General features: G+C 71.8%; 107 protein-coding genes. 49 read left to right on the top strand and 58 right to left on the bottom strand.

Features of this window, described 5'->3' with window-relative positions:
- Window positions 1-44 precede the first annotated feature (44 nt).
- The 3 genes from QQ657_RS14225 (at window position 45) to QQ657_RS14215 (ending at window position 2,411) form a co-directional block, all read left to right on the top strand.
- Window positions 45-554 (top strand): OsmC family protein, encoded by a 510-nt coding sequence (locus QQ657_RS14225; protein ID WP_284742584.1) that lies wholly within the window; start codon window positions 45-47, stop codon window positions 552-554.
- Between the two features lie 79 nt (window positions 555-633).
- Window positions 634-1,611: an ATP-binding cassette domain-containing protein gene (locus QQ657_RS14220; protein ID WP_284742583.1), complete on the top strand. Its 978-nt coding sequence runs from the start codon at window positions 634-636 to the stop codon at window positions 1,609-1,611.
- On the top strand, window positions 1,608-2,411 hold the full coding sequence (locus QQ657_RS14215) for an ABC transporter permease (RefSeq protein WP_284742582.1): 804 nt from the start codon (window positions 1,608-1,610) through the stop codon (window positions 2,409-2,411). The genes QQ657_RS14220 and QQ657_RS14215 overlap by 4 nt, the downstream gene beginning before the upstream one ends.
- A gap of 11 nt (window positions 2,412-2,422) precedes the next feature.
- Here QQ657_RS14215 and QQ657_RS14210 read toward each other — a convergent pair whose 3' ends face one another.
- The 3 genes from QQ657_RS14210 to QQ657_RS14200 all read right to left on the bottom strand — a co-directional run bounded on the left by QQ657_RS14210 (window position 2,423) and on the right by QQ657_RS14200 (window position 4,788).
- The gene (locus QQ657_RS14210; protein ID WP_284742581.1) at window positions 2,423-3,511 is read right to left on the bottom strand and encodes a hypothetical protein; all 1,089 of its coding nucleotides are present in this window, start codon (window positions 3,509-3,511) and stop codon (window positions 2,423-2,425) included.
- A 321-nt stretch (window positions 3,512-3,832) separates the two neighbouring features.
- Window positions 3,833-4,258: a nitroreductase/quinone reductase family protein gene (locus QQ657_RS14205; protein WP_284742756.1), complete on the bottom strand. Its 426-nt coding sequence runs from the start codon at window positions 4,256-4,258 to the stop codon at window positions 3,833-3,835.
- Window positions 4,259-4,260: 2 nt separating this feature from the next.
- Complete coding sequence (locus QQ657_RS14200) at window positions 4,261-4,788, bottom strand: DUF6069 family protein (protein WP_284742580.1); 528 nt, start codon at window positions 4,786-4,788, stop codon at window positions 4,261-4,263.
- Between the two features lie 107 nt (window positions 4,789-4,895).
- On the opposite strand from QQ657_RS14200, the gene QQ657_RS14195 reads away from it, so the two are divergent.
- The 6 genes from QQ657_RS14195 to QQ657_RS14170 all read left to right on the top strand — a co-directional run bounded on the left by QQ657_RS14195 (window position 4,896) and on the right by QQ657_RS14170 (window position 10,221).
- Entirely contained in the window at window positions 4,896-5,855 is a 960-nt protein-coding gene (locus tag QQ657_RS14195) for an SDR family NAD(P)-dependent oxidoreductase (RefSeq protein ID WP_284742579.1), read from the top strand.
- 80 nt (window positions 5,856-5,935) lie between these two features.
- Window positions 5,936-7,675, top strand: a complete 1,740-nt coding sequence (locus tag QQ657_RS14190; RefSeq protein ID WP_284742578.1) for a serine/threonine-protein kinase — start codon at window positions 5,936-5,938, stop codon at window positions 7,673-7,675.
- Window positions 7,676-7,906: 231 nt separating this feature from the next.
- Entirely contained in the window at window positions 7,907-8,218 is a 312-nt protein-coding gene (locus tag QQ657_RS14185; protein ID WP_284742577.1) for a hypothetical protein, read from the top strand.
- Between the two features lie 143 nt (window positions 8,219-8,361).
- Window positions 8,362-9,492, top strand: a complete 1,131-nt coding sequence (locus QQ657_RS14180) for a C1 family peptidase (protein WP_284742576.1) — start codon at window positions 8,362-8,364, stop codon at window positions 9,490-9,492.
- A 10-nt stretch (window positions 9,493-9,502) separates the two neighbouring features.
- Window positions 9,503-9,916 carry a hypothetical protein gene (locus QQ657_RS14175; RefSeq protein WP_284742575.1) on the top strand — a complete coding sequence of 138 codons (414 nt, stop codon included), beginning with the start codon at window positions 9,503-9,505 and terminating at the stop codon, window positions 9,914-9,916.
- Window positions 9,913-10,221, top strand: coding sequence for a protease inhibitor I42 family protein (locus tag QQ657_RS14170; RefSeq protein ID WP_284742574.1), 309 nt, complete (start codon window positions 9,913-9,915; stop codon window positions 10,219-10,221). The genes QQ657_RS14175 and QQ657_RS14170 overlap by 4 nt, the downstream gene beginning before the upstream one ends.
- Here QQ657_RS14170 and QQ657_RS14165 read toward each other — a convergent pair.
- On the bottom strand, window positions 10,218-10,541 hold the full coding sequence (locus QQ657_RS14165; RefSeq protein WP_284742573.1) for an STAS domain-containing protein: 324 nt from the start codon (window positions 10,539-10,541) through the stop codon (window positions 10,218-10,220). The two genes, QQ657_RS14170 and QQ657_RS14165, sit on opposite strands and share 4 nt — an antisense overlap.
- Window positions 10,542-10,661: 120 nt before the next feature.
- Between QQ657_RS14165 and QQ657_RS14160 the strand changes: the two genes are divergently transcribed.
- Both QQ657_RS14160 and QQ657_RS14155 read left to right on the top strand, forming a co-directional pair.
- Window positions 10,662-12,140 carry an aldehyde dehydrogenase gene (locus QQ657_RS14160; RefSeq protein ID WP_284742572.1) on the top strand — a complete coding sequence of 493 codons (1,479 nt, stop codon included), beginning with the start codon at window positions 10,662-10,664 and terminating at the stop codon, window positions 12,138-12,140.
- A 127-nt stretch (window positions 12,141-12,267) separates the two neighbouring features.
- Window positions 12,268-13,473: a glycosyltransferase gene (locus tag QQ657_RS14155; protein WP_284742571.1), complete on the top strand. Its 1,206-nt coding sequence runs from the start codon at window positions 12,268-12,270 to the stop codon at window positions 13,471-13,473.
- 40 nt (window positions 13,474-13,513) lie between these two features.
- Here QQ657_RS14155 and QQ657_RS14150 read toward each other — a convergent pair whose 3' ends face one another.
- On the bottom strand, window positions 13,514-14,374 hold the full coding sequence (locus QQ657_RS14150) for an SDR family oxidoreductase (protein WP_284742570.1): 861 nt from the start codon (window positions 14,372-14,374) through the stop codon (window positions 13,514-13,516).
- 50 nt (window positions 14,375-14,424) lie between these two features.
- Here QQ657_RS14150 and QQ657_RS14145 point away from each other — a divergent pair, with 50 nt between their 5' ends.
- Complete coding sequence (locus tag QQ657_RS14145; RefSeq protein ID WP_284742569.1) at window positions 14,425-14,997, top strand: TetR/AcrR family transcriptional regulator; 573 nt, start codon at window positions 14,425-14,427, stop codon at window positions 14,995-14,997.
- On the opposite strand, the gene QQ657_RS14140 is transcribed toward QQ657_RS14145, so the two are convergent.
- From QQ657_RS14140 to QQ657_RS14105, 8 genes are read right to left on the bottom strand one after another with little or no spacing between them, the layout of a single operon-like run.
- Window positions 14,998-15,519, bottom strand: a complete 522-nt coding sequence (locus tag QQ657_RS14140) for a PX domain-containing protein (RefSeq protein ID WP_284742568.1) — start codon at window positions 15,517-15,519, stop codon at window positions 14,998-15,000.
- A gap of 50 nt (window positions 15,520-15,569) precedes the next feature.
- Window positions 15,570-16,055 carry a GNAT family N-acetyltransferase gene (locus QQ657_RS14135; RefSeq protein WP_284742567.1) on the bottom strand — a complete coding sequence of 162 codons (486 nt, stop codon included), beginning with the start codon at window positions 16,053-16,055 and terminating at the stop codon, window positions 15,570-15,572.
- The gene (locus QQ657_RS14130; RefSeq protein WP_284742566.1) at window positions 16,052-16,789 is read right to left on the bottom strand and encodes an SIR2 family NAD-dependent protein deacylase; all 738 of its coding nucleotides are present in this window, start codon (window positions 16,787-16,789) and stop codon (window positions 16,052-16,054) included. Before QQ657_RS14130 ends, QQ657_RS14135 begins: the two co-directional genes overlap by 4 nt.
- A 41-nt stretch (window positions 16,790-16,830) precedes the next feature.
- Window positions 16,831-17,025, bottom strand: coding sequence for a ferredoxin (locus QQ657_RS14125; RefSeq protein ID WP_284742565.1), 195 nt, complete (start codon window positions 17,023-17,025; stop codon window positions 16,831-16,833).
- The gene (locus QQ657_RS14120; protein WP_284742564.1) at window positions 17,022-18,152 is read right to left on the bottom strand and encodes an NADH-ubiquinone oxidoreductase-F iron-sulfur binding region domain-containing protein; all 1,131 of its coding nucleotides are present in this window, start codon (window positions 18,150-18,152) and stop codon (window positions 17,022-17,024) included. The genes QQ657_RS14125 and QQ657_RS14120 overlap by 4 nt, the downstream gene beginning before the upstream one ends.
- Window positions 18,149-18,718 carry a ferric reductase-like transmembrane domain-containing protein gene (locus QQ657_RS14115; RefSeq protein ID WP_284742563.1) on the bottom strand — a complete coding sequence of 190 codons (570 nt, stop codon included), beginning with the start codon at window positions 18,716-18,718 and terminating at the stop codon, window positions 18,149-18,151. Before QQ657_RS14115 ends, QQ657_RS14120 begins: the two co-directional genes overlap by 4 nt.
- On the bottom strand, window positions 18,715-19,788 hold the full coding sequence (locus QQ657_RS14110; protein ID WP_284742562.1) for an FAD:protein FMN transferase: 1,074 nt from the start codon (window positions 19,786-19,788) through the stop codon (window positions 18,715-18,717). Before QQ657_RS14110 ends, QQ657_RS14115 begins: the two co-directional genes overlap by 4 nt.
- Window positions 19,785-20,045: a hypothetical protein gene (locus QQ657_RS14105; protein WP_284742561.1), complete on the bottom strand. Its 261-nt coding sequence runs from the start codon at window positions 20,043-20,045 to the stop codon at window positions 19,785-19,787. The genes QQ657_RS14110 and QQ657_RS14105 overlap by 4 nt, the downstream gene beginning before the upstream one ends.
- A 253-nt stretch (window positions 20,046-20,298) precedes the next feature.
- Here QQ657_RS14105 and QQ657_RS14100 point away from each other — a divergent pair, with 253 nt between their 5' ends.
- Genes QQ657_RS14100 through QQ657_RS14090 form a run of 3 tightly spaced genes read left to right on the top strand, consistent with a single transcriptional unit; the run spans window position 20,299 to window position 23,412 of the window.
- Window positions 20,299-21,174, top strand: a complete 876-nt coding sequence (locus QQ657_RS14100) for an alkaline phosphatase family protein (protein WP_284742560.1) — start codon at window positions 20,299-20,301, stop codon at window positions 21,172-21,174.
- Window positions 21,175-21,178: 4 nt separating this feature from the next.
- The gene (locus tag QQ657_RS14095; protein WP_284742559.1) at window positions 21,179-22,420 is read left to right on the top strand and encodes an MFS transporter; all 1,242 of its coding nucleotides are present in this window, start codon (window positions 21,179-21,181) and stop codon (window positions 22,418-22,420) included.
- Window positions 22,417-23,412 carry a TolB-like translocation protein gene (locus QQ657_RS14090; protein ID WP_284742558.1) on the top strand — a complete coding sequence of 332 codons (996 nt, stop codon included), beginning with the start codon at window positions 22,417-22,419 and terminating at the stop codon, window positions 23,410-23,412. Before QQ657_RS14095 ends, QQ657_RS14090 begins: the two co-directional genes overlap by 4 nt.
- Here QQ657_RS14090 and QQ657_RS14085 read toward each other — a convergent pair.
- Entirely contained in the window at window positions 23,387-23,971 is a 585-nt protein-coding gene (locus tag QQ657_RS14085; protein ID WP_284742557.1) for a dihydrofolate reductase family protein, read from the bottom strand. The two genes, QQ657_RS14090 and QQ657_RS14085, sit on opposite strands and share 26 nt — an antisense overlap.
- 69 nt (window positions 23,972-24,040) lie before the next feature.
- A complete protein-coding gene (locus QQ657_RS14080; protein ID WP_284742556.1) occupies window positions 24,041-24,514 on the bottom strand; it encodes a hypothetical protein in 474 nt (157 codons plus the stop codon).
- A 245-nt stretch (window positions 24,515-24,759) separates the two neighbouring features.
- Here QQ657_RS14080 and QQ657_RS14075 point away from each other — a divergent pair, with 245 nt between their 5' ends.
- On the top strand, window positions 24,760-25,710 hold the full coding sequence (locus tag QQ657_RS14075; protein WP_284742555.1) for a glycoside hydrolase family 6 protein: 951 nt from the start codon (window positions 24,760-24,762) through the stop codon (window positions 25,708-25,710).
- Here the strand turns inward: QQ657_RS14075 and QQ657_RS14070 are convergent.
- A complete protein-coding gene (locus tag QQ657_RS14070) occupies window positions 25,697-27,034 on the bottom strand; it encodes a 3-hydroxybutyrate oligomer hydrolase family protein (protein WP_284742755.1) in 1,338 nt (445 codons plus the stop codon). The genes QQ657_RS14075 and QQ657_RS14070 overlap by 14 nt on opposite strands.
- A gap of 190 nt (window positions 27,035-27,224) precedes the next feature.
- On the opposite strand from QQ657_RS14070, the gene QQ657_RS14065 reads away from it, so the two are divergent.
- Window positions 27,225-28,418, top strand: coding sequence for an extracellular catalytic domain type 1 short-chain-length polyhydroxyalkanoate depolymerase (locus QQ657_RS14065; protein WP_284742554.1), 1,194 nt, complete (start codon window positions 27,225-27,227; stop codon window positions 28,416-28,418).
- Here QQ657_RS14065 and QQ657_RS14060 read toward each other — a convergent pair.
- Window positions 28,415-28,960, bottom strand: coding sequence for a TetR/AcrR family transcriptional regulator (locus QQ657_RS14060; protein ID WP_284742553.1), 546 nt, complete (start codon window positions 28,958-28,960; stop codon window positions 28,415-28,417). The two genes, QQ657_RS14065 and QQ657_RS14060, sit on opposite strands and share 4 nt — an antisense overlap.
- A gap of 70 nt (window positions 28,961-29,030) precedes the next feature.
- Here QQ657_RS14060 and QQ657_RS14055 point away from each other — a divergent pair, with 70 nt between their 5' ends.
- Window positions 29,031-29,924 carry an NADP-dependent oxidoreductase gene (locus QQ657_RS14055; RefSeq protein WP_284742552.1) on the top strand — a complete coding sequence of 298 codons (894 nt, stop codon included), beginning with the start codon at window positions 29,031-29,033 and terminating at the stop codon, window positions 29,922-29,924.
- Here the strand turns inward: QQ657_RS14055 and QQ657_RS14050 are convergent.
- Window positions 29,914-30,924 (bottom strand): LacI family DNA-binding transcriptional regulator, encoded by a 1,011-nt coding sequence (locus QQ657_RS14050; RefSeq protein WP_284742551.1) that lies wholly within the window; start codon window positions 30,922-30,924, stop codon window positions 29,914-29,916. The two genes, QQ657_RS14055 and QQ657_RS14050, sit on opposite strands and share 11 nt — an antisense overlap.
- Before the next feature lie 30 nt (window positions 30,925-30,954).
- Here QQ657_RS14050 and QQ657_RS14045 point away from each other — a divergent pair, with 30 nt between their 5' ends.
- On the top strand, window positions 30,955-32,100 hold the full coding sequence (locus QQ657_RS14045; protein ID WP_284742550.1) for an MFS transporter: 1,146 nt from the start codon (window positions 30,955-30,957) through the stop codon (window positions 32,098-32,100).
- A gap of 87 nt (window positions 32,101-32,187) precedes the next feature.
- Here the strand turns inward: QQ657_RS14045 and QQ657_RS14040 are convergent, their stop codons facing one another.
- The 4 genes from QQ657_RS14040 to QQ657_RS14025 all read right to left on the bottom strand — a co-directional run bounded on the left by QQ657_RS14040 (window position 32,188) and on the right by QQ657_RS14025 (window position 36,652).
- Complete coding sequence (locus tag QQ657_RS14040) at window positions 32,188-34,059, bottom strand: helix-turn-helix domain-containing protein (protein WP_284742549.1); 1,872 nt, start codon at window positions 34,057-34,059, stop codon at window positions 32,188-32,190.
- A gap of 1 nt (window position 34,060) precedes the next feature.
- Window positions 34,061-35,389: an MFS transporter gene (locus QQ657_RS14035; protein WP_284742548.1), complete on the bottom strand. Its 1,329-nt coding sequence runs from the start codon at window positions 35,387-35,389 to the stop codon at window positions 34,061-34,063.
- 44 nt (window positions 35,390-35,433) lie between these two features.
- Window positions 35,434-36,183 carry a 3-hydroxybutyrate dehydrogenase gene (locus tag QQ657_RS14030; protein ID WP_284742547.1) on the bottom strand — a complete coding sequence of 250 codons (750 nt, stop codon included), beginning with the start codon at window positions 36,181-36,183 and terminating at the stop codon, window positions 35,434-35,436.
- Between the two features lie 73 nt (window positions 36,184-36,256).
- Window positions 36,257-36,652, bottom strand: a complete 396-nt coding sequence (locus QQ657_RS14025; RefSeq protein ID WP_284742546.1) for a VOC family protein — start codon at window positions 36,650-36,652, stop codon at window positions 36,257-36,259.
- A gap of 85 nt (window positions 36,653-36,737) precedes the next feature.
- Here QQ657_RS14025 and QQ657_RS14020 point away from each other — a divergent pair, with 85 nt between their 5' ends.
- Window positions 36,738-37,688, top strand: coding sequence for a helix-turn-helix transcriptional regulator (locus tag QQ657_RS14020; RefSeq protein WP_284742545.1), 951 nt, complete (start codon window positions 36,738-36,740; stop codon window positions 37,686-37,688).
- 256 nt (window positions 37,689-37,944) lie between these two features.
- On the top strand, window positions 37,945-40,011 hold the full coding sequence (locus tag QQ657_RS14015; RefSeq protein WP_284742544.1) for an AMP-binding protein: 2,067 nt from the start codon (window positions 37,945-37,947) through the stop codon (window positions 40,009-40,011).
- Between the two features lie 6 nt (window positions 40,012-40,017).
- Here QQ657_RS14015 and QQ657_RS14010 read toward each other — a convergent pair whose 3' ends face one another.
- A complete protein-coding gene (locus QQ657_RS14010) occupies window positions 40,018-40,617 on the bottom strand; it encodes a GyrI-like domain-containing protein (protein ID WP_284742543.1) in 600 nt (199 codons plus the stop codon).
- On the bottom strand, window positions 40,617-41,120 hold the full coding sequence (locus QQ657_RS14005; protein ID WP_284742542.1) for a PadR family transcriptional regulator: 504 nt from the start codon (window positions 41,118-41,120) through the stop codon (window positions 40,617-40,619). Before QQ657_RS14005 ends, QQ657_RS14010 begins: the two co-directional genes overlap by 1 nt.
- 135 nt (window positions 41,121-41,255) lie before the next feature.
- Here QQ657_RS14005 and QQ657_RS14000 point away from each other — a divergent pair, with 135 nt between their 5' ends.
- The 6 genes from QQ657_RS14000 to rpmJ all read left to right on the top strand — a co-directional run bounded on the left by QQ657_RS14000 (window position 41,256) and on the right by rpmJ (window position 48,648).
- Window positions 41,256-42,575 (top strand): SWIM zinc finger family protein, encoded by a 1,320-nt coding sequence (locus tag QQ657_RS14000; RefSeq protein WP_284742541.1) that lies wholly within the window; start codon window positions 41,256-41,258, stop codon window positions 42,573-42,575.
- A 49-nt stretch (window positions 42,576-42,624) separates the two neighbouring features.
- Window positions 42,625-44,010 (top strand): DUF5691 domain-containing protein, encoded by a 1,386-nt coding sequence (locus QQ657_RS13995; RefSeq protein WP_284742540.1) that lies wholly within the window; start codon window positions 42,625-42,627, stop codon window positions 44,008-44,010.
- Complete coding sequence (locus QQ657_RS13990) at window positions 44,007-45,092, top strand: ATP-binding protein (protein WP_284742539.1); 1,086 nt, start codon at window positions 44,007-44,009, stop codon at window positions 45,090-45,092. The genes QQ657_RS13995 and QQ657_RS13990 overlap by 4 nt, the downstream gene beginning before the upstream one ends.
- On the top strand, window positions 45,089-47,269 hold the full coding sequence (locus tag QQ657_RS13985) for a DUF5682 family protein (protein ID WP_284742538.1): 2,181 nt from the start codon (window positions 45,089-45,091) through the stop codon (window positions 47,267-47,269). Before QQ657_RS13990 ends, QQ657_RS13985 begins: the two co-directional genes overlap by 4 nt.
- Complete coding sequence (locus QQ657_RS13980) at window positions 47,266-48,435, top strand: VWA domain-containing protein (RefSeq protein ID WP_284742537.1); 1,170 nt, start codon at window positions 47,266-47,268, stop codon at window positions 48,433-48,435. Before QQ657_RS13985 ends, QQ657_RS13980 begins: the two co-directional genes overlap by 4 nt.
- A gap of 90 nt (window positions 48,436-48,525) precedes the next feature.
- The gene (rpmJ, locus tag QQ657_RS13975) at window positions 48,526-48,648 is read left to right on the top strand and encodes a 50S ribosomal protein L36 (RefSeq protein ID WP_284742536.1); all 123 of its coding nucleotides are present in this window, start codon (window positions 48,526-48,528) and stop codon (window positions 48,646-48,648) included.
- Here the strand turns inward: rpmJ and QQ657_RS13970 are convergent.
- The 7 genes from QQ657_RS13970 to QQ657_RS13940 all read right to left on the bottom strand — a co-directional run bounded on the left by QQ657_RS13970 (window position 48,639) and on the right by QQ657_RS13940 (window position 59,127).
- Window positions 48,639-50,120, bottom strand: coding sequence for a flavin-containing monooxygenase (locus QQ657_RS13970; protein ID WP_284742535.1), 1,482 nt, complete (start codon window positions 50,118-50,120; stop codon window positions 48,639-48,641). The two genes, rpmJ and QQ657_RS13970, sit on opposite strands and share 10 nt — an antisense overlap.
- A 128-nt stretch (window positions 50,121-50,248) precedes the next feature.
- On the bottom strand, window positions 50,249-52,615 hold the full coding sequence (locus tag QQ657_RS13965; protein WP_284742534.1) for a polysaccharide lyase 8 family protein: 2,367 nt from the start codon (window positions 52,613-52,615) through the stop codon (window positions 50,249-50,251).
- A 148-nt stretch (window positions 52,616-52,763) separates the two neighbouring features.
- Entirely contained in the window at window positions 52,764-54,218 is a 1,455-nt protein-coding gene (locus QQ657_RS13960; protein WP_284742533.1) for an aldehyde dehydrogenase (NADP(+)), read from the bottom strand.
- 16 nt (window positions 54,219-54,234) lie between these two features.
- Window positions 54,235-55,374 carry a hypothetical protein gene (locus QQ657_RS13955; protein ID WP_284742532.1) on the bottom strand — a complete coding sequence of 380 codons (1,140 nt, stop codon included), beginning with the start codon at window positions 55,372-55,374 and terminating at the stop codon, window positions 54,235-54,237.
- A gap of 4 nt (window positions 55,375-55,378) precedes the next feature.
- A complete protein-coding gene (locus QQ657_RS13950) occupies window positions 55,379-56,635 on the bottom strand; it encodes a glucarate dehydratase family protein (protein ID WP_284742531.1) in 1,257 nt (418 codons plus the stop codon).
- On the bottom strand, window positions 56,635-57,570 hold the full coding sequence (locus QQ657_RS13945) for a 5-dehydro-4-deoxyglucarate dehydratase (protein WP_284742530.1): 936 nt from the start codon (window positions 57,568-57,570) through the stop codon (window positions 56,635-56,637). Before QQ657_RS13945 ends, QQ657_RS13950 begins: the two co-directional genes overlap by 1 nt.
- A gap of 51 nt (window positions 57,571-57,621) precedes the next feature.
- Window positions 57,622-59,127, bottom strand: a complete 1,506-nt coding sequence (locus QQ657_RS13940; RefSeq protein ID WP_284742529.1) for a sodium:solute symporter family protein — start codon at window positions 59,125-59,127, stop codon at window positions 57,622-57,624.
- Between the two features lie 159 nt (window positions 59,128-59,286).
- Between QQ657_RS13940 and QQ657_RS13935 the strand changes: the two genes are divergently transcribed.
- Together QQ657_RS13935 and QQ657_RS13930 are read left to right on the top strand one after the other, a co-directional pair.
- Window positions 59,287-60,096 carry an IclR family transcriptional regulator gene (locus QQ657_RS13935; RefSeq protein ID WP_284742528.1) on the top strand — a complete coding sequence of 270 codons (810 nt, stop codon included), beginning with the start codon at window positions 59,287-59,289 and terminating at the stop codon, window positions 60,094-60,096.
- A 26-nt stretch (window positions 60,097-60,122) separates the two neighbouring features.
- The gene (locus tag QQ657_RS13930) at window positions 60,123-60,929 is read left to right on the top strand and encodes an NAD-dependent epimerase/dehydratase family protein (protein WP_284742527.1); all 807 of its coding nucleotides are present in this window, start codon (window positions 60,123-60,125) and stop codon (window positions 60,927-60,929) included.
- 37 nt (window positions 60,930-60,966) lie between these two features.
- Here QQ657_RS13930 and QQ657_RS13925 read toward each other — a convergent pair whose 3' ends face one another.
- A complete protein-coding gene (locus QQ657_RS13925) occupies window positions 60,967-61,629 on the bottom strand; it encodes a Clp protease N-terminal domain-containing protein (RefSeq protein WP_284742526.1) in 663 nt (220 codons plus the stop codon).
- Window positions 61,629-61,835 (bottom strand): helix-turn-helix domain-containing protein, encoded by a 207-nt coding sequence (locus QQ657_RS13920; protein ID WP_284742754.1) that lies wholly within the window; start codon window positions 61,833-61,835, stop codon window positions 61,629-61,631. The genes QQ657_RS13925 and QQ657_RS13920 overlap by 1 nt, the downstream gene beginning before the upstream one ends.
- A gap of 92 nt (window positions 61,836-61,927) precedes the next feature.
- On the opposite strand from QQ657_RS13920, the gene QQ657_RS13915 reads away from it, so the two are divergent.
- Window positions 61,928-62,659 carry a polysaccharide deacetylase family protein gene (locus QQ657_RS13915; RefSeq protein WP_284742525.1) on the top strand — a complete coding sequence of 244 codons (732 nt, stop codon included), beginning with the start codon at window positions 61,928-61,930 and terminating at the stop codon, window positions 62,657-62,659.
- Here QQ657_RS13915 and QQ657_RS13910 read toward each other — a convergent pair.
- Window positions 62,601-63,590 (bottom strand): histidine kinase, encoded by a 990-nt coding sequence (locus QQ657_RS13910; protein ID WP_284742524.1) that lies wholly within the window; start codon window positions 63,588-63,590, stop codon window positions 62,601-62,603. The genes QQ657_RS13915 and QQ657_RS13910 overlap by 59 nt on opposite strands.
- A 24-nt stretch (window positions 63,591-63,614) precedes the next feature.
- Here QQ657_RS13910 and QQ657_RS13905 point away from each other — a divergent pair, with 24 nt between their 5' ends.
- From QQ657_RS13905 to QQ657_RS13895, 3 genes are read left to right on the top strand one after another with little or no spacing between them, the layout of a single operon-like run.
- A complete protein-coding gene (locus QQ657_RS13905) occupies window positions 63,615-64,193 on the top strand; it encodes a LuxR C-terminal-related transcriptional regulator (protein ID WP_284742523.1) in 579 nt (192 codons plus the stop codon).
- Window positions 64,190-65,089, top strand: coding sequence for a phosphotransferase (locus QQ657_RS13900; RefSeq protein ID WP_284742522.1), 900 nt, complete (start codon window positions 64,190-64,192; stop codon window positions 65,087-65,089). Before QQ657_RS13905 ends, QQ657_RS13900 begins: the two co-directional genes overlap by 4 nt.
- A gap of 47 nt (window positions 65,090-65,136) precedes the next feature.
- Window positions 65,137-66,405 carry a right-handed parallel beta-helix repeat-containing protein gene (locus tag QQ657_RS13895; RefSeq protein ID WP_284742521.1) on the top strand — a complete coding sequence of 423 codons (1,269 nt, stop codon included), beginning with the start codon at window positions 65,137-65,139 and terminating at the stop codon, window positions 66,403-66,405.
- Here QQ657_RS13895 and QQ657_RS13890 read toward each other — a convergent pair.
- The gene (locus tag QQ657_RS13890; protein WP_284742520.1) at window positions 66,395-67,012 is read right to left on the bottom strand and encodes a TetR/AcrR family transcriptional regulator; all 618 of its coding nucleotides are present in this window, start codon (window positions 67,010-67,012) and stop codon (window positions 66,395-66,397) included. The genes QQ657_RS13895 and QQ657_RS13890 overlap by 11 nt on opposite strands.
- A gap of 68 nt (window positions 67,013-67,080) precedes the next feature.
- Here QQ657_RS13890 and QQ657_RS13885 point away from each other — a divergent pair, with 68 nt between their 5' ends.
- From QQ657_RS13885 to QQ657_RS13875, 3 genes are read left to right on the top strand one after another with little or no spacing between them, the layout of a single operon-like run.
- The gene (locus QQ657_RS13885) at window positions 67,081-67,719 is read left to right on the top strand and encodes an MSMEG_1061 family FMN-dependent PPOX-type flavoprotein (RefSeq protein WP_284742519.1); all 639 of its coding nucleotides are present in this window, start codon (window positions 67,081-67,083) and stop codon (window positions 67,717-67,719) included.
- A 2-nt stretch (window positions 67,720-67,721) separates the two neighbouring features.
- Window positions 67,722-68,606: a PDR/VanB family oxidoreductase gene (locus tag QQ657_RS13880; protein WP_284742518.1), complete on the top strand. Its 885-nt coding sequence runs from the start codon at window positions 67,722-67,724 to the stop codon at window positions 68,604-68,606.
- Window positions 68,606-69,400, top strand: a complete 795-nt coding sequence (locus QQ657_RS13875) for a siderophore-interacting protein (protein ID WP_284742517.1) — start codon at window positions 68,606-68,608, stop codon at window positions 69,398-69,400. Before QQ657_RS13880 ends, QQ657_RS13875 begins: the two co-directional genes overlap by 1 nt.
- A gap of 17 nt (window positions 69,401-69,417) precedes the next feature.
- Here QQ657_RS13875 and QQ657_RS13870 read toward each other — a convergent pair whose 3' ends face one another.
- On the bottom strand, window positions 69,418-70,215 hold the full coding sequence (locus QQ657_RS13870; protein ID WP_284742516.1) for a DUF4184 family protein: 798 nt from the start codon (window positions 70,213-70,215) through the stop codon (window positions 69,418-69,420).
- A gap of 99 nt (window positions 70,216-70,314) precedes the next feature.
- Between QQ657_RS13870 and QQ657_RS13865 the strand changes: the two genes are divergently transcribed.
- The 3 genes from QQ657_RS13865 (at window position 70,315) to QQ657_RS13855 (ending at window position 74,912) form a co-directional block, all read left to right on the top strand.
- On the top strand, window positions 70,315-71,190 hold the full coding sequence (locus QQ657_RS13865) for a helix-turn-helix domain-containing protein (RefSeq protein ID WP_284742515.1): 876 nt from the start codon (window positions 70,315-70,317) through the stop codon (window positions 71,188-71,190).
- Window positions 71,191-71,400: 210 nt separating this feature from the next.
- Complete coding sequence (locus QQ657_RS13860) at window positions 71,401-73,173, top strand: maleylacetate reductase and hydroxyquinol 1,2-dioxygenase domain-containing protein (protein WP_284742514.1); 1,773 nt, start codon at window positions 71,401-71,403, stop codon at window positions 73,171-73,173.
- On the top strand, window positions 73,170-74,912 hold the full coding sequence (locus QQ657_RS13855; RefSeq protein ID WP_284742513.1) for an FAD-dependent monooxygenase: 1,743 nt from the start codon (window positions 73,170-73,172) through the stop codon (window positions 74,910-74,912). Before QQ657_RS13860 ends, QQ657_RS13855 begins: the two co-directional genes overlap by 4 nt.
- Here the strand turns inward: QQ657_RS13855 and QQ657_RS13850 are convergent, their stop codons facing one another.
- From QQ657_RS13850 to QQ657_RS13835, 4 genes are all read right to left on the bottom strand, one after another.
- The gene (locus tag QQ657_RS13850; RefSeq protein WP_284742512.1) at window positions 74,913-75,908 is read right to left on the bottom strand and encodes a peptidylprolyl isomerase; all 996 of its coding nucleotides are present in this window, start codon (window positions 75,906-75,908) and stop codon (window positions 74,913-74,915) included.
- 333 nt (window positions 75,909-76,241) lie between these two features.
- Window positions 76,242-78,518 carry a glycosyl hydrolase family 95 catalytic domain-containing protein gene (locus QQ657_RS13845; protein ID WP_284742511.1) on the bottom strand — a complete coding sequence of 759 codons (2,277 nt, stop codon included), beginning with the start codon at window positions 78,516-78,518 and terminating at the stop codon, window positions 76,242-76,244.
- A gap of 26 nt (window positions 78,519-78,544) precedes the next feature.
- Complete coding sequence (locus tag QQ657_RS13840; protein ID WP_284742510.1) at window positions 78,545-80,836, bottom strand: glycosyl hydrolase family 95 catalytic domain-containing protein; 2,292 nt, start codon at window positions 80,834-80,836, stop codon at window positions 78,545-78,547.
- A gap of 142 nt (window positions 80,837-80,978) precedes the next feature.
- Entirely contained in the window at window positions 80,979-81,614 is a 636-nt protein-coding gene (locus QQ657_RS13835; RefSeq protein WP_284742509.1) for a TetR/AcrR family transcriptional regulator, read from the bottom strand.
- 46 nt (window positions 81,615-81,660) lie between these two features.
- Here QQ657_RS13835 and QQ657_RS13830 point away from each other — a divergent pair, with 46 nt between their 5' ends.
- On the top strand, window positions 81,661-82,497 hold the full coding sequence (locus tag QQ657_RS13830) for a class I SAM-dependent methyltransferase (RefSeq protein ID WP_284742508.1): 837 nt from the start codon (window positions 81,661-81,663) through the stop codon (window positions 82,495-82,497).
- 276 nt (window positions 82,498-82,773) lie between these two features.
- Here QQ657_RS13830 and QQ657_RS13825 read toward each other — a convergent pair whose 3' ends face one another.
- From QQ657_RS13825 to QQ657_RS13800, 6 genes are all read right to left on the bottom strand, one after another.
- Entirely contained in the window at window positions 82,774-84,189 is a 1,416-nt protein-coding gene (locus tag QQ657_RS13825) for a M1 family metallopeptidase (RefSeq protein ID WP_284742507.1), read from the bottom strand.
- A gap of 87 nt (window positions 84,190-84,276) precedes the next feature.
- Window positions 84,277-88,227: a Pls/PosA family non-ribosomal peptide synthetase gene (locus QQ657_RS13820; RefSeq protein WP_284742506.1), complete on the bottom strand. Its 3,951-nt coding sequence runs from the start codon at window positions 88,225-88,227 to the stop codon at window positions 84,277-84,279.
- A 306-nt stretch (window positions 88,228-88,533) separates the two neighbouring features.
- Entirely contained in the window at window positions 88,534-90,003 is a 1,470-nt protein-coding gene (gene der, locus QQ657_RS13815; protein ID WP_284742505.1) for a ribosome biogenesis GTPase Der, read from the bottom strand.
- Between the two features lie 16 nt (window positions 90,004-90,019).
- The gene (locus QQ657_RS13810) at window positions 90,020-90,679 is read right to left on the bottom strand and encodes a lysophospholipid acyltransferase family protein (protein WP_284742504.1); all 660 of its coding nucleotides are present in this window, start codon (window positions 90,677-90,679) and stop codon (window positions 90,020-90,022) included.
- A complete protein-coding gene (gene cmk / locus QQ657_RS13805; protein ID WP_284742753.1) occupies window positions 90,676-91,380 on the bottom strand; it encodes a (d)CMP kinase in 705 nt (234 codons plus the stop codon). The genes QQ657_RS13810 and cmk overlap by 4 nt, the downstream gene beginning before the upstream one ends.
- 172 nt (window positions 91,381-91,552) lie before the next feature.
- Complete coding sequence (locus tag QQ657_RS13800; protein WP_284742752.1) at window positions 91,553-92,113, bottom strand: TetR/AcrR family transcriptional regulator; 561 nt, start codon at window positions 92,111-92,113, stop codon at window positions 91,553-91,555.
- A gap of 112 nt (window positions 92,114-92,225) precedes the next feature.
- On the opposite strand from QQ657_RS13800, the gene QQ657_RS13795 reads away from it, so the two are divergent.
- Genes QQ657_RS13795 through QQ657_RS13780 form a run of 4 tightly spaced genes read left to right on the top strand, consistent with a single transcriptional unit; the run spans window position 92,226 to window position 94,727 of the window.
- Window positions 92,226-92,594: a DUF4267 domain-containing protein gene (locus QQ657_RS13795; RefSeq protein ID WP_284742503.1), complete on the top strand. Its 369-nt coding sequence runs from the start codon at window positions 92,226-92,228 to the stop codon at window positions 92,592-92,594.
- A gap of 36 nt (window positions 92,595-92,630) precedes the next feature.
- On the top strand, window positions 92,631-93,113 hold the full coding sequence (locus tag QQ657_RS13790) for a cation:proton antiporter regulatory subunit (RefSeq protein ID WP_284742502.1): 483 nt from the start codon (window positions 92,631-92,633) through the stop codon (window positions 93,111-93,113).
- Between the two features lie 8 nt (window positions 93,114-93,121).
- Window positions 93,122-94,315, top strand: a complete 1,194-nt coding sequence (locus QQ657_RS13785; RefSeq protein ID WP_284742501.1) for a cation:proton antiporter — start codon at window positions 93,122-93,124, stop codon at window positions 94,313-94,315.
- A gap of 49 nt (window positions 94,316-94,364) precedes the next feature.
- Complete coding sequence (locus tag QQ657_RS13780) at window positions 94,365-94,727, top strand: nuclear transport factor 2 family protein (RefSeq protein ID WP_284742500.1); 363 nt, start codon at window positions 94,365-94,367, stop codon at window positions 94,725-94,727.
- On the opposite strand, the gene QQ657_RS13775 is transcribed toward QQ657_RS13780, so the two are convergent.
- On the bottom strand, window positions 94,724-96,553 hold the full coding sequence (locus QQ657_RS13775; RefSeq protein ID WP_434056738.1) for a Xaa-Pro dipeptidyl-peptidase: 1,830 nt from the start codon (window positions 96,551-96,553) through the stop codon (window positions 94,724-94,726). The genes QQ657_RS13780 and QQ657_RS13775 overlap by 4 nt on opposite strands.
- Before the next feature lie 114 nt (window positions 96,554-96,667).
- Here QQ657_RS13775 and QQ657_RS13770 point away from each other — a divergent pair, with 114 nt between their 5' ends.
- Complete coding sequence (locus tag QQ657_RS13770; RefSeq protein WP_350310676.1) at window positions 96,668-97,450, top strand: SAM-dependent methyltransferase; 783 nt, start codon at window positions 96,668-96,670, stop codon at window positions 97,448-97,450.
- A gap of 104 nt (window positions 97,451-97,554) precedes the next feature.
- Here the strand turns inward: QQ657_RS13770 and QQ657_RS13765 are convergent, their stop codons facing one another.
- The 6 genes from QQ657_RS13765 to xerD all read right to left on the bottom strand — a co-directional run bounded on the left by QQ657_RS13765 (window position 97,555) and on the right by xerD (window position 102,948).
- The gene (locus QQ657_RS13765) at window positions 97,555-98,307 is read right to left on the bottom strand and encodes a pseudouridine synthase (RefSeq protein WP_284742498.1); all 753 of its coding nucleotides are present in this window, start codon (window positions 98,305-98,307) and stop codon (window positions 97,555-97,557) included.
- Window positions 98,294-99,091, bottom strand: a complete 798-nt coding sequence (scpB, locus tag QQ657_RS13760) for an SMC-Scp complex subunit ScpB (RefSeq protein ID WP_284742750.1) — start codon at window positions 99,089-99,091, stop codon at window positions 98,294-98,296. Before scpB ends, QQ657_RS13765 begins: the two co-directional genes overlap by 14 nt.
- 521 nt (window positions 99,092-99,612) lie before the next feature.
- Window positions 99,613-100,527 (bottom strand): segregation and condensation protein A, encoded by a 915-nt coding sequence (locus QQ657_RS13755; protein WP_284742497.1) that lies wholly within the window; start codon window positions 100,525-100,527, stop codon window positions 99,613-99,615.
- Entirely contained in the window at window positions 100,527-100,931 is a 405-nt protein-coding gene (locus QQ657_RS13750) for a cobyrinic acid a,c-diamide synthase (protein WP_284742496.1), read from the bottom strand. The genes QQ657_RS13755 and QQ657_RS13750 overlap by 1 nt, the downstream gene beginning before the upstream one ends.
- Window positions 100,928-101,899 (bottom strand): ParA family protein, encoded by a 972-nt coding sequence (locus QQ657_RS13745; protein ID WP_284742495.1) that lies wholly within the window; start codon window positions 101,897-101,899, stop codon window positions 100,928-100,930. The genes QQ657_RS13750 and QQ657_RS13745 overlap by 4 nt, the downstream gene beginning before the upstream one ends.
- A gap of 146 nt (window positions 101,900-102,045) precedes the next feature.
- Window positions 102,046-102,948 (bottom strand): site-specific tyrosine recombinase XerD, encoded by a 903-nt coding sequence (gene xerD, locus QQ657_RS13740; RefSeq protein ID WP_284742749.1) that lies wholly within the window; start codon window positions 102,946-102,948, stop codon window positions 102,046-102,048.
- Between the two features lie 109 nt (window positions 102,949-103,057).
- On the opposite strand from xerD, the gene QQ657_RS13735 reads away from it, so the two are divergent.
- Window positions 103,058-103,579, top strand: coding sequence for a DUF1707 SHOCT-like domain-containing protein (locus QQ657_RS13735; protein WP_284742494.1), 522 nt, complete (start codon window positions 103,058-103,060; stop codon window positions 103,577-103,579).
- 21 nt (window positions 103,580-103,600) lie between these two features.
- Here the strand turns inward: QQ657_RS13735 and QQ657_RS13730 are convergent, their stop codons facing one another.
- The 4 genes from QQ657_RS13730 to QQ657_RS13715 form a co-directional block, all read right to left on the bottom strand.
- The gene (locus tag QQ657_RS13730; protein ID WP_284742493.1) at window positions 103,601-104,230 is read right to left on the bottom strand and encodes an NUDIX domain-containing protein; all 630 of its coding nucleotides are present in this window, start codon (window positions 104,228-104,230) and stop codon (window positions 103,601-103,603) included.
- Window positions 104,227-105,927, bottom strand: a complete 1,701-nt coding sequence (gene pyrG, locus QQ657_RS13725) for a CTP synthase (protein WP_284742492.1) — start codon at window positions 105,925-105,927, stop codon at window positions 104,227-104,229. The genes QQ657_RS13730 and pyrG overlap by 4 nt, the downstream gene beginning before the upstream one ends.
- 89 nt (window positions 105,928-106,016) lie before the next feature.
- On the bottom strand, window positions 106,017-107,177 hold the full coding sequence (locus QQ657_RS13720) for an acyltransferase (protein ID WP_284742491.1): 1,161 nt from the start codon (window positions 107,175-107,177) through the stop codon (window positions 106,017-106,019).
- Window positions 107,178-107,393: 216 nt separating this feature from the next.
- Window positions 107,394-108,722, bottom strand: coding sequence for an aminotransferase-like domain-containing protein (locus tag QQ657_RS13715; RefSeq protein WP_284742490.1), 1,329 nt, complete (start codon window positions 108,720-108,722; stop codon window positions 107,394-107,396).
- Between the two features lie 62 nt (window positions 108,723-108,784).
- Between QQ657_RS13715 and QQ657_RS13710 the strand changes: the two genes are divergently transcribed.
- The gene (locus tag QQ657_RS13710) at window positions 108,785-109,405 is read left to right on the top strand and encodes a DJ-1/PfpI family protein (RefSeq protein ID WP_284742489.1); all 621 of its coding nucleotides are present in this window, start codon (window positions 108,785-108,787) and stop codon (window positions 109,403-109,405) included.
- Here QQ657_RS13710 and QQ657_RS13705 read toward each other — a convergent pair.
- Window positions 109,375-110,058, bottom strand: coding sequence for a GntR family transcriptional regulator (locus QQ657_RS13705; RefSeq protein WP_284742488.1), 684 nt, complete (start codon window positions 110,056-110,058; stop codon window positions 109,375-109,377). The genes QQ657_RS13710 and QQ657_RS13705 overlap by 31 nt on opposite strands.
- 149 nt (window positions 110,059-110,207) lie before the next feature.
- Here QQ657_RS13705 and QQ657_RS13700 point away from each other — a divergent pair, with 149 nt between their 5' ends.
- Together QQ657_RS13700 and QQ657_RS13695 are read left to right on the top strand one after the other, a co-directional pair.
- Window positions 110,208-111,629 carry an NCS1 family nucleobase:cation symporter-1 gene (locus QQ657_RS13700; RefSeq protein ID WP_284742487.1) on the top strand — a complete coding sequence of 474 codons (1,422 nt, stop codon included), beginning with the start codon at window positions 110,208-110,210 and terminating at the stop codon, window positions 111,627-111,629.
- Window positions 111,626-111,936: aspartate/glutamate racemase family protein (locus QQ657_RS13695; protein ID WP_284742486.1), on the top strand; the 311-nt coding region annotated here is incomplete at its 3' end. The genes QQ657_RS13700 and QQ657_RS13695, both read left to right, overlap by 4 nt.

Genomic DNA, 111,936 nt, shown 5'->3' with positions numbered 1-111,936 from the left:
CCCCGCCTTTTCGCATTCCGCCGTCCGCGGGGCAGAATCGGCCCATGGACACCGAAGAACTGCGCGCGACCCAGGCCCCGCTGAAGGACAAGTACCGCGAGACGCCGGAAAGCGCGCTCGTCACGCTGCACGCCGACGCCGAGCTCGACGGCCTCGGGATCTCCTGCAAGGTCGAAACCGGCCGAGCCGTCGTGGAAGCCGGGCTGCACCCGGCGACCGGCGGCGACGGCACCCTCGCCTGTTCCGGCGACATGCTGCTGGAAGCGCTCGTCGCGTGCGCCGGGGTGACGCTGCGGGCGGTGGCGACGTCGCTGGGCCTCGAAGTCCGCGGCGGGCGGGTCCGCGCCGAAGGCGACCTCGACTTCCGTGGCACCCTCGCCGTCGCGAAGGACGCGCCGGTGGGCTTCCGCGCGATCCGGCTGTCGTTCGCTCTGGACACCGACGCTTCCGAAGACGAACTGGCGACGCTCAAGAAGCTGACCGAGCGCTACTGCGTCGTGTTCCAGTCGCTGCGCACTCCCCCGGAGTTCGCCGTCACGCTTTCGGCGAACTGACCCCGGCTCAGGGAGAAACCCGGAGGACAAAGCGGACGCCCGTGGCCTAGCTTGACGGGGTCACGAGAGGGGAACCGCCATGCCCGAACCGGACTTGGCCGTCCAGGTGCGCGGACTCGTCAAGACCTACGGGTCGACCCGCGCGCTCGACGGCGTCGACCTCGACATCCCGGCCGGGCGGGTGCTCGGCCTGCTCGGCCCGAACGGCGCCGGGAAGACGACCACGGTCCGCATCCTGACGACGCTGCTGCGGCCGGATTCCGGCGAGGCGCACGTCGCCGGGTACGACGTCCTGACCCAGCCCGACGAGGTGCGGCAGCGGATCGGGCTGTCCGGCCAGTACGCGGCCGTCGACGAGAACCTCACCGGGTTCGAGAACCTCTACATGGTCGGGCGGCTGTACGGCAGGCGGAAGTCTGCCGCCCGGTCGCGTGCCCGGGAGCTGCTGGCGCGGTTCGCGCTCGAGGAGGCCGCGGACCGGCCGGCGAAGGGCTATTCGGGCGGCATGCGCCGACGTCTCGACCTGGCCGGCGCGCTGGTCGCCGAGCCGACCGTCGTCGTCCTCGACGAGCCGACCACCGGCCTGGACCCGGGCGGACGCCTCGACACGTGGGGCGTCATCAAGGAACTGGTGGCGGACGGCACGACCGTGCTGCTGACCACCCAGTACCTCGAAGAGGCCGACCAGCTCGCCGACTCGATCGTGGTGATCGACCACGGCCGGGTGATCGCGCGCGGCACGGCCGACGAGCTCAAGGCCCAGATCGGCGGCGAACGGCTGGAACTGGTCGTCGCCTCCGCCGCGGACCTGCCGGCGACGCTGGAGGTGCTGCGCGAGGTGGGGACCGGCGAGCCGTCCGGCGACGACCACACGCGGCGCGCGGAGATCCTCGTCGACACCGGGCCGAAGGCACTCATCGAAGCCCTGCGCCGGCTCGACGGGCAGGGAATCGCCGTCCAGGACGTCGCCCTGCACCGGCCGACGCTCGACGACGTGTTCCTGTCCCTGACCGGCCACGGCGCCGAGTCCGCGTCGGCTGAAGAGGTGGCGAAGTGAACGCGATCGCGAAAGGCATCTCCGACGGCGGCATCATCACGTGGCGCAACCTGATGAACGTCCGCCGCAACCCCGACTGGCTGATGGCCGCGACGCTGCAGCCGATCATGTTCGTGCTGCTGTTCGCCTACGTCTTCGGCAACGCGATCGGCGGCGAGTCGGGCGGCGCGGCCTACCGCGAGTTCCTGATCGCGGGGATCTTCGCCCAGACGGTGGCGTTCAACTCGGCGTTCACGGTGATCGGGTTCGCGAACGACCTGCAGAAGGGCATCATCGACCGGTTCCGGTCCCTGCCGATGTCCCGCATCGCGGTGGTCCTCGGCCGGACGACGTCCGACCTGGTGGTCAGCGTGGTGGCGCTGGTCGTGATGTCGGCGTGCGGGCTGATCGTGGGCTGGCGCATCCGCGGCAGCTTCTGGGACGCACTGCTGGGCTACCTGGTGATGCTGATGTTCGCGTGGGCCCTGTCGTGGGTGGGCGCGCTGATCGGCCTGGCGGCACGCAGCGTCGAGGTGGCGCAGAGCCTGGGGCTGGTCTGGATGTTCCCGCTGAGCTTCATCTCCTCGGCGTTCGTCCCGACCCAGACGCTGCCGGCGTTCCTCAAGGCGATCGCGGACTGGAACCCGTTCACGGCGGTGATCAACGCGACGAGAGACCTGTTCGGCAACCGGTTCGGCCCGGCACCGACGGGGTGGCCGGCGGAGAACGCGGCGCTGTACGCGATCCTTTGCTGCGTGGGGATCATCGCGGTGTTCGCCCCACTGGCGACGGCGAAGTACCGCCGGGTGGCGAGCAAGTAGTCCGGTGGCGGCTACTTCTGCAGCTGGATCTTCGACAAGTCGATACCTCCGCGAAAAAGGAAGAAGATCACTGCCGCCAAGGTGAAGAGACCCCACACGGCAGTGGCCAGGCGGGAATACCTGTCGACGGCGTCGGCGCCCCGGGCGACGAGTGAACTCCAGCGCCGCTTCGGGGCTGTCTGCTGCACAGGTACACCGTCATCGCCGAAAGCCCCGACGGCCTGCGCCACGGTCGCCGGGAAACGGGGATCGGCCGGACCTGCCAGGACGGCGACGACATTCCGGAGCTCCAGGGACAGTTGGTCGGGGCAAGCACCACTCAGTGACTTCGCTCCGGCGAGGAAGGCATGGATCCGGCGGCTCCCGGCGCGCAGGATCGACGCGACCGGATGCTGCCCGAAAGCCAGGTCGATCCGGCCGGCCGCCGCATTCAAAGCCCGCGCGGCTCGAGCGAGCAGCACCCGTCGTTGCCCGAGGAGGTCGATGAGCCCGGCTCGGCGCTTGGCGCGCTCGGATCTCCGGTCTTCGTTTCCCGCGGCAAGGCATCGCTGGACGGCCACAGCAGCATGCACGGTCGGCAGCGCGATGACTATCGCCTGTCTCAGCGCACTGCTCACCACGAATGTGACGGCAAGGCTCACCAGGAGCAATCCGGCATAGCCGTATTCCGGCGTAAACCTGAGCGAGTCCACCTGATGAGCAGGTACGGGAGCCGAGGAACCTGACAGGTGTGACAAGGTAATGACCGGGCCGAGGTACATTCCGGCTTTTGCACTCCACCGAAGCCAGGTGTAGAGCCAGACCCTGCGCAGGAAGTCGAATCTGTTCACCACGCCGACCTCGTCAACCAAGAACAGTAATTCCGGAGACGTCCAGAACCTCTGAGACGTTCCGCTGGTTACGTACCGAACCGCATGAACAAGAAACGCCCCACCCCAAACCGCACCCAGAAAGGCCACCAAAGGCGGTCCACTGACGCTCAGCGGGAGAATTCGCTCGCCGTTGAGCCTGCCGATTTCGCGACCCATCGCAACGATGAACAACGTCCCGATGAACCAAGTGACCGCGGCAGAACCAGTTCGTACTACAGCGCCGAACATCGATTTGAGACAGTTTTTCCGCCGACTTCTCAACCGCCAAGCAGACCACCACGTACGCGCCGACCATCTCGGTATGATCCGCGCAGTCACCCCTTCCGACAAAGTCCGGCTTCTCTGCACGTTCGACAAGCCGTACAGCGCCAGAACACAGGAAGCCAGAATCACGAAGGAGATGATCGCGGTAGCCGGCGGAGCCAGGAGCACCAGAAGAACACCACGAATGCGCACCGGCTCAGGACTACCATGCCGGAGTCATGAGGGCGAGGGCTTCAAAGAGCAACCGAGCACCCGCCGTCGACCCACACACCTCGACGGACTCGCTCAGTCCTCTTCGGACAGCTCCACGATCGGGATCACCCGCTTGGCCTCCCTGGCCTTCGCCTGGTGATCCGCCAGGAACGGGTAGTGCTCCTCCAGCTCCCCCCACGTCCGCACGTAGTCGGCCCCCAGCAGCGGCAGCGCCTCGCCGTCGAACGTCGCGCCGTCCACCTCCACCTTCACCCGGGAATCGGCGATCAGGTTCAGGTACCAGTCCGGGTGCCTCGGCGCCCCGATGTTCGACGCCACCACCAGCAGCCGCGGGCCGTCGCGGTGGTACATCATCGGGACCGTGCGCGGCTTGCCCGTGCGGCGGCCCGTCGTCGTCAGCAGCACCAGCCGCTCGCGGTGCATGCCCTCGACCTCGCCACCCGCCCGGAACTGCTCGATCACGCGGCGGTTCGTGTCCTGGACGTCGACGGTGTCCATGGTCACCGGTCGTAGTAGCGGGTCGGCGGGGGCTCCTGGCGCGTCGGCGGCCCGGGTTGCTGCTGGCTGCGGCGCCGGTGCAGCGTGCGGGCGCTCGCCGCCATGCTGTTGACCACCGCGGCGATCACGAGCCCGATGACGAGGTTGATCGCGGCCGTGGCGATCTTCGCGCTCGGCGCGACGCTCAGCGTCAGCGGCAGGACCACCGCGATCAGCGTCACCAGCACCATGATCCAGCCGAAGAACTGCGACGGCGCGGGCGTGGCGACGCTGAGCAGGTGCATCAGCCCGGTGGCGAGCAGGGCCACCGCGGCGGCGACCAGCGCGTACGTCGTGGTGCTCGCGTTGCCCCAGACGCCTTCGCCTTTTGGGGCCAGCACTTCGACCTCGAAGACGCCGCGTGCGATCAGCAGCCCGACCACCGCGAGCAGGGCCGCGATCACCGCCGTCGCGACGCCGCCCGCCCACAGCCTGCGCGCGTCGATCCCCGGGCGGACGTCCTGGGGCTGGTTCCCGTAGTAGTCGGCCATCAGAGCCTTCCTAGGTCGGCGGCGCCTCTCGGCGTCGATTGTCCCCTCTTTCGGCTCCGGCCGCGCGACTTGCGCTGGAGCGCACTCCAGCTCGTACCGTCGAGACCATGAGCACCGCACAGCACAAGATCGGATCGGGCTTCGGCGCCGGCACCACGGCCGCCGAAGCCGTCGCGGGCGTCGACCTCACCGGCAAGCTCGCCGTCGTCACCGGCGGGTACTCCGGGATCGGCCTCGAAACCACCCGCGCGCTCACCGGCGCCGGCGCGCACGTCGTCGTCCCGGCCCGCCGTCGCGCCACCGCCGAAGAGGCCCTCTCGGGGATCGACGACGTCGAGGTCGACGAGCTGGACCTGGGCGATCTCGACAGCGTCCGCGTGTTCGCCGAGCGTTTCCTGGCCTCCGGACGGCGGATCGACCTCCTCATCGCCAACGCGGGCGTGATGGCCTGCCCCGAGACGCGCGTCGGACCGGGCTGGGAAGCCCAGTTCGCCACCAACCACCTCGGCCACTTCGCGCTGGTCAACCGGCTGTGGCCGGCCGTCGCCGACGGCGCCCGCGTCGTCTCGCTGTCCTCGCGCGGCCACCACAACTCGGCCATCCGCTGGGACGACGTCCAGTTCGAGCGCGGCTACGACAAGTGGGCGGCCTACGGGCAGGCCAAGACGGCCAACGTGCTCTTCGCCGTCCGGCTCGACGAGCTGGCCGCTTCCCGGGGTGTCCACGCGTTCGCGCTGCACCCGGGCGGCATCATGACGCCCCTGCAGCGGCACCTGCCGCGGGAAGAGATGATCGAGCGCGGCTGGATCGACGAGGCCGGCAACTTCCTGGTGCAGTTCAAGACGCCGGAGCAGGGCGCGGCGACGACGGTCTGGGCCGCGACGTCGCCGCAGCTGGCCGGGCTCGGCGGGCTGTACCTCGAGGACTGCGACGTCGCCGAACTGTCCCCTCCGGACGCCGAGGGCATGACCGAGTCGGGTGTCCGCCGGTACGCCGTGGACCGCGACGAGGCCCGTCGACTGTGGACGCTGTCGGCGGAGCTGACCGGCGTGGACGCCTTCGCGTGATCTTTTGACGTTTGCGGGTCACGCGATCGGGGTAAATTGCGGCCGTGGCCGACGACGGCGGGAGAACGGGGAACGCGCCGATGAGCGACGCGGACGACGTCACGTGTGCTCGTTTCGACCTCGGCGAGTTCGCCGTCCATCCGCGCTCGCTCGACGAGCGTCCGCCGGAGCTGCTGGCCGGGCGCTACGAGGTCGGCCGGCTGATCGGCACCGGCGGCTCGGCGCGCGTGTACCGCGCCTACGACCTGAGGCTCGAGCGGGAGGTCGCGGTCAAGGTCTACGACCGCGACGTCGTCGCGATGGACCAGCGCCGCCGCCTGCGCGAGATGAGCATCCAGGCCGGCATCACCCACCCGGGCGTGGTGGCGCTGCTGGACAGCGGCACCGACCACGGCCGGACGTACCTGGTGATGCAACTGGTCGAGGGCGAGAACCTGGCGGAGCGGCTGCTGGGCGGCCCGATGCCGGCGGAGCGGGTGACGGCGCTGGCCGACGGCCTCGCCGAGGCGCTGGCCCACGTGCACGCGCGGCGGATCGTCCACCGGGATCTCAAGCCCGCCAACGTGTTCCTGTCCGCGCACGGCCCGTTGATCGGCGACTTCGGCATCGCCCACGCCCTCGACACGACGCACATCACCGGCACGGGCGTGGTCCCGGGCACGGCGGCGTACCTGGCGCCCGAGCAGGTCAGCGGCGAGCCGGCGGGCCCACCGGTGGACGTGTACGCGCTCGGGTTGATCCTGCTGGAGTGCGTGACGGGCCACCGCGAGTACGCGGGCACGATGGTCGAGGCGGCGATGGCCCGGTTGACCCGCCCGCCCCGGGTCCCGGAGGGGCTGCCGCCATCGCTGGCGCACACGTTGCGCCGGATGACGCGGCGCGAGCCAGCCGACCGCCCGACGGCGGATGAGGTGCGGCGGCTGTTGCACGCACCGGCACCGACGTTGCCGTGGGCGACCGGACGGTTCGCCGCGGCGGGAGTGCTGCGGAGGTGGCACCGCGCGACACCAGCAGGCCGCGGCAGGCTCGGTGCTGTGGGCCGCCGCCGGGCCGCGGGGGACGACGGCGGGCAGGTCGGCGCGGCGGCGATCGCCGGGGACTCCGGCCAGATCGATGCCGGGGCAGGCGACCCCGGCCGGCGCGGCCGCGCCGCCGGCGCGGCTGGCGACCACCGGCTGAGCGACTCCACGGCAGGCCACCTCGACCCGCGCGCGCACACCGCGGGCAACCGCAGCACCGTCGATGCCGCGGCGAGCAACCCCGGCCCGCGCGAACTCGCCAGCCAGCACCACCCGAGCGACTCCACAGCAGGCCACCTCGACCCGCGCGCACACACCCCGGCCGACCGCAGCCCGTTCGATGCCGCACCGAGCAACCCCGGCGCCGGCCCCTTCGATCCCACCCTCGCCGACACCGGGATTCCCCACCGAGCCGCCCCCACCGGCCCACGCAAGATCCTCACCGCCGTAGGCCTCTCACCGGCAAGCCTCCCCGCCCAGCGTCGCCGGTTCACCGCCGCCGCCGGGCTTACCGCCGCGGCCGTTGCCGCCGTCTCCGCGATGCTGCTCTCCTCGCAAACCCCCGAGACCAGCACTCCCGCCCAGCCGCCGGCGCCCAGTTCTCCCGCTCCCACCCAAGAGACGCTCGCCGGGTCCGGGACGCCGGATCCGGCGGGCCCCGCCGGCACCGAATCCGCCGATCTCGAACCCGCCGCCGTCACCCGGCAGACCCAGGCCTCGCCGAAGACCACGAAGCCCGGCAAACCACCCAAGACCGAGACCCACGGCAAGGGCAAAGGCAAGGGCCCAGGCCACGACTAGGACCACCGGCCGGGCCGATCCGGGCCCAACGGCCCTAGCGCCCGAAACCCATTCCGAATAAACCGTAAGTCGTCTCGAATTGTTTCCCCGAATTCGGACTCGAAGCAATAACGACCGGTAACCGGAACCCGCCCCGCGCCGACACACACCACGTGTCCGCACCGGGTTTCGCCCCGGACACCACCGCCGGGAATCCCCGCCCGGCCGGTTCGACGACTTCCGGAGGTCTTGATGAGTGTCCACGCTGCCCTCGTGCGGCCGGTTTTCGGAACACCGCGCGGGCGGCACGCCAAGCCCCGCGCCACGTGGCCGCGCGTTGCCGTCAGGACGCTCTTCCTCTTGTGCGCGGTGATCTCCGCCGGTGCCGTCGTCGGGGCCGGCTGGCCGCCCGTGCTGCTCGTCGTGCCCGCCGCCGCGCTCGTGCTGCTCGTCGCCGGCGTCGTGAAACTGCGGACCGCGACCCGGAAGATCGACACCATCTTCGCCGAAGAACTGTCCCGGGAAACGCCTGCCGAAAACGCCGTGAGCGTCGAGATTTCCTGACCTCCGGAGCATTTCCGCACCGCCACAAAACTGCTCCTCGGCAAAGGGATGACACCCCTGGTGACCTCACCCGGCCCCGGCGTACAACGGGTCGGGCACGGCCACCGCAACGCTCGTGAGGCGTTCCAGATTGGGGAGTCAGCATGGCCGATCCCACCACCCCCGCGCCGCCGGTCGAGCTCGACCGGGTCCGCACCGAACTGGCCGCACAGGGCCACCCCTGGGTCATGGGCGAGAACTCCATGACCATTCTCGAAGAAGACCAGCGCCGGCACCGCCTGGGCGTGCCGCTGCCGCCGGAGAGCGAACGGCGTGAGCTGGAAACGCAGGCGAAGTCCCTCACCGCCGGAGAGGCCGCCCGCGCCGGCGCGGTTTCCGGGGCCGGTGCCCCCGCGCAGTTCGACAGCCGCAACGCCGGCGGCGCCAACTACGTCACGCCGGTCAAGGACCAGGGCGACTGCGGTTCGTGCGTCTCGTTCGGCACGGTCGCCACGATGGAGACGGTCGCCGCCTACACCCGCGGGCAGCCGGGCCTGAAGCTCGACCTGTCCGAGGCGCACCTGTTCTACACCCACGGCGCGAACGACAACGCGACCTGCGACACCGGCTGGATGCCCGACCGGGCGCTGAAGGCCTGCCACGACGTCGGCATCACCTACGAGGACTACTTCCCGTACAGCCCGCGCAACCGTTCCGGCGCCAAGCTGAACGCCGACTGGCCGAACCGGCTCGCGACCACGCCGTCCTACACCGCGCTGACCGGCAACCCGGCGGCGATGAAGGAGAAGCTCGCCGCCTGTGGCGCGCTCATCGCGTGCTTCCTCGTGTACCAGGACTTCTTCTCCTACAAGACCGGCGTGTACCGCCACGTCACCGGCGGGCTGGCCGGCGGCCACTGCGTCACGCTCGTGGGCTACGACGACGCCCAGGGCTGCTGGATCGCGAAGAACAGCTGGAACACCAGCTGGGGCGACGGCGGCTTCTTCCGGATCGCCTACGGCGAGTGCGGCATCGAGACCTGGCAGGTCGAGCAGGTCGGCGCGGTGAACCTGCGCTCGTGGAGCGGCTCGACGTCGGTGCTGGGCCTGTGGAGCAACGACCAGGACCGCAACACCTGGGCGTACCTGAAGGACCTGGGCTGGCTCCACCTCGCCGCCGACGACGAGGTGATCAACAAGGCGATGCTCACCGAGCTCGTCGTCGCGAAGCAGGGTGGCCGTCCGGTCAACGCGTTCAACAACAACGGCACGATCATCGAGACCTACGTCTTCTAGGAGCCGTGAGATGACCGCATCGACAAGCCCCTCCACCGCTCCGACGGCGGTGGCGCCGACCGCCAGTCCCGACAGCGCGCCGCAGCCCCTCACGCCGGACCAGCTGCACGCCACGACGACGTCGCTCACGGTCGAGCCCGGCGCCGAGCCGGTGCTGAGCCCGCCGGATGCCCCGCAGACCGTCGCCGCGGCCACGACCGCCGCGGCCTGGCAGTCGAACAAGAAGGTGCTCGCGCTCTGGACGAACAACGCCGACCGCAACGGGTACGCCTACGTCGACGGCGTCGGCTGGAAGCGCCTCGCGACGAACAGCGACAGCGTGCACGAGGCGCTGCTGGCCCTCGCGTCGTCGGGCCGGCTGGCCGGTTCGATCACCTATCCCGAGGCCGCCGACGGGCTGATCCACGAGATCTACCTCTGGTGAAGGTCCTCACGCTCGAAGCCGACGGCGCGGCGGCGGACGTCGCGCCCGGCGAGCGGCTGGAGCTGCGGTTGCCCGAGAACGCGGGCACCGGCTACCAGTGGGTGCTGGACGGCCCGGAGCCGCCGCTGCGGGTGGTCGAGGAGACTCTCCACCCGGCGGCGGACCGGGCCGGCGGCACCGGGGAGCACCGGTTCGTCCTGCACGCGGACGGGCCGGGCGAGACGACGCTGGTGGCGCGCCACGCCCGCCCGTGGGACCCGGAGACCGAGCTGCACAGTTTCCGGCTGACGGTCCGGGTGCGTTAGCCCGCGTCCTGCCACGGCTCGAAGCTGCGCAACAGCAGCCTGACCTGTGCCGGGTCCCGGACCTCCGCCTCGACGCCGCCCGGCATCGCGATGATCAGGTGGGTGTCCCGCGCCGCGCAGCCGGCCGCCGTCGCGGCCAGGACCGCCGCCCCGCCGCCGTCGACCGCCGTGGCCATCGTCAGGTCCACCACCAGACGGCGGGCCCCGGCGGCGTAGGCGTCTTCGACCGCGTGGTGGTAGGCGGGGGCCAGGCCGCCGTCGAAAACCCCGTCGACCGACAGAATGACCTCGTCTTCGAAGAGAACGCTGCGAAGTGTCATCGAGACCTCCTGCCAACCGGGTTTTTCCCACCGGTGCGGGTTCTTCGTCAAAGGTTACGTCAAGTACCCGCGCGGGTGCAGGCTGAGAGCGTCACGGCTCGACGTCGAGGAGGACGGACCATGGGCGACCCGCTCCCCCGGTTTTCTCTTTTGATCAACGGAAAAGCGGTCGGCGCCCGCTCCGGCCGGACGTTCGGCTCCCCGAACCCCTACACCGGCGAACCGTGGGCGGTCGTGCCGGACGGCAGTCCCGAAGACGTCGACGACGCCGTCGCGGCGGCCCGCGCGGCGCTCGACGGCGAGTGGGGCGCGACCACCGGCTTCGCGCGGGCCGCCCTGCTGCGCCGGCTCGGCGACCTCATCGGCGAGCACGCCGAGCGGCTCGCGCGGCTGGAGGTCAACGACTCCGGCAAGCTCTACCGCGAGATGATCGGCCAGCTCACCGGGCTCGGCGGCTGGTACCACTACTTCGCGGGCCTCGCCGACAAGATCGAGGGCCGCCAGATCCCGGCGCCGAACCCGGACTACCTCGTCTACACCCGCCGCGAGCCGGTCGGCGTCGTCGCGGCCATCACGCCGTGGAACTCGCCGCTGCTGCTGCTCACCTGGAAGCTCGCGCCCGCGCTCGCCGCCGGGTGCACGGTCGTGGTGAAGCCGTCCGAGCACTCACCCGTTTCGACGCTCGGCCTGGCCGAACTGATCACCGAGGCCGGGTTCCCGCCCGGCGTGGTCAACGTCGTCACCGGGCTCTCCCGCGAGACGGGCGCCGCGCTGGCCGGGCACCCGGGCGTCGACAAGGTCGCGTTCACCGGGTCGACCGCCACCGGCCGCGCGGTCGCCGTGGCCGCCGCGCGGAACCTGAACAAGGTGACGCTGGAGCTGGGCGGCAAGTCGCCGCAGGTGGTGTTCCCCGACGCCGACCTCGCCGCGGCGGCCAACGGCGTCGTCGCCGGTGTGTTCGCCGCGACCGGCCAGACGTGCATGGCCGGGTCGCGGCTGATCGTGCACGCCGACGTCCACGACGAGCTGGTCCGCCTGGTCGCCGAGCGCGCCGCGGCGATCCGGCTCGGCGACCCGAACGAGCCGGGCACCGAGATGGGGCCGGTCGCGAACGCGCAGCAGTACGAGAAGGTGCTGCACTACCTGGAGACGGCGAAGGCCGAAGGCGCGACGGTCGTCTGCGGCGGCGAGGCGGACCCGGCGCTGGGCGGGCTGTTCGTGCGCCCGACCGTGCTGACCGGGGTGACGCCGGAGTCGACGGTCGTGCGCGAGGAGGTCTTCGGCCCGGTGCTGGCGGCGCTGACGTTCACCGATGAGGCCGAGGCGATCCGCCTGGCCAACGACACGCCGTACGGCCTGGCCGGTGCGGTGTGGACGAAGGACGTGCACCGCGCCCACCGCGTCGCGGCGAAGCTCAAGGCCGGGACGGTGTGGATCAACGCGTACCGGGTCGTGGCGCCGTCGGTGCCGTTCGGCGGGGTGAAGAACTCCGGCCTGGGGCGCGAGAACGGCGTCCACGCGATGGACGAGTACCTGGTGGACAAGGCCGTCTGGGTCGAGCTGACCGGCGGCACGCGGGATCCGTTCACGCTGGGCTGAAGACGCGCCGAACGGGCGAAGGATTCCCTCTCCCCACTTAAAGGTATAGCCGACCCCGGGGCTTGCGGCAAGACCCCGGTGCGGGTCCACAATCCGGGCTCACCTTTTTCTGCGAGGGGATTCCTTCATGCGTGTGCTGCTGTCCACGATCGGGTCACGGGGCGAAGTGCAGCCGGTGCTGGCGCTGGCTTCGGAACTAAGAGCCCTCGGGCAGGACGTCCGCCTGTGCGTGCCGCCCGATTTCCGGGACTGGCTCGAAGAACTGGGCTTCGACGTCGTGCCGATCGGTCCCGAGCTGCGCGGGACGGCGTCGGCGCACCGGGACAAGCCGACGCCCGAACAGATCCGGAAGTCCACCGAGGACACCGTCACGACCCAGTTCGAGACGATCGGCGTCGCCGCCGCGGGGTGTGACGTCCTGGTCGCCGGCGGCGCCCTGCAGTTCGCCACCCGCTCGATCGCGCAGCGGTCCGGCGCCGCCTACGTCTACGCGAGCTTCTGCCCCATCACCCTGCCGTCCGATCTGCACGCGCCGCCGCCGATGCCGTGGCGGACGCCCGGAAAGGCGGAGAACCGCGCTCTTTGGGACGAAGACGCGCGGCGCTGGAACGCCTTTTTCGGCGGAAAGGTGAACGAATACCGGGCGGCGGCCGGCCAAGCTCCGGTCGATGATCTGCCGAGTCACGTCTTCGGCGACCGCCCGTGGCTCGCCGCCGACGCCGCGCTGGCGCCGTGGCCCGAGCCGGGCGACCCGCGGGTCGTCCAGACGGGGGCCTGGATCTGGCCGGACGAACGGCCCCTGCCGGACGAGCTGCTCGAGTTCCTCGACGCCGGCGAGCAGCCGGTGTACTTCGGGTTCGGCAGCATGCGCGCGCCGGGCGAGGTCGCCGTGGCCGCGCTCGCGGCGGCGCGGGCACACGGCCGCCGGGCGATCGTCGCCCGCGGCTGGGCGGACCTCGTCGCCGACGACGCGCCGGACTGCCTCGGCATCGGCGAGATCAACCAGCAGGCCCTGTTCAAGCGGGTCGCGGCCGTCGTCCACCACGGCGGCGCGGGCACGACGACGACGGCGGCCCGCGCGAGCGCCCCGCAGGTGGTCGTGCCGCAGATGTACGACCAGCACTACTTCGCCGGCCGGGTCCGTGACCTGGGCCTGGGCGCGGCGACCGAGCCGGGCGTGCCGACGGCGGAAGGACTGACTTCGGCGCTCGAAGTCGCACTGCGCCCCGAAGTGGCGACGCGGGCGCGGGAGTTCTCGGGCCGGGTGCGCGCGGACGGCGCGAGCGTCGCGGCGCGCCACCTGCTGGCGACGGTGCCGCTCGCGTCCGCCTGAGGTGCCGGTTTCCCGGGGGCGCCGTTCGACCGGAGCCGAGCTACGGCAGGTACGGCCGGAGCGTCGCCGCGGTCACCCGGTCGAGGAGCCGGTCCGGCAGGACGCGGGTGAGGCGCGTCAGGAAGGCGGCGTCGCGGCCGATCGTGTAGCGCGTGCGCGGCCGCCGGGCGGTGGCGGCCTTGGCGACGATCGCGCCGGCCTCGTCCGCGGGCATGCCGGCCCGTGTGAACCGCTGCGAGTGGGCGACGACGGCCTTCACGAGCCCGCCGTACCGCTGCTGGTGTTCGGGGTTCATCTTTTCGGCGAGGCCGGTGGCGGTGGCGGCGCCGCGGTCGCCCATCTCGGTGCGCACAGCGCCGGGCTCGACGACCACGACCTGCACCCCGTGCGGGGCGAGTTCCCGGCGGAGCGAGTCGCTGACCGCTTCGAGCGCGAACTTCGTCCCCGCATAGGGCCCGTAGGTGGCCATCGCGACCTTCCCGCCGACCGAGCTGATGTTCACGATCCGGCCGCGGCTGCGGTGGAGGAACGGCAGCAGCGCCTGCGTGACGGCGATGTGCCCGAACAGGTTGACGTCGAACAGCCGCCGCCACTCGTCCAGGGGCAGCGCTTCGACGGGGGCGTTGACCGAGATGCCCGCGTTGTTGACGAGGGCGCGCAGCGGGCGGCGCCCCGGATCGGCGGCGACGCGGCCTGCGAGCGCCTCGACGTGCTCGGGTCGCGTGATGTCGAGCAGGACCGGCTCGACGCGGCCGGCCCGGATCGCGTCGCCGTCGGATTCGCGGCGGACGCCGGCGAGGACGTGGTAGCCGCGCGCGGCGAGTTCGCGGGCCGTCGCGGCACCGAGGCCGGTCGAGGCGCCGGTGACGACCATGATCTCGTTTTGATCTGACACTGTCATATGAACCACTATGCGCAGCTCATGTGACACTGTCAACTATGCTCGGCGTCATGGTGACGCGAGCCGAAGCCGCCGCTGCGACCCGGAGCGCCCTCGTGCGGGCCGCGTCCGAACTGCTCGACGAGGGTGGCCCCGACGCGGTGACGCTCCGCGCGGTCGGGGCCCGCGCCGGCGTCTCCCGCGGCGCGCCGTACGGGCATTTCGAGGACAAGCAGCACCTGCTGACCGCGCTCGCCGTCGACGCGTGGAACTCGGTGGCGGACGAGGTCGAACAGCTGCGAGCCGACCTCGACGTCACCGCGAGCGCCCGGCTCGAGCGAGGCCTGCTGACGCTCATCGGAGTCGGCCGCCGGCAACCGCACCTGTACGCGCTGATGTTCAGCACCCCGGTGGGCGGCGACCCGGTGGCCGCCGCGGCGGCGACCCGCGTGGAGAACGAGTTCCTGACACTGGTCGCCGACGTGGTCGGCGAAGAGGACGCGCGCCGGTATGGCGCGCTGCTGATGTCGAGCGCGCACGGGATCGCCGGGCTGGAGCTCAGCGGCCACCTGACGAAAGAGAAATGGACGGTCGAGGGCGACGAGCTCGTGCGCATGCTGGTCTCCGCGATCCGGCCCGGCTGATCACGGCCGGCGCACCACCGGCTTGTCTCCGGGCCGCCCGCCTTTCCAGGCCTCGATGGAGATCTCCGTCACCACGTGGCCATCAGGGACCGGCTCCCAGCGAACCCCCGTGTGGAAGTCATCGAGGAAGCCGATGTGGAGCCCGAGCCGATAGTCTTCGCTGGGCATGCTCCAGCCGCTTCCGCCCCGGAAACCGGCCTGGGCAGCCTGGGCGAAGAGCACCTTCCGCACCGCTTCTTCGGTACCCGGGCGGAGGGTCTGGACGGTCAAGTGGGGATCGAAGGCGATGACGTTGTAGCGCTGGCGCGATTCGTGGACCACTTCACCGTCACGGGCGCCGATCCGGTCGGCGAGTTCCGAGAACTCGCGGAACCGGCGGCGAGCGGTCCAATCGCGGTTGTGGCCGGACAGGCCGACGACGACAGTCAGGACGAGCGCGATCAGGAACGCCCACAGGAGCCACCACAGGTTTCCGGTCGTGAAGCAGAGCCCAGCAGCGAGCGGGGCGTAGAACAGCAGCAACCACCAGCGAGCGCGCATGTCCCCTCCCGAGCCGATGGTAGGGAGGGCAGTCAGCGCAAGTCCAGCCACAGGATGCGGAGCCCGACGTCGCCGTGGTCCGGATGGCGGAACGCTCCCGGCGCCGTGCCGAGCGTGACGAACCCGAGGCTCTCGTACAGCCGGATCGCCGCCGTGTTCACCTCGACGACCGCGTTGAACTGGACCGCCGCGAACCCGCTGTCCCGGGCCCAGGCGACCAGATCCGTGGCGAGGGCACGGCCGACTCCCGTGCCACGCGCCTCCCTCGCGACCATCAGGCTGCCGGAAGCGACGTGGCTGCCGGGCCCGGGCCGGTTGGCGTACATGTTCGCGGTCCCGGTCACCCGCTCCCCGTCCCCGGCGACCACCACCCGGGCCGGCGGAGCGAGCAGCCAGCTCCGCCGGGCCTCGGGTTCGGTCATGGCGGGGTCGTAGGGGAACGTCCGCTGCTCGGTGACGACGTCGTGGACGATCGGCCAGATCCGCGGCCAGTCGTCGTCGCGGGCCTCCCGGATCACGCCCGCACCGCCGCGCAGAGTTCCGGGACCACCGTCTCGATGTCTTCGCGCAGCACGAAATCGGCTTCCTCGTCGTACGGCGTGGGCTGGTGGTTGACGATCACCAGCGTCGCCCGGGACTGTAGGGCGATCGTGCACAGCGACGCCGCCGGCTCCACCTGCAGCGAGCTGCCGATGGCCAGGAAGACCTCGCTCGCCGCGGCGACGCTGCGCGCGCGTCCGAGGATCTCGCCGTCCAGTGTCTGTCCGAAAAGGACGACGTCGAGCTTGAGGATCCCGCCGCACTCCGGACACCTCGGGTCGTCCTCGCCGCGCTCCAGCACTTCGGTGGTCGGGAACCGCGCCGGGCAGGCGGTGCACGCCGTGGTGTGCATGGAGCCGTGCAGTTCGAGGACCTTCCGGGCGGCGAGGCCGGCTTTCTGGTGCAGGCCGTCGACGTTCTGGGTGAGCACGCGCACGGCGACCCCTTCGCCGTCCAGGTCGGCGAGGGCACGGTGGGCGGCGTTCGGCTCGGCGCGCCAGGCCGCGTGGCCGGCGTAGCTGCGCCAGAACTCCCGGCGCACGGCGGCGTCGGCCAGGAAGTTCTGCAATGTGAAGGCGTTCACGGCGCTCGGCGAGCGCGTCCAGACGCCGTCGGGCCCGCGGTAGTCGGGGATGCCGGACGCGGTGGAGATCCCCGCACCGGTCAGCACGCCGATCAGCCGGGCGCCGCGAATCCGGTCGATGAGGTCCATGGACCGGAGGTTAACGATCCGCCGCCGCTGCGACGACCGGATTACCGTGCCCTCAGCCGCAACGCCAAAGCCGGGCACGCGGCCGCCGCGCGCCGGGCCTCTCCCACCAGCTCCGGCGGCACCGGGCCCGACTTCACGATCGGGTAACCCCACTCGTCCAGCCGCACCGCCTCGGGCAGCAGGTCCGCGCACAGGCCGTGCGCCCGGCACCCGATCGGGTCCACCGTCACCTTCACGCCACACTCTCCAGAACCCGGCACCGGCCACCGGCCGAGTGCGCCGCCACATCAATACCGAACACCTGCAACGCGCTCGTCGCGAGCCGCGCCGCGCCGTCCGGGTGCGCGCACGCCCCGCGGCCGGTGAGCAGCGGCAGCCGGCGGGCCAGCCGGGCCGTCGAGGGACCGCCGCGGAGCAGTTCCGCGAAGTCCGCCGCGATCGCCGGGAGGCCGAACATGCACGGCCCGCACTGCCGGGCCGACTCGGCCGCCAGGAACGCCAGCACCTTCGCCGTGTACTCGAGCCCGCACGCCCGGGCCGGCAGCGCGTACACCGCCGGGATCCCCGACACGCCGGCCGCGAAATCCGACGTCCAGGTCCCGCCGTAGCCGCCGGTCAGCACCGCCTGGACCGGCTCGGTCTCGCCGCCCGCCGCCGCCAGCACGGCGGCCACGGACGCTCCCGGAGCCACCTCCACGACCCCCGGCCGCCGGACGGCACCGGTGACCGTGACCAGGTCCCGGCGGGCGGAAAGGTAGTGCTGCGGGCCGAGGAGGATCGCCAAGGCCAGCTGCGCCAGCGTTTCGACGTTGTCCACGAGCGTCGGCCGGCCGCGGACGCCGCGCTGGTCGGGCCGCGGCGACTTGCCTAGCGGCCGCGCGTCCCCGGACGTCAGGTGGTGGACGAGCGCGGTCTCCTCGCTGGCGACGTACCGCCGCGGGATTTCCTCGACGCGCACCGGCACGCCGTCGTCGCGTTCGGCGAGCGCCGCGAAGACGCTCGGCAGCACCGGGCTGCCCGCGTGCACGCACAGAATGGCTTCCCCGGCACCGATGGCGTGCGCGGCGAGCTGCAGGCCGTCGAGCACCAGGTGCGGGGACAGCGTCAGCAGCGCGGCGTCCTTGTGGCTGAGCGGATCGCCTTCGCACCCGTTCGCGACGACGATCGAGCGTGGCGCGCGGGCCGAGCGCAGCTTGACCGCGGTCGGGAAGCCCGCGCCGCCGCGGCCGCGCAGGTCCGCCGCGGCGACGGCCGCGATCAGCCGGTCGCGGCCGTCGTCGCCGTGGTAGGCGACCCAGGGCAGGACGCCGTTGCGGCGCCGGTGGCCGGCCAGGTCGAGGCGGTGGGGCGGCAGGATGGTCATCGGGTGCCTCCGAGCGGCGAGAGCTTGCGGGTCGCGGTGTCGGCGTCCTGGCGGGTGGCCCGGAAGGCGACGCCGGCGAGGACGGCCAGCACGCACAGCACGTCGAGGGCGACGATCCAGCCGTACGCGGCGTCGTTTTCGGCCATGCCGAAGCCGTGCACCAGGGCGACCGGCCAGCAGAGGTAGGCCAGCCAGTGGACGGCGCGCCAGGCCCGCGGCGGGATGCGCGTGCGCAGCAGGCTGGTGACGACGATCGCGAGCAGCAGATCGATCGCGACGGCGCCGAAGCCGACCCAGAGCGGCTGGTAGGCCGAGCCGAACGGGACGACGACGTCGAGCCAGCTGAGCGAGACGTAGCCGTCGAGGATCGCCGACGCGATGTGCGCGCCGAGGAACGCGAGGCTGGTCAGCGCGAGGTTCCGGTGCAGGGCGGCGACGGTGAACCGGGGCCACGCCCGCGTCGCGAACCGGCCGGCGCCGAGCGCGCCGAGGACGACGACGCCGGTGAAGAGCACGAGCGACACGAGACCGGTCGCGCGGCTGAAGTACCAGACGGCGGAGCTCATGCGGCTCTCCTTTCGGCGGGCCAGCCCGGCGTCGTGACGACGTCGCCGGCGTCGGAGGTGAGCCGCGCGGGCAGGCGGCGCTGCTCGAGCCAGCGCGGGGCATCGGCCCCGAGGACGATGGCGGCGGTGCTCGCGGTATTGGCGTCCACAGTGGACTTGGCCGCGACGGTGACGGTGCGCCACAGCGGTTCCGCGACATCGCCGGTCCGCGGATCGACGATGTGGTGCACGGTGCGCCCGGCGTGGCGCCAGCGCCGACGGGTGGTCCCGGAGGTGGCGAGGCCGCCGGTGGTGAGGGCGACTCGGGCGGCCGGCCGGGCGACGGCCTCGGCGTGGTCATCGCCGAGCGCGACCTGCCAGCCGCTGTGGGGTTCCGGACCGGCTACGTGGAGGTCACCCCCGAGGTTGACGAGGGTCCCGCACCCGAGGGCGGCGTGGATCCGGCGCGCGGCCCGGTCGGCGGCGAGGGCTTTGGCGGTGGCGCCGAGGTCGAGCTGGACGCCGCGCGGGAGGACGACCAGGCGAAGGGCCGGGTCGAAGAGCACCCGGTGCCAGCCGGGCGCGGGGCTCGGGTCCGCCGGCCCACCCGATGTCTTGAATGAGTCATTCAGGTCTTCGGAGGTCCTGAATGACTCATTCAAGACCGGCTCGGCCGCCCCGCCGCCCGGCCAAGCCGAGCCAGGCCGATCGCCGCCGGGCGCGGCTGTCCCGGCCGTCGACCGAGCCGGGCCGGCGGCCGCGCCACCAGTGAGCAGCGCGAAGTCCCGGTCGTAGCCCAACGCCCGCACCGCGGCACCGACCGTCGGGTCCACCAGGCCCTCCGTCAACCGGGCCGCGCGCAATGCCGCTCGCAATGCCTCCGCCAGCACCTCACCGACCCGGACCTGACGGCCGGCCTGCTCGTGCAGCCGGGAAATCTCCGAGTCCGCCCGGAACCGGCTGCACGCCAGGTCGATCTCCGCCAGCTCCGAACGCAGCAGCGAAGCCGCCTCCGAAAGCCGTCCAGGGTCGGTGACCACCACCGAAGCCGTCGTGCCCAGCGCGGGGAACGCCCTCGCCGCCGTGGTCACGACGCGCCCGAGCCCGTGTGGGCGCTGCCCGAGCCGGAGCTCACGCCGCTGTCGGAGGACTGGAGCTGGTCCTGCGTGCCGACGGAGTCGGAAGTGCTGGTCGAAGTGGTCGAGTCGGTGGCGGACGCCGTCGAAAGGCCGAAGCCGATCGCGCCGGCCGTGGCCGCGCCCAGCACCGCCACCGTCGCGGTGACCAGGGCGGCCTTGCGCCTGCCGTGCTCGCGGCGAGCCGCCGCGCCTGTCGTGTCGGGTTCCATGGGACCGAGTCTCGGCGCCGTTCCTTTGAACGACCTGGGAGCGACCTGTCAACTCCCTGGCCGTCCACAATGGACACAGTGGACACGACGGAGACCTACCTTAGGAGGTTGACACCGGAAAGCCATTAACCCACTCTTTCCGTTGTCCGCCGGAGGTTCCCTGGTGTTCACGAACCGGACCACATCAGGGCACGAAGCGGCTCCGTGGAGCGGACATCATGAGGCGCCCTCACCCGCCACCGTTGGAGGACCCATGATCCGCAAGCGGATCTTCGCCGCGTTCGCCGCCGCCACTCTGGTCACAGCCGGTGTCGTCACCGCGGCCGTCGTCACCGGAACGGCCGAACCGACCGCGGTGCAGCCGACCGCCTCGGTGGTGCCGGCGTTCGACCACATCGTCCTCGTGATGTTCGAGAACAAGAAGTACTCCTCGATCAACGGCAGCTCCAGCGCCCCCTACTTCAACACCCTCGCCTCGCAGAGCGCGAAGTTCACCAGCTCCTTCGCGATCACCCACCCGAGCCAGCCCAACTACGTCGCCCTCTTCTCGGGCGCGACGCAGGGCGTCACCGACGACTCCTGCCCGGCCGACCTCGGCGCGAGGGCCAACCTCGGCCGGCAGCTGATCGACGCCGGCAAGACCTTCAAGGGCTACTCCGAGGCCATGCCCTCGGACGGCTACACCGGCTGCTCCAGCGGCACCTACCGGCGCAAGCACAACAGCTGGGTCGACTTCTCCAACGTCCCGGCCGCGAGCAACGTCCGCTACTCGAGCTTCCCCACCGACTTCACCCAGTTGCCGACCGTCGCCTTCGTGACGCCGGACATGTGCAACGACATGCACGACTGCTCGGTCGGCACCGGCGACACCTGGCTGAAGAACCACCTCGACGCCTACGCCCAGTGGGCCAAGACGCACAACAGCCTGCTCATCACCACCTTCGACGAGGACAGCGGCACGTCGGTCAACCAGATCTTCACCAGCTTCACCGGCGCGAACGTCAAGGTCGGCAGCTACAGCGAGTCGATCAACCACTACACCGTGCTGCGCACGATCGAGGCGTCCTACGGCCTGCCGGGCATCGGCGGCGCCGCGAGCAAGTCGCCGATCCTCGACGTCTGGCAGTAACCGCGTGTACCTCTCCACCATCGGCCGCCGAGAGCACGCCGCGAAAGGCAAGCTCTCGGCGGTCGGCGCGAACGTCTTCGCGCTCGGCGCCGTCAGCCTGGTCACCGACGTCTCTTCGGAGATGGTCACCGCGGTGCTGCCGGTGTACCTCGTGCTCGGGCTGCACCTGAGCCCCGCCGCGTACGGCCTGGTCGACGGCCTCTACACCGGCGCGACGGCGCTGCTGCGGATCGTCGGCGGGTACGTCTCGGACCGGATCCGCCGCCGCAAGGTCGTCGCCGGCGCGGGCTACGCACTGTCCGCGGTGGCGAAGCTCGGCCTGCTCGCGGCCGGGGCGTCGGCGACCGCGATCGGCGCCGTCATCACCCTCGACCGCACCGGCAAGGGCCTGCGGACGGCGCCGCGCGACGCGCTGATCACCCTCTCGACGCCGGAGCCGCTGCTCGGCCGCGCCTTCGGCGTGCACCGGGCGATGGACAGCATGGGCGCGTTCGCCGGGCCGCTGGTCGCGCTCGCCGTGCTGGCGGCGGTCGGCGCGACGAACCCCGAGGCGTTCGACGCGGTGTTCGTCGTCAGCTTCTGCGTCGCCGCGATCGGCGTGCTGCTGCTCGTGCTGTTCGTCCGCGACCACCGGACACCACGGCCCGCCAACCCGGTCTCGCCCCGCGCCGCGGCGGCCCTGCTGCGCGGCAGCGGTGTGCGGCGCCTGCTCGTGGCAGCGTGCGTGCTCGGGCTGGCCACGGTCGGCGACGGGTTCGTCTACCTGCTGCTGCAGCACAAGGAGGACATCGCGACCGGCTGGTTCCCGCTGCTCGCGGTCGGCACCAACCTGAGCTACCTGCTGCTGGCCGCGCCGCTGGGCGTGCTGGCCGACCGCGCCGGACGGCTGCCGGTCGTTCTCGGCGGCTACGGCGCGCTCGCGCTCGTCTACCTTCTGCTGGCGGGGCCGGTGTCCGGCTGGCCGTTGTTCGCCTTGGCGCTCGCGTTGTACGGCGCGTTCTACGCGGCGACCGACGGCGTCCTGATGGCGCTGGCCGGTCCGCTGCTGCCGGAGTCGTTGCGCACCACGGGGATTTCGCTGGTGCAGACGGCGCAAGCGCTTGCGTACTTCGCGTCGTCCGTCCTCTTCGGACTGGCCTGGCAGTTCTGGGGTGCCGGGCTCGCGATCGGCATCGCCGCGGGGGCGGCGGTGGTCGCGATCGCCGTGACGTTCGTGGTGCTCTCGCCCCGGAAGGCGGCCTCGTGAAGACGCGGATCCTGATCGCCGTCGCCGGTGTGCTCGTGCTGGCCGGGGCGGCGGTCGCGTACGTCGGTTTTGCCAGCGCGCGCAGCCACGACGTCGCCGCGACCGGCGTCGTCAGCCTCTCCCCCGGCCCGCGGCTGCTGTTCCGCAGCACCGCCGACGCCGACCGCGGCCACGTCGCGACGGTGTCCGTCACCGACCCCGGCGGCGCGCGGACCGTGTCGCCGCTGTCCTGCAACCGGGTGTACGCCGCCGGCGGCACCGGGCTCTGCCTGCGCCAGGACGGCGACCTGACCACCTACCAGCTGGCGGTGCTCGACGCGAACCTCGCGGTGAGCCGGGAGATCCCGCTGGTCGGGCTGCCGAACCGGGCCCGGGTGTCGGCGAGCGGCCGGATGCTCGCGTGGACGGTGTTCGTCACCGGCGACTCGTACAACGGCGGCATGTTCTCCACCCGCGCCGGCATCCTCGACACCGCGACCGGCGACCTGGCCGGGACCCTGGAGGACTACGCGGTGACGCTCGACGGGAAGCCGTACCAGGCCGCGGACCTCAACTTCTGGGGCGTCACGTTCACCCGCGACGACCGCCGGTTCTACGCGACGATGTCGACGGCCGGGCACCGCTACCTCGTCGCGGGCGACTTCGCCGCGCACACGATCCGGACACTGCGGGAGAACGTCGAGTGCCCTTCCCTTTCCCCCGACGGGACCCGCGTCGCGTTCAAGTCCGCTGTGGACGACGACCCCGCGAAGGGCTGGCGGCTGTCCGTTGTGGACTTGGCGACGTCGGCGGTGACGCCGCTGGCCGAGACCCGCAGCGTCGACGACCAGCCGGCGTGGCTCGACGACCACACGATCGGCTACGGCGTGCCCCGCGGGCCGGGCCACGCGGACGTCTGGTCGGTCCCGGCCGACGGCTCCGGCGCGGCCCGGCTGCTGATCCCGGACGCGGAGTCCCCCGCGGCGCTCAGCGACGGTCGTACTGGGCGATGATCACGCCCTTCGTGGTCGGGACACTGCTGGTGAGCGTGAACTCGGTGAGCGGCGCGGGTCCCTCGAACAGGCGCAGGCCCGCGCCCAGGGTCAGCGGATGGATCAGCAGCGTGTAGCGGTCGACCAGGCCGGCGGCGTGCAGGGAGTGCACGAGCGAAGCGCTGCCGATCACGGACAGGTCGTTCCCGGGCAGCGCCTTCAGCTCGGCGACGGTCTTCTCGGCATCCCCGGCGAGCAGCACGGAGTTCTGCCAGGCCCCGGCGTCCTCGAGGGTGGTCGACGCGACGTACTTGGTGACGCCGTTCATGTGGGTGGTGAAGGGGTTGCCGTCCTCGCGCCCGCCCCACGCGCCGATGAAGTCTTCCCAGGTCCGCCGCCCGAAGAGCATGTCACCGGGGCGGCTCATGCCCTTGCCCATCTCGCGGGCCATGACGTCGTCCTGGTAGCCGTTGCCCCAGCCGCCGTGGCTGAAGCCGCCGCGGGTGTCCTCGTCGGGCCGGCCGAGGCCCTGCACGACGCCGTCGAGGGTGACGCTCATGGTGACGCTGATCGAACGCATGGGGTGTCCTTCCGTCCAGGTGGCTGGTCACCTCCTGTACGAACGGCGGAGCCGCGGATCGACAGCGGGTCAGTCCATCTTGCGCAGGCCCTCGAGGATGCGCCGCATCAGCTCGCCGTCCGGGGCCGCGAACGCCAGCCGGGGCGCCAGGAAGCGGCCCGAAGACGGGCCGGCCGGCGGGATCGTGCGCGGCACGCGCCACGGCAGCCGGTCCGGCGACGTGTCGCGGCCGGTCTGTTCCGGGATCGGGAGGGTCGGCAGCGCGATCGTGCCCGCCTCGGCGAACCGCCGGGCCGCCTGTTCGAAGCGGAGGCGGGCCTGGATCCCGGCGACCGTCCAGTCCGGCTCGGGGTCCGGCTCCGCGCCGGCGGTCGCCCGGCGAGGACGGCGTTCGAGCGTGATGGCCCAGGCCGCCGCGGCGAGCACGGGGAGCAGCAGGCCCGCGATGATGGCGAAACCGGACAGGGCCGCGGCCATCAGCAGGCCTCGGCGACGGGTAGCAGCATGGCGTTCACTTCCGGACTTGCGGTTCTTCCGAAGCATGGCCGACACCTGGATATTCGACGTGAACGAATGTTTCGCGGACCCCGGAACCCCATCATGAACGACGGGCAACGCTCCCGCAAGCGGCCGAACGGGGTGGTCCGTCCGGACGGGAAACCGCAGGTGGGAGCCGGTTTCAGGGTAGCAGCGACGAGCCCCTCACCCAGTAGTACGGGCGTCGGCCGCGTCCGGTTCACTTTATCTTTTTGTACGTCCTGTGTACGCCGTCGCGGCAAACTCGCCGAATGCGCATTACGACCATCCTCGTGGCCGCGACGCTGGCGCTCACCGGGCTCGCGTCCCCGGCACTCGCCGCCGACGGCAACCCGCTCGAGAAGACGAACGGCTTCTACGTCGACCCCGGCTCCAACCCGGCGGTGTGGGTCCGCGACCACCCGGACGACAGCCTCGCGGGCCCGATCAGGACGTCCATCGCGACCAAGCCGGGCGCGCGCTGGTTCGGCAACTGGAGCGGCGACGTCCGCGCCGCGGTCGACGGGTTCACCTACGCCGCCGACGTCGCCGACAAGCTGCCGGTGCTGGTCGCCTACAACATCCCGGGCCGCGACTGCGGCGGCGATTCGAGCGGCGGCGCGGGCAGCCCGCAGGCCTACCGCGACTGGATCTCCGCGTTCGCCGACGGCATCGGCGGCAAGCCGGCGGTCGTGATCATCGAACCGGACGCGCTCGCCCAGCTCGACTGCCTGCCCGGCGACGCCCGCCAGACCCGGCTCGACCTGCTGAACTACGCGGCGACGCAGTTCGCGCAGAAGGCGCCCAACACCTGGGCGTACATGGACGGCGGCAACGCGACGTGGATCCCGGCGGCGACGATGGCCTCGCGGCTGAAGTCGGCGGGCGTGCAGTCCATCCACGGGTTCGTGCTGAACGTGTCGAACTTCTACACCACGGCCGACTCGACGACGTACGGCAAGGCGGTCGACGCGGCTCTGGGCTATACGGCACCGTTCGTCGTGGACACCAGCCGCAACGGCAGCGGCCACGGCACCGATTCGGAGTGGTGCAACCCGCCGAAGCGCAAGCTGGGCGCCCCGTCCCAGCTCGGCGGCGGCCCCGAGATGCAGCTGTGGATCAAGGTCCCGGGCGATTCGGACGGCAGCTGCGGCTACGGCACGGGCATCCCGGCGGGCACGTTCAGCCCGGCCCTGGCCACCCACCTCATCAAGGGCGACTGACCAGCGAGCAGCTGCGGGCCAGGTCGGCCGGGGTCGCGCCGGCCGGACGCGCGATCGTCCCCGAAGCCGGCGGACGCACCCCGCGCAGCCACCCGCCAAGCGCGTCGAACGCCGTCCGGAAGCACGGACCCAGTGGCCTCAGCTGGTCCGGATACACGTCGACCAGCCCGTCGACGTGGTTGCCGTCGACCACCCGGTAGTACCGGTGCAACGACCCGCGTCCCGCCGACGTGATCATCCGGTCGTACACATCGGAGTCCCGGGTGATCGGCAGCAGCGTGTCCAGCGTCCCGTGCAGCGTGAGCAGCGGCTTGCCGATCCGCCCGGTCAGCGAGATCCGCTCCACCGCTCGCGCCACCGAAGCGGGCCGCGAAGCATACGCGTAGTCCGCGTCACAGGACGGCGTTCCCGAAGCGCAGAAAGGAGTTCCGGCCGACAGCGAACCATCGAACGACGGGTCCACTTCCTCCCGGTAGATCCGCTGGGTCAGGTCCCAGTAGACGCGGTAGTGGTAGTCCCACAGGAATTCCGAGCCCGGCGCGAACCCGGCGTCCAAAATGGACTGGTGTGCCGACGGCGACCCCGCCGCGTAAGCCGGGTACGCCCGCAGCGCCGGCGGCAGGAACGTGAGCAAGTTCGGTCCATCGGCACGCCACAGCGTCCCCTCCCAGTCGACGCCCCCGTCGTAGAGCCACGGCCGGTTCTCCAGCTGCCACCGCACGAGGTACCCGCCGTTGGACAGCCCGGCGGCCAGCGTCCGCGTCACCGGACGGCGGTAGTGCGAAGCCGCGGCCGAGCGGGCGGCCAGCGTCAGCTGCGTGACGCGCGTGTTCCACTCGGCCAGCGCGTCACCCGGCCGGACGCCGTCGTCGTAGAACGCGGCGCCGGTGTTGCCCTTGTCGGTCGCGGCGAACGCGTAGCCCTCGGCCAGGGCCTGGTCGCCGATCGCGCGGTCGTTCGCGTACTGCCGCCGCACGCCCGGCGCACCGGAGACGACGAGGCCGCCGTTCCAGTGTGACGGCAGGCGCAGCACGAACTGCGAGTCGTGGTTCCAGCCGTTGTTCGTGTTCGCCGTCGAGGTGTCCGGGAAGTACCCGTCGACCTGCACGCCGGGCACCCGGCCGTACGTCGGCAGCCACGCCGACGTCAGCCCGGCCCAGTCCGCCTCGACGGTGTGCCCGGACGCGAGCGTGCCGGTCGTCGTCAGGTCGTCCAGGCACGCCGACACGGACTTCTCGGCCCCGGGCATAGCCACCCGGCAGCCCCCGGCCGAAGCCGACGCCGATGCGGGCAGCGCCGCCGCGAGCGCCCCCGCCAGAACCACGACCAGCCATCTGCGCACGGTCCACCTCCGGTCTCGTTGGAACAGAACCCAAGCGCGTGCCCCCGGCGAGAGCCATCCCGCCGGTCACCATGAATCGCCCCGGGGATGTGGTGGACGGCCACATGGTCCGAACCAGCGGACCGTCCTAGCGTCGCTGGAAACCCCTCTCAACGACGAGAAGGACGCCACCATGCGCAAGCTCGCCTTCGCCGGACTCGCCGCGATCACCGCCGCCGTGCTCACCACTGTCGGGGTGGCCTCCGCCGACCCGCCGCCGTCGTCCCTGGTGCAGGTGTCGAGCTTCGGGGCCAACCCCGGCGCGCTGGCGATGTACACCTACACGCCGTCCGGGCTGGAAAGCGGCCGCCCGGTGGTCGTCGCACTGCACGGCTGCACCCAGAGCGCCGCGGACTACTACGCCCACTCCGGCTGGCCCGAGCTGGCCGACAAGTGGCGCTTCGAGGTCGTGTTCCCGCAGCAGTCGACCGCGAACAACTCGCTGAAGTGCTTCAACTGGTTCTCCACCGCCGACGACACCCGGGGCAACGGCGAGGCCGCGTCCGTCAAGTCGATGGTGGACAAGGCGGTCGGCGATCACTCCTCGGACCGCTCGCGCGTGTTCGTGACGGGCCTCTCGGCCGGCGGCGGGATGACCGCGGACCTGCTCGCCGCGTACCCGGACGTCTTCGCCGGCGGCGGGATCAACGCCGGGCTGCCCGCGCAGTGCGCCACGAGCGTCACGCAGGCGACGAGCTGCCAGCAGAACAACCAGAACCTGACTCCGGCGCAGTGGGCGTCGAAGGCCACGGCGCAGTACCCGGGCTACGGCGGGCCGTGGCCGCGCGTGGCGATCTGGCAGGGCACCGGCGACTACACGGTCTACCCGGTCAACGGCACCGAGCTGCGCGACCAGTGGACCGCGGTGCACGGGCTCTCCCAGACGCCGACGAGCACCCAGTCCCTGCCCGGCGGCACGACGCTGACGAACTACGGCGACAAGGTCCAGCTGTACTCGATCGCCGGCATGGGCCACGGCACCGCGGTCGACCCGGGCACCGGCGCGACGCAGTGCGGCAGCACCGGCGCGTACTTCCTCGCCGGCATCTGCTCCAGCTACTACACGGGCGTGTTCTTCGGGCTGGACAAGGGATCCGGGACCACGCCGACCACCACTCCGCCGACGACCACCACGACTCAGCCCGCGGGCACGTGTGTCAACGCCAGCAACTACGCCCACACGCAGGCGGGCCGCGCGCACCAGAGCGCGGGTCAGGTGTACGCCAACGGCTCCAACCAGGCGATGGGCCTGTGGAACACGTTCACCACGCACGCCCTGCGCGAGACGTCCTCGGGCTACTGGGTCCTCGCCGACGGGCAGTGCTAGCCGAAGATCGGCATCGGGTTCAGGTTCTCGTACGCGGTGGGGGGCGGCCCCGCCGCCCCCCCCCCCCCCCCCCGGGGAGCAGCGGGCCGGGGCGCCATTAAGCAGGCCGGGCCCCCGCCCCCCCCGGCGCGCCCCCGCCGGCCCCGCCGCGCGACCGCCTCGGCGGGCGCGCGGCGCCGGTCGGCGAACTCCGGTCCTTCGAGGACCCCCATGAGACCCGGCTCCTCGACCCGCCACTCGCCGAAGCGGTGGAACGTGCGGGTCAGCGCGCGGCGGCTGTCCGGGTCGGCGAGCGCGGCCCGCAGCTGCCCCTCGCATCGCTCCACCTGACCGGCGAGCACGGCCGCGAGGAGGTCGTCGCGGGACGGGAAGTGCCGGTGGACGGTCGCGGGCGCCAGGCCCGCGCGCCGCGCGATCTCGCGCACCGGCAGGTCCGGGCCGTGCCGCGCGAACGCCGTGTGCGCGACCGCGACGAGGTGCCGCCGGTTGTCTTCGGCGTCCGCCCGGCGTTTCCGAGTCAGTTCGTCGCGCACGGCTCTCACTTCCCCGCTCGTCGCCGGTGATCACTCCTAGCGTAGGCGCGGTCAGGGTGTCCGATGTGGAGGAGTGATCGTGTTCGCAACCCGGTTCGAGCGGTTCGGCCCGCCCGAGGTCCTGTCGACGGGCGAGCTGCCGGAGCCGCACGCCGGGCCGGGCGAGGTGCGGATCCGCGTGCGGGCGGCCGGCGTCTCGCCGGTGGACCTGGCGATCCGCGCCGGGAAGTCGCGCTCGCCGATCACCCTGCCGCACATCCCGGGGGTCGACGCCGCGGGTGTCGTGGATGAAGCGGGCCCCGGTGTTTCGGTCGGCGAGGAGGTGTTCGGCGCGGTCGACGTCGCCCGGCTCGGCGGGGCGACCGCCGAGTTCGCCGTGCTGGCGTTCTGGGCGCCCAAGCCGGCGTCGATGCCGTGGGAGCAGGCCGGCGCGGCGGGCTCCGGGATCGAGACGGCCACCCGCTCGCTCGACCTCCTGGACGTCCGGGACGGCATGACGCTGCTGGTCGACGGCGCGTCGGGCGGGGTCGGCAGTCTCGTCGTGGGCCTGGCGCTCGCGCGGGGTGCGCGGGTGATCGGGACGGCCGGCGACCTGGAGTTCGTCGAAAGCCTGGGTGCCACGCCGGTTCCGTACGGTCCCGGCCTGGCCACGCGGGTGTCCGGCCGGGTCGACGCGGCCCTCGACGTCGCCGGCAAGGGCTCGCTGCCGGAGCTGGTCGCGCTGACCGGATCGCCGTCGTCGGTGGTCACGCTGGCCGACTTCAGCGGCCCGTCCCACGGCGTTCGCGTGTCGGTCGGCGCCCTGGGTGGCGAGCCGGACGGACGGCACGGTCTTTCGACGGCCGCGGCACTGTTCGAGGAGGGCCGGTTCCGCGTGCCGGTCGAGGAAGTGTTCACCGACGCGGCCGCCGCGCACACCGCCGCCGAACGTGGGCCACGGCGGGGAAAGCTGGTCGTGGCGGTCAGCGGGTAGTCGTCCGGACGGTCGCGGTCCACTCGGCCGGGCGCGGGACTTCCCGCTCGCCGAGGGCGATCAGGGCGCAGTCGCGGCCCTGTGCGAAGAGCGACTGCGCGATGGTCGTGAGGCCGGCGCGCTCCGCGTCCGGGTCGTCGTCCCAGCCGGCGACGGCGACGTCCTCGGGCACCCGCAGGCCGCGGCGGCTCGCGGCGTCGATTACGGCGAAGGCGAGCTGGTCGCTCATGGCGATCACGGCGTCGGGCTCGGTGTCGAGCAGCGCGTCGGCCATTTTCCCGGCTTCGTCGCGGTCGTTGCGGGCGATGACGGCGACCGGCAGGCCGTCCGGGTCGCCGAGGTGGTCGTAGATGCCGAGGAGCCGTTCACGGGTGACGGGGAACGCGATGTCCCGCGGTGCGGGCCCGGTTTCCAGTCTCGGGCGGCGATCGCGGTCGAAGGGGAAGCTCAGCACGGCCGGCCGGCGGGCGCCGGCGAACGTACGCGCGGCCAGCTCCCGCGCGGACGCGCGGTTGTCGATGCCGACGACCTGGGCTCCGGCGAACGCGGGCCCGCCGTGGATCGCGACCGGCTTGCCGAGGCCGCTCACGACGTCGAGCACCGGGTCCGTGTCGACGGTCGTCCAGACGATGTAGCCGTCGACCGACGCGGACCGGACGCGCTCGACGTCGTCGGCCGAGCCGGTGGTCGGGATGAGGTTCAGCCCGCTGCCGCGCTCGCGGCAGACCTCGGCGACGCCGGCGAGGAACCGGCGGGCCTGCGGGTCTTCGAAGGCGTAGGCGAGGTGTTCGCCGAGCACGACGCCGATCGCGCCGTTGTGACGGCGGCGCAGCGACCGCGCGGTGGGGTCCGGCCCGCGGTAGCCCAGCTCGGCGGCGACCTCGAGGACCCGGCGCAGCGTCTCCGGGGCGACCCGGTCGGGCTGGTTGTAGCAGTACGACACGGTCATCGCCGAGACGCCGCAGCGGCGCGCGACGTCCGCCATCGTCGGTCTGGACATGGGCCCACCTTAGCTGTGTATCGTTAAACAATGCTCGTCGAGCCCCGTACGCGGCTCGCGCTGGGAGCACTCAGCGCGGCCTGCTTCATGTCCGTGACCTCGGAGAACCTCCCGGTCGCGCTGCTGCCCCAGCTCGCGTCCGGGCTCGGCGTCGGTGATTCCGCGATCGGGCTGCTGATGACCGGCTACGCGCTGGTCGTGGCGGTCTCGGTGGTGCCGCTGGTGGCGTTGACCTCGCGCTGGGACCGCCGGACGACGGCGCTGGTGACGCTCGGGATGATCGTGGTGTCGAACCTGGTCCTGGCGGCGGCGGCGAACTACGCCGTGGCGGTCGCCGCGCGCCTGGTGGCGGCCGCGGGCCACGGCGTGTTCTGGTCGGTGGTGGCGTCGATGGCCGGCCGGCTCCTCGGCCCGGGCCAGGGCGGCCGCGCGACGGCGGTGGTGTTCGCCGGGAACTCCCTGGCGTTCCTGTTCGGACTGTCGGCGAGCTCCTGGCTGGGCGCGACCCTGGGCTGGCGGACGGCGGTGCTGGCGGTGGCGGGCGTCGCGGCCCTGACGGCGCTGGTCATCCGGCTCACGGTGGCTCCGATGCCGGCTGCGCCTGCTGTTCAAGGCCCGGTCGTCGCCGATCGCTCGTTGCTTCCGGTCCACCTGACGACGCTGCTGGTGGTGACCGGGCATTTCGCGGCGTTCACGTACATCACGGCGATCATCGCGCGGTGGGTCCACCTGACCGGCTCGTCGACGTCGTTGCTGCTGTTCGCCCACGGGGCGGCGGGCTTGCTGGGCTTGATCTTGATCGGCCGCCACATCGACGGCCACCCGCGGGCAACGGCGCTGGTGACGACGGGCGGCCTCGCGGTGTGCATGGCGGCGCTGCTGGTGTCGCCGGGTCCGGCCGTCGCAGGGGTGGCGATCGTGGCGTGGGCGGGACCGGCGGCGGGGATAGGTGTGGTGCTGCAGGCGGCGGTGCTCCGGGTGGCGAAGTCCCAGCCGGATCTGGCGTCGGCGGTGTACATCGTGGCGTTCCAGATCGGTATTGCTCTGGGGGCGGCGCTGGGCGGCCTGGGGATGGACCACGGGATGTTGCCGGTGGCGGTGACGATCGCGGCGGTTGGCGGGCTGGCATCGGCAGTTGTGGTGCGCCGGTCGGCGGCGTTCAAGTCACGCGTCTGAGCGGGCCCGTGGCCGCAGCCACTCTCGCGCTGCCGGCGAGCGGATCGCCCCGTTCGCGCTTTTCGCGCAGGCCCGCAACCCTCGCCGCTACGCCTCGCGCAACCGGTGCACCCGCAACGCCAACTGGATCTCCAACGCCCGGTCCGGCGCCTGCCACTCCTCCCCCAGCAGCGACGCCACCCGCTCCAGCCGCTGCACCACCGTGTTCACATGAACGTGCAGCACATCCTTCGTCCGCGCCAGCTGCGACCCACTCGCGAAGTACGCCCGCAGCGTCGCGACCAGCTCCGTCCCCCGGCGCGCGTCGTAGTCCAGCACCGGTCCCAATGTCTGCCGCACGAACACGTCCAAATCCGCGTGGTCACCCAGCAACTGGCCGAGAAAACCCAGCCCGGCCATTGCCGCACCTTCGCCCGTCCGCCCCAGCGCCAGCAACGCCCGGACACACCGCGCCGCCTCCCCATGGGCCGCGGCGATCGCCGACGGGCCGCTCGCCGGGCCCGCCGCTCCCACCGTCACCGGGCGGCCCGTCGCCGCACCGAGGTCGGCCGCCACCCGCCGGGCCAGCTCGTCCGGGTCGCCCTCTCCGAGGAGCACCACCTCCTCCGCGTGCACCCCCACCAGCGTCGCGTGCCGGGCCGCCGCGCTCGCCACGCGCCGCCGGGAACCGCCGTCCGCGTGAGCCACCAGCACCGCATGCGGGGCCGACAGGTCGATCCCCAGCCGGCGGCCGCGGGCCAGCAGCGCCCGCGGGTTGCGGTCGGGCGCCGTCAGCAAATCCGTCAGCAGCTCGCCGCGGACCTCGTCCTCGGCCCGCACCACCGATCGCCGCAGCATCAGCAGCAACGCCGTCACGACGCCCGCGCGCTCGAACAGCCGCCGGTCCGGGTCGGTCAGCCCGTCGCGGCCGGCCAGCACCAGGCTGCCGAGCAGCTCCGGACCGGCCTGCACCGCACACACCCACGTGTCCTTTGTAGACACAGCCCGCCCGGCGGCGCGGGCCGCGGCAAGGGCGTCCGGATCGAGCGCGGCCGGGGAGGCCGAACTGGCCAGCAGAGTGCGGTCGGCGTCGTAGACCGTGAGGTCGCCGTGCAGCACCCCGGCGACCGCCGCCGCGACCTCCGGCACGTCACCGCCGCGCAGCACCAGGTCGGTCAGCCGGTCGTGCGCGTCCTGGGCGCGTTCCATCGCCTCGGTGTGCGCGCGGATCGTCGCGTTGGCCTCGTTGAGCTCGGCGACGGCGCGCCGGGTCTGGTCGAGCAGGTTCGCGCTGTCGAGCGCGATCGCCGCGTGGTCCGCGAGCGACGACAGCAGCGCCACCTCGTCCGCGGAGAACTCCCGCGTCGCACGGTCGGACGCGAACAGCACCCCGAGCACCTTCGGGCCGATGGCCAGCGGGACGCCGAGGATCGCGGTCAGGCCCTCGTCCTGGACGCCGGAGTCGATGTGGTGCGTGTGCTTGAACCGGTCGTCGTGGAAGTAGTCCGCCGTCGCGTACGGCCGCGCGGTCTGCGCCACCAGCCCGCCGAGACCCTCGCCCATGCCGAGCACGATCTGCTGGAACTCCGCCGACACCGACCCGTCGCTGACCCGGACGTAGGTCCTGTTCTCGGCCTCGTCGTTGAGCGAGAGGTAAGAGACGTCGACGTTGAGCAGCGCCCGCGCCCGCCGGACGATCGAGCGCAGCACGGTGTCCGGATCGGACAGTGCGGCGAGCTCGCTCGCGGTGTCGAACAACGCGCCGAGCTGGGCTTCCCGCCGCCGGTGCTCGGCGAGCGTCTCGCGGATCCGCAGGGCCAGCTCGCCCGCGCTGGCCAGGGCCGTCAGTTCGGCCGGACCGAGAGCACCTTCGGCGCGGGCGGCCACGACGACGTGCGCCAGCTGCTCGCTGCTCGCCCCGGAGGCGAGCAGGTCGAGCAGCCGGCGCAGCGCGTCCGTGGGTGCGGTCACGGCCGTCATGCTAGGGCGAAACGGCCGCCGGCTCCGCCTCGACGCCCTCGTCGTGCAGCGATTCGCCGCGCGTCTCGCGGGCCGCGAGCAGGGCGATCACCGTGATCACACACATCGCCGCGACGTACAGCGACACCGGGATCGTGCTGCCCCAGGCGGAGAACAGCGCGACGGCGATCAGCGGGGCGACGGCACCCGCGGCGATCGACGACAACTGGCCGCCGACGGAAAGCCCGGTGTAGCGCACCCGCGTCGGGAACTGCTCGGCGAAGAACGCGGCCTGCGGGCCGTACATCGCGCCGTGCAGCACCAGCCCGACGGTCGCGGCCAGCACGATCACCGGCGACGACTTCGTGTCCAGCAGCGCGAAGAACGCGAAACCCCACAAGGCCATCCCGATCGCACCGAACAGGTACACCGGACGGCGCCCGACGCGGTCGGACAGCGCGCCCCACAGCGGGATCGCCACGAAGTGCACGGCCGAGCCGATCAGCACCGCGCTCAGGCCGACGCCCTTCGGCAGGTGCAGCCCGGTCGTGACGTACACGAGGATGAACGCCGTGATCACGTAGTACGAGACGTTCTCGGCCATCCGCGCGCCGATCGTGATCAGCACCTGGCGCCAGCTGTTGCGGAAGACCTCCACGACCGGCACGTGCTTGTCCGCGCGGTGCTCGGCCTGCTTCTGGGCGGCGAGGAACACCGGCGACTCGGAGACGGCCAACCGGATCCAGAGCCCGATCAGCAGCAGCACGCCCGAGAGCAGGAACGGGACGCGCCAGCCCCAGGCCATGAACGTCGCGTCGGACTGGGTAGCCGACAGGATCGCCAGGACGGCGGTCGCGAGAAGGTTGCCGCCGGGCGCGCCGCACTGCGGCCAGCTCGCCCAGAACCCGCGGCGGCGGTCGTCACCGTGTTCGGAGACGATCAGGACCGCCCCACCCCACTCGCCACCGAGCGCGAAGCCCTGGACGAGACGAAGCAGCGTGAGGAGCAGAGGTGCCGCGACGCCCGCGCTCGCGTACGTCGGCAGCACGCCCATCAGGCAGGTCGAGCCGCCCATCAGCACCAGGCTGACGATCAGGAGCTTCTTGCGCCCGAGCCGGTCGCCGTAGTGGCCGAAGACCAGGCCGCCGACCGGGCGGGCGAGGAACCCGACGGCGTAGGTCAGGAACGCCAGCAGCGTGCCGGTCAGCGGGTTCGCCGTCGGGAAGAACAGCTTGTTGAACACCAGCGCGGCGGCCGAGGTGTAGAGGAAGAAGTCGTACCACTCGATGGTGGTGCCGATCAGGCTCGCGCCGACGATCTTGGCGATCGCCGACCGGTTCGGTTGACTCACTGCGGGCTCCACTTCCTTGTGGTTGAGCGACACTCAGGCGGTTTTTAGGCAGCGGTCCAGCCGCCGTCGAGCGGGATGGACGCCCCGGTGACGTGGCCGGCGTGCGGCGAGCACAGCCACGTCACCAGGGAAGCGACGTCGTCGGCTTCGATGAGCTTCTTGATGGCGGCGCGCCGGAGGAGGACCTCGGCGACGACGTCCTCGCGCGGGATGTCGTGCTCGGCGGCCTGCGCGTCGATCTGCCCGTCGACGAGCGGGGTGCGCACGTACCCGGGGTTCACGCAGTTGCTGGTGACGCCGTGTTCGGCCCCTTCGAGCGCGGCGACCTTCGAGAGGCCTTCGAGCCCGTGCTTGGCGGCGACGTACGCGGATTTGAAAGCGGAGGCGCGAAGCCCGTGGACGCTCGACATGTTGACGATCCGGCCGAAGCCCCGCGCGTACATCGACGGGAGCGTGTGCCGGATGAGCAGGAAGGGAGCGGTGACCATCAGCGCCTGGATGCGGGCGAACACGTCCGGCGGGAAGTCTTCGAGCGGCGCGACGTGCTGGATCCCGGCGTTGTTGACCAGGACGTCGACCTCGGCGGGGAGGGCGTCGATCGTGCCGGGATCGGTCAGGTCGGCGACGTGCGCCCAGCCCCCGACCTCGGCGGCGACGGCTTCGGTGCGCTCGCCGTCGATGTCGACGACGTGCACCTTGGCCCCGGCCGCGGCGAGGGCGCGGACGCAGGCGAGGCCGATACCGCCGGCCCCGCCGGTGACGAGGGCGGTGCGCCCGTCCAGATCGCTGGTCATGGACGGGAACGGTAAGCGTGACCCGGGTCGCGGACCATGTGTGCGAGAGCCACAACCCGTCAAGATCCTGTGGTCACGACCGACACTCGTCGAGCACCGCCAGGTAGTGCACGTTCGTCATGACGCCCAGGACGTTGCCGAACGGGTCGACGAACGACGCCGTCACGAACCCGGGCCCGCGCTCGGTGATCGGCTCGTGCTCCTTCGCCCCCAGTTCGCGCAGGCGCGCGACGGTGGCCTCGAGGTCGTCGACGTGCCAGTAGACGATCTCGCCGCTCGCCCCACCCCGGCTCGCCGGGACGTACTTGCGGTCGATCAGGCCGAGTTCGTGCTGGTAGTCGCCGATCCGGAACTCGGCGTACCCGGGCCGCTGGAAGTACGGCTCGATCCCCAGGAACTCGGTGTACCAGGCCTGCGCGGCCGCGTGGTCGTCGGCGAAGTAGGAGACGGTGGCCATTCCTCGCAGCATGTCTGCTCCCTTGCGATCGGTGTGGAGCCATCATGCGCGGTGAAAGTGCGCACCGATTGAGCACTTTGTTTGCGAGACTTCTCCCATGCGCGCCGACCGTCTCGTGGCCACCCTCCTGCTGATGCAGACGCGCGGCCGCGTCACGGCCGCCGAACTCGCGGCCGAGCTCGAAATCTCCGTCGCGACGGCGCGGCGCGACCTCGAAGCGCTCTCGACGGCGGGAGTGCCCGTGTACCCGCAGCCTGGCCGCGGCGGGGGGTGGCGGCTGGTCGGGGGTGCGCGCACGGACCTGTCCGGCCTGACCGCGCGCGAGGCGCAGGCACTGTTCCTCCTGGCCGGCCCGGCCGCGGCGGCGGCCCCCGAAGTCAAGTCCGCGCTGCGGAAGCTGATGGGCGCGCTGCCAGGGACGTTCCGCGCGGACGCCTCCGCGGCCGCCGACGCCGTCCTCGTCGACCAGGCCGGCTGGGGCGAGCGCGTGAAGGACCGGCCGCCGATGGTCTCGCTGCTGCGAGACGCCGTCATCGCGCGCCGCCGCGTCCGGCTCACCTACGCCGGACGGGAGAAGACGGAACGGCTCGTCGACCCGTGGGGCCTCGTCGACAAGGACGACGTCTGGTACTTGGTCGCGGGGACAGCAAAGGGCCGCCGGACGTTCCGGGTGGATCGGATCGTCGAGGCAGCCGCCACCGACGAGGCCGCGGACCGCCCGGCGGACCTCGAACTGGCGAAGGTGTGGGAAGAAGTCGTCGAAGAAATCGAACGGCGCCGGTCACTGCTCACCGCGGACGTGGTGCTCGGCCGCCGCCACTTCGGCGTGCTGCGCGACCGGTTCGACCGGCACTGCGAACTGGTCGCGGACCTGCCGGGCGACCGGGTGCGGGCGAGGGTCGCGGCGCCCGCGCCGGTCATGATCGCGCAGGAGCTGGCGGGCTGGGGCGCGCTCGTCGAGGTCGAGTCCCCGGACTCCGTGAAAGCCGAGCTGGCCCGCCTGGGTTCCGAGCTCACTGCCCGGTACGCACCCAAATGTCTTGAATGACTCATTCAGGTCTTCCCACGTCCTGAATGAGTCATTCAAGACACCGGCGAGCGACTGCGCGCACGCCCCGTGGCCGCTATCCTCGGTGAACGGCGTTTATCACTCCACAGTGGACATTAGGAGGACCTACTACGAGTGTCCGTTACCCTCCGGTATCTGGCCGTTCGGAGTATCCGGGATCACCCGTTTGCTGTTACTGTGACGCCTCCGTGACCTGAACGTGTGTTCGGTGACACTTCGGTGAGGGCAGACCAAGATGCGTGACGATGTGGTCGAGGCGAGTGCAGTAGTAGGGCACACGCCGGACGTGGTGTGGCAGATCGTCGGATCGCCGGAATGGTATTCGCGGTTCGTCCCCGAGATCAGCGGGTGCGAGATCCACGAGCACGCCGCGCGCGGCCGGGGGCCCCGGGGCGTGATCCGGATCGCCCCCGAGCGGGGACGCATGATGGAGGCGCAGGTCCAAGCCGTCGTGTACCGGCCGGGCGAGCACGTCGTGTGGTGCGGCGTCCCCGACGAAGGCGCGTGGGTCTCGGTCGAGCTGAGACCCTTGGCCGGCGGCAAGACCGAGTTGTTCGTCCGGATGATGCTGCCGCCGTCGCACCAGGATCTGGTGTCGTCGGTGAAGAAGGACGTCCGCGCCCTCGGGCGGCGCCTCGACCTGTACCTGGGCGGGGAGTCCGACCCCAGCGCCGACAGCGACGGCAACAAGGCCACGAAGCTGCGCACCGCGAGCGTCCTGGTGCGCGCCGGCGTTCTCAGCGCGGGCCGTCCGGACAAGATCGCCCGCCAGCTCAACTCCCTCGCGCAGTGGGGCGCCACCATCGCCGGCGGCTACCAGGCCGCCGCGGCCCGCGTCCCCGACGAGCCCGCCCTGCACGACGAGCGCAGCCTCCGCACGTTCAAGCAGGTCCAGGAGCGCAGCGACCGGCTCGCGAACGGGCTGAGCGAGCTCGGCGTCGGCGAACGCGACCGGATCGCGCTGATGTGCCGCAACCACGCCGCGATGGTCGAGTCGTTCGTCGCCGCCAGCAAGCTCGGCGCCGACCTGATCCTGCTCAACACCGGCCTGTCCGCGGCTTCGGTCAAGGACGTCCTCGCCGAGCACGGGCCCGCCGCCGTGCTGGCCGACGACGAGTTCGCCCAGACCATCGCGAACGTCCCGGGCGAGTTCGCCCGGATCAGCACGTGGCCGGACGCCGAAACCGGCTACCCGACCGTCGACGAGCTGATCCACGCCGCGCCCGCCGACCCGCCCAAGCCGGTCGACCGGCCGGGCCGGGTGGTCGTGCTCACCTCCGGGACCTCCGGGACGCCGAAGGGCGCGCGCCGCCCCACGCCCAAGGGCATGGGGACGGCCGCGGCGATCCTCGACCGCATCCCGCTGCGCGCCGGCGACCGGATCCTCGTCGCGGCACCGCTGTTCCACAGCTGGGGCCTCGCCGCGATGCAGCTCGGCATGGCGCTGCGGGCGTCACTCGCGCTGATCCGCAAGTTCGACGCCGAGGAGACGCTGCGGGCGATCGCCGAGCAGAAGTGCGACGCGCTGTTCGCCGTGCCGATCATGCTGCAGCGGATCATGGACCTGCCCGAGCGGGTGCGGGCGCGCTACGACCTGTCGTCGCTGCGGATCGTCGCGAGCAGCGGGTCGGCGATGTCCGGCACGTTCGTCACGCAGTTCATGGACACCTTCGGTGACGTCCTCTACAACTTCTACGGCTCGACCGAGGTGTCCTGGGCGAGCATCGCCGACCCGGGCGACCTGCGCGCGGCGCCGAGCACGGCCGGGCGCTGCCCGCTCGGCACGCGCGTCGCGATCCTCGACGAGGACCGCAAGCCCGTCCCGCCGGGTGGCGAGGGCCAGATCTTCGTCGGAAACGACATGCTGTTCGACGGCTACACCAACAGCAAGGACCCGGCGCGCGCGGCGGACCTGATGGCCACCGGCGACGTCGGCTACCTCGACGCGGCGGGCCGCCTGTTCGTCACCGGCCGCGCCGACGAGATGATCGTGTCCGGCGGCGAGAACGTGTTCCCCCGTCCGGTCGAGGAAGCGCTGGTGGCGCTGCCCGGCGTGCACGACGCGGCGGTCGTCGGCGTGGCGGACGCGGAATGGGGCCAGCGCCTCGCGGCGTACGTCGTCCCGCGGCGCGGCGCCTCGCTGCACGCGGAGGACATCCGGGCCTACATCCACCAGCGGCTGGCCCGGTTCGCCGTCCCGCGTGACGTGTACTTCGTGCCGGACCTGCCCCGCAACGCGACGGGCAAGATCCTCAAGCGCCTGCTGCACGACGACACCTGGCCGGTCAGCAGCGAGTACTGAGGCCCCTCAACCGACCGGCTGGCGCAGTACCGTCCTGAGCTTCGCCGGCTCCACGCGCCGTGGGTCGCCGAGGTAGACCTCGTGGTGCAGCCCGGCCGGCTCGAGCCCTTGCCGCTCGAGGAACTCGCCGTGCAGGCGGGCGAGCAGCGGACCTTCGTCGTCGTACGAGCCGACGTGGAGCGCCTGCGCGCACCGGCCCTCGTGCAGCTTCTCGAGCCGGACGGGCGCGTCGATCTTCTTCTTGCGCCGCACGGATTCCCGGGCTTCCTCGACCGCGTCCTCGCCGATCCACGCAGGCTGGGAGATGAGCATCGTCCACTGCCAGGAATCCTTGGCCCGCACGGTGAACGCGGTGTAGTCCTCGGCCCACCACAGGCCTTCCAGCGGCCCGACGACGAAGTCCTCACCGGTGCGTTTGGTCGTCATCTTGATCGTGTAGGCGAAGGCGTAGAGGGCTTCGACGGCTCGCGCGTAGCTCTCGGCGGTGTTCGGGTTGCCGCGGCCGTCGATCGCGAGGAACTGCTGCTCGGGCACGTCGAGCAGGGCCCAGTCGGTGTTCTTCGGCGCGTACAGCTGCTTCAGGTCCTTCTTGACGTCGTAGGGCATCAGGTCATTCCTTCCAGCCACGCGGCTTCCGCTTCGAGCTGCGCGATCGAGTAGTCGAAGATCGCCCGGACGAACGGCGGGGCCTCGACCTCGGCCGCGCGGCGGACCTCGGCCAGCCGCTGCGCCACCGCTTCGGCGCGCCGGGCCAGCGCGTTCGCGAGCCGCTCGGGTGGGATGGCCGGACTGTTGGCCAGCCCGGCCAGCACCGGCGGGTGCACCGGGCGCAGTTCGGCGATGGCCGCCTCCGCGGCCTCCGCACACGCCCGCCGGCCCGCGTCCGTCGCCGTGTACGTCTTCTTGGCCTTCGCGTGCGCCCGCTCCCCCGCGACCTCGGCGACCAGGCCGCGGTCGCGGAGTTTGCCGAGCACGTAGTAGATCGAACTGAAGCCGAGGGCGGTCCAGTCGCGCATGCCGCGTTCCGAGACGACCTCGTCCAGTTCGTAGCCGTGCCTCGGCCGCTCGACCACGAGGCCGAGCACCGTCAGTTCCGCGTCGGTCAGCACCGGACTATTCTAGCTCTAGAATACTGACTCTGGTCAAGGTCGCCGGAAATTGTCGGTGGGTGCTGGCATGCTTCACCGGGTAAGCCTCCCCGGGCCACTAACCTGGGGAATCCGACCGGATGGCAAAGGAAACCAGTGGGGGGACAGGTGGTGACGGCGGTGCCGTGGACCGCGGAACGCGTGGCCGGGCTCGCGCCGGATCCCGCTTCGGAGAAGGCGGGCCGGGCGCTGGCCGCGCCGGCGAAGTGGTCGGGCGCGGGTGCGTCCGAAGACGCCGTGTGGGGATTCTGCCAGGGCAGCGGCAAAAAGCCGTACCAGACGTGTGTCGAGCTCGCCGAGCCCGCGTTCCGGTGTTCCTGTCCCAGCCGGAAGTTCCCGTGCAAGCACGCGCTCGGGTTGCTGATGCTGTGGGCCGCGCGGCAGCTCGACACGGCGGAGCCGCCCGAGTGGGTGCACACCTGGCTCGCCGAACGCGCCGATCGCGCCCAGCGAGCCGAAAAACGCGCGGAAGCGGCCGGCCCCAAGGACGAAGAGGCCGCCGCGCGCCGGGCCGGTGAACGCGCCGCGCGCGTCGAAGGCGGTGTCGCCGAGCTGAAAGTCTGGCTGACCGACCGGATCGGCGCGGGTTTCGCCGGTTTCGAGCGCAGCGGTGGTGAAGAGCTGCGCACGGTGGCCGCGCGGATGGTCGACGCCCAGGCGTCCGGCCTGGCAGGCGGCCTTCGCCGGGCGGCGGGGATCGTCGGCCGCCGCGACTGGCCGGAGGCGCTGCTCGGCGAGCTGTCGCTGCTGTACCTGCTGGCGGACGCGGCGACCCGGCTGGCTTCGCTGCCGGTTCCACTGGCGGAGACGGTCCGGACGCGGCTCGGTTTCTCGGTGGAGACGGCGCGAGTCCTGGAAAGCGGCGAGCGTGTGTCGGACGAGTGGCTGATCACGGGCGCGGCCGACGAGGAGAACGACCGGCTGTTGACGCGCCGCACGTGGCTGCGCGGCCGGCTCACGGGCCGTGACGCGCTGGTGCTGTCGTTCGCGCCGCCCGGGCGTCCGCTGGACGCGTCGTTGCCACCCGGGCACCTGCTGACGGCGGAGCTGGCGTTCTACCCGGGCGCGGCGCCCATGCGAGCACTGGTGGCCGAGCGCGGCATCCCACTGCCGGCCCCGGCCGCCGAGGGCGGTTCGATCTCGGAGGCGCTGGCGGCGTACGCGCGGGCGATGGCGGCGGACCCGTGGCTGGAACGCTGGCCGGTCCTGCTGTCCGACGTGACCCCCGCCGAACACGCGGGCGGCTGGTGTCTGTCCGAAAAGGACGGAACCGCACTGCCGCTGGTGCCGTACGCGTTCCCGTGGTCGCTGCTGGCGATGTCGGCCGGCAAGCCGCTGACGGTGGCGGGCGAGTGGAGCCAGTCAGGGTTGCGGCCGCTGATGTGCTGGCAGGACGACCGGGCGGTGCGCCTGTGACTCCCGGTTTCCGTTCCCCGAACCACGATCACGAACAGGAGGTCCGACCGTGAAAGCCTGGGAAGACCTCGTCGGCACCGCGCTGCTCGGCACCCGCCGGCGCACCCTCGACCCCGCCACCCAGCCACCCGCCGTCCAGGACCTCATCGCAGACCGTGCCGATCCCGCGGAACAGCTTCTCTCCGCGGCGGCCGTCCTGACCACCTACCGGCGGGCCGGGCGCCGGCCGCTCCACGATGTCCGTCCCCTGCCCGTCGCCGCGGCCGACGAGCGGCCCTTCGTCCCTCCGCTCGCGCGGGAACGGCTGGCCCGGCTGCTCGCCGCCAGCCATCCCGATCTCCTGCTCGAATGGCTCGGCATCGTCGCCGGCACGGACTACCGCGTCCCGCCCGAAACCCTCCCGCTGCTCGCCGAAGCCGCGCGCAGCAAGGCCGCTCTGCGGGGGCCGCTCGTCGCCGTCGCCGGGCCGGTCGGGGCGTGGCTCGGGCAGCGCAACCCGGACTGGGCCTTCCTTTCCGCGCCGCCCGAGGAAGGACAAGACGTCTGGCAGTACGGCAGCCTCGCCCAGCGCCGCCGCTGGCTGGCCGCCAAGCTGGCCGACGAGCCCGCCGCCGCCCGTGAAGCACTCCAAGGGTCCTGGAAGAGCGAACCCGCCGACGTCCGGTCGGACTTCCTCGGCGTGCTCGCCGGACACGTGGGCGCCGAAGACGAAACCTTCCTCGAAGCCGCCCTCACCGATCGGGCCGCCGCCGTCCGGGAACGGGCCGCCGACCTGCTCGGCCGGCTGCCCGGCACGCGGTACGGCGAGACCATGGCCGACCGGCTGCGACCGCTCGTCCGCCGGAAGGGCCGGGTGCTCGAAGTGTCCGTCCCCCAAGGCGAACGCGGCGAAGGCACCGTCCGGCTGCGCACCCTCGCCGCCGCCGCTCCCCTGGCCTTCTGGACCGAGTTCGGCCCGCCCGCCGAAGTGGTGCGGATGACCGTCGAGGGCTGCCCGGCCGGCGTGCTACGCGACTCCTGGGCCACCGCGGCCCTGCGCCAGCGCGACGAAACCTGGGCGCAGGCGCTGATCGGCGCCGACCCCGGCGGCCGCACCACGCCCCCGCTGCTCGGCGTGCTGAGCCCGGGGAGCCAGGCCGCCACCGTGGGGCACCTGGTGAGCCGGCTGCCCGTCGAGTCGTTCGCGCGGCTGGTGCACGAGCTGCCCCGGCCGTGGACGAAGGAGCTCGGCACCGCCCTGCTCGACTGGATCGCCCGCCAGGACGACCATCGCCTGGTCTCGCACGCCGCCGTCGTGATCGCCCGCGCGGTCCCCGCGGCGTGCCTCCGCCACCCGCTCGCCACCACCCGCCTGACCATGGACGCCGGTCCGTGGCGCCGGGCGCTCACCGAAACGCTGAACTTCCGCCGCGAAATGTACGAGGAGCTCGCATGACCGCCGCCACCGTCCTCCGGCCGCACGCCGAACAGGACCACGCCGCCGAGCTGGCCGCGCTGGCCGCCGCCGACGACCGGGCCAAGCCGCCCAACTGGAACCTGTCCCCGTGGGCCGTCGTCGAGTACCTGCTCGGCGGCACGCTGGCCGACGGCACCGTCATCACGCCGAAGTACGTCGGCCCGCGGCGGCTGATCGAGGTCGCCGTCGCGACGCTCGCCACCGATCGCGCGCTGCTGCTGCTCGGCGTGCCCGGCACGGCGAAGACGTGGGTGTCCGAGCACCTCTCCGCCGCGATCAGCGGGGATTCGACGCTGCTGGTGCAGGGCACCGCGGGCACGTCGGAGGAGTCCATCCGCTACGGCTGGAACTACGCCCGGCTGATCGCCGAAGGCCCGAGCGCCGCCGCGCTCGTCGAAAGCCCGCTGCTGCACGCGATGCGGGACGGCAAGCTCGCCCGGCTCGAGGAGCTGACGCGCATCCCGGCCGACGTCCAGGACTCGCTGATCACGGTCCTGTCCGAGAAGACGCTGCCGATCCCGGAGCTGGGCACCGAGGTGCAGGCGCGGCCGGGCTTCAACCTGATCGCGACGGCGAACAACCGCGACAAGGGCGTCAACGAGCTGTCGAGCGCGCTGCGGCGGCGGTTCAACACCGTCGTGCTGCCGCTGCCGGACAGCGCCGAGGCGGAGGTCGAGATCGTCAGCCGGCGCGTCGCCGAGCTGGGCACGTCGCTGCAGCTGCCGGTGGAAGCCGCCGAGCTGGCCGAGATCCGCCGGGTGGTCACCGTGTTCCGCGAGCTGCGCTCAGGCCGCACCGAGGACGGCCGCACGGCGGTGAAGTCCCCGTCCGGCACGCTGTCGACGGCCGAGGCCATCAGTGTCCTGACCGGCGGCCTCGCGCTGGCCACGCACTTCGGCGACGGCGTGCTGCGCCCGCACGACGTCGCGGCCGGCATCCACGGCGCCGTGGTCAAGGACCCGGTGGCCGACCGCGCGATCTGGATCGAGTACCTCGAGACGGTCATCCGCGAGCGCGACGGCTGGGCCGACTTCTACCGGGCGGGCCAGGAGCTTTCGTGACGACGCACCTGCTCGGCATCCGCCACCACGGCCCGGGTTCGGCCCGGGCCGTGGCGACGCGGCTCGCGCAGCTCGAACCCGACGTCGTGCTGATCGAAGGCCCGCCCGAGGCCGACGTCCTGGTCGAGCTGACCGAAGACCCGGCAATGGCGCCGCCGGTCGCACTGCTGGCGTACGCGACCGACGATGTCTCGCGCGCCGCGTTCTGGCCGTTCGCCGTCTTCAGCCCGGAGTGGCAGGCGCTCGCCTACGCGCGCGAAGCCGGGATCCCGGTGCGGTTCTGCGATCTCCCGGCCGCGAACACGTTCGCCGCGGTGCCGGACGAGCACGCCGGGCCGCCCGGCGACCCGCTGGCCGCGCTGGCCTCGGCCGGCGGGTACGACGACCCGGAACGCTGGTGGGACGACGTCGTCGAGTCGCGGCGCGGCGACGACAACCCGTTCGAGGTGATCGCCGAGGCGATGACCGCGTTGCGGGAGGACGAGGAACCGCCGCGTGGCAACGAAGCGCGGCGCGAGGCCTACATGCGGTCGGTGCTGCGCCGCACCCGCAAGGACGGCTTCGAGAACATCGCCGTCGTCTGCGGGGCCTGGCACGTGCCCGCACTCGCCGACCCGCTGCCGCCGGCGTCGCACGACCAGACCGTCCTCAAAGGACTGCCGAAGCGCAAGGTCGCGTGCACGTGGGTGCCGTGGACCCACGGGCGCCTCGCGACAGCCAGCGGCTACGGCGCGGGCGTGCGCTCGCCGGGCTGGTACCACCACCTCTTCACCACGGCGCAGGACGTCACCACGCGCTGGCTGACCGGCGTCGCGGCGGTGCTGCGGGAGGAAGACCTGCCCGTCTCGACTGCCCACGTCATCGAGGCGGTCCGGCTGTCCGAAACCCTGGCGACGCTGCGCGGACGGTCGTCGGCCGGGCTGGCCGAGGTCACCGAAGCCACCCGATCCGTCCTCTGCGGCGGTGACGAGGTGCAGGTCGAGCTGGTCACGCGGCGGCTGGTGGTCGGCGAACGGCTCGGCGAGGTGCCCGACCGGGTCCCGCAGCCGCCGCTGGCCGCGGACCTGACCGCGACGGCGAAACGCCTGCGGCTCAAGAAGGACCCGATCGTCAAGGAGCTCGACCTCGACCTGCGCACGCCCGGCGGGCTCGACCGCTCGAAGCTGCTGCACCGGCTGCGGATCCTCGGCATCGAGTGGGGCAGCCGGGAGGCGTCGGCGCGGCGGAACCGGGGCACGTTCCGGGAGACCTGGGCGCTGTGCTGGGAACCGGCGTTCGAGGTCGACCTGGTCGCGGCCGCGGTGCACGGCACCACCGTGCCGTCGGCGGCCACGGCGGCGGTCCGGGACACCGTCGAGGGCACGCCCCCGCTGGACGAGGTGACCACGGCCGTCGAGAACTGCCTGCTCGCCGACCTGCCCGAGGCGCTTCCCGAGGCGCTCGCGGCCCTCGACGCGCGGGCGGCGGCGGACGCGGACGTCGCCCGGCTCATGTCGGCGCTGCCCGCGCTGGCCAGGGCGACCCGCTACGGGAACGTCCGCGGCACCGACACCGGTGCGCTGCGCGCGGTCGCCGACCGCATGCTCGACCGGATCTGCGCCGGGCTGCCGCCGGCGACGCACGGGATCGACGACGACGCCGCGGCACGCATGGCCCAGCTCGTCGACGGGGTGCACGACGCGACGTCCCTGCTGGGCGACGACCCGAAGGAGCGCTGGCTCGCGGCGCTGGCGCGGCTGGCCGAACGGCCGTCGCTGCCCCCGTTGCTGGCCGGCCGGCTCACCCGGATCCTGCACGACGCCGGGCTGCTCGACGCGCTGGACATCGAACTGCGGCTGGGCCGCGCGCTCACGCCGGGCATCGCGCCCTCGGCGGGCGCGGCGTACGTCGAGGGCTTCTTCGACGGCGGCGCGCTACTGCTGGTGCACGACGAAGGCCTGCTGCGGGTGATCGACGCGTGGCTCGCGGCGATCCACGCCGATGTGTTCACCGAGGTGCTTCCGTTGCTGCGCCGGACGTTCGGCGCGTTCAGCGGGCCCGAGAAGCGAGCGATCGGGGACCGCGCGGCCGGGCTCACCGGCGCCACGACGGTCGTGGCGATGGCCGAAGAACTGGACGAGGACCGGGCCGAGCGGGTGCTGCCGGTGCTGGCGACTTTGCTGGGGGTGGGGGTGTGAACACCGATGTCGAGCGCACGCGGCGCTGGCGGCTGGTGCTGGGCGCCGAGGGCGCGGGCGCCGGGTCGGGGCTGTCCGACGCGGAACTGTCCGATGAGGACAGTGGCGTCGACTCGGTACTCGCCGCCCTCTACGACAAGCCGGACGAGGAGGCGGCGGGCGGGCCGCGCAGCGCGAACCTGGGCGCGTCGGCGCCGCGGGTCGCACGCTGGCTGGGCGACATCCGGCGCTACTTCCCGAGCACCGTCGTGCAGGTGATGCAACGCGACGCGGTCGACCGGCTGGGCCTGACTCGGATGCTGCTGGAGAAGGAACTGCTCTCGGCGGTCGAGCCGGACGTCCACCTGGTCGGGACGCTGCTGTCGCTGAACGGCGTGCTGCCGGAGGAGACCAAGGAGACCGCGCGCGAGGTCGTCCGCAAGGTGGTCGAGGAGCTGGAGGAGCGGCTAGCCGAGCGCACGCGCGCGGCGATCAAGGGCGCGCTGGACAAGGCGTCGCGCACGCAGCGGCCCCGGCCGGGCGACGTCGACTGGGCGCGCACGATCCACCGGAACCTCAAGCACTACTCCCCCGAGCTGGGCACGATCGTGCCGGAGCAGCTGGTCGGGTACGGCCGGCGTCAGCAAGCGGTGCAGCGCGACGTCATCCTGGCCGTCGACCAGTCGGGCTCGATGGCGGAGTCGGTGGTGTACTCGGGACTGTTCGGCGCGGTGCTGGCCTCGATGCGGGCGCTGAAGACGTCGTTCGTCGCGTTCGACACGGAGGTCGCGGACCTCACCGAGCACCTCGCCGACCCGGTCGACGTGCTGTTCGGCACCCAGCTGGGCGGCGGCACGGACATCAACCGGGCGATCGCGTACTGCCAGGGCCTGGTCGAACGCCCCGAGCGGACGCTGCTGGTGCTGATCAGCGACCTGTACGAGGGCGGCAACGAGGACGAGCTCCTGCACCGGATCGCGGAGCTGGCCGGCACGGGCGTCCAGGTGGTGACGCTGCTGGCCCTGTCCGACTCGGGCGCGCCGTCGTACGACCACGAGAACGCGGCGGCCCTGGCGGAGCTGGGCATCCCGGCGTTCGCGTGCACCCCGGACCAGTTCCCGGAGCTGATGGCGGCAGCGATCCGGGGTGACGACCTGCAGGCTTGGGTGGCCCGGGAGACCAGCTGAGTTGCGGAATGAAACCGACTGGCCGGCGGTTGAGAGGAGAGCGGGACGCACTCGGGGCCCGCACCGCCGACCAGGAAGGGACGGCTCACCATGAAGGTTCGCAGCTCGGTCCGTTCGCTCGCCCGTCAGCCGGGCGCCCAGGTGATCCGGCGCGGTAACCGCGTGTTCGTGATCAACAAGGACAACCCGCGCTCGAAGGCTCGTCAGGGCTGACTCGGCGCGGCTGCCCGGTCCTCCGCGCGGCCGAAACGCATCACGCCGTCGTCCACGCGGTTGAACCGCATGTCGGCCAGATCCAGCAAGTAGTTCTGGCGCATCATCCAGGGCCGCTTCTCGCCTTGCTTCGGCAGGCCGGAGGCGGCCCTTTTGATGTACCCCGACGCCAGGTCCACGATCGGCCGCGGCCGGCCCGCCGTGGAAGCCGACGCCGCGTCCGGGGCGCAGTACGCGTACCCGTGCCGGTCCAAGTACCCCAGCAGCCGGCACATGTACTGGGACGTCAGGTCGGCCCGGAGCGTCCACGAGTTGTTCGTGTAGCCCACGCACCACGCCAGGTTCGGGACGCCGCCGAACATCATGCCCTTGTACGCCCGCTGGTCGCCGGGAGAAATCGCGCGGCCGTCGACCGTCAGTGCGATCCCGCCGAAGGCCACCAGGCGCAGGCCCGTCGCCGTCACGATGATGTCGGCGTCCAGCGAGCGGCCCGACTCCACCAGCACTCCGGACGCCGTGAACCGCGAAATCCGGTCCGTCACGATGTCCGCTTTGCCCGAGCGCAGCGCCCGGAACAGGTCCGCGTCCGGCACCAGGCACAGCCGCTGGTCCCACGGGTCGTACGACGGCACGAAGTGCGGGTCCACCGGGATCGACGCCGGCAGCTGCGCCGCCACGCGGTCCCGCAGTGCCTGGGCCGCCCGGCGCGGCAGCCGCCGCATGAGCTGGAAGAACAGCGTCCCCATGACCACGTTCTTGCCCCGCACCACCCGGTGCGCGAGCTTCTCCGGCAGCAGCGCGCGGATCCGGTCGGCGAGGGCGTCCTGGCCCGGCCGCGCCACGATGTACGACGGCGAACGCTGCAGCATCGTCACCCTGGCCGCGCGTTCGGCCATCGCCGGGACCAGCGTCACCGCCGTCGCGCCGCTGCCGATCACCACGACCCGCTTGCCCGTGTAGTCCAGCGAAGCGGGCCAGTGCTGCGGGTGCACGATCTCGCCCGCGAACTCGGCGCGGCCCGGGAAGTCGACGACGTGCCCGGACTCGTACGAGTAGTAACCACTGCACAGGTACAGGAACCGGCACGTGAACGTCGCCCCGTGCTCGGTCGAGACCGTCCAGAGCGCGTCAGAAGACGACCACGAAGCCCGCACGACCCGATGGCCGAAGCGGATCCGGTCGACGACACCGTGCGCCGCCGCCGTCTCCCGGATGTACGTCAGGATCGACGGGCCGTCGGCGATCGCCTTCGGGTCCTTCCACGGCCGGAACGGGTAGCCGAGGGTGAACATGTCCGAATCGGACCGGATGCCCGGATAGCGGAACAGGTCCCAGGTGCCGCCGATGGTGTCCCGCGCCTCGAGGATGGCGTACGTCTTGCCCGGCAGCCGCTCCTGCAGCCGGCAGGCCGCGCCGACCCCGGACAGGCCGGCGCCCACGATCAGGACGTCCACGTGCTCGGCGGTGGTCATGAAATCCAGCGTAACGGAGGTGGGGACCCCGCCGAGCCGGGTCGGGGCACCGGCCCGGCGGGGAAGACCTCTTCAGTTTTCGGAGGGTCCGGGTGGCGAAGCCCCCGGCCGGGGCGAAGCCCCGCATGTCACAGCGGAACGACCTTCGTCGCCCCGCAGGAGCCCTTGAGCGGCACCGTCACGGACTTCCCGTGCACGGTCACGGTGACGCTGTCCTGCGTCTGGGTCGGGTCCGAAACCGCCAGCACCCGCCGGTAGCCGGACCGCCCCACCGCGACCGACGCGGGCCCGGAGACGCGCACGTCATCGACCGAGCCCGCCGCGAAGAAGTTCGCCAGCAGGGTGTCACCGGCCCGCACCGCCTGGACCGTCGCGGTGTTCGCCCGCACCTGCCACGCCCAGGACGCGCTGACCGTGCCGAGGACCGACGCCCCGGGCAGCACCGCGTACGAGTATCTCGCGTCCGAAGGCTTGACGCCGTGCTCCAGCACCAGCTTCTGGTACCGGCGCGTGTTCGGCGTCGTGGTGCCTTTGGTGTTGGCGCCGGTGTCGATGTCGCGCCACGCGCCCGTGCGGTCCTCGCGCAACGCCGTCACCGAAGCGTCGTCGAGGAGCACGTACCCGCCGACGTTCTCCAGGTGCACCCAGTGCGGCCGCCGCAACGCGGAAGCCTTCCCGAGGTCGGTCGCGACGCGCCGGAAGTCGACGGTCAGCGCACCGCGGCCGCCCTCCCCCAGGTTGCGGTTCTCGATCGTCGTGCGCACGTTCGACGCCGACGTGCTGGTGATCCCCGCGCCCAGGCAGACGATCCCGGGCGGCGTGAAGAACCACGACTTCTTGGCGACCAGCGACCCGTCCCACGACTTGAAGTCCATCGCGAAGGCGCCGTGCTCGTCGTCCCAGCGGACGCCGCCGGTGTGCGGGTTGGGGCCGACCGGCACGTTGCCGAACTTCGGGTCGACCGGGCCGTCGTTCTCGGTCGTGCCCGGCAGCAGCAGCGGGTCGACCGTCGGCCAGTACGCGTCGGTGTAGTGGCCCTTGGCGTTCGGCAGGAACGTGTAGAGAACGCCGTCGCCGACGTAGTAGCCCTTGAGGTTCTGGCCGTTGATGGACTCGTAGCGCGAGATCCGCGTCGAGCTGACACCCAGCGACGCCGACCAGCCGTCGGTGACGTGCACCAGCCGGTCCTGCTGGCCGAAGTCCCGGTGCGTGGCGACCACCCGCGCCGGGCGCGCGCCCGAGGCCAGCATGTCCTGCGCGAACTCGATCCCCGGCGTCGCCACCAGGTCCGGGCCGGGCGCGAACCGCTCCGGGTCGGGGATCTTCAGGAACGGCGCGTACGTGCCTTCCTTGAGCCACTTCGCGGCGAGGGCGTTCAGGTCGGTCTTCGTCTTCCCCGACGCCGTGCGGGCCAGGACCAGCGTCGCGACCGTCAGCTGGTGGCCGATGTCGTGCCCGGTCTCGCCCTGCCGCGAAAGCATCCGGCCGCGCACCGGTTCCATCAGCGCGCCCGCGTAGACGAACGGCGCGAAGCTGTCCGCGACGAGCGCGTAGATCTTGTCCTTCAGCGGCTGCGGGAGCGCGAACTCCGTGCCCTGCGTGACATGGATGGCGCCGGCGAGCGCGGTGAGCAGGACGATGCCGTAGTGCCCGGGGTACGGGATCGTGTCGTGCTGGATGAACGAGCCGTCGACGTGGAAGCCGTCGCCGGCCGCGCGGTCCAGCTTGGCGACGACGCTCGCCGCGCCCCCGCCGGCGACGTCGGTGAGCGCGTCGATGCCCGTCTTGATCCACGCCGTTTCGCCGATCAGGGCGCCGGCGACGATCGAGATCAGGCCCTTGTCCGCGCGGTTCGCGCCGGTCTCGACGAGCGCGGTGTTGTTCGCGCGGACGTTCGGGTTGCCGACGAACCGCTTGATCGGGCTCACGTACCGGGCCAGCTCGTCGGCGGTCAGCTGGTCGGCGACCACCGAAAGCGTGTGCAGCACGTAGTACGGGACGCCGATCTCGTAGGTGTACCAGTTGCCGATCTCGCCGACCTGCGGGTTGTACTGGCTCGCGTAGATCAGCTCGAGCGCCGCCTTGATCCGGTCGAGCACCACCGGGTCGCCGGACAGCGCGCCACCCGGCGTGCCCCAGTCGACGGCGATCGCGCGCAGCCGGGCGTACATCGACGTCGTATAGTCGCTGCCCGGGCCGAGCGGCAGGTCCGTCCACAGTGGAGCACCGCCGCCGGCGACGGACAGGCTCGCGTTGTACGCCTTCGCGACGCGGCCCAGGTTGGCCAGCGCTTCGGTGCGTTCCGGCGACGGCCGGTTGATGCCGGTCTGCAGCTGCCGGTAGGCGGCGACGATCGGCGCGGTGGCCGTCGGCACCCCACTGGCGGCGGGGGCTGCGGTCGGGGCCGCCGAAGCGAACGCGGGACGGGTGAGGAACACGGTGGAAGCGGCCGCCAGGGCGCCGCCGCGCAGGGCGTTTCTCCGGTTCACGGGCATGACAATGCCTCCCAGGATCAAGACATCCTCGGCTTGCGGGGAAAGGGCGATTCAGTTGTGCGGCGGCGTTGTGGAGCGCCCCGGCACTTTCACGTGAAAGTGCCGGGGCCAGGTGGGCACTTTCACGTGAAAGTGCCGCGTTGTCGGGTCAGCGGGTTCCGTTGGTGCGGCGGGGCAGCTGCCAGGGGTTGGCCTCCTGCAGGGGTTCGGGCAGCAGCGTGTCCGGGAAGCCCTGCCACGCGAGCGGGCGCAGGAAGCGCTCGATCGCGGCGGTGCCGACGGACGTCGTGGTCGGGGCGGTCGTGGCCGGGTAGGGGCCGCCGTGCTCCTGGGCCCAGCTCACCGTGACGCCGGTGGGCCAGTCGTTCCACAGCAGCCGGCCGGCGATGCGGCCCAGCGCCGGCAGCACCGGCCGGATCCAGTCCGCATCGGACTCCTCGCCGTGGATCGTGGCGGTGAGCCCCGGTTCGATGACTTCGAGCAGGCTCAGCAGCTCGGCCTGGTCGGCGTAGGTGACGATCAGCGACGCCGGGCCGAAGCACTCTTCGTGCACCGCGTCGCCGCCTTCGAGGAACTGCTTGCCGGTGGTGGCCAGCAGCGTCGGCGTGAAGGCCGGCGACTCCGAAGCCGCCTCGGACACGACGTCGACGCCGGGCACCTCCCGCAGCTGCGCCAGCTTGTCGGCGTACCCGGCGGCGATGCGGTCGTTGAGCATCGGCTGGGCCGCGGCGCCGTCCAGCGCCGAGCGCAGGGTCTCGGTCAGGTTGTGGTCTTCGGGCAGGAACAGCAGACCCGGCTTGGTGCAGAACTGGCCGGCGCCGAGCGTGAACGACCCGGCGTAGCCCTTCGCGACGGCTTCCCCGCGTGCGGCGATCGCGGCCTCGGTGACGACGACCGGGTTGACGCTGCCGAGCTCGCCGTAGAACGGGATCGGCCGCGGGCGGGCGTTCGCGATGTCGAACAGCGCCCGTCCGCCGGCGATGGAACCGGTGAACGACGCCGCCGCGATCCGCGGGTCCTTCAGCGCGGTGACACCCTCTTCCTGGCCGAAGATCACGTCGAAGATGCCTTCGGGCGCACCCGCGCCGACCAAGGCTTCGCGCACGATCCGGCCGGTCAGCGCGGACAGCTCGGGGTGACCGGGGTGGGCCTTGAGGATCACCGGGCAGCCCGCGGCGAGCGCGGACGCCGTGTCACCGCCGGCGACGCTGAACGCGAACGGGAAGTTGCTGGCGGCGAACACCAGCACCGGGCCGATCGCGGTCTTGACCCGGCGGATGTCCGGGCGCGGGCCCATCGGCCAGTCCGGGTCGGCGTGGTCGACCGTGGCACCGAGGTACTCGCCGTCGGTGAGCACCTCGCCGAACAGGCGGAGCTGGAACGTCGTGCGCTTCAGCTCCCCGGCCAGCCGCGGGGTGGCCGGCAGGTGGGTCTCGCTGTGGGCGAGCGGGACGAGTTCGTCCGCGGCGGCGTCGAGGGCGTCGGCGGCCGCGACGAGCCAGCCGGCGCGCTCGGCCGGGGTGGCCGCGGCGGCGGGACGGGCCGCCGCGGCGGCCCCCGAAAGGATCTTCTCGAGCGTAGCGGCGTCAGTGGCCTGGCTCATGACTTGGTACAGCTCCTCAGTGGATCTCGTGGGCGGCGGCGGTGGCCGAGGCCAGGTCGCTCCAGCGGCCCGGACCGGCCAGTCCGAGGTGGTACAGGTGCAGCTCGGCCGCGCCCGCCTTGGCCAGCTCGCCGGCGTACGCGGCGATGTCCGGCACCGGCGCGGCGGCGACCGCGGTGATGTAGCTGCCGATCGCGACCCGCTCGGGCAGGGCTTCCCGGGCCGCGGCGACGGCTTCGGCGCCCGTCGCGGGCGCCCACCCGAACAATACGACCGCGTCGACGTCCTCCGCAGCGGACGGCGTCAGCCCCGGCAGCGCACCGGTGACCCACGGATCGAGCGCGCCGTGCAGCACGATCCGCGGTCCCGCCGGCAACGACGCCAGCACCGCGGCCCGCAGCTCGTCGGTGGCCTGCTGCCGGGTACGCAGCAGCATCGAGGTCAACGAGGGCGGCAAGCCATCGGCCGTCACGCCCAGGTCGCCGGTCGCGACCAGCCGCCGGACCTCCTCGGCGAGCTGCGCCCGGACGGCGTCCGCGCCGACGTCCCACGAAGAAGCGCAGGCGTCACAGCAGCAGATCGACAGCAGCCGGGCCACCGCGGGCGCCCAGACGCCGTCGGTCTTCTCGTGCTGGTGCTGGTGCACCGCGCCGAGCGGACCGCAGGCCTCGAGGATCACCGACGACAGCTCCAGCCCGGCGACGGCCTCGGCGGTCAGCGTCGCCGCATACTCGCGGACCGCGGGCTGCGACGGGCACAGCGCCCAGGGGTAAGCCTCGCCGAAACAGTTGCGCACCACGACGTCCGGGTGCTCGTAGCCGAGCTGCGAATTGTGGGTCAGCACGATCCACGCGGCCGCCGGGATGCCGGCCTCGTTCAGCACCCGAACGGCGTCAGAACCGCTGTCCTGGGCAGCTACCCAGTCCGGAGTGGACGGACGCAAGCGTTTGCCTTCCCAGGCTTCCGCACGCACCGGCCGGTAGAACGCCGCGTGCCGCGCCACCACAGCAGTGTTCGATGCCGACCACGGCGTCGCCGCGCGGGCGCTGTGATACGACAGTGCGACGGCCACTTCGTCGACGCCGAGATCGCGGGCCCGCGAGGCGAACCCGGCCTCCAGGACGTCCCAGGGGTAGGCGTATCCCGTCACCTTCACCGGGTCACCACCTCGCCGTGTTCGGCTCGAACCCGGGCACGTACTTGCGCATGTAGGTCACGTCGTCCCGCTTGGTCAGTCCACATCGGACGTAGTTCTCGTGCAGCCGGGCCAGCGCGTCCTCGTCCAGCTTGACGCCCAGACCCGGAGTCGACGGCACCGCGACGGCACCCTCCCGGAACTCCAGCACGCCCGGCTCGATGACGTCCTCGACCTTCCACGGCCAGTGCGTGTCGCAGGCGTAGGTGAGGTGCGGGGTCGCCGCGGCGACCTGGACCATCGCGGCCAGGCTGATCCCGAGGTGGCTGTTGGAGTGCATCGACAGGCCGACGCCGAAGCTCTCGCACGTCGTCGACAGCGACTGCGTCGCCCGCAGGCCGCCCCAGAAGTGGTGGTCCGAGAGCAGCACACCGATCGCGCGCGCCCGGAAGCCCGGCTCGATGTCGCCGAAGTTCACCACGCACATGTTGGTGGCCAGGGGCATCGACGCCGCTTCGGCCACCTGGGCCATGCCGTCGATGCCCGGCGTCGGGTCTTCGAGGTACTCCAGGACACCGTCCAGTTCGGACGCGACCCGGATGCCGGTCTCGACCGTCCACGCGCCGTTCGGGTCGATCCGCAGCGGGTGCCCGGGGAACGCCTCGGCCAGCGCGCGGATCCCGTCGACCTCCTGCTCGGGCTCGAAGACGCCGCCCTTGAGCTTGATCGAGCGGAAGCCGTACTCGTCGATCATCCGCTTCGCGGAGCCGACCAGGGTCTCGGGCGTGGTGATCTCGCCCCAGGAGTCCTCGCGGCCGTCGACGTGCTCGCCGTACTTGTAGAACAGGTAGGCGGAGAACTCGACGGCGTCGCGGGCCTTCCCGCCGAGCAGGTCGGTGATCGGGCGGCCGAGGTACTGCCCCTGCGCGTCCAGGCAGGCGACCTCGAACAGCGAATAGACGCTCGCGACGGTCTTGCGGATCGAGAACCCGCCGATCAGCCCGTGGGCGTCGGTCAGGACCGTGCCCGACAGCGCCCGCGCGACCAGCCGCTGCAGGCCGGGCAGGTCGAAGACGTCGTGGCCGCGCAGCTGCGGCAGCACCTTGCGCACCTCGCCGAGGAACGCGTTGTCGCCGTAGGACTCGCCGAGCCCGACGATGCCGTCTTCGCACTTGACCTGCACGACGCTGCGCAGCGCGAACGGCTCGTGCACGCCCATGACGTTGAGCAGCGGCGGGTCGGCGAACGCGACCGGCGTCAGCACCACATCGAGGATCTTCATCAGTTCAGCGCCTTCAACGTGCCGAAGCCGTCCTCCACGATCTTCTCGAGCCGGTGGATCTGCTCCGGCGTCGGTTCGACCAGCGGCGGCCGGACCGGGCCGACCTTGTCGCCGCGCAACCGGGCGGCGGCCTTGACCAGGGACACGGCGAAGCCGGGCGTCTCGTCCCGCAACGCCACCAGCGGCAGGTAGAAACCGGTCAGCAGCGCGTCCATCACGCGGGTGTCGCCCTCGCCGAGCGCGCGGTGGAAGCGGTGCGCGATCTCGGGCGCGAAGCAGTGCACGGCCGAGGAGTAGCGGGCGACGCCGATCGAGGCGTACGCCTTGGCCGAGACCTCCGCGGTCGGCAAGCCGTTGAAGAACAGGAAGTTCCGCGCCCGGTCGGTGTCCAGCGACCGGATCGTGGTGACGATCCGGGTCATCACCTCGACGTCGCCGTAGCCGTCCTTGAGGCCCACGATCGAGGGAATCTCGAGCAGCGAAGCCGCGGCCGGCGCGCCGAACACGCCGGTGCCGCGGTGGTAGACGATGACCGGCACGGACGAGTCGCCGACGGCGTACCGGACGAAGTCGACCAGCCCGGTCTGCGGCCCGGAGACCAGGTACGGCGGCAGCAGCAGGACGCCGTCCGCACCCCCGGCCTGGGCCGCCGCGATGCCGGCCCGCGCCGCCGCCGCGCCGCCCCCGGCGCCCACCCAGACCGGGACGCGGCCGGCGGCCACCTCACGCGACCGGGTGAGCACCGAGGCGTGCTCGGCGGGCGAGAGCGAGCTGAACTCGCCGGTGCCGCACGCGACGAACAGCGCACCGGCGCCCGCCGCGATGTGGCTCTCCACGTTCTCCGCGAGCGCGTCGAGGTTGACCTCGAGGTCCTCGGTGAACGGGGTGAGGGGGAACGCCAGCAGGCCGTCCAGCTCGATCTCGTTCTGTGCCATCAGTTTCTGCTCTCTCGTCCTTTATTCGGGTTCGGCCGGGTAAGGCCAACGTCAGGCGGGCACGGTCGTGCCTTCCTTCGTGCGGTCGACGTCGTCGTCGGTGTTCACGGTGTCGACGATCTCATCGGCGACCGCGCTGCGCTCGGGCGCGATCAGGCCGAGGCCGGCGAACAGGGCGAGCGAGACCAGGATCGGCGTCGCGACGAGCACCGTCTGGTTCGCGGTGAAGACGTAGTAGCAGAGACCGTAGGCGATCAGGCCGCCCGCCCAGGAGACCAGCGCCGCGCGAGGGCCGCACTTGCGGAACCACGGCAGCATGCCCAGCAGCAGCGGGATGGAGATCGGGCCCATCAGCGCGGCGACCCAGTTGACGACGATCTGCAGCACGCCGCCGAGGTTCTGCGCCTGCGTGGCCACGAGCATGGTCAGCGCGACGAACACGACCGTGGTGATCCGCGCGGCCTTGAGGCCCTGCCTGTCGGTCCACTGCCGGGTGCGGCGGACCATCGCCGGGATCATGTCGCGGGTGATCACCGCGGAGATCGCGTTGGCGTCGGAGGAGACCATCGCCATGGTGTGCGAGAAGATCCCGGCCAGCACCAGGCCGACCAGGCCCGGCGGGAGGAACGTCGTGGTCATGATCGCGTAGGACTGCGTCGGGTCCTTGATGCCGGGGATGAGCAGCGGCGCCGCGAACATCGGGAACATCAGCACCAGGGGCCACAAGAGGTACAGCGCGGACGAAAGCCGCGCGCCGCGCCGGGCCTCGTGGGTGTTCGGCGCCGCCATGTAGCGCTGCGCCAGGTTCCACATGCCTCCGTTGTACTCCAGCGTCTTCACGAGCACGTAAACGAGCAAGAAGATGGTGGTGTACTTGGACGTCACCGGATCGACGTGGTTCTCGGGCAGCTTGTCCCACATCGTCCAGAGCGCGGAGACCCCGCCGAGCTTGCCGAGCACGACGACGATCATCACGATCGCGGCGATGCCCTGGATGACGAACTGGCCGAAGTCGGTGAGCGCGTCGGCCCACAGCCCGCCGATGGTGCAGTAGACGAGGGTGACGGCGCCGGTGATGAGGATGCCGAGGTTGTAGTCCAGGCCGGCGAAGACGTGCAGCAGCGTCGCGACGGCGAACCACTTGGCCGCGATGTCGAAGATCTTCAGCAGGCTGCCGCTCCACGCGAGCGCCTGCTGCGTCGGCACGTTGTACCGCTTGGCCAGGTACTCCAGCGGCGAGGCGACGCCGAGCTTCGAGCGCAACCGGTTCCAGCGGGCGGCGAACAGCCAGCTGCCGATCCCGACGCCGATGCCGATGCTGGCGAAGCCCCAGAAGTACACGGTGACGCCGCTGGTGTACGCGACGCCCGCGTACGCGACGAAGAGCACAGCGCTGTAGCCGGACATGTGGTGCGAGATGCCGGCCAGCCACCACGGCATCTTGCCGCCGGCCGTGAAGAAGTCCTTCACGTCGCTGACCCGTTTGTGCGACCACCAGCCGATGACGATCATCAGCGCGAAATACGCGCAGACCATCGCCCAGTCGAGTGCGTGCACCGCAGGCTCCTTTCCGCGTCCACGTCGATGCGGTCTCGAAGGAGATGTTCACATCCATGAACGGAGTCTGTTATAGTGATTATGTTCATCCATAAGAACGTTGTTCGGGACGCTAATATGGCCGGAGTCACAAGTCAACGGCCGGACGGAGGAGCACAAATGCCGCAGAAGGTGGACAACCCGGTAGCGGCCGACGGTGCCCCCGCGGAGTCGTCGGGAGTGAAGTCCGCGCGCCGGGCCGTCGACCTCATCGAGACCTTCGCGGCGAACGACGTCTGGCTGTCCCTTTCGGACCTGCACGCGCGCACGGGCTTCCCGCGCTCGTCACTGCACGGCCTGCTGCGGACGCTGCTGGAAGCCGGCTGGCTGGAGGCGGACGCCAACACCGCCCGCTACCGCCTCGGCGTCCGCGCGCTGATCTGCGGCACGGCGTACCTGGACCGCGACGCCGTCGTCCCGTTCGCCACCGAAGCCCTGGAGCGCATCCGGGAGAAGACCGGTTTCACCGCGCACTTCGCGCGGCGCAACGGCACCGAGGTCGTCTACCTGGAGACGCGCGAGTCGCAACGCTCCACGCACCTCGTCTCCCGCGTCGGGCGCACGCTGCCCACGCACGCGACCGCGCTGGGCAAAGCGCTGCTGGCCGAGCTGACGCACGACGAGATCGAGGCGCTGATGCCGGCGACGCTGACCGCGCTGACGCCGAACACCATCACCACCCTCGACGGCCTGCACGCCGAGTGCGCCGCGACGCGCGAGCGCGGGTACGCCGCCGAGATCGAAGAGGGAACGCTGGGCGTCCGGTGCGTCGCCGCGGTAATCCCGTACCGGATCCCGGGCACGGACGCGATCAGCTGCTCGATGCCGATCTCCCAGGTGACCGACGCCGACGCGCAGCGCGTCGGCGAACTGCTCGCCGAAATCACCGCCGAGCTCGGGCAGCAGCTGCGCCGCGCCGGTATTCGCTGACCGCCGCCCTTACTGAGAGGAACCCCATGACGGACCAGCGTGTGCTCATCACCGGGTCGGCGGGTGTCGTCGGCACCCTGATGCGCCCCCGCCTCAAGCGCGACGGCCGCGTGCTGCGCCTGCTCGACCTGGCCCCGCAGACGGCGTCGGACGCCTCCGAAGAGATCGTGACGGCGTCGGTCACCGACCCGGCGGCGATGGCGGCGGCGTGCGAAGGCGTCGACGCGCTGATCCACCTCGGCGGGCACAGCCGCGAGAACACGTGGGAAGCGACCCTCGACGTCAACATCAACGGGACGCAGACGGTCCTGGAGGCGGCGCGGACGGCGGGGATTTCGCGGGTGATCCTGGCTTCCAGCAACCACGCGGTCGGCTTCCGCCGCAACGACTCCGACCTCCCGGCGGACTCTTCGCCGCGCCCGGACACGTACTACGGCGTCAGCAAGGCCGCGATCGAGGCACTGGGGAGCCTGTACCACTCGCGGTTCGGCATGGACGTCATCGTGATCCGCATCGGCTCGTGCTTCGAGACGCCGTTGCCGCTGGGCCCGCGCGGCCTGACGACGTGGCTCTCCCCCGACGACGGCGCCCGGCTGTTCGAAGCCTGCCTGTCGGCGCCGTCGCCGGGCTACCGGCTGATCTGGGGCGTCTCGGACAACACGCGCCGGATCTACTCCCTGGAAGAGGCGGAGGCGCTCGGCTACAAGTCCCTGGACGACGCCGAGGTGTACGCGGAGCAGCTGGCGTCGAAGCCGGCCCCGACCGGAGCTGCGGCGGAGTACGTCGGCGGCCCGTTCTGCACCGCTCCCCTGGGCGTCTTCAACCCGCTCTGACCCCCCTGAAGGACGCTTTCGGTGACGAGAGCGTCCTTCAGTGCGTCAGGGCAGCGAGAGCCGCGGGCGCGACGACCGTCCGGCCGGTCGTGTGCTCGTAGCGGCGGACGATGTCCCGGCACCGCACGCGATACCCCAGCCGGCGTTCGGCGCGCAGCAGCCGGTTGCGCCGAGGCGGCGGGAAGGCTCCGGCGAGGCCGGCGAGCAGCGCGGCAGGGTCGCCACCGGCCGCGCGCAACACCCAGTCGACCCCGGGATCGAGTGCGACGAGCGTCAGCGCGAGGTGCTCGTCGCGGTGACGGCGTTCTCGCCGGGCGAGCGCGAGCCGCAGCGAAGCACCGTAGGCGGCTTGGACGTCGAGGCCGATCGGTGGCTTCGCCCGCGCGCAGTGCCGCCGTGCCCGCGCGGCACCGAACGGCAGCAAGGGTTCCGTGGCCGGCGGACGATCCGCCAGGGCACCGGGCAGCGGTCCGAGATCGATGCCGAGGACGGCGAACGCCGCACGGTCGGCGGCCGCGCCCGCGCCGTCCGGGGCCGCCAGGCGGACGGCCCGCTCGATGCCGGCCAGCCCGGACAGCGGTCCTTCGGTGAGCGCGAGCAGCAGGTGCTCGCTGCCGACCCGGGGATGCCCGAGTTCGCGGGCCAGCGCGCCCGCGCGGCCGAACGTCCGGTCCAGCGCCGGATCGTCTCCCTGGAACATCAGCCCTCCCGGCCGCGGTACTTGCGGTGCACGGTCTGCTTGGTGACGCCGAGCCGCTCGGCGATGTCCTGCCACGACCAGCCGGCCCGCCGCGCGAGGGCGACCTGGTCGGCCTCGAGCCCTTCGGCCAGCCGCCGCAAGCGGGCGACCGCCCGGAGCGCGACGTCCGGGTCGGCACTGCGCACGGCCCGGTCGAGATCGATCATCGAGGTCACGTCGTCAGCATATGCTGACACCGGCCTTGGTACTAGTACCTTCGCGGCTTCCTCGTCTCTTCGGGTGAAGCCAGGGTGGCGCCATGATCTTGAAATCCCGCCGCGCGCGGAAGTGGACCATCGTCGTGGCGAGTGTCCTGGTCGTCGTCCTCGCCGCCGCGTTCACGCTGTTCCAGGTGTCGAAGTCGCCGACCTTCCAGTTCTTCGGCACGCTCGTGAACCGCGTCGACACCACCGAGAAGGTCGTCGCCCTCACCTTCGACGACGGACCCGATCCCGCGGGGACCCACACGATCCTGGACACCTTGAAGAGCCGTCAGGTGCCCGCGACCTTCTTCCTCATCGGCAGCGACATCGCCGCGCACCCGGACCTGGCCCGCGACCTCGTCGCGGCGGGCCACGAAATCGGCAACCACAGCTTCTCGCACGACCACATGATCGGCGTGACGCCGGCCTGGGTCGCGGACGAGGTCGAGGCCACCGACGCGCTCATCCGCACCGCCGGCTACACCGGCGACATCCTGTTCCGCCCGCCCTACGGCAAGAAGCTCTTCGCCCTGCCCCATTATCTGGCCGAGCACAACCGCACGACGATCACCTGGGACGTCGAGCCGGACTCCGACGGCATCCCGGACACCGCCACCGTCGAGCGCACCACGCTGGACCAAGTCCGGCCCGGCTCGATCGTGGTGCTGCACGGCATGTACGCCTCGCGCGAGCAGACCCGGCAGGCGATCGGGCCGATCATCGATGGGCTCAAGCAGCGCGGCTACCGGTTCGTGACCGTGTCGCAGCTGCTGGCAGCCCGACACTGACGACCCACTCGCCGTCCCGCGGCCCGTGCGTCAGCACTCCCCCGGCCGCCGCGGCCTGCTCCGCGAGTCCCGCCAGGCCGTAGCCCCCGCCCGTGCGCGGAATGCCCTTGAGCGGGTTGCGCGCGGTGATCGTCACCCGGTCGCCGGTTTCGACGTCGAACCGGAGGCGGGCACCGGGACCGTTGTGCCGCAACGCGTTCACGGCCGTCTCCGCGACGAACCGTTCGGCCAGCTCCCGCATCGGCCGCGGCAAGGCGGGCAGCACCGGGTCGCGGTCGAGGACGAGCCCCGCGGTGCGCAGCCGGGCCAGCACCTCGGCGAGGTCGGGGGCCCGGTCCTCGTCCTCCCGGAGGTCGTCGAGCGTGCGCCGGACGAGCGTGAGCGCGCCACGCCCGGCGGCCTGGTGGGTGCGGTGGGTTGCGGGGTCGGGGCCGTTCTGGTCGCCGACCGCGCGCAGGGTCTCGGCCTGCACGAGCATCACGGCCGTGGTCTGGGCGAGCGTGTCGTGCAGCCGCCGGGCCGCGCGCTCGGCCCGGTCGGCGAGCGCGCGCCGGCGTTCGGCGCCGAGCAGCCAGGCGACCGCGCAGATCGTGATGGCCAGGAGCATGCCGTCGAACGGGCCCTTCGCCGGGAACACGGCGGCGCCGACCACGAGCGCCGCCGCGGCCGCGAGCCCTCGCTGCGGCGTGCTGTAGAGCGCGAGCAGCACCGGCACGTACATCGTGTTGCGCGGCTGGTCGAGCAGCAGGTGCCCGGCCGTCGCGAGGGTGACGACCACCAGCACGAGGGCGGGCGCGCGGCGCGACCAGAGCAGCGGGACCAGCTGGACGGCGCTGAGCAGCGCGGCGAGCCAGCCCTGGTGCGGGGTCCAGGCGCCGCTGGCGAAGAACACCGCCGCGGCCGCGGCCGTCGTGACGAGAGACTGGCGCATACGACCGACAGTAGAGTGCCCGGCATGATCCGGGTTCAGGTCGTCGACGACCACGCGCTGGTGCGCGAGGGCATCGCCCTGATCCTGGGGGCGCAGCCGGACCTCGACGTCGTCGCGCAGTACGCGAGCGGGCCGGAGCTGCTCGGCTCCGCCGTCGAGGCCGACGTCGTCCTGCTCGACCTCTACCTGCCCGGCATGGACGGCCTCGAAGTCCTGCGCCGGCTGCGGACCCCGGCGCCACGCGTGCTGATGCTGACCACGGTCGGCCGACCTCGCGAGATCCGCGAAGCACTCAGCGCGGGCGCAGCCGGGTTCGTGCTGAAGGACTCGTCCGGCGACGAGCTCGCGGCCGCCGTCCGGGCCGCGCACCAGGGCGTGACCGCGCTGAGCCCGGCGGTGGCTTCCGCGCTGAGCGGCGGCGGTGTGCTGACCCCGCGTGAGCGGGACGTGCTGGAGCTGCTCGGCGAAGGACTGTCCAATCGGGACATCGCGGCGCGGCTGCGGCTGGCCGAGCGGACGGTCAAGGTGCACGTCGGGAACGTGCTGGCCAAGCTGGGCGTCACGAGCCGCACCCAGGCGGCGCTCGTGGCGCGCGACCGGTGACCTGGCTTTCGCCCTGGTGCGCCGAGCACCTGGGAAGCACCCCGGTCGAGGTGCTCTTCGAACGGCAGTCCCTCTCCTCGGTGTGCGGCCTGCGGCTGGCCGACGGACGCGAAGTCGTGGTGAAGGCGCGGGAGGACGACGGCCGGGCGTCCTCGTGCGTCGCCGCGCAGGATCGCTTGGCGGAGCGCGGGTTTCCGTGTCCCCGGCCGATCACCGGAGTGTCCGTCACCGGCGGGCTGGCCGTGCACGCCGAGGAGTACCGGCCCGGCGGTGCGGTGCTGCGCGGCGACACTCCGGACGTCGCCGTGCGGTACGCGACGGTGTTCGCGTGGCTGATGGCCGAGCTGGCCGACGTGGTCGTCACACCGCCGCTGCCGAACCCGCGCTGGGCACGCTGGGACCACCGGGATCCCGGGCTGTGGCCCGCGATCGGCTTCCTCGACGAGCGGGACCAGAGTGTCGTGCCGGAGTACGTCGCCGAGGCTGCTTTCCGGGCCCGCAAGCGGTTGCTGGCCACCGATCTGCCGTGCGTGCTGGGCCACGCGGACTTCGAAGCCCAGAACCTCCGCTGGCACGAGGACATCCGGTCGGTGCACGACTGGGACAGCCTGGCTTGGCAGCCGGAAGCGGCTTTGGCGGGTGCGGCAAGCGGTGCGTTCACCAGTGATTCGCCACCGACGCTGGCCCCGATCGAGAGCTCCGAGGTCTTCCTGACGACCTACCAGGACCTCCGGGGCCGCCGGTTCACCGCGGAGGAACGGGAGATCGCCTGGGCAGCCGGCCTGTGGGCGGCCGCGCACAACGCACGCTGCGAAGCGCTGCACGGCGATCCCCCGGTGTCCGGTGACGCCGTCCGCGCGCAGACGGCCGAACGCCTTCGCCGCGCGAACGCCTGACCGGACTTGTACGGCCCGTGTACAGGCCCGGCCTACCGTCGCCCGCCATGTCGAAGAAACTGCTCTCGCTGGGCGTGTTCGCCGCCCTCGCGGCCGGCACCCTCACCGCCACCGACGCCGCCGCGGCCACGAAGACCTACTACGTCGACCAGACGCTCGGCAGCGACAGCGCGGCCGGGACGTCGCAGACCGCGCCGTGGAAGTCCCTCGCCAAGATCGCCGCGACGACGCTGAACCCCGGCGACACCGTGCTGCTGCGCCGCGGCCGGACCTGGAGCGGCGGGCTGGCCGTGCGCGGCTCCGGCAGCGCGTCGGCCCCGGTGACGATCGGCGCGTACGGCGACGGCGCGCGTCCGATCGTGCAAGGCAACGAAGAAGCGTGCGTGAACCTGCCGGGGAACTACCTCTGGGTGCAGGACCTGCAGGTGGGTGTCGCGGCCGACGCGGGACGCTGCTCCTGGGCCGGCGTCGAAGTCGGCGGCGATCACGACAAGGTGCTGTCGAACTACATCACCGGCGCCGGCGCGGGCGTCTACATCGCGCCGTCCGCCGACGGCACCGAGGTCACGCAGAACGACCTCGTCGACAACAACCACATGACCGTCGTGACGCCGGGTGGCAACGACGACTCCGGCGCGTTCGCGATCCTCGTGCAGGGCAACGGGTCCGACATCGGCTGGAACCGGATCAGCGGCTCGATCGCGGTGAGCGACGACTTCGGCGGCCTCGACGGGGCCGCCGTGGAGATCTTCTACGGCTCGGGCAACGTCATCCACCACAACATTTCCGAGGACAACGAGTCCTTCACCGAGCTCGGCACCGACGCCGACGACCCGGACGGCGTGTCCCGCGACAACGTCTACGAGTACAACGCGGTCTTCGGCGCGAAGACCCGCGGCGGCATCGTGACGCGCGGTGCCGAGGACGGCAACGGCCCGGTGACCGGCACGGTCTTCCGCAACAACTCCGTCCGGCTGAGCAACGCCGAATCCGAGGGCTTCGTCTGCTACGGCGGCTGCACGAACCAGACGCTGAAGCTGACGCAGAACGTCATCCAGTCCGCCATGAAGATCGGGTACGCCGACGACGGCTGGACCGCCACCGACCACAACGTCTTCTTCGGCGGCCAGCGGCAGTTCACGCCGGGCGCCACGGACAAGGTCGCCGACCCGAAGTTCACCTCGGCCACGAACCTCGTCCTCACCGCCGGGAGCCCGGCCATCGGCCTCGGCACGACGAAGTACGCGGACGTCGACGTCGACGGGAACGCCGTCGGCAGCCGGGTCGACGCCGGTGCCTACCAGTTCACCCCCTGACGTAGCGCGTCAGCATCGCGACCATCTCGTCCTCCAGCCGGTCGACGTCCACCGGCTCGTGGTCGGCCACGAGCTGGTGGACGACCAGCTCGACCGTCGTGACGATCAGCCGGGCCGCTGTCTCGGTATCGGTGATCCGGACCTCGGGGTGGTCGTCCAGGAGCTCCCGCAGGTAGCCGACCAGCGACTGCTTGAGCCGTTCCACCTTCTCCAGCAGGTGCCGTGACCGCGGCGCCTGCTCGAGCAGCACGCGCAGCAGCTGTGGCTCGTCGAGGTGGGTGTCGATCGCACCCCGGACGAAGACGCGGAAGACCTCGTCGATCGGGCCGGGCAGCTGCCCGGCCTGGATCTTCGCGGTGGCGGCCGCGCCGTCGTCGAGGTGGCGCAGCAGCAGCTCGGCGAGGATCGCGTCCTTGTTCGGGAAGTACTGGTACAGCGAGCCGATGGAGATCCCGGCCTGCTCGGCGATGCGGTTCGTGGTGCCGGCGGCGTAGCCGTGTTCGCCGAAAACGTGAGCAGCCGCCGTCAGGATCCGCTGCCGGGTCAGCTCGGCGCGGACCTGCCGGGGCTGTTTACGTGGCTGGATGCGGCGCTGGTCCGACGACACGGCGCTCCCTTCCGCGCGCCTCGAAAAGCGAGTAGCGCAAGACCTGAGTATTTGCTCATAATTATGCCATGACCAGCACAAATACGCTGAGTACCCGGTACCGGCGGGTGTCCATGGCCGAAGTGCGGAGCCGGCTGGGCGCCCCCGAGGAGATGATCGAGGGCAAGAAGCTCGACCACGTCGACAAGCACGCCCGCCGGTTCATCGCGCACGCGCCGTTCCTCGCGCTGGCCACCTCCGACGCCGCGGGCCGCGCGGACTGCTCGCCCCGCGGCGACTACCCCGGCTTCGTGAAGGTCCTCGACGAGCACACGGTCGCGCTGCCCGACCGGCCCGGCAACAAGATCGCCGACTCGTTCCGCAACATCGCCGAGAACGACGGCGTCGGCCTGCTGTTCCTCATCCCCGGCATGCGGGAAGTCCTGCGTGTCAACGGAAGCGCGTACGTCACCGACGACCCGGACGTGCTCGCCCGGATGCGCACCGAGGCCAAGGCGCCGATCTTCGCCATCATCGTCGAGGTCGCCGAGACGTACTTCCACTGCGGCCGCGCGCTGCTGCGGTCGCGGCTGTGGGATCCGGCGAGCCAGGCGCTCGCGGAGAACATGCCGTCGGCCGGCGAGATCGTCACCGACCAGCTGGGCGTGGCCGTCGACCCGGCGGTGTTCGAGCAGCTCCTCGAAGACAGCTACCGGAAGTTGTACTGACCATGCAGAAAACGATCTTGGAGCGGGTCGAGCGCGTCGCCGACGACGTCGTCTCGCTGGTGCTTCGCGGTGACGAAGGGCCCTTGGAAGCGTGGGAGCCGGGCGCGCACATCGACCTGGCGCTGCCGAACTGGCTGACGCGGCAGTACTCGCTGTGCGGTGACCCCGGCGACCTCTCGGCGTACCGGATCGCGGTCCGGCTCGACCCGCTGAGCCGGGGTGGGTCGGAGTACATCCACTGGTACCTCGGCCCGGGACGGACGCTGGAAGTTTCCTCGCCGCGCAACCACTTCCCGCTCGTTCCCGCGCCGGACTACCTGTTCCTGGCGGGCGGGATCGGGATCACGCCGATCGTGCCGATGCTGCGGGCGGCCGTCGCCGCCGGGGCTGCCGCTTCGCTCGTCTACGTGGGACGGTCGGCGTCGACCATGCCGTTCGCGGCGGAACTCGGTGCCACGTATGGCGAACGCGTCTCCCTGTTCTCCCAGGGCCGGCCGGATCTCGCTTCTTTCGCGGATTTCACGGGTGAGGTCTACTGCTGCGGACCCGCGTCGATGCTCGCGGCGGCCGAAGCGGTGTTCCCGCGCGTGCACGCCGAACGGTTCCAGCCGACCGCGCGGGTCTTCGGGCCCGACACCGCGTTCGAGGTGGTCTGCGCGCGGTCCGGGGCGACGATCCAGGTCCCGGCCGACGAATCCCTGCTCGACGCGCTGAACCACGCCGGGCGGCCGGTGCCGTCGGGGTGCCGCGAAGGCGTCTGCGGGAGCTGCGAGCTGTCAGTGCTCGACGGCGAACCCGAGCACCGCGACGACATCGGCGCGCCCACGGGGCGGATGTACGCGTGCGTGTCGCGGGCGTTGTCGCCGCGGCTCGTGCTGGACGTCTGATGATCCCGAAGGTGCGCCGCCCCGCGTCCCGGCGGATGATCACGCTCGAAGTCCTGGCGAACACCGCGCCCAGTCCGGCGTTCCGGACGGTCACGCTCGGCGGCCCGTCGGTGGCGGACCTCGAGGTGGCGGGCGACGACCAGGCCGTGCGGCTGTTCTTCCCGCGGGTGGGCCAGGACGGGCTGCGGATGCCGACCCTGGACAACGAGGGCTGGATGGCCGAGGTGCTGCTGCTGCCGAAATCGCGCCGGCCCTGGGTCCGCAACTACACGATCCGGCGAGCGCGTCCCGGTGAGATCGACATCGAGTTCGCGCTGCACGACGGCGACGCCCCGGCGGCCGAGTGGGCCCGGCGGGCGCGTCCCGGCGATCCGGCGGGCATCTTCGACCTGGGCGTGAGCTACCTGCCGCCGGCCGGGGTGGCGTGGCAGCTGCTGGCCGGGGACGAGAGCGCGGTGCCGGCGATCCTGGCGATCCTCGAGAGCGCCGCGGACGACCTGGTGGCCGAGGTGTTCCTGGAGGTGCCGTCGGCCGCGGACGTCCGGGACGTGCCGGCGCCGCCGGGGGTGCGGGTGCACTGGCTGCCGCGGCTCCGGCCGGATCGCCCGGGGGTCCTGGCGCTGGAGACGGTCCGCGCGGCCGACTTGCCTGGTGAGCGGGCTTACGCGTGGGTGGCCGGTGAGTCCGCGCTGGCGACCGGGGTCCGCCGTCACCTGGTGCGGGACCGAGGCTGGGCGAAGTCCGACATCGCGTTCCTCGGCTACTGGCGCCACGGCCGAGCAGCCCCAGGCTGACTACCCGAAGAGTCGGCTCACGTACCTGAACAGTCGGCCCGCGTACCTGGAGGGTCGGCTCGTGAGCCGACTGTCTGGGTACGCGAGCCGACCCTCTGGGTACGTGAGATGGCTGTCCAGGCGAGTACGTAGGCCGTCGCTGCCAGGGCGAACCCGCGGACCGCGCCGAGCAGGAGGCACCGGACCCAGTCGTAGCCGCTCACCCGGCTCACCGGGTCGGTCAGGCCGAGCAGCGCGCCGGCCACCAGGCCCACGCCGAGCCCGGCGAACACCACCGTCCGGGCGGCTCGCGACAGCACCGGCCAGGCGCGGTCCGCCCGCGGCGTCCGGCGGTACCAGCGCGCCGCCACCACACCCAGCACGACGAGGCCCAGCACCGACGAGACGTAGCCGACGACGTTGTACAGCCGGTGCGGCCCGGTCACCGGCACCCGCAGCAGCGGCCAGTGCCGGACCATGAAGCCGGCCGTGTGCGTGAAGGCGTCCCAGAGCAGGTGGGTGGCCGCTCCCACCACGATCGCCACCACCGCTCCGGGCCACCGCACGCGCACGGCCGGCCGTGGCACCCGGTCCCGCAGGCCCGCCGGGCCGAGCGCCAGGACGGGGCCGAGCACGGCGTAGCCGGCCGCGACCAGCACGAGCCCCAGCAGCACGTCCAGCGTCACGAGCCCGAGCGGCTCGTGGGTGAGCTCGCCGCCCGGCAGCGGCACGTAGTAGGCGACGTCGGGCGCCAGCGAGCCCGCGACGAGACCCGGCAGCCACAGCCGGCGGGCCAGCGGCAGCACGGCGGCCGGGTGGGCGAAGGTGAACGGCAACGGACTCCCTAAGGCTCAAGCGGAACTCCAGTGAAGACGTCCGGCCCCGGGCGAGGTTCGCGTACCATCGCGAGCAGCCTCGACGTCGAGGAGGCAGGCGTGGGCGAACTCGGGCTGACCGACACCAACGGCATCCTCGCGCTGCCCTGGGTCCGGCCCGAACGCACCAGCGCCGGGCTCGGCTGGGACCGGGTCTACGTCTCCCGGCAGCGGGAACGTCCCTACCGCGCCGAGTTCGCGCCCGCGCGCAGCCACCAGCTGATCCTGCACCTCGACGGGCCGGTGACCGTCCGGCGCGGCGTCGGGACCCCGGGCGAACGCAGCCGGCGGATGCCCGCCGGCGGGTTGTTCCTGCAGCCTTCGCACGCCGATCTGTCCGTCGAGCTCGGCGGGGAGCTCGAGACCGTGCACGTCTACGTCGCCGACGACGCCGTGCAGGAGGCCGCCGGCGACCACGCGCCCGTGCGGCTCGCCGAGGAGCTCGGCAGCTCCGACCCCCTGCTCGAACAGCTGGTGCTCAGCCTCGACGGCGTCGTCCGCGACTGGGAGCCGAGCGCGCGCACGTACGCCGACCAGCTGGGCGCGCTCGTCGCGGCGCAGCTGGTCCGCCGTCACCACGCCGGCCCCGCCCGCGAGCCCACGCTGGCGCGAGGCCTGTCCGACCGGCAGTTCACGCGGGTCCGCGACGTGATGGCCGAACGCCTCGCCGAGCCGGTGCCCCTGGCGGAGCTGGCCACGCTCGCCGGGCTGAGCGTGAGCCAGTTTTCGCGGCAGTTCAAGGCCCGCACCGGCCTGCCCCCGCACCGGTTCCTGCTGCGGCTGCGCGTGGAGCAGGCGGGGCTGCTGCTGCGCACGGGCGACGACCCGATCGCCGAGATCGCGGCCCGCTGCGGCTTCTCCCACCAGGAGCACCTGACGCGAGTGCTGCGCGCCCAGCTCGGCACCACGCCGGCGGCGCTGCGCCGGGCGGGCTGAACCCGTAACTCGCGTGATCGGAGCCGTAACCGGCGTGATTGAACCCGTAACTCGCGAGTTCCGGCCTCAATCACGCGAGTTCCGGCCTGGATCACGCGAGTTCCGGCTCCGATCACGGACCGGTCCCGCGCCGGAGCGACGCGCGTTTCGTGCCGTCCCGCAGCACGAACGTGCAGGACCGCACGCCGCACCATCCGGATACTCCCTCGCATGACCTCGTTCACCTACGCCGCGAACCCCGTCCGGGTGGTCTTCGGCCGCGGCACGCTCGGCACTCTCGGGGACGAGGCCCGCCGCCTCGGGCTGAGCCGCGTCCTGCTCGTCGGCAGCCCGCGTTACGCCGACACCGCCGCCGACGTGCTCGGACCGCTGGTGGCCGCGCGCTTCGAAGACGCCGCCATGCACACCCCCGTCGACGTCACCGAACGCGCGCTCAAGGTCGTCGCCGAACACGACGTCGACGGTGTCGTCGCCATCGGCGGCGGCTCGGCCACCGGGCTGGCCAAGGCGATCGCCCTGCACACCGACCTGCCGCAGCTGATCGTCCCGACGACGTATGCCGGTTCCGAACTCACCGAGGTCCTCGGGCAGACCGCCGACGGCCGCAAGACCACCCAGAAGACCCCGAAGGTCCGGCCCGAAACCGTCATCTACGACGTCGACCTCACGCTCGGCCTGCCCGTGCCCTTCTCCGCCGCCAGCGGCCTCAACGCGCTCGCCCACGCCGTCGAAGCCCGCTACGCCCCCGATGCCAACCCGATGACCGACCTGCTCGCCGCGGAAGCGACGAAACTCCTCACGAGCGCGCTGTCGCGCATCGCGCGGGATCCGTCCGATGTGGACGCCCGCACCGACGCCCTGCGCGGCGCCTGGCTGGCCGGCACGTGCCTCGACGCCGTTTCGATGGGCCTGCACCACAAGCTCTGCCACCTCCTCGGCGGCAAGTTCGGCCTGCCACACGCGGAAACGCACGCCGTCCTCCTCCCGTACGTCATGGCCCACCAGGGTCTCGACGACGCCGGCGAGATCTTCGACCTCGCCGCGAGCCTCCCGATCCCGCACTCGCTGGCCGAACTCGGCCTCACCGAAGCGGACATCGCGGACGAGCCGGAGGCAGCGCTGCTCCGTCAGGCGATCGACGGCACCCGGCCGGCCACTCCGCCCAGCCTCAAGGCGCTCACGAAACAGGTCGTCGACAGCTTCGCCGCCGCGCCGGACCGCATCCGCGAACTCCTCTCCGATCTCGTCGAGACGCTGCACGGGTACGCCATCCGCACCGACCTCACCCAGGACGAGTGGGAGTACGCGATCGGCTTCCTGACCCGGGCCGGGCACATCACCACCGACACCCGGCAGGAGTTCATCCTGCTGTCGGACACCCTCGGCGTGTCGAGCGTCGTCGACGTCCTGACGAACTCGCGGACGCCGGACACGACGCCGTCGGCCGTGCTCGGCCCGTTCTACGTCGAAGGACCACCCGAGACCCCGCAGGGTGCCGACATCGCGGCGGGACTCCCAGGCACTCCACTGTGGACCGACGTCCGCGTCACCGACACCGAGGACCAGCCGGTGCCGGAAGCGATCGTGGACGTCTGGCAGTCCAATGAGGACGGCTTCTACGACGTCCAGCTGCCCGATGTGGACGGACCGGTGCTGCGGGCCCGGTTCCGCACCGACCCCGAGGGCAGGCTGCGCTTCCGGACCATCGTGCCGAGCGCGTACCCGATCCCCGCCGACGGCCCGGTCGGCCAGCTGCTCGACGCCGTCGGACGGCACCCGTACCGCGCGCCGCACGTGCACTTCATGATCGCCAAGCCCGGCTACCGGACGCTGATCACGCAGCTGTTCGTCGCCGGCGGCGAATACCTCGACTCCGACACCGTGTTCGGCGTCAAGGACGGCCTGATCGTCGACTTCACCGGGCGGCCCGGCGGCGGGCGGGCGCTCGACTTCACGTTCCGCATCTCAGGGAGCAGCGCATGAGCTACGACACCGACGTCATCGTGGTCGGCAGCGGCCCGGCCGGGGGCTCGGCAGCACTGCTGCTCGCCACCTACGGCGTGCCGACTGTGCTGGCCACCAAGTACGGCTGGACGGCCAACACGCCCCGCGCGCACATCACCAACCAGCGCACCATGGAGGTGCTGCGCGACCTCGGCGTCGAGGACAAGGCACTGGCCGTCGGCACGCCACCGGAGCTGATGGGCGACACCGTGCTCTGCACGTCCCTGACCGGCCCGGAGATCGGCCGGATCGCCAGCTGGGGCACCGGCGACCGGTCGGCGTCGGAGTACACCGCGGCGAGCCCGTGTCACATGATCGACCTGCCGCAGACCTACCTCGAACCGATCCTGGTCAGCGAGGCCGCCGCCCGCGGCGCGAAACTGCGCCTGGACACCGAATTCCTCGACTTCACGCAGGACGAGGACGGCGTCACCGCGCGGTTCCGCGACCGCGTGCGCGGCGACGAGTTCACCCTGCGCGCCAAGTACCTGATCGGCGCGGACGGCGCGCGCAGCCGTGTCGCCGAGCAGGCCGGCCTGCCGATCGCCGGGCAGACCGGCAAGGCGGGCAGCATGAACATCACGTTCACCGCCGACCTCGCGCCGTACGTGGCGCACCGCCCGAGCGTCCTGTACTGGGTGATGCGGCCCGGCGCGCACCTCGGCGGGATCGGGATGGGCCTGGTCCGGATGGTGCGGCCGTGGAACGAGTGGCTGCTGACCTGGGGTTACGACATCGAGCAGGCCCCGCCGGAGGTCGACGTCGAAGAGGCGACGCGGCTGGTGCGCGACCTGGTCGGCGACTCGGAGCTGGCCGTCGAGATCACTTCGACGTCGCTGTGGACGGTCAACCACAACTACGCGACGGAGTACCGCGCCGGCCGGGTGTTCTGCGCCGGGGACGCCGTGCACCGGCACCCGCCGTCCAACGGGCTCGGCTCGAACACCTCGATCCAGGACTCCTACAACCTCGCGTGGAAGCTCGCGATGGTGCTTCGCGGCGAAGCGGGCGAAGGGCTGCTGGACAGCTACAGCGCCGAGCGGGCGCCGGTCGGCAAGCAGATCGTCGACCGGGCGAACCTGAGCCGCGACCAGTTCGGGCCGATCTTCGCGGCGCTGGGGATCGCCGGCGACACCGACGCCGACGGCATCACGGCCGGGCTCGAGACCTGCCTCGCGCCCACGGCCGAGGGCGCGTCGAAACGGCGTGAGCTGGAGAAGGCGATCGAGCTGAAGCACTACGAATTCAATGCTCATGGCGTCGAGATGGATCAGCGGTACGTGTCGGACGCGGTGCTGCCGGACGGTGTCGTGGCTCTTTCGGAGCGCGATCCCGAGCTGTTCCACCGGCCGAGCACCGAGCCGGGGGCGAAGCTGCCGCACGCGTGGCTGGTCGGCCCGCACGGCCGCCGGGTGTCCACTTTGGACCTCGTGGGCGGCGGCCGCTGGACGGTGCTGACCGGGCTGACCGGCACGGCGTGGCGCGACGCGGCGGCCAAGGTGGGCGCCGAGCTGGGCCTCGACGTGCGCACGGTGCGCGTCGGCGACCCGGAAGGCCGAGACGCGTACGGCGACTGGTCCCGGCTGAGCGGCATCGACGAGGACGGCTGCCTCCTGATCCGCCCGGACGGCTACGTCGCCTGGCGCCACCACACGGCAGCGCCCGAGGCGGCGAAGTCCCTCCTGACGGCGTTGCGCAGCCTCCTCGACCGGCCCTGATCAGGGCGTGGTGACCTGGGTGAAGGTGACCGGGATCTTCGGGGGGCCGCTGCCGTCGCCGATGCCGGGGCGGGACGGGTCGATGCCGCCGCGGGCGACCTTGTCGAGGACCGCGAGGCCCGCGTCGTCGATGCTGCCGAAGACCGTGTAATCCGGCGAGATCTCGACGTCGCCGAAGACGAGGAAGAACTGGGAGCCGCCCGAGTCGGGCTGGGCGGTCTTCGCCATGGCGAGGATGCCGCGGCCGTAGGTCAGCTCGGGGAACAGTTCGTCGCGGATCGAGTAGCCGGGGCCGCCGGTGCCGTCGCCGACCGGGTCGCCGCACTGGAGCATCTGCAGCCCGGACGTCACGGACAGCCGGTGGCACGACGTGCCGTCGTAGAACCGCTGCTTCACCAGGCTCACGAAGTTGACCACGGTGCAGGGGGCGAGCGCGCGGTCGAGCGTGAGGCCGATGTCGCCGGCGCTGGTGGCCAGCCGCACGGGAACGGTGCCGGACGACGACGCGGGGCCATCGGCAGGCGGCGCGACCTTCTTTGGCGCCGGTGACGTCGGGTCCGGGGTGAAGGCGCAGGTCACCGGGTCGGCCAGCGGCTTCGACCGCTTCGGCATCCGGGCCGGGCCGGCGTTGGGCAGCGTGTACGCGGCGCTCGGGGCGCCGGACGTCGTCGGCGGCGAGGTGAACGTCGGCGACGACGCGGGCCCGGTGCCGATCGCGCTCTTGGCGTCCGGCTCCCGCAGGAAACCGGGATAGCCCCAGGCCAGGAAGGCGAGCGCCATCACGATGACGACGACGACCGACCCGGTGATCAGCACAACGGCGGCGGGCGAAGTCTTCTTCGGCGGCACCGGCGGCTGCCACTGCGGGTATTGGGAGAACTGCTGGTAGGGCGGTTGGGGCCCGCCCGCGGGATACCCCGGGCCGGGCGGCCACGGCGGTGCCCCGTTCGGACTGTGCCCGTCCGGTCGCTCCCCTGGTGGCCCCGGCTCGCTCATCCCCGCTCCCCTCGTCAGCCGCCCATTGTGCCGCGAAGGCCCCGGCGCCGGGCGAGAATCGGAGAAGGAGGCGCGAATCACGGCGAGTGACGAGGGTTTCGGGCGAGCGATCGAGCTGGGGCGGTGGACGGCGCCAGCCCGCCCAGCTTCGCGAGGCGGCCGACCGAGCGCAGCACGGCGCCCGGCCCGATCAGCCCGAGCGAGGTGGCGGGCGACCCCGGCCAAGTCAGCTCCGCGGCGGCAGCCCGGCCCGATCAACCCCAGCCGAACAGCGGGCAACGCCAGCCCGGCCAGCTCCGCCCGGCGGCCGCCACGCCCAGCCCGCTCACCACCTCACGGCAGCCCCCACGGCGCGCTCGCCCCGCCGGGCGCGACCGGCCGCACCCCGAAGTCCGGCCGATCCCCCTTCCGGTACACGAATGCGTCCTCACCCCGCCCCAACTCGACCTGCACGTCCCCATTGCCCAGCCGCCGCCAGCGTCGCGCGCGGCCCCGGGCATCCGTCACCGCCAGCTCTCCCTCGATGCCCGGCCTCACCACACACGGCGCCCCCGCCTCGCTGTGCACCTTCAGCCAGCGCGTCTTCCCGCCCGCCCGGGACGCGCTCAGCAAGAACGCGCCCTCGGTGCGGAAGTCCCGCAGCGCGATGTCGCCCCAAGCCGCGGGTACCGCCGGGAACAGCCGGACCACGCCGCCCCAGCTCTGGACCAGCATGTCCTGCATGGACTTCGCCGCCGACAACGGTGTCTCGATGACCGGCCCCGACTCCTTGTACATCGTGTTCGGCTGGATGTACCGGCGCTGCAGCTCGCCGAGGTAGAACGCCGCCTGCTCGCCGCGCAGCATCTGCGCCGAGATCGATGCCGCCCCGGTGAACGTGTATCCCTGCAGCGCACCCTCGAAGCCGACCCAATGGTTCAGCGACGTCTCGATGATCTGCCGGTGTTCCGGCTGCTCCCACGTGACGTCGTAGAGCGGGTAGATCTGCAGCATGTGCGAGTAGTGCCGGTGCGACTTCGCGAACGGCACGCCCGCGCCGATCATGTAGCCGTTGACGTCCGCCGGGTAGTCGACGAGCGTTGCCAGGACGTCCCGCCACCGAGGCGCCAGCGGGTCGCCGGGCGCGGTCTGCAGCAGCGTGCGACACCCCCAGCGGATGAGCGACAGATCGTAGTTGCAGTCCGGGGCGTCGACGCCGTACTCGGGCGAGAACGTCGGCGGCAGGTGCAGCTTCCCGTCCGCGCCCGGCGCGAGGAAGTGCAGGTAGTAGTTGATCGCTTTGCGCAGCAACGGGAACAGCGTGTCCCGCAGCAGCGCGACGTCCATCGTGTGGCGGTAGGACAGCCACACGTTGTGCAGCGCCCACGTCAGGTTGCCGACCTCCGGGGTCGGCGGGTCCTGCCCCGGGACGCCGACGGGGAACCCGCTCGTGGCGTTGGAGACGCCGTTGAGCAGCGTCATGTCGGTCGTGCGCGGGATGCCCGCGGAGTCGGCTTGATACGGCGACGCGACCTGGCTGGTCAGATTGCTCCGGTACTTGTCGAGGGCGTAGCTGACGGCGTCCAGCTCCAGGTGGTTCGAGCCGTGGATGAGCCAGTATTCGAGCTGGACGTTGAGGTTCCACCACGTCGCCGGCCACGGCGTGTTCTCCAGCCACGGCCCGGACGTCGCCATCACCGGCGCCTCGCGCCGGGCCGCCGACGCCACCTTGTACAGCTGGATCCAGTAGAAGCTCTGCAGCCGGGTGTCCGGAATGGACAGGAAACTCCGCCGGTAGTAGTCGTGCCACCAGCGCCGGTGGTCCTGGGTGAGCGCGGCGAAAGCGGAAGCGCGGCGAACCGTCGAAAGTGCCCGAGCCACCGACGTCTTCGCCGGGTGCGACCACGCCACCGACGTGTACAGCGTGCGCGCGCCGCCGCGGGTGACCTCCCGCCAGGCCGTCACGTGCTCACCGCCCGCCAGCAGCGGTTGGACGGCCAGCCGCGCGTCACCGCTGCCGGAAAGCTGCACCGGCGGGTTCGCGGTGTACCCGGCGGGCGGCGGCTTGTTCCACACCGGATCGGCCCGCGGGCTGACCGCGACCGCCGGGCGGAACACCCACTTGAACGCCCGTTCCCCTTCGGACGGCCGGATCTCGACGGCCAGCAGCGACTGTCCGGTGTGGACGATCGCGCGCAGGCTCAAGCTGCCCGCCGCCGTCGTGATCGTGCCGGTCAGCTCGGCGTTCCACAGGTCCATCCGCCAGTCGATCGCGGTGATCGCGCCGACCGGTTCGAGGGTGAAGTACCCGATCGGCAGCCGCGCGAGACCGAACAGCGAGCCGAACTCGGGGCGGTGGTCCTGGACCTGGCTGTGCTGGACGTTGAACCGGATCGCGTTCTGCCCGGGCTCGGCGTAGATGCCCGAGCCGAGGAAACCGTTGCCCAGGAACGGGCCTTCGTACCAGGTCTTCGGCAGCCGCCGCCAGTACAGATCGGCGGTACCGAGGAATCCGGCCCAGCCGAAGTCGTCGCTGCCGGGCACGTCGGCGAAGGCGGGCGTGACGCCTGCCGCGCCGGCCGCGATGCCGGCGAGCGCCCCGCCGAGCACAGTCCTTCGGGTGATGGCCATTTCGACCTCCTTGTCGAAAGCGGATTTCAGCTCGGCAGGCCCCACGCCGGTGCGGGGCCGAGAGCGGGGACGTCCCGGGGTGCGTAGTCCGGCCGCCCGCCGCGCGGGGTGACGACGGCGGTGCCGCCGCGCCGCAGCCCGATCGCGATCCGCCCGGCTCCGGCCGAGCGCCACGGCAGCCGCCGGCCGTGCTCGTCGCGGACGTCGACGTCGCCGGTGACGCCGTGCTGCAGCACCAGCGGCTCACCGGCATCGCTGTGCACGCGGACGAACTCCGTCTTGCCGTCACGGCGGGAGGCGTCCACCAGGAACGCGCCTTCCGCGCGCAGGCCCGCGATCGAGGCGTCCCGCCAGGTCGCCGACACCGACGGGAAGACCTTGAGCACGCCACCGGAACCCTGCATCATCATGTCCACAACGGACTGTGCGGCGGTGATCGGGCTTTCGATCGCGAAGTTGGAACCCTCGCGGTACATCGTGTTCGCGGTCAGCTCGGTGTCGGCGACGATGTTCCGGTCGAGGAAGAACTTCAGGTAGCGCAACGCTTCCTCGGGCGCGTCCATCACCGAGCTCATCGACGACGCGGCCGCGTAGCTGTAGCCGTGCCAGGCGGTCTGGTCGGCGATCCAGTGCCGGAACGTCCGCGTCATGACGTCGCGATCGGCGGGCCGGTCCCAGACCTTCTCCCGCAGCGGGTAGAGCCACAGCAGGTGCGAGAAGTGCCGGTGCGACGCGGCCAGCGGCACGCCGTCGCCGATCAGCACGCCGTCGGCGGGGTCTTCGTGGTAGGGCACCAGTTTCGCGCCGATCTCCCGCCAGATCGGGACGCGCGGTTCGTCGAGACGCAGGATCCGCGCGCTGTCGACGAGGGTGCGGGCAGCCCACCGGATCAGCGACAGGTCGTAGGTGCAGTCGGCCGCGTCGGCGTACTCCGGCGACCGGGTCAGCGGCAGGTGCAGGGACCCGTCCGGCCCGGTGAACAGGAAGTGGCGGTAGAAGTTCAGCGCCTTGGCCAGCGTCGGGTACAGGACGTCGCGCAGCACCCGCCGGTCGAGGTGGTGGCGGTAGGCGAGCCAGACGTTGTGCAGGCCCCACAACAGGTTCCCGGTCTGGTCCGTCTTGGACGTCGTCCCGGGGACGCCGACCGAGCGCGTGCCGCCGGGCCGCAGCCGCCAGTCGCCCGGGTGCGAGAGCGCGTAGGTGTCGCCATCGCGGTAGGCGGGCGGCACGGACGTCTCCAGGTTCGCGTGGTCGCGACGGAAGGTCTCGGTGACGGCGTCGAGCTCGGGGTGGTTGCTGCTGTTGACGATCGGGTAGGTGACCTGGACGTTGAGGTTCCACCAGACCGCGGTCCAGCTGTTGCCGACCTCGGGGAACCACGGTCCCCACTCGGACACGACCGGCCCGCCGGCCCGCGTGGCGGCCGCGATCTTGTAGAGCTGGATCCAGTAGAACCGCTGGACCTGCTTGTCCGGCACCGAAACGAAGCTGCGCGCGTGGTAGTCGTTCCACCACCGGCGGTGGCGGGCGAGCAGCACGTCCGGGTTCGCGGCAAGCGCTTTCCCGACGGCCGCGACGGCGTCCGCCGGGTGCGTCGTGCCCGGGAAGCTGTAGGCGACGGTCGCGGCGAACAGCCGTCGCGCACCGATCGTGCGCTCGCGCCAGGCCGTCGTGTAGCCGCCCCCGGCGAGCATCGGCTGCGCGCAGTACCCGTCGCCGAGTTCGGGCGCGGGGTTCGCGACGTACTCGGGTGGCTTCCGGACGGTCCGGGTGGTCGCCGACTCCAGCGATTGGAAGGCCCACGCCGCGCCGGTCTCCCCCGCGCTCGGCGTCAGCGAGACGAGCAGCACGCCCAGGTCGTTGTGCACGACGGCGGAGAACGCGACCGAGCCCTGGGTCGTGGTGATCGTGCCGCCGAGCTCGGCGTTGTAGAGGTCGAGCGTCCAGTCGACGGCGGTGATCGCGCCGGCGAACGTGAGCGTTAGGTAGCCGATCGGCAGGCGGGACAGCCCGATCCCGGCCTCCCACTGGACGCGCTGGTCCTGCACCTGGGTGTGGCTCAGCATCACCTTGAGGACCTGCGGCGTCTTGCCGGCGTAGACCTGCGCGCCGAGGTAGCCGTTGGCGAGGAACGGGCCTTCCTGCCAGTTCTTGGGGAGCCGCTTCCAGACCATGCGCGCGTCGGCGGCGACGTCCCGGTGCGGGTTCGCCGCGGCCAGCGCGGGAGGCGCGGCTCGCGCCCAGAGACCGCCGAACGCGGCAGCTCCCGCCACGACCGAGGCGGAGCGGAGCACGGTACGCCGCGACACTGCGTCCATGAAGCGTCCTTTCGGATTCATACTACGTTTCACGAGATCCACAGGCGGCGTGCGGCCATGTTTGCAGACAGAGTCGCATAAGGCCAGAGCTGTTCACCCAGAAAGCGGTAGATACATCCGATGTATCGGTCGCAGCGAAGAGTCAGTCTTCCCGGCAGAGCTGGGCGACCAAGGTGTCCGCGGCCCAGTTCTCCCACCGCTCCGGCGACCAGCCGCGGTCGCGGACGAACACCTGGTAGAGCTCCGGGCTGAGCAGCCCGAACAGCAGGTCCGCGGCGTGCTCGGCGGTCACCCCGGCGCGCGCCCGCGGCTTGGCCACGAGAGACCGGGCGGCTTCGAGGTGGACGGCGAACCGCGGGTCGGCGTCGGCGTCCCACTGCCCCGCGAGCGCCGGGTCGGCCGCGGTCGCCGCGCGCAGCATCTCGACGATCGGGGCGACGCGCTCCAAGATCCCGCGCGTGCCGTGGACGTGCAGCCGCAGGTGCGCCTCGGCGGTCTCGGCCGCGAGGACCTCTTGGAACCACGGCCGATCCATCGTCGCGACCGGTTCGAGGTCGCCCGCGATCGCCACGTCGACCAGTTCCTTGAGCAGCACGCGCTTGTTGCCGAAGGTGAAGTAGATCGTCTGCACGGCGACGCCGGCCCGGTCGGCGATCTCCTTGAGGGTCGTCGCGCCGTAGCCGTTGCCCACGAACAGCTCGCGAGCGGCTTCCAGCATCCGCCGGCGCGTCTGCGGCGCGTCACGAACCCGCTTCTGCCCGTCCTTGCGCTGTGCCATTACTAGAGTGTACATCTAGAGCTTGACTCTAGTACTGGAGGTCCGCATGCCCGCCATCGCCAACGCCCGGCAAGCCGAAGCCTGGAACGGCTGGGAGGGGGCGCACTGGGCGCAGAACCGCGCCCGCTACAACGCGATCGTCGGCGCCTTCAACGACGATCTCTTCCGCGCCGCCGCGATCGCCCCGGACGATCGGGTCCTCGACGTCGGCTGCGGGACGGGCCACGTCACGCTGCTGGCGGCGCGGCGGGCCGAGCGGGGAAACGCCGTCGGCGTCGACCTCTCGGCCCCGATGCTGGAGCGCGCCCACGCCGACGCGGCGGCCCAAGGCATCGCCAACGTCCGGTTCGAGCAGGGAGACGCCCAGGTCCACCCCTTCCCGGACGCCGGCTTCGACGTCGTGCTCAGCCGGGGCGGGGTGATGTTCTTCGAGGACGCGGTCGCCGCGTTCGCCAACATCCGGCGTGGGCTGCGGCCCGGCGGGCGGCTGGTGTTCATCGGCCCGCAGGGCGGCGGGCCCGACAGCGACTACGCCCGCGCCACCCGCGCGCTCAAGCCCCTGCTGCGCGCACCGTCGCCCGCGTCGCGCGGCATGGGGTCCCTGACCGAGCCGGCCCGCATCCGGGAGGTCCTCGACGCGGCAGGGTTCACCGGTGTCGAGGTCGAACCGGTCACCGCGCTGATGGACTACGGCCGCGACGCCGCCGACGCGGCCGAGTTCATCCTCGGCCAGGGACCGGTGCGCAGCAATCTGGCCGGGCTCGACGCGAGCGTCGTCGAACCGGCGCGGACCCGGCTGCGGGACGGGCTCGAGGCCTACGAAACCCCCGAAGGCGTCCGCATCCCCGGCGCGGTCTGGCTGGTCAGCGCCACCTGTCCCTGAGTGGCAGGGTCAGGTCCGGCAAGGTCGGGGTGGCGGCAGCGGCCCGGACGTCAGGGTCCCGGCAAAGTCGCCCGACCTGGCTGTCCTCGCGGCCGGTCGACGGGCGTGGTGTCCCGACAAACGTCTTGAATGAGTCATTCAGGACCTCCCACGCCCTGAATGACTCATTCAAGACACCGCCGGCGAGATCGGCGACCTGCGCCGCCGAAAACACCCGCCGAGCACCAGACTTTGCCGTTGCCCTGGGCCCCAGCCTGCCACGCGGACCCGGCGAGGTCAGGCGCCCGGCAGCGGGGGCAACGCCGGTGTCTCCAGCCAGCGCGTGAAGAACGCGTCCAGCGACCGGGCCGCATACGCCTCCGCCATCGCGACGAACCCCTCCGTCGTCACCAGGCCGTGGCGGTGATCGCCCGTCCACGCCTTCAACAACGCGAAGAACGCCGGGTCGCCGATCTCCGCCCGGAGCGCGTGCAGGGTCAGCGCGCCGCGCTTGTACACCCGCTCGTCGAACATGCGGGCCACGCCCGGGTCCGCGATGCGGACGTCCGCCGGCTTGGCCTTGATCCGCGTGTGCCAACTGCGGGCCAACGCTTGCGCGGACTGCCCGCCGGACTCCTCCGACCACAGCCACTCGGCGTAGGTCGCGAAGCCCTCGTTGAGCCAGATGTGGCGCCAGTCGGCCACCGTCAGGCTGTTGCCGAACCACTGGTGGGCCAGCTCGTGCACCACGAGCCGCTCGTGGGTGCGGCGGCCGTCGACGTGGTTGGCGCCGAAGATCGCCATGCCCTGCGCCTCGATCGGGTCGTCGAGGTCGTCGTCGGTGACGACGATGACGTACTCGCCGAACGGGTACGGGCCGAACAGCCGCTGCAGCATCTCCAGCATCCGGCCCTGCCGCCCGAAGTCGCGCTCGAACAGCCGGCGCAGCCGCGGCGGCACGGCCGCTCGCTGCGGTACCGATTCGAGGACCGACTCGACGCGGCCGTGCCCGAAGCCGACCATCAGCCGGCGCGCGCTCACGCCCGTGTGCGGGAACCAGCCGCGGCCGGACAGCTCGAGCTCGTCGTAGCGGCCGATCTGCACGCTCATCAGGTACGTCGCCGTCGGCTCGGGACGCTCGTACACCCACCTCGTGGTGCTCGCCGCGGTGTAGCGGTCCACCAGGTTGCCGGTGACCGCGACCAGGTACGGCGACGCCGTCGTCACGGTGACGCGGTAGGTCGCCTTGTCCGACGGGTGGTCGTTGCACGGGAACCACGAAGGCGCGCCGACCGGCTGGCTCGCCACGAGCGCGCCGTCGGTCAGCTCGTCCCAGCCGACGTCGCCCCAGCGGCTGCCCACCGGCCGCGGGTTGCCGACGTAGTGGACCTCGATGGTAAACGCCGTACCCGCCGCGACCGACTTCGCCGGCCGGACGTGCAGCTTCGCGCCGCGCTTCAGGTACTTCGCGGGCTTGCCGTCGACCAGCACCCGGTTGATCCGGAACTCGCCGAAGTCCAGGCTGACGCGGGAAAGCGCCTGCGTCGCCTCGGCGGTGAGCACCGCCGAGGCCGAGAGCCGGTTCGGCGCGACCTTGTAGTCGAGGTTCAGGTCGTAGTGCCGGACCCGGTAACCACCGTTGCCGTGGGCGGGAAGGTAGGGATCACCGGAGGTGTCCGCGCCGGGTGCCGGAGCGGGAGCCTTCGAAATCACCCGTGTCGAACCTTTCCTCGTGCGTACTGAAACCAGGCTCGCACGGACGGGTGAGTCCGGCGAGCCAGGCGCCTACTTCGTGACCTTCTACTTACCCGTCCACGCGGAGATCGGGTTGCCGAGCCAGCGGGTGTCGGCCGGCACCTCGTCGCCGCGGGTCACCAGCGACCCCGGGCCGACCGTGGTGCGTGCGCCGATGCCGGCGCCCGGCAGCACGATGCCGTGCGGGCCGAGCGTGGCGCCCTCGCCGAGCACCACCCGCGACATGCTCATGATCCGGTCGTGGAACAGGTGCGTCTGCACCACGCAGCCGCGGTTGATCGTCGCGCCGTCACCCAGCTCGACGAGGTCGGCCTCGGGCAGCCAGTACGTCTCGAGCCAGACGCCCCGGCCGATCTTGACGCCCATCGTGCGCAGCCAGGCCGGCAGCAGCGGGGTGCCGCCGATCGAGCCGATCAGCCACGGCACCGCGAGCGCCTCGACGAAGGTGTCGGCCAGCTCGTTGCGCCAGACGAAGGAGCTCCACAGCGGGTGGTCGACCTCGCGGAACTTCCCGACCAGCAGCCACTTCATGACGGTCGCGGTCAGCGCCGCGACGATCCCGGCGCCCAGCAGGGCGGGCCCGGCCAGCAGCGCGGCGACGCCGAAGCCGAACGCCGTCGCCGCCCACAGCAGCCCGAAGGCGACCGAGACGGTCAGCGCGACCCCGCACATGACCGGGATGATCCGGCACAGCTCGACCAGCGCCCGGGCCGCCTTGAGGTGCAGCGCCGGGGTGTAGGTGCGGCTCGTGTCGGAGTCGCCGATCGCGCGGCGCACCGGCAGCGGCGGCATCCCGAGGTACGACGAGCCCTTCTTCGCCTTCAGCGGCGTCGAGGACAGCACACCCACGAGTCCGCGCTTCGGCACCGAACGGCCTGGCGCGGTCATCCCCGAGTTGCCGAGGAAGGCCTGCTTGCCGATCCGGGCCGGGGCGACGTGCAGCCAGCCGTGGCCGAGCTCGTAGGTGGCGACCATGGTGTCGTCGGCCAGGAACGCGCCGCTGTCGACCTGGGTCATCTTCGGCAGCGCGAGCACGGTCGACGCCTCGACGTTGCGGCCCACCTTCGCGCCGAGCAGCCGCAGCCACACCGGCGTGAACAGGCTGGCGTACAACGGGAACAGGCCTTCGCGGGCCATGCTCATCAGGCGTTCGGTGGCCCAGACCTGCCACGCGACGCGGCCGTGCACGGGGTGGTAGCCCTCGACCATGCCGATGCTCAGCAACCGGACGCCGGCCAGCACGAACAGCATGTACGCGGCGAAGTACGCCACGGTCGCGACCGGCACGAAGATCAGCGCCTGGACGAACGCGGCCAGGAGCGTCGGCGCACCGGTGATCGCGGACCCGAGCACGGCGACCCCCGCCAGCGCGGCGATGCCCGGGAGGAAGCCGAGGAGCAGCGAGGTCGCGCCGTAGACGGTGGCCCAGAAGTGCGACCGCGGCGGGCGGCTCGACGGCCACTTCAGCGCGTCCTTAGCGTCCTTGCCGTCCTTCCCGACGGGCGCCGCGGGCGAACCGGCGAAGTGCTGACCGGCCTTGACCACGCCGCGGACGGTCGACCCGGCCGCGATCTCCGCGCCCTTGCCGATGCGGACGCCGGGGAACAGCGTGCTGCGCGCGCCGATGCGGGCCTCCGCGCCGACGCGGACCTTGCCGATGTGCACACGGTCGCCGTCGACCCAGTGGCCGGTCAGGTCGACCTCGGGCTCGATCGCCGCGCCGCGGCCCAGCTTGAGGAAGCCGGTGACCGGCGGCGGCGAGTGCAGGTCGACGTCCTTGCCGATCCGCGCGCCGAGCGCCTTGGCGTAGGTGGTCATCCAGGACGCGCCGGCGACGCTGTCCGCGCCGCTGAACTCGGCGAGCTTCTCGGCCGTCCACAGTCGCAAGTGGACACTCCCGCCGCGCGGGTAGGTGCCGGGGCGCACGCCGGAGAGCAGCACGCGCGCACCGCCCGCGGCGATCGCGATCCGGCCCGCGGGGCTGAACAGCGCCACCCAGGCCAGGGCGACCCACGCCCAGTTCAGGGTCGGCGCCCAGGCGAACCCGAGCAGCGCCAGGATGTTCGACAGCGCAGCAGCCAGCGTCGCCCAGCGCAGCCCGACGAGGCCCATGAGCGGAACCGTCAGGACGGTCTGGATGACGCCGGCGCGGCGCGGGGTCGGCGCGATGTCCCGGCGTTCGGTGGCCTGGCCGCTCAGCGCGTCCAGCATCGCGGCCAGCGCGCCCAGCCGGGGGTGGGCGTAGATGTCGGCGACCGACACCTGCGGGTGCCGGGTGCGGATGCGCGCGACGACCTGCGCGGCGGTCAGGCTGCCGCCGCCGTGGGTGAAGAAGTCGGCCTTCGGGTCGTCGACCGACACGCCGAGGATCTCGGCCCAGCCTTCGGCGAGCCACGTCTCGGTCGGCGACAGCCCGGTGGCGTCCACTGTGGACAGCGGCCACGGGAGGGCGGCGCGGTCGACCTTGCCGGAGGTGCGGGTCGGCAGGTCTTCGACGACGGCGAGCAGCGGGACCAGCGCGGCGGGCAGGTGCTCGCGCAGCCGGGTCGCGGCGTCGTCCTGGTTGAACGGGACCCCGGCGGCGGGAACGACGTAGCCGACGAGGACCTGGTTGCCGGCCTTGGTGCGGCGGATCGCGGCGGCCGCGCCCTGCACGCCCGGCAGGGCCTGCAGCGCGGCGTCGACCTCGCCCAGCTCGATGCGGCGGCCGCCGAGCTTGACCTGCTCGTCGAGCCGGCCGAGGAACAGCAGTCCCTCGGCTTCGGCGCGGACCATGTCCCCCGAGCGGTAGGCGCGCTGCCAGCCCAGCGACGGCAGGGCCGCGAACTTCTCGGCGTCCTTCTCGGCGTCGAGGTAGCGGGCCAGCCCGGCGCCGCCGATGACCAGCTCGCCGGTGTCGCCCATGGCGACCGGCCGGCCCTCGTCGTCGACGACCGCGAGCTGCCAGCCGGCCAGCGGGAGGCCGATCCGGACCGGGCCCTCGCCGGTCAGCTGCGCGGCGCAGGCGACGACGGTGGCCTCGGTCGGGCCGTAGGTGTTCCAGACTTCGCGGCCTTCGACGGCGACGCGCTCGGCCAGCTCCGGCGGGCACGCTTCGCCGCCGAAGATGAGCAGGCGGACGTCTTCGAGGGCGTCGGCGGGCCACAGCGCGGCCAGCGTCGGCACGGTCGAGACGACGGTGATCTGCTGCGCGACCAGCCACGGGCCGAGGTCGACGCCGGTGCGGACCAGCGCGCGGGGCGCCGGGACCAGGCAGGCGCCGTGGCGCCAGGCCAGCCACATCTCTTCGCAGGAGGCGTCGAAGGCGACGCTGAGGCCGGCCAGCACGCGGTCGCCCGGGCCGATCGGCTCCTCGGTGAGGAAAAGTTCGGCCTCGGCGTCGACGAACGCGGCGGCACTCGCGTGGCTCACCGCGACGCCCTTGGGCTTGCCGGTCGAGCCGGAGGTGAAGATGATCCACGCGTCGTCGGCCGGGCCGGGGACGCCGGTGCGACCACCCGGGGTGCTGTGGACGTTGATCTTCCCGTCGGTGGCGACGGCGGCGACCTGGGCCTCTTCGAAGACCAGCTCGGCGCGCTCGTCCGGGTCGTCCGCGTCGACCGGCACGTAAGCGGCGCCGACGGACAGGGTGGCGAGGATCGCGACGTACAGCTCGGCGGTGCCGGAGGAGATGCGGATGCCGACGCGGTCGCCGAGGCCGACGCCGTAACCGCGCAGGCGGCGGCCGTAGGCGTCGATCTCCTCGAGGAGGCGGCGGTAGGTCAGCGTCGTGGTGCCGTCGTCGATCGCGGCGGCGTTGGGGTGGCGCTCGGCCGTGGCGGCGAGGACGTCGAGCAAAGTGCGCTCGCTGGCGCCGAGGCCGGACCAGAACAGGGCCCGGTCGGCGACCGGGGTGGCCGAGGGCGCGTGCGTCACCTCGGCGACGCAGGCGAGCGGTGCGGTGATCTCCGTGTCGATCTCGGGGACCGATCCGGCGGGTTCGATCGTGACGGTCATCGGGCGTACCCCGCGACCATGACGAAGACGTGCAGGGACGAACTATGGGCGCGCAAGCCCATCACTCACCTTCCGCGAGCCTCACCGGGCTTGCACTCCTGAATGAGGCGCCCGCAACGACCCTTCACCATACCCGCAGATGAAGGAAAGATATCTGCCGGGTCACGCTCGCGTGTCGGACCTCACGAAAGTGGTCCTGACCAGCGTGATCCAGGTCGCATCTCGCGTGATTGGCGCCGGAACTCGCGAGTTACGGCGCCAATCACGCGAGTTCCGGCCCCGATCACGCGAGTTCCGGCAAATGGCTCACCGGGATTTGGCGGGCCTGGCGGCTTTTCCGCCGATCTTCGGTTTCGCCTTCTTTTCGCGGACGCGCACATTCACCCGAACGGGGCTGCCTTCGAAGCCGAACCGCTCGCGGAACTTGCGCTCGATGAACCGGCGGTAGCCCGCCTCGAGGAAGCCGGTGGTGAACAGCACGAGCGTCGGCGGCCGGATGCCGGCCTGCGTCGCGAACAACACCTTCGGCTGCTTGCCGCCTCGGACCGGCGGCGGGGTGGCCGCGATCAGGTCGGACAGCCAGGCGTTGAGCTGGCCGGTCGGCACCCGCTTGTCCCACGACGCCAGCGCCGTCCGCAGCGCCGGGGCGATCTTGCGCACCGAACGCCCGGTCAGCGCCGAGACGTTGACCTTCTCCGCCCACGGCACGCGGACCAGGCCACGCTCCAGCTCGCGGACCATCGCGTGCCGGCGGTCCTCGTCGACCAGGTCCCACTTGTTGAACACCAGCACGCACGCGCGCCCGGCCTCGACGACCATGCTCAGCACCCGCAGGTCCTGCTCCGAGATGGGCTCGCCGGCGTCCAGCAGCACGACCGCGACCTCGGCCGCGTCGATCGCGGTCTTGGTGCGCAGCGAGGCGTAGTACTCGGCGCCGGCGGCGAAGTTGACGCGCTTGCGCAGGCCCGCCGTGTCGACGAACCGCCAGGTCTCGCCGTCCAGCTCGACCAGCGAGTCGACCGGGTCGACGGTGGTGCCCGCGACCGAGTCGACGACCGAGCGCTCCTCGCCGGAGAGCTTGTTCAGCAGGCTCGACTTGCCGACGTTCGGCTTGCCGACCAGCGCGACGCGCCGCGGGCCCGACGTCGCGGCGACGCCTTCGCGCGGCGCCTCGGGCAGGGTCTTGAGGATGGCGTCGAGCAGGTCGCCGGAGCTGCGGCCGTGCAGCGCGCTGACCGGGTGCGGCTCGCCGAGGCCGAGCGACCACAGCGACGCGGTGTCCGCGAGCAGCCGGTCGTCGTCGACCTTGTTCGCCACCAGCAGCACCGGCTTCTTCGAGCGGCGCAGCACCTTGGAGGCGGCTTCGTCGGTGGCCGTGGCGCCGACCGAGGCGTCGATCACCAGCAGGACCGCGTCCGCGGTCTGCATGGCCAGCTCGGCCTGGGCGGCGACGGAGGCCTGCAACCCGGTCGCGTCCGGTTCCCAGCCGCCGGTGTCGACCAGGGTGAACTTGCGCCCGCCCCAGTAGGCGTCGTAGGCGACGCGGTCGCGGGTCACGCCCGGCACGTCCTGCACGACGGCTTCGCGGCGGCCGATGATGCGGTTGACCAGCGTGGACTTGCCCACGTTCGGCCGGCCGACGACGGCGAGCACCGGTTGCGCGAGGGCGGCCTCCTCGGCCGCTTCCGCCGCGTCGATCTGCGCGTCAAGCCTGGCGAACTCGGTCTCGTCCGACCAGGTGCCGTCGACTTCGCCGACGCTGTCCAACTCTTCCATTACAACCCAATTTCCCTTATGGCGTAACGAAACCGTTTTCGGTACGCCAATCGTCCAAAGTCTTCACGAGCGCCGCGAGCTCGCCGCGCAGCTCTTCGGTGCCCTGGTCGAGCCCGGTCTTCCCGGGTCCGACCTTCGGCGTGAACGGCTCCCCCACGAGGATGTCCACGCGTGGGCGCCAGCGCCGCTTGCCGTCCGCGGGCTTGCGCGTGCCCCGCGTCGCGACCGGGAGCACGGTCGCGCCGGAGGCCCGGACCAGCCAGGCCGCGCCGCGTTCGGCCGCGCCGACGTCCCCGGCACCGCGGGTGCCTTCGGGAAAGATCCCGACGACCCCGCCGTCCTTGAGCACGCCGACCGCCGTCATCAGCGGTGTGCGGTCGATCTCGCCGCGCTTGAGCGGGATCTGCCCGATGGCCACCAGGAACTTCCCGGCCACACCCTTGAACAGCTCGGCCTTGACCAGGAACGCCGAACGCCGCGGCAGCATTCCGAAGATCAGCTGCGGTTCGATCATGGAGCTGTGGTTCGCGACCACGAGCACCGGCCCGGTGGCGGGCATGCGCTCACGGCCGTGCACGCGGATGCGGAAGGCCGACCGCAGATGATACCGGCCGAAGATTCGCCCGGCGTCGTGGAGCCAGCCGACGGAGCCTTCCGGCAACCCGTCAGCTTTCATCGCGCTACCTCGGCGTTGCACCCCGCCAGCAGGCCGCGGTGGCTGGCCAGTTCGCTGAGGGCGACGATCACCTGGTCGATGGACAGTTCCGAGGTGTCGACGTGCACGGCGTCGTCGGCCGCGCGCAGCGGCGAGGCGGTGCGGGTCGAGTCGAGGTGGTCGCGGCGCTCGACGGAGGCCAGCGCGTCGGCGACCGACGACTTCCGCCCGGCGGCGGTGTCCTGGGTGCTGCGGCGCGACGCGCGGACGTCGGCCGAGGCGGTCAGGTAGACCTTGAGCGGCGAGTCCGGCGCGACGACGGTGCCGATGTCGCGGCCCTCGACGACGATCCCGCCGCGGTGCCCGACGACGTCGTCGATGATCTGCCGCTGCCGGGCGACCAGCAGCTCACGCACGTGGGGCACGGCCGAGACGGGCGAAACGGCCTTGGTGACCTCGGGACCGCGGATGTCGGCGGCGACGTCCTCGCCGGCCAGCCGGATCTCGAGCCGGTCGGGGCTGGTGCCGATGCCGAAGTCGGTCTTGTCCGCCAGCACGGCGACGGCGGCCGCGTCGGCCGGGTCGACGCCGGCCCGCAGCACGGCGAGGGTGACCATCCGGTACATGGCGCCGGTGTCGAGGTAGCCGGCGCCGAGCCGCTGGGCGAGCTTGCGCGCGACGGTGGTCTTCCCGGTCCCCGACGGGCCGTCCAGCGCGACCACACCTCGTAGGGCTCCCGTCACCGGCACTCTCCTCGCGTTCTCGTCCTCGTTCTCCGCCGGTGTCCATTCTGCCGGTCGGGGTGCGGAGGAGATCAGTCGCCCCGCGCGCTGCCGCAAGAGTGCGATGCCATGAGGGGCACCCTCATGGACTTAAGAGCCATAAGGGTGCCCCTCATGGCATCGGCGGCGACGCGGGAAGTGAGCCGAAGCGGGCGACCACCAGCGCGAGGCGCTCGTCACGGTGACCCGGTGACAGCCGGCGACCGCGATCCAGCGTGACGAGGCCGTGCAGCGTGCTCCAGAACACCTCGGTCAACGCGCCCGCGTCCTGCTCCCCCGCCGTCGGCTCGACGACCGCCAGGAGCTCCGCGAAGCACGCCTTCATCACCTCGGGGGTGTCGTCCTCGGCGAACCGCAGCTCCGAGGCGAGCGTGAACATCGCGTCGTAGAGACCCGGTTTCGCCTCGGCGAAGGCCAGGTACGACCCCGCCACCCCGCCAAGACCTCCGGGGCCGGCCGCCACCAGCGTCGCGGCCAGCTCGGTGAACCCCTCCAGCGCGGCCGCCGCCATGATCGCGTCCTTGCCGCCCGGGAAGTGGCTGTAGAGCACCGGCTGGCTGTACTCGATCAGGCCCGCGAGCCGCCGGGTGGTGACCGCGTCCCAGCCCTCCGCCTCGGCCAGCTCCCTGGCCGCGGCGACGATCCGCTGCCCTCGCTCGGTCCGGTCGCGCACACGCCGTTGTCGCTGGGTCATACGTCACATGCTAGCACTGCTAGACAATCTAGCGTCGCTAGGTTAGCGTTGCTAGCAATCCTAGCGATGCTAGAAAACTGGAGGGAACACCATGATCGTCACCGGCTACATCCTCGTCGCGATCGTCTCGCTCGGCATCATCTACGTCGGCCTCAACTACCTCTTCGCGCCGGCCAAGATCGCCGCGGGCTTCGGTTTCACCGAGGTCCCCGAAAACGCCGAAAGCTTCCTCAACGTCAAGGGCGGCCGTGACATCGGGGCCGGCCTGATCCCGCTGGCCCTGATGATCTACGGCGACCCGCACGCGCTGGGCTGGGTCATCCTCACCGCGGCCGTCTGGCCCGTCTTCGACATGCTGATCGTTCTGCGCCACGGCGGGAAGAAGGCCATCGCGTACAGCGTCCACGGCCTGACCGCCCTCGTGATGGTCGTCGCGGGCCTGCTCCTGCTGCTCGGCTGAACGTCGCGAATCGGACACGTGGGTTACGGTGGTTGGGTGAACGTCGAAGTAACTCCCCTGCCCGGCATCGGGGTCCGGAAGGACTTCAGCACCCGTACCGGCCGCCGCATCGGCGTCGTGACCCAGCGGGACGGCCACACCGAGCTCATCGTGTCCAAGGCGGACGACGCCGACGCCTGCGCCGCCTCGATCCCGCTGACCGCGGACGAGGCGGGCACGCTGGCCAACCTGCTCGGCGCGCCGCAGCTGGTCGCGCAGCTCACCGAGGAGCACCGGGACCTGCCGGGGATCAGCACGCGGCAGCTGCCGATCAAGCCGTCCGGCCCGTTCGACGGCCGGACGCTCGGAGACACGGCGATGCGCACGCGCACGGGCGTCTCGGTGGTCGCGGTGGCGCGGGCGGGGCAGGTGCACCCCTCGCCCACGCCCGACTTCACCCTCACCGGGGGCGATCTGCTGGTCTCGGTCGGCACGAGCGAGGGCCTCGAAGCCGCCGCCAAGATCCTCAAGTACGGCTGAGCGGGCAGATGGACCACACCGCGCTGTCCCTGATCGAACTGGGGGCGGTCTTCTTCGTGCTGGGCGCGCTCGGGCGCCTGGCCGGCAAGATCGGCCTCTCCCCCATCCCGCTCTACCTGCTCGGCGGCCTGTGCTTCGGCTCCGGCGGGCTGATCCCGCTGACCGACATCGGCGGCTTCACGCACCTGGCCAGCGAAATCGGCGTCGTGCTGCTGCTCCTGCTGCTGGGGCTCGAATACTCCGCGGCCGAGCTGTTCACCGGGCTGCGCCGCTCGTGGACGGCGGGCCTGCTCGACATCGTCCTCAACGCCGCCCCCGGCGCGGCGGTCGCGCTGCTGCTGGGCTGGGGCCCGGTCGGCGCGATGGTGATGGCGGGCGTCACGTACATCTCGTCGTCCGGGATCGTCGCGAAGGTCCTCGGCGACCTCGGCCGCCTCGGCAACCGCGAGACGCCGGTGGTGCTGTCGATCCTCGTGTTCGAGGACCTCGTGATGGCGCTCTACCTGCCGATCCTCACGGCGGTGCTGGGCGGGGTGTCCCTGCTCGGCGGCATGGAGGCCGTCGGGATCTCGCTGCTGGTGATCACCGTGGTGCTGGTGATCGCGCTGAAGTTCGGCCGGTACGTCTCGGCCGCCGTCGACAGCCCGGACCGCGAGGTGTTCCTGCTCAAGGTGCTCGGCGCGGCGCTGCTGGTGGCGGGCGTCGCGTCGGCGATGCAGGTGTCGGCCGCGGTCGGCGCGTTCCTGCTCGGCATCGCGATCTCGGGCTCGACGGCGGAGAACGCGACGCACCTGCTGGAGCCGCTGCGGGACCTGTTCGCCGCGGTGTTCTTCGTGGTGTTCGGCCTCAACACGAACCCGGCGTCGATCCCCCCGGTACTCGGCTGGGCGATCGTGCTGGCGGTGGTGACGACGTTGACGAAGGTCGGCACCGGCTGGTGGGCGGCCCGTAGGCAGGGCATCGGGAAGATGGGCCGGGCCCGCGCCGGAGCGGCACTGGTGGCCCGGGGCGAGTTCTCAATCGTGATCGCGGGCTTGGCGGTGACGGCGGGCGCGGTGGACGGCGAGCTGGCGGCGTTGGCAACGGCGTACGTGTTGCTGATGGCCATCCTCGGCCCGACGGCGGCGAGGGTGGTGGAGCCGATCGCCCGCGCCCTGCAACGAAAGTCGGCGACGAAGACCGCCGCTGTGGAAGCGAACTAGCGCGGATAACCACTCGCGTCCGCCGGGGCCGGGCCGTCACCATCGGCCGATGGACGAAGAAGAGCAGGTCGCGGCGGCGCTCGCCGCGGAGCGGGAGTCCCTGGCGAACGACTGCCGCGCCGACGCTCCCCGGTTCGCGCGGTTGCTCGCTCCGGACTTCCACGAGTTCGGGACCTCCGGTCGCGAACTCGACTACGGCACAGCTCTTCGCGTGGGGGCGGAGATGGCTTCGGAAGGCGAACCGATCGAGGTGCGGAACATGCGCGGCCGGCTCGTCGCGGACGGGGTCGTGCTGGTGAAGTACACCTCCGAGCGCGCAGGGCGGCGGTCCCACCGCACGTCGCTGTGGCGGCGCGGGGACGGCGGGCAGTGGCAGATCTTCCACCACCAGGGCACGCCCGCGGCGAACTAGCGCAGGTCAGCCCGGCCCTGGGACGGCACGAACGCGCCGCCGCCCACGGCCGGGTGGGTCGCTGCCGCCGGGATGACTCCGGCCAGCGGGACCGACGCCGATGTCTTCACCAGGTCCAGCGTCACCCGTCCCGGCTGGGCCGGCCCGCGGATGAAACTGCCGTCCGTGCCGCCGATGATCAACGCCAGCGCGTGCCCCTTCGGCACCACGTGGTCGGTGGACGCCAGGTCGAACGTCATCGTGTACGCCGTGCCCGGAGTCAGGACCTGTTCCTGGGACAGGGAAGCGTAGTTCGCGAGGTCCGCCCAGCCGCGGCTGAGGATCGTGTAGTTCACCTTCTTCACGTCCGCTGACGCCACGCGATAACAAGCGTCGTCGCCCGTCGCCGAAGAACCCCAGCAGTTCTCGGTCGTCCCCGTCTTGATCCCCTCGCCGCTGCCGGCGAAGTTGCGGATCGTCGCCGGTCCGAGGTCCACCAGCAGCGCCGAAAGCCGGGCCGACGACGTGCTCGGCGTCGCGTTGACTGTGAGCGAAGTCGTCCCGGACACCTGCAGGTCCGACGCCAGCGTCCCGGTCGAGTACGTCAGAGCCGCACTGCCCGGATTGGTCACCCAGGTGTCCTCGCCGACGTTCGGGTTGTCCGTGAACGACGCCGTCCCCGACGTCGCCGCGGTGCCCAGCGAGCCGGAAGTGTGCGGCCGCAGGGTCGTCGCCACCGCACCAGCCGCCGGGTACGCGCTCTGGTCCACCCACTGGTCCGGCTGCCGCTCGACGCTGGCCTGCGGCCCGTTCTGGACGCCGTTGTCGATGCCCAGCAGGTAGTGGTCGAACCAGCGGTGCAGCAGGTCGACCCAGCCGGCGCGCCGGTAGTCGAACGGGTCGACGTGCCCGGTCTGCGCCAGCCAGATCTTCTTCTCGACGTTCAGCCCGCTCCACCACTGTCCGAAGTGGATCGTCTTGACGTTCAGGTCGTTGACACCGTGGGAAAGCAGCACGCTGGCGCGCACGTTACCCGCATGGGTGACGTAATCCCGGTCCGCCCACAGCGGCCCGTAGTCGCCGTTGGCGGTCGCGCCCGTCCTGAGGACCTGGTTCTGCGCCGAGCAGTTCTGCCCGCTGTTGCGCGCTTCGACCGTCTGCGCCAGCCCGTCCGGGTTGAAGCCGAAGGTCGCGCCGTCGGACCGGTAGTAGTCGTACCAGGAGCTGATCGCCGAGATCGGCACGATCGTCTTCAGGCCCGCGACGCCGGTCGCCGCGACGCCGTTGGCGATCGTGCCGTCGTAGGACTTCCCGATCATGCCGACGTTCCCGGTGCTCCAGCCCGCGCTCACCGCGCTGCCGCCGGTCTTCGCGCTGTACCCGGTGGCGCGCCCGTTCAGCCAGTCGACGACCTTGCGCGCCGAGTCGACGTCCGAAGCGCCGCCGACGTCCGCGCAGCCGGCCGAGCGGTTCGTCCCGGCGAGGTCGACGAGCACCACGGCGTACCCGCGCGGCACGAAGTAGTTGTCGTAGAACAGCGGGAACTTCACCGGTTTCCCGGCGCTGTCGTACGACTTGAGCTCACTCTCGTTGCCGCGCCCGCAGCACGAGTAGTACGGGCTGGCGTCCATGATCACCGGCACGCGCGAGGTCGCTTCGCTCGGCCGCACGATGTCGGCGGCGACGCGGTCGGGCTTGCCGTCGCCGTCGCCGTCGTGGCCGATGTCGACCCAGACGGTTTCGCGGACCGCCTTCGCGTAGTCGTAAACCGGTTCGCTCGCCGAGGGCGCCGCGGCGGCCGGGGCCACCGTGCCGGCCAGGAGCACCGCGAGGACCCCGCACACCACTCCGAGTCGCATGGTCGTCACGCTAGCGAGCCGGCGCCGATCACCGCCACGGCGGAAAGTCGGGGGTACGGTGAACGATCATGACGGAGTCCCTGCCCGCGGTGAGCCGCACGGCTGTCGGCGTCGCCGCTTTGCGCGCCTACGAGCGGCCGCCCGGACCGCCTGTTCGAAGACCCGTACGCGGCCGCCTTCTACGAGGCCGGCCGCGCGGTACTGCCCGAGGCGAACGGCGACGGGTCGCGGGACGGCTTGGGTGCGCTGTTCGCTTCGCAGGTCGCGATCCGCACCCGCTTCTACGACGACTACCTGCTCGGCGCCGGGTGCGCCCAGGTGGTACTGCTCGCCGCGGGCCTCGACGCGCGGGCGTTCCGGCTGGCGTGGCCGCCCGGGACACGGGTGTTCGAGCTGGACCTGCCGGAGGTACTGGCCTTCAAGGACCAGGTGCTGACCGGGCAGGGCGCGGAACCGTCGTGCGAGCGGGTCGTCGTCCCGGCGGACCTGCGCGAAGACTGGGCGAGCAGGCTGCGGGGCGCCGGGTTCGACCCCGGCGTCCCGACCGCGTGGCTGGCCGAAGGGCTCCTCGTCTACCTGTCCTACGAAGACGCCGACGCGCTGCTCACCACGGTCGGCGAGCTGTCGGCGCCGGGCAGCCGGGTGTCGTTCGAGCACCGGCCCACCGACACCCCGGACGGGCTGCTGGCCCGGGCACGGGCGACCCCGGCCGGCGAGCACGTCACGCGGCTGTGGCTCGGCGGGCTGGGCGGCCGCGCACCGGAGTGGCTGCGCGAGCACGGCTGGGAGCCGGCGACGGTCACCCGCGCCGAGCTGGCCGGGGAGTACGGCCGCCCGGCGTCGGACGATCAGACCGCCGGCGGGTTCGTCACCGCCGTGCTGTGACAACCGGGGCTACGCCACCCGAACCCCCGAAAAGCCGCGGCTGTGACAACCGGGGCTTCGCCCCGGGCCGGGGGCTTCGCCACCCGGACCCCCGAAAAGCCTGGTCAGAGCTCGACGTTGCGGTAGAGCGCGCCGACCTCGCCCTTGGTCAGCCGCCGGATCGAGCCGACGCGCTGGTTGCCGAGCTGGACGTCGCCGACCGCCGTGCGGACCAGCTTGAGCACCGGGTGCCCGGTGTCCTTGAGCAGGCGGCGCACGATGTGCTTCTTGCCCTCGTGGATGACCAGCTCCACCAGCGACTTGCCGGAGTGCATGTCCTTGACCCGGAACTGGTCGACCTTGATGATGCCGTCCGGCAGCTCCCAGCCGTTGCGCAGCTCCTTGCCGAGCCCGCGCGGCACGAGGCCGTCGACCTCGGCGAGGTAGGTCTTGAGCACCCGGTAGGACGGGTGCATCAGCCGGTGCCCGAGGTCGCCGTCGTTGGTCAGCAGCAGCAGGCCCTCGGTGTTCTCGTCGAGCCGGCCGACGTGCACGACGCCGGGGGTCTCCTCGTAGCGGCCCATCAGGTACTCGCCGACGCACGGGCGGCCGCGGTCGTCCGACATCGTCGAGTGCACGCCCTTGGGCTTGTTCAGGGCGAGGTAGATCAGGTCGTCGCGCAGGTTCACGCGGGTGCCGTCGACGTGGATGATCGCTTCGTCCGGGTTGACCCGGCGGCCCTGCTCGGTGACGACCTCGCCGTTCACCTCGACCCGGCCGGCGGCGATCAGGTCCTCCGCCGCACGCCGAGAGGCGACCCCGGCTTGCGACAGCACCTTCTGCAGGCGGATGCCGTCGGGGTGTTCACTGGAAGTCATCGATGGTGTCCACTTCGGGTAGCAACGGAGCGATCGCCGGCAGGTCGTTCAGTGACGACAGCCCCAGTCGCTCCAGGAACAGCTCAGTCGTCACGTACAGCGTCCCGGTCGTCTCGGGGTCGGTCCCCATCTCTCCGATGAGGCCACGCGCGAGCAACGTCCGGATGACGCCGTCCACGTTCACGCCGCGCACCGCGGCGACCCTGGAACGGGTCACCGGTTGCCGGTACGCGATCACGGCGAGGCTCTCCAGCGCGGCCCGGGTCAGCTTCGACCGCTGGCCGTCCAGCAGGAGCTTCTCCACGAACGGGGCATAGACGTCCCTAGTGTAGAACCGCCACCCTTCACCGACTCGGCGCAGGTCGATCCCGGAGGCCCGATCGGTGAACTTCTGCGCCATGGTCCGGAGGGCGACGACGATCCGCGCCTTCGGTTGGCCGACGGTATCGGCGAGGGATTCCTCACTGGCGGGCGAGTCGACGACGAGGAGGAGAGCCTCGAGGGCGGCTTCGAGGATCTCGTCGGAGGTGACGTCGGGCAGGGAGTCGGTGTCGCCGGCCGCGACGAGGTCGGACTCGGGATCGGCGGGGTCGAGGTCACCCGGCTCGGCGGCGGCTTCGGGTTCGGACTCGGGATCGGCCGCGGCGGCGCCATCGACCTCCGCCTCGACTGCGGCCTCGGGGGTGGCTTCCTCCGGCTCGGGCACAGCGGCGGCGGCCTCGGCCGGGCTTACCGCGGTATCAGGCTCGGGCTCAGTTGCGGCAGCGCCATCGACTTCGGCCAGCTCGGCAGGGCTCTCCACTGCAGCAGCTTCATCCACGTCGGCAACCGACTCGGCCGCGGCCTCCGCGGGCGCAGCTTCAGCTGCATCGGGCTCGGCCGCGGGTTCCTCGGTGGAGACTGCTTCCGCGGCGGCGGCTTCGGCCGGCTTGGCGGCGCCATCGTCTGCGGCCTCGGCTCCGGGCTCAGGCTCGGGGGTGGCTTCCTCCAGCTCGGGCACAGCGGCAGCATCGGCGGGCTCAGCTGCGGCAGCGCCATCGGCATCGGGCTCGGGCTCGGGCTCGGCGGCAGCCTCAGCCTCGGCGGCGGTCGCGACCTCAGCGGACTCTTCCTCCGCAGCACCGTCCTCGACCGAAGCTTCTCCGGCAGCCGCAACTTCAGCCGCCTCCCCGACCAGCGGCTCCACCGGCGACCCACCCTCAGTCACCGGCTCACCGGACAAAGCCTCGTCCCACGCCAGCTCCGCCGCGCCCTCGACCGGCTCGGTTCGCTCGCCCGGGGCCGGCCGCTCGTTCTCTTCGGGGCTCACCCGTACTCCTCTTCGTCTCCGGCGGTCCGGTCCAGCTCGGCCGCTGCGGAGGCATCGGCCATCGACCCGCCCGTCCAGCGGACGTGCAGCTCCGCCAGGGCCTCCGTCTGCTCGAACTGGACCGTCGCCTCGCGGTAGAGCTCCAGCAGCGCCAAGAACCGGGCCACGATCTCGACCGTGTGCTCGCAGTCGTCCACCAGCTCGCTGAACGTCGCCTGGCCGCGCTCGGCCAGCTTCACCCGCAGGATCGCCGCGTGCTCGCGTACCGAGATGCGGCCCATGTGGATGTGGGCGATCGACACCGTCGGCGGCGGCTTCGGCCGGAACACCGCCACCGCGATCTCGGCGAACTTCGCCGGCGTCACGCCCAGCATCACCTCGGGCAGCAGCCCGACGAACCGGTCCTCCAGCGCCACCGACCGCGGGTAGCGCCGCAGCGCGCCCTGCTCCAGCTCGCCGAACAGCGCCGCCACCTGCTTGTACGCGCGGTACTGCAGGATCCGCGCGAACAGCAGGTCACGGGCTTCGAGCAGCGCGAGGTCGTCCTCGTTCTCCACCTCGGCCGACGGCAGCAGCCGCGCCGCTTTCAAATCCAAGAGCGTCGCCGCGATGACCAGGAACTCGGTCGTCTCGTCGAGGTTCCACTCGGTGCCCAGCGCGCGTGTGTACGCGATGAAGTCGTCGGTGACCCGGTGCAGCGCCACCTCGGTGACGTCGAGCTGGTGCTGCGAAATCAGCTGCAGCAGCAGGTCGAACGGACCCTCGAAGTTGGCCAGCCGGACCTTGAACTTCGACGTGCTCAGGTCTTCGGTGTTGACGCCTTCGGGGATCATCCCGCCGTGCACCGTCTGGTGCTCTTCGGGAACCTGTTCCTCCGGAGCCGATGCCGGGACCGGGGCCGGCTCGTCCATCAGCCCTCGGTTTCGCCGCCGTCTGAGCCGACCACCCGCAGCCGCTGCACCAGCACCGACTCGTCGCCGTTCTGGTCGAAGTCGGCCAGCAGCACCGCGACCGCCTCGCGGACCAGCCGGCCACGGTCGACGACCAGGTCGTGCTTCGCGCGCAGCGTCAGCCGGGCCTGCTCCATGGCGACGAGCTCGTCGCCGGAGACGTACACGGTGATCTTCGCGTCGTGCTTGGTCCGGCCGGACCCGTGCGGGGCCGCGCTGCGAGCGAGCTGTTCGGTACGGCCGTCCCCTGCGGGCTTGGCCTTCTCGACGGGCTCGGGCACCGCCTGGGGCGGGAGATCGACGGCGGGGCTGGAGGTGAGACGGAAGAGCTCCGACGCTCCGGGCAGGGAGGCGCGCCTGCTCACCGAGCGATCACCTCGCGAGCAAGCTGGCGGTACGCCGCTGCGCCGGCCGACTTGGGCGCCCAGGTCGTGATCGGCTCACCCGCGACCGTCGTCTCGGGGAACCGCACGGTGCGGTTGATGACCGTGTCGAACACGGTCTCGCCGAATGCCTCCACCACGCGAGCCATGACCTCCTTCGAGTGCAGGGTTCTCGGGTCGTACATGGTGGCGAGAATCCCGACTATGTCCAGTTTGGGGTTGAGGCGTTCCTGCACCTTCTCGATCGTGTCGATCAGGAGCGCTACACCTCGGAGACTGAAGAACTCGCACTCGAGCGGGATGATCACGCCGTCCGCGGCAGTCAGCGCGTTCACCGTGAGCAAGCCGAGTGAGGGCTGGCAGTCGACAAGAACATAGTCGTAGTCGTTCATGACCGGACGAAGGACCCGTAACAACGTGTGTTCGCGCCCTACCTCAGCGACGAGCTGGACCTCCGCCGCGGACAGGTCGATGTTGCTCGGCAGCAGGTCAACGCCGTCGACGCGGGTTTTCATCAGCACATCGGTGGCGCTGACCGACCGCTCCATGATGGCGTTGTAGACCGTCTGGTCCAGTTCGTGCGGCTGGATGCCGAGCCCGACCGCGAGCGCGCCCTGCGGGTCGAAGTCGACGAGCAGCACCTTGCGCCCGCACTCGGCGAGGGCGGCACCCAGGTTGATGGTCGACGTCGTCTTGCCGACGCCGCCCTTCTGGTTGCACATCGCCATGATCTTGGCGGGGCCGTGGTGGTCCAGCGGCGCCGGTTCGGGGTGCTCGCGGATCGGGCGGCCGGTCGGCCCGATGCCCTCGAGCTTGACCTTCTTGCCGTTGCGCTCCTGCGGTTCGTCGCCGTCGTGGACCGCCGGGGTCGCGATCTTGACGTCGTTGAGGTTCGCCGCCGCCGACCCGGCGGACTCGGCCGGGTGGGCCGGCTGGTTCGGTGTCGACATGGCGGGAAAGCTCCTTGTTCGTCGCGTCCGCCGCAGCCTATGCGCGGAGTCGGAGCCCCGGCAAAGCAACGCGCCGGACTCGAGGGGGCAATGTCACTCGACCGTCGGTCCAGCGTAGGAAGGCTGTGAGCCCGCGATTCGGCCGTCTAGCCCAGTGCCCGCGGGTGCGCCGTCGCATACACCTCGCGCAGGGTGTTGACCGTGACCAGCGTGTACACCTGCGTCGTCGTCACCGAGGCGTGGCCGAGCAGTTCCTGCACGACCCGGACGTCCGCGCCGCCCTCTAACAGATGCGTGGCGAAGGAGTGGCGGAGGGTGTGCGGCGAGACCACGGCAGTGATCCCCGCCCGGCCGGCGGTGTCCTTGAGGACCTGCCACGCGCTCTGGCGCGAAAGCCGGCTGCCGCGGGCGTTGAGGAACAGCGCCGCCGTGCCACGGCCGTGGGCGGCGAGCGCCGGTCGCGCGCGGACGGTGTAGGCGTGCAGCGCGGCGAGCGCGGGGCGGCCGATCGGGACGAGGCGCTGCTTGCCGCCCTTGCCGTCGAGCAGGACGGTGCGTTCGACGTCGTCGACGTCGTCGATGTCCAGGCCGACCGCCTCGGAGATCCGGGCGCCGGTGGAGTAGAGCACTTCCAGCAGGGCCCGGTCGCGCAGCGGGCGTTCGCCGTCCGGCGGCGGGGTCTCGAGCAACCGCAGGACGTCGTCGACGGGCAGCGCTTTCGGCAGCCGCTTCGCCGGCGTCGGCGGCCGGACCTCGCGGGCCGGGTTGTGCTCGGTGAGGCCTTCGGCGTGGGCGAACTTGTGCAGCCCCCGCACGGCGACCAGCGCCCGCGCGGCCGACGACGCGGCCAGCGGCTGGTGCTCGTCGTCGCCTTCCCGGAGCGCGGCGCCGAAGGACGTCACGTGCGCGGAGGTGACGTCGACGATCTTGGCGACGCCCCCGCCGTCCAGGTGCGCGACGTACCGGCGCAGGTCACGGGCGTAGCTGTCGAGGGTGTTGCGCGCGGTCCCGCGTTCGACGACCAGGTGGTCGAGGTACGCGGCGATCACGTCGGCCGTGCGGTGCGGGCTGGAGGCCACGCCGGTCACCTTAGGCCGTGCGGGCACCGTGACCCGGGAGAAACCCCGTTCTCAGGTTCCCGCGGTTACCTTGGATTTCATGGAGTCGGACGAGCTCCGCATCGGCACGGCCGAGCGGGAAGAGGCGGCGAGACTGCTCGCGGACCACTTCGGCATGGGCCGCATCACGCCGGACGAGTACGAGACGCGGGTGACCGACGCCTACGCGGCGACGACCCTGGGCGACCTGAGGCCGCTGTTCCGCGACCTGCCGCAGCCGCACCCGGGGTTCTTCGGGCCGCCGCCGGCGTACGCGCAGCCGACGATGCAGCTGCCGATGTACGGGCCCACGGCCGACCCGTACGCGCCGCCGGCCCCGATGCCGTACGCGCCGTCGATGCCGGTCCCCTACTCCTACCGGTCCAAGACCGTGGCCGGGGTGCTGCAGATCGTGCTGCCGTTCGGCGTCGGCCGGTTCTACACCGGCCAGGTCGGGCTGGGCCTGCTCCAGCTCCTCGTCGTGCTGATGACCGGCGTCGGCGTGATCTGGCCGATCGTCGACGGCATCATGCTGCTGAACAACGGCGGCCTGGACGCGCAAGGCCGCCCGCTGCGCCCCTGACGCGGGACGCAGCGAGCGGGCTCAGGCTTCCTTGCGCTTGGCGAACGCCGTCGGGCGGTCCTCCCACGGCGCGTCCGCCGGACGCGCCGGAGCGCCGCCGGTGACGACCGCGTGCGCGGCCAGCACCCCGGACACCGTGGCGCCGTTCACCAGCTCGCCCGCCAGGGCCATCCGCACGGCCTCGGCGAGCGGGAACTTGCGGATGACGAGGTCGGCCTCCTCCTCGCCGAGCACGTCACGGTCCACATCGGACAGTCCGCGGGCCAGGAAGACCCGCACGACCTCGTCGGTGAAGCCGGGCGACGCCGCGACGTCGACCAGCGTCACCCAGTCCGCGGCGGCCAGGCCGGCCTCTTCGATCAGCTCCCGCTTGGCCGCGCCGACCGGGTCCTCGCCGAGGTGGTCGATCAGGCCCGCCGGCAGCTCCCACAGCCGGTGCCCGATCGGGTGCCGGTACTGGTGGATGAGCGTGACCTGCCGCTGGTCGTCCAGCGCGACGATCGCGACCGCGCCGAGGTGCTCGATCACCTCGCGGACCGCGGTCTCCCCGCCCGGCATCACGACGTCGTCGATCCGCAGCCCGACGACGCGTCCGATGTGGACGTCCCGGCTGGCCGCGACGCTGAACTCGTGCTCGCCCGGCGCCGTCACCGGGCCGCCACGGGGGCCTCGGGCAGCTCGACCGGCAGCCGCTCGGCGACCTTGCGGTCCACGACGGCCTTGACGAACGCGCTGAACAGCGGGTGCGGCCGGGTCGGGCGGCTCTTGAGCTCCGGGTGCGCCTGGGTGCCGACGAAGAACGGGTGCTTGTCGGCGGGCAGCTCGACGAACTCGACCAGGCGGTCGTCCGGCGACGTGCCGGAGAACACCAGGCCCGCGTCCGAGAGCTGCTTGCGGTAGGCGTTGTTCACCTCGTAGCGGTGCCGGTGCCGTTCGGACACCTCGGTGGTGCCGTACGCCTTGGCGACCTGCGAACCCGGCTTGAGCTTCGCCGGGTAGGCGCCCAGGCGCATGGTGCCGCCCATGTCCCGCTCCCCCGCGACGACGTCGCGCTGGTCGGCCATCGTCGAGATCACCGGGTGCTTGGTGTTCTCGTCGAACTCCGACGACCCGGCGTCGGCGATGCCGGCCAGGTGCCGGGCGCCCTCGATGACCATGCACTGCAGGCCGAGGCACAGGCCGAGCAGCGGCACGCCACGGGTGCGGGCGTACTCGATCGCGCCGACCTTGCCCTCGATGCCGCGGATGCCGAACCCGCCCGGGATCAGCACACCGTCCACATCGGACAGCACGGACGCCGCACCGGACGCGGTCTGCGCGTCGTCGGAGGCGACCCAGACGATCTCGACCTTGGCGCGGTGGGCGAACCCGCCCGCACGCAGGGCCTCGGTGACCGACAGGTAGGCGTCCGGCAGGTCGATGTACTTGCCGACGACCGCGATCCGCACGATCTCGCTCGGGTTGTGCACCCGGTCGAGCAGGTCGCCCCACACCGTCCAGTCGACGTCGCGGAACGGCAGCCCGAGGCGGCGGACGACGTAGGCGTCGAGCGCCTCGCCGTGCAGCACCTTCGGGATGTCGTAGATGGACCGCGCGTCCGGGCAGGCGATGACGGCCTCGGTGTCGACGTCGCACATCAGGCCGATCTTGCGCTTGAGATCCTCGGGGATCTCCCGGTCGGCCCGGCAGACCAGCGCGTCGGGCTGGATGCCGATGTTGCGCAGCGCGGCGACCGAGTGCTGGGTCGGCTTCGTCTTCAGCTCGCCCGAGGGCGCCAGGTACGGCACCAGCGAGACGTGCAGGAAGAAGCAGTGGTCGCGGCCGACGTCGTGGCGGACCTGGCGGCAGGCCTCCAGGAACGGCAGGGACTCGATGTCGCCGACCGTGCCGCCGACCTCGGTGATGATGACGTCCGGCGCCTGGCCGGCCTCGTCGGGTTCGGCGGCGGCGGTGATCCGGGACTTGATCTCGTCGGTGATGTGCGGAATGACCTGGACGGTGTCGCCCAGGTACTCGCCGCGGCGCTCCTTGGCGATCACCTCGGAGTAGACCTGGCCGGTCGTGACGTTGGCCTTGCCGTCGAGGTCGCGGTCGAGGAAGCGCTCGTAGTGCCCGATGTCGAGGTCGGTCTCGGCGCCGTCGTCGGTGACGAACACCTCACCGTGCTGGAACGGGTTCATCGTCCCGGGGTCGACGTTGAGGTACGGATCGAGCTTCTGCATCGTGACGCGAAGCCCGCGCGCGGTAAGGAGTTGTCCCAGGCTGGAAGCCGTGAGTCCCTTACCCAGAGAGGAGGCGACGCCTCCGGTGACAAATACGTACTTGGTAGCCCGCGACTGAAGTCCCACGGGCCGCCAGCATATCCGAAGACCGCGGAACCGCGCGCCGGGACATGCCGGAACTGTCTTTTGTGCCCTTGACCACCCGGCAGGGTGACTCAGGCGGCGGCCTTCGCCAGCCGGAGCCGGGGACGGCCGGTGAGCGCCTGGCTGCCCGGCAGGCGCCGCAGCACCTCGACGATCACGATCGTCAGCGCGATCGTGCCGACGTAGATGATCACGCTGAGCCAGGGCGCGCCGAAGCGCTCGGCCACGTGCGGGATCACCGGGCCGAGGAACGCCAGCGCGAGCGGGTGGACCAGGAAGATGCTGAACGACCGGTTCGCCGCCCACGAGACCAGCCGGGCCCCGCGGCCGCCCTCTCGGCGACGGCCCGACCACCAGGTGCTGAACGCGTAGATCGCCGCGATGACCGTGAGGAACCACGGGATCAGGTACGGCTGGAACGGGTCGCTGGCCACCTGCGGGAACGTTCCACTGTGGACGGTCCGGAGGTAGTACCACTCGGTGCCGGCCAGCACCGCCACGAGAGCGCCGCCGAGCAGCAGCCGGTGCCGGCCGACCCAGGCGTGCACCGCCTCGAAGTGCATGGCCACCACGGCGCCGAACAGTGTGTAGAACTGGTACGGCAGCACCGTGGCGTACAGGTGGGTGATCGTCTCGTAGCCGACGCCGAACGGCTGGTACGTCATGAACAGCGTGACGCCGACCTGCAGCACCCCGCTGCCCAGCAGCAGCCACCTGTGCTTGCCCTCGGTCGCCCGCAGCAGCTTCATCAGCACCGGGAACAGCAGGTACACCTGCATCGTCACGAGCAGGAAGTACAGGTGGTACCAGGCACCGCCGGTGACGAGGTCCTTGAGCAGCAGGCGCATCGACGCTTCGAGCGAGCCTGGCTGCTGCGTGCCGGTGACCAGCGAGAACGCCCAGAAGAACATCGACCAGGCCAGGTACGGCGTCGCGACCAGGGGCAGGCGGCGGCGCCAGAAGTCGCCGGGGGTGATCTCGCGGCCGCGGTTCTGGAACACCAGCACGAACCCGGTCAGCGCGAAGAACGCCTCCCGCGTGAAGTGCAGCGGCGTCTCGACGGCGTTGGCGCCGACGTCCTGCGCGAAGTTCGTCGCGCCGACCACGTGGATGAGGATCACGCACGCGAACGTGACCAGCCGGAACAGGTCGATCTGGTGCAGGTACGGCGCTTTCCCACCCGGTCTCGCGATCCGGGAGGGAGCTTCGAGAGTGGCCTGGGCAGTCGTCATCGTGCCGCCGTTCCGGCACCGTCGTCGGCGTGGTTCACGTTGTCAGACTTGCCACCCATTCTGTGAATTTCCCATGAAGGCACTGGGAAGCGCCTGTTGGCAGAGGTCCCGCGGGATGTCGGATATGCCACTCCCGCTCATGGAGCGGGGACCCGTCGATCATGTTAATACGTAAGCTCTCCGGTACCGAGCGTGACCTTCGTCATCTCGCCGTGATCAGCGGGAAACATCCTGGTCGACCTCCTGCCGGACCGCCGCGAGCGCGTCGCGGAGCTCGGCGTGTCCCACCGAACCCAGCGCCAGCCGGAGCGCCTGCGGCACCGCCGGCGTCGTCGCGAACGGCTCGGCCGTGGCGACCGCCACCCGCCGCCGGGCGAGCGCCGCCACGATGCGGTCCGGCCGGGAATCGCGGGCGAGCGGCAGCCACCGGAAGTACGACGACGGGTGCCCGATCCACGGAAGCCCGGCCAGCACCTCCGAAGCGAGTGCCTGGCGCCCTCGCGCGTCTTCGCGCTTCCTGGCCTCCAAGCGTCCGACGGTACCGTCGTCGAGCCACCGCCGCGCGATGGCCGCGGTCAGGGCGGGCGTGTTCCACGTCGTGGACCGGATCGCGCTCTCGAGCGCCGGCACGAGCTCCGGCGGCGCGACGGCGAACCCGAAGCGCAACCCGGTCGCGACGCTCTTCGACAGCCCGGAGACGTAGACGGTGGCTTCCGGCGCGAGCACCGCCAGCGGCGGTGGCGCGTCCTCGGCGAGGTAGGCGTACGACGCGTCCTCGATGATCGTCACGCCGTGCCGCCGGGCGATCTCGACGAGCCGCGCGCGCTGCCCGGCGGAGAGCACCCAGCCGAGCGGGTTGTGCAGGGTCGGCATCGCGTACACCGCGCGGACCCGGCGCCGGCGGCACAGCCGGTCGAACGCGTCGAGGTCAGGGCCGTCGGCGGTCACCGGCAGCGGCGCGAGGTCGAGCCCGAGCGTGCGCGCGAGCACCCGGAAGCCCGGGTAGGTGAGAGCGTCGACCGCGACGACGTCGCCGGGCCGCAGCAGCGCCATCGCCGTCACCGCCAGCCCGTGCTGGGCGCCGTCGACGATCAGGACGCGTTCGCGGCCGACGTCGAGCCCGCGCCGGCGCAGGTGGCGGGCGACGGCGGCCCGGTCCTCGGCGCGCCCGCGGTGCGGCTGGTAGCGCAGCAACGCGTCGAGGTCGCCGGCCGCGGCGAGGTCCCGCAGCGCCTGGCGCAGCAGGTCGGCCTGGCCGGGCACCGACGGGTAGTTGAAGCTGAGGTCGACGGCGTCGGCGGCCACCGCTCGTTCGTCGACGCCGGGCGCGGCGAGGTCGCGGACGAACGTGCCCCGCCCCTGCTCACAGCTGACCAGGCCCATGGCTTCGAGCTCGGCGTACACGCGGGACGCCGTCACGACGGCGATGCCCTCGTCGGCAGCCAGCCGGCGGTGCGTGGGCAGCCGCGTCCCGGCCGGCCACTGCCCGCCACGGATCTTCGCCGCGAACGCGTCCACGACAACCTTGTACTTCGGCACCCGCACGCCGCGATTGTAGGCAGGACAATTTGTGGACTGTCCTGGATCGGCGGCCCTAGCGTGCGGGCATGCACACCGCGATCCTGACCTTCGACGGCTACAACGAACTCGACTCGCTCATCGCCCTGGGCGTCCTCAACCGGGTCAAGGAGCCCGGCTGGCGCGTGTCCATCGCGAGCCCCACGCCGCGGGTGACGTCGATGAACGGCGTCACGATCGACGCGACGACCGGGCTCGAAGAAGCCTGCACGGCCGACGCCGTGATCGTCGGCAGCGGCGCGAAGACCCGCGAAGTCGTCGAAGACCCGGCGATCATGAGCACGCTCGCGCGGCTCGACCCCGCCCGGCAGTTGCTCGCCGCGCAGTGCTCGGGCACGCTCGTACTGGCCAAGCTGGGGCTGCTCGACGACGTGCCCGCGTGCACCGACCTGACGACGAAGCCGTGGGTCCTCGCGGCCGGCGTCGAGGTGCTGAACCAGCCGTTCTTCGCCCGCGGCACGCTCGCCACCGCCGGTGGCTGCCTGGCCTCGGCCTACCTCGCGACGTGGGTCCTCGCCCGGCTCCACGGCCTCGAAGCCGCGGAGCACGCCATGCACTACGTCGCGCCGGTCGGCGAGAAGGACGAGTACGTCGAGCGGGCCCTGCGGAACGTGACGCCCTACCTCGAGCCGGCCGCGATCTCCGCCTGATCGTCGCCGAAGAGGGACTTCAGCGTCACCTCGCGGTTGACCCGCACGTGCTCGACGGCTTCGGCGTGCGCGCGCTCCGCGTCCCCCGACGCGATCGCCTCGTAGAGCCGGCGGTGCTCGTCGAGCAGGTCGTCCCAGTGCTCGTTCTGGCTGGTGAGCCAGCGGAGCCTGCCCTGCAGGGGCTGCAGCATCGTGGTGAGCAGCGTGTTGCCCGCGATGGCCACGATCTCGTCGTGGAAGCGCGAGTTGAGCACGGTGATCCGGGCCGCGTCACCGCGGGCCGTCGCGCGGGCGGCGTCGGTGAGCATCCGCTCGAGCCGCTTCAGCTCCGGCGCCCCCGCCCGTCCGGCGGCGCGCCCCGCGGCAAGCCCCTCGAGAGCCTCCCGGACGTCGAACAGCTCCTCGACGTCGACGCGTGCGAGCTGCCGGACGACGATCCGGCGCGCCGACTGCTCGACGAGGAAGCCTTCGGCCTCGAGGCTGCGGATGGCCTCGCGCACGGGCACCCTGGACACGCCGAGGTCTTCGGCGAGCTCGCGCTCGACCAGCCGGTCACCCGGACGCAGGCGGCCGGTCAGGATCCGTTCGCGCAGCTCGTCGCGCACCCGCTGCCGGGTGGCCGCGAGGGGCTGCCGCTCGCTCGCCGTCGTCACCGACTCCCCTCCCACAGAAGGTTACGCAACCTTCTGTAACCCGAGTTTAACGACCGGAGGGTTGACGGGGGCGGACATCGGGGTGATATTTGGGATGCCAAATTTTGGTATCCCAAATCGCCGTCGCCGCACGTCGATCGGAGGCCCGCATGACCGCCGCCCCGCTCACCGAATCCCAGCATGAGACGAGCCCGCCGCCGGATCCCCGGCTCTGGAACGAAGACCTCGCCCCGGCCAAGGACCGCCGCTGGAAGGTCTATGACATCTTCGCGCTGTGGATGTCCGACGTGCACAACCTCGGCAACTACACCTTCGCCGCCGGGCTGTTCGTGCTCGGCCTCTCGGCCTGGCAGGTGTTCACCGCCCTGCTGTTCGGCTTCGTGATCATCTACGTCGGCATGAACCTGATGGGCCGGATCGGGCAGCGCACCGGCGTCCCGTTCCCGGTCGTCGCGCGGATCAGCTTCGGCACGTTCGGCGCCAACCTGCCCGCGCTGATCCGCGCGGTCATCGCGATCTTCTGGTACGGCATCCAGACCTACCTCGCGAGCGTGGCCATCACGCTGCTCGTGCTCACCATCGACCCGGGCCTGAAACCGTTGACCGAACACGGTTTCCTCGGCCTGCACGCGCTCGGGTGGATCTGCTTCATCGCTCTCTGGGCGGCCCAGGCGCTGATCCTGACCCGCGGCATGGAGTCGATCCGCAAGTTCCAGGACTGGTGCGGCCCGGCGATCTGGGTCGTGATGATCGCCCTCGCGGTGTGGATCCTCGCCGCCGGCCACTGGAACATCTCCTTCACCAGCAGCCCGAAACAGCTGTCCACCGGCGAGCAGATCCGGCAGTGGTTCGGCGCGGCCGGGCTGATCCTGGCCACCTACGGCACGCTGATGCTCAACTTCTGCGACTTCTCCCGCAACGCCCCGGACCAGAAGACCGTGCGGCGCGGCAACTTCTGGGGCCTGCCGATCAACTCGACGGCGTTCGCACTGCTGTCGGTGGTCGTCACCGCGGGCAGCATGCAGGTGTTCGGCGAGGCCATCACCGACCCGGCCGAGCTGCTGGCCAAGGTGCACAACACGCCGGTGCTCATCATCGGCGCGCTGACCTTCGCGATCGCCACCATGGGCGTCAACATCGTCGCCAACTTCGTCTCCCCCGCCTACGACCTGGCCAACATCTGGCCGAAGCGGATCACGTTCACCATCGGCGGGATGATCAGCGCCGTGGCCGCGCTGTGCGTGCTGCCTTGGAAGCTCTACTCGTCGCCGACGGTCGTCAACTACTTCCTCGGCGGGCTCGGCGCGTTCCTCGGGCCGCTGTTCGGGATCATGATCGTCGACTACTACCTGATCCGGCGCGGCAAGGTCGACGTCGCGCAGCTGTTCGTCGACGGCGGGATCTATCCCCGCGTGAACCCGCGCGCGCTGGTGACCTTCTTCCCGACCGCCGCGCTGGCCGCGGTGATCGCACTGGTGCCGTTCTTCGCCCCGGCCGCGCCGTACTCGTGGTTCATCGGCACGGCGTCGTCCGCGGCCCTGTACTTCGTGGTTTCGAGGAAGCACCGATGAGGATCGTCGTCACCAACTGCAACACCACCGAGGCGATGACGAAGGAGATCGAAGCCGGGGCCCGCGCGGCCGCGAGTCCCGGCACCGAGATCCTGGCGAGGACGCCTCGCTGGGGACCGGAGTCCGCGGAAGGCTGGCTGGACAGCTTCCTGTCCGCCGCGGCGGTGCTGGACCTGTTGCGGGGCCTGGACGAACCGTTCGACGCCGTCGTGGGGGGGCGGGGGGGGGGGGCCCCCCCCGCCCGCCCGCCGGCGCGGGGGGGCGCGCCCGGCGGGGCCCGACCCCCACCCGGCCCGCCCCCCGCCCG

Origin of the sequence: Amycolatopsis ponsaeliensis (genome assembly GCF_030182635.1) — a bacterium.
GTDB lineage: Bacteria > Actinomycetota > Actinomycetes > Mycobacteriales > Pseudonocardiaceae > Amycolatopsis > Amycolatopsis ponsaeliensis.
This window is presented reverse-complemented; position numbering and strand designations above follow the sequence as displayed.

Excerpts from the sequence above, each read along its gene's own strand:
- QQ657_RS13710 (WP_284742489.1), top strand. The coding sequence starts at position 108,785 with ATGCACACCGCGATCCTGACCTTCGACGGCTACAACGAACTCGACTCG.
- QQ657_RS14085 (WP_284742557.1), bottom strand. The coding sequence starts at position 23,971 with ATGCGTTCGATCAGCGTCACCATGAGCGTCACCCTCGACGGCGTCGTG.
- QQ657_RS13735 (WP_284742494.1), top strand. The coding sequence starts at position 103,058 with ATGGAGTCGGACGAGCTCCGCATCGGCACGGCCGAGCGGGAAGAGGCG.
- QQ657_RS14180 (WP_284742576.1), top strand. The coding sequence starts at position 8,362 with ATGGCCGATCCCACCACCCCCGCGCCGCCGGTCGAGCTCGACCGGGTC.
- QQ657_RS13925 (WP_284742526.1), bottom strand. The coding sequence starts at position 61,629 with ATGTTCCAGGGAGACGATCCGGCGCTGGACCGGACGTTCGGCCGCGCG.
- QQ657_RS13880 (WP_284742518.1), top strand. The coding sequence starts at position 67,722 with ATGCAGAAAACGATCTTGGAGCGGGTCGAGCGCGTCGCCGACGACGTC.
- QQ657_RS14045 (WP_284742550.1), top strand. The coding sequence starts at position 30,955 with ATGCTCGTCGAGCCCCGTACGCGGCTCGCGCTGGGAGCACTCAGCGCG.
- der (WP_284742505.1), bottom strand. The coding sequence starts at position 90,003 with ATGGAAGAGTTGGACAGCGTCGGCGAAGTCGACGGCACCTGGTCGGAC.
- QQ657_RS13720 (WP_284742491.1), bottom strand. The coding sequence starts at position 107,177 with ATGACGACTGCCCAGGCCACTCTCGAAGCTCCCTCCCGGATCGCGAGA.
- QQ657_RS13755 (WP_284742497.1), bottom strand. The coding sequence starts at position 100,527 with ATGGACGAGCCGGCCCCGGTCCCGGCATCGGCTCCGGAGGAACAGGTT.
- QQ657_RS13840 (WP_284742510.1), bottom strand. The coding sequence starts at position 80,836 with ATGGACGCAGTGTCGCGGCGTACCGTGCTCCGCTCCGCCTCGGTCGTG.
- QQ657_RS13875 (WP_284742517.1), top strand. The coding sequence starts at position 68,606 with ATGATCCCGAAGGTGCGCCGCCCCGCGTCCCGGCGGATGATCACGCTC.
- QQ657_RS13920 (WP_284742754.1), bottom strand. The coding sequence starts at position 61,835 with ATGATCGATCTCGACCGGGCCGTGCGCAGTGCCGACCCGGACGTCGCG.
- QQ657_RS13850 (WP_284742512.1), bottom strand. The coding sequence starts at position 75,908 with ATGAGCGAGCCGGGGCCACCAGGGGAGCGACCGGACGGGCACAGTCCG.
- QQ657_RS13930 (WP_284742527.1), top strand. The coding sequence starts at position 60,123 with ATGACGGACCAGCGTGTGCTCATCACCGGGTCGGCGGGTGTCGTCGGC.
- QQ657_RS13990 (WP_284742539.1), top strand. The coding sequence starts at position 44,007 with ATGACCGCCGCCACCGTCCTCCGGCCGCACGCCGAACAGGACCACGCC.
- QQ657_RS13855 (WP_284742513.1), top strand. The coding sequence starts at position 73,170 with ATGAGCTACGACACCGACGTCATCGTGGTCGGCAGCGGCCCGGCCGGG.
- QQ657_RS14105 (WP_284742561.1), bottom strand. The coding sequence starts at position 20,045 with ATGGAACCCGACACGACAGGCGCGGCGGCTCGCCGCGAGCACGGCAGG.
- QQ657_RS14015 (WP_284742544.1), top strand. The coding sequence starts at position 37,945 with ATGCGTGACGATGTGGTCGAGGCGAGTGCAGTAGTAGGGCACACGCCG.
- QQ657_RS13950 (WP_284742531.1), bottom strand. The coding sequence starts at position 56,635 with ATGAAGATCCTCGATGTGGTGCTGACGCCGGTCGCGTTCGCCGACCCG.
- QQ657_RS14205 (WP_284742756.1), bottom strand. The coding sequence starts at position 4,258 with ATGGACACCGTCGACGTCCAGGACACGAACCGCCGCGTGATCGAGCAG.
- QQ657_RS14040 (WP_284742549.1), bottom strand. The coding sequence starts at position 34,059 with ATGACGGCCGTGACCGCACCCACGGACGCGCTGCGCCGGCTGCTCGAC.
- QQ657_RS13910 (WP_284742524.1), bottom strand. The coding sequence starts at position 63,590 with ATGCGCCAGTCTCTCGTCACGACGGCCGCGGCCGCGGCGGTGTTCTTC.
- QQ657_RS13780 (WP_284742500.1), top strand. The coding sequence starts at position 94,365 with ATGGACGAAGAAGAGCAGGTCGCGGCGGCGCTCGCCGCGGAGCGGGAG.
- QQ657_RS13830 (WP_284742508.1), top strand. The coding sequence starts at position 81,661 with ATGCCCGCCATCGCCAACGCCCGGCAAGCCGAAGCCTGGAACGGCTGG.
- QQ657_RS13915 (WP_284742525.1), top strand. The coding sequence starts at position 61,928 with ATGATCTTGAAATCCCGCCGCGCGCGGAAGTGGACCATCGTCGTGGCG.
- QQ657_RS14165 (WP_284742573.1), bottom strand. The coding sequence starts at position 10,541 with ATGACACTTCGCAGCGTTCTCTTCGAAGACGAGGTCATTCTGTCGGTC.
- QQ657_RS14160 (WP_284742572.1), top strand. The coding sequence starts at position 10,662 with ATGGGCGACCCGCTCCCCCGGTTTTCTCTTTTGATCAACGGAAAAGCG.
- QQ657_RS13895 (WP_284742521.1), top strand. The coding sequence starts at position 65,137 with ATGTCGAAGAAACTGCTCTCGCTGGGCGTGTTCGCCGCCCTCGCGGCC.
- QQ657_RS14030 (WP_284742547.1), bottom strand. The coding sequence starts at position 36,183 with ATGACCAGCGATCTGGACGGGCGCACCGCCCTCGTCACCGGCGGGGCC.
- QQ657_RS13795 (WP_284742503.1), top strand. The coding sequence starts at position 92,226 with ATGATCGTCACCGGCTACATCCTCGTCGCGATCGTCTCGCTCGGCATC.
- QQ657_RS14220 (WP_284742583.1), top strand. The coding sequence starts at position 634 with ATGCCCGAACCGGACTTGGCCGTCCAGGTGCGCGGACTCGTCAAGACC.
- QQ657_RS14075 (WP_284742555.1), top strand. The coding sequence starts at position 24,760 with ATGCGCATTACGACCATCCTCGTGGCCGCGACGCTGGCGCTCACCGGG.
- QQ657_RS14120 (WP_284742564.1), bottom strand. The coding sequence starts at position 18,152 with ATGACCATCCTGCCGCCCCACCGCCTCGACCTGGCCGGCCACCGGCGC.
- QQ657_RS14150 (WP_284742570.1), bottom strand. The coding sequence starts at position 14,374 with ATGACAGTGTCAGATCAAAACGAGATCATGGTCGTCACCGGCGCCTCG.
- QQ657_RS13845 (WP_284742511.1), bottom strand. The coding sequence starts at position 78,518 with ATGGCCATCACCCGAAGGACTGTGCTCGGCGGGGCGCTCGCCGGCATC.
- QQ657_RS14025 (WP_284742546.1), bottom strand. The coding sequence starts at position 36,652 with ATGCTGCGAGGAATGGCCACCGTCTCCTACTTCGCCGACGACCACGCG.
- QQ657_RS13785 (WP_284742501.1), top strand. The coding sequence starts at position 93,122 with ATGGACCACACCGCGCTGTCCCTGATCGAACTGGGGGCGGTCTTCTTC.
- QQ657_RS13945 (WP_284742530.1), bottom strand. The coding sequence starts at position 57,570 with ATGGCACAGAACGAGATCGAGCTGGACGGCCTGCTGGCGTTCCCCCTC.
- QQ657_RS14100 (WP_284742560.1), top strand. The coding sequence starts at position 20,299 with ATGATCCGCAAGCGGATCTTCGCCGCGTTCGCCGCCGCCACTCTGGTC.
- QQ657_RS14050 (WP_284742551.1), bottom strand. The coding sequence starts at position 30,924 with ATGTCCAGACCGACGATGGCGGACGTCGCGCGCCGCTGCGGCGTCTCG.
- QQ657_RS13885 (WP_284742519.1), top strand. The coding sequence starts at position 67,081 with ATGACCAGCACAAATACGCTGAGTACCCGGTACCGGCGGGTGTCCATG.
- rpmJ (WP_284742536.1), top strand. The coding sequence starts at position 48,526 with ATGAAGGTTCGCAGCTCGGTCCGTTCGCTCGCCCGTCAGCCGGGCGCC.
- QQ657_RS14155 (WP_284742571.1), top strand. The coding sequence starts at position 12,268 with ATGCGTGTGCTGCTGTCCACGATCGGGTCACGGGGCGAAGTGCAGCCG.
- QQ657_RS14195 (WP_284742579.1), top strand. The coding sequence starts at position 4,896 with ATGAGCACCGCACAGCACAAGATCGGATCGGGCTTCGGCGCCGGCACC.
- QQ657_RS13970 (WP_284742535.1), bottom strand. The coding sequence starts at position 50,120 with ATGACCACCGCCGAGCACGTGGACGTCCTGATCGTGGGCGCCGGCCTG.
- QQ657_RS13820 (WP_284742506.1), bottom strand. The coding sequence starts at position 88,227 with ATGACCGTCACGATCGAACCCGCCGGATCGGTCCCCGAGATCGACACG.
- QQ657_RS14130 (WP_284742566.1), bottom strand. The coding sequence starts at position 16,789 with ATGGACCTCATCGACCGGATTCGCGGCGCCCGGCTGATCGGCGTGCTG.
- QQ657_RS14210 (WP_284742581.1), bottom strand. The coding sequence starts at position 3,511 with ATGTTCGGCGCTGTAGTACGAACTGGTTCTGCCGCGGTCACTTGGTTC.
- QQ657_RS13905 (WP_284742523.1), top strand. The coding sequence starts at position 63,615 with ATGATCCGGGTTCAGGTCGTCGACGACCACGCGCTGGTGCGCGAGGGC.
- QQ657_RS13835 (WP_284742509.1), bottom strand. The coding sequence starts at position 81,614 with ATGGCACAGCGCAAGGACGGGCAGAAGCGGGTTCGTGACGCGCCGCAG.
- QQ657_RS13935 (WP_284742528.1), top strand. The coding sequence starts at position 59,287 with ATGCCGCAGAAGGTGGACAACCCGGTAGCGGCCGACGGTGCCCCCGCG.
- QQ657_RS14065 (WP_284742554.1), top strand. The coding sequence starts at position 27,225 with ATGCGCAAGCTCGCCTTCGCCGGACTCGCCGCGATCACCGCCGCCGTG.
- QQ657_RS14010 (WP_284742543.1), bottom strand. The coding sequence starts at position 40,617 with ATGCCCTACGACGTCAAGAAGGACCTGAAGCAGCTGTACGCGCCGAAG.
- QQ657_RS14115 (WP_284742563.1), bottom strand. The coding sequence starts at position 18,718 with ATGAGCTCCGCCGTCTGGTACTTCAGCCGCGCGACCGGTCTCGTGTCG.
- QQ657_RS14200 (WP_284742580.1), bottom strand. The coding sequence starts at position 4,788 with ATGGCCGACTACTACGGGAACCAGCCCCAGGACGTCCGCCCGGGGATC.
- QQ657_RS14185 (WP_284742577.1), top strand. The coding sequence starts at position 7,907 with ATGAGTGTCCACGCTGCCCTCGTGCGGCCGGTTTTCGGAACACCGCGC.
- QQ657_RS14190 (WP_284742578.1), top strand. The coding sequence starts at position 5,936 with ATGAGCGACGCGGACGACGTCACGTGTGCTCGTTTCGACCTCGGCGAG.
- QQ657_RS13810 (WP_284742504.1), bottom strand. The coding sequence starts at position 90,679 with ATGAAAGCTGACGGGTTGCCGGAAGGCTCCGTCGGCTGGCTCCACGAC.
- QQ657_RS13965 (WP_284742534.1), bottom strand. The coding sequence starts at position 52,615 with ATGCCCGTGAACCGGAGAAACGCCCTGCGCGGCGGCGCCCTGGCGGCC.
- QQ657_RS13700 (WP_284742487.1), top strand. The coding sequence starts at position 110,208 with ATGACCGCCGCCCCGCTCACCGAATCCCAGCATGAGACGAGCCCGCCG.
- QQ657_RS14225 (WP_284742584.1), top strand. The coding sequence starts at position 45 with ATGGACACCGAAGAACTGCGCGCGACCCAGGCCCCGCTGAAGGACAAG.
- QQ657_RS13960 (WP_284742533.1), bottom strand. The coding sequence starts at position 54,218 with ATGAGCCAGGCCACTGACGCCGCTACGCTCGAGAAGATCCTTTCGGGG.
- QQ657_RS14145 (WP_284742569.1), top strand. The coding sequence starts at position 14,425 with ATGGTGACGCGAGCCGAAGCCGCCGCTGCGACCCGGAGCGCCCTCGTG.
- QQ657_RS13860 (WP_284742514.1), top strand. The coding sequence starts at position 71,401 with ATGACCTCGTTCACCTACGCCGCGAACCCCGTCCGGGTGGTCTTCGGC.
- QQ657_RS13765 (WP_284742498.1), bottom strand. The coding sequence starts at position 98,307 with ATGACTTCCAGTGAACACCCCGACGGCATCCGCCTGCAGAAGGTGCTG.
- QQ657_RS13745 (WP_284742495.1), bottom strand. The coding sequence starts at position 101,899 with ATGTCGACACCGAACCAGCCGGCCCACCCGGCCGAGTCCGCCGGGTCG.
- QQ657_RS14175 (WP_284742575.1), top strand. The coding sequence starts at position 9,503 with ATGACCGCATCGACAAGCCCCTCCACCGCTCCGACGGCGGTGGCGCCG.
- QQ657_RS14080 (WP_284742556.1), bottom strand. The coding sequence starts at position 24,514 with ATGCTTCGGAAGAACCGCAAGTCCGGAAGTGAACGCCATGCTGCTACC.
- QQ657_RS14020 (WP_284742545.1), top strand. The coding sequence starts at position 36,738 with ATGCGCGCCGACCGTCTCGTGGCCACCCTCCTGCTGATGCAGACGCGC.